This is a genomic window from Streptomyces endocoffeicus (assembly GCF_016741935.1).
GTDB classification, from domain to species: Bacteria; Actinomycetota; Actinomycetes; order Streptomycetales; family Streptomycetaceae; genus Streptomyces; species Streptomyces endocoffeicus.
The window spans coordinates 1-115,343 of record NZ_JAERRG010000012.1 but is presented as its reverse complement, the minus strand read 5'-3'; the positions used below and the strand labels follow the sequence as shown (position 1 = coordinate 115,343).

Annotated in this window: 86 protein-coding genes, 8 tRNA genes, 1 pseudogene and 1 riboswitch; of the genes and pseudogenes, 53 read left to right on the top strand and 42 right to left on the bottom strand. The window is 71.3% G+C overall.

The window, feature by feature from the left end; genetic code table 11:
• Positions 1-216 precede the first annotated feature (216 nt).
• Complete coding sequence (locus JK364_RS27830) at positions 217-582, bottom strand: VOC family protein (RefSeq protein WP_307841397.1); 366 nt, start codon at positions 580-582, stop codon at positions 217-219.
• Positions 583-950: 368 nt separating this feature from the next.
• A complete protein-coding gene (locus tag JK364_RS27825; protein WP_201854066.1) occupies positions 951-1,172 on the bottom strand; it encodes a hypothetical protein in 222 nt (73 codons plus the stop codon).
• Between the two features lie 205 nt (positions 1,173-1,377).
• On the opposite strand from JK364_RS27825, the gene JK364_RS27820 reads away from it, so the two are divergent.
• From JK364_RS27820 to JK364_RS27740, 17 genes and pseudogenes are all read left to right on the top strand, one after another.
• Positions 1,378-2,322: a DUF5996 family protein gene (locus JK364_RS27820; RefSeq protein ID WP_201854065.1), complete on the top strand. Its 945-nt coding sequence runs from the start codon at positions 1,378-1,380 to the stop codon at positions 2,320-2,322.
• Positions 2,323-2,483: 161 nt separating this feature from the next.
• Complete coding sequence (locus tag JK364_RS27815; RefSeq protein WP_201854064.1) at positions 2,484-3,404, top strand: alpha/beta fold hydrolase; 921 nt, start codon at positions 2,484-2,486, stop codon at positions 3,402-3,404.
• A 108-nt stretch (positions 3,405-3,512) separates the two neighbouring features.
• A complete protein-coding gene (locus JK364_RS27810; protein ID WP_201854063.1) occupies positions 3,513-3,818 on the top strand; it encodes a hypothetical protein in 306 nt (101 codons plus the stop codon).
• Between the two features lie 446 nt (positions 3,819-4,264).
• A pseudogene (locus JK364_RS27805) lies at positions 4,265-4,780 on the top strand (DUF2617 family protein); the annotation flags it as partial.
• A 267-nt stretch (positions 4,781-5,047) separates the two neighbouring features.
• Complete coding sequence (locus JK364_RS27800; protein WP_201854214.1) at positions 5,048-6,622, top strand: polyamine aminopropyltransferase; 1,575 nt, start codon at positions 5,048-5,050, stop codon at positions 6,620-6,622.
• 149 nt (positions 6,623-6,771) lie between these two features.
• On the top strand, positions 6,772-7,683 hold the full coding sequence (locus JK364_RS27795) for an SRPBCC domain-containing protein (RefSeq protein ID WP_201854062.1): 912 nt from the start codon (positions 6,772-6,774) through the stop codon (positions 7,681-7,683).
• Positions 7,684-7,708: 25 nt separating this feature from the next.
• The gene (locus tag JK364_RS27790; protein ID WP_201854061.1) at positions 7,709-8,524 is read left to right on the top strand and encodes an aldose epimerase family protein; all 816 of its coding nucleotides are present in this window, start codon (positions 7,709-7,711) and stop codon (positions 8,522-8,524) included.
• A gap of 96 nt (positions 8,525-8,620) precedes the next feature.
• On the top strand, positions 8,621-9,166 hold the full coding sequence (pyrE, locus tag JK364_RS27785) for an orotate phosphoribosyltransferase (RefSeq protein ID WP_201854060.1): 546 nt from the start codon (positions 8,621-8,623) through the stop codon (positions 9,164-9,166).
• A gap of 176 nt (positions 9,167-9,342) precedes the next feature.
• On the top strand, positions 9,343-10,365 hold the full coding sequence (gene fbaA / locus JK364_RS27780; protein WP_201854059.1) for a class II fructose-bisphosphate aldolase: 1,023 nt from the start codon (positions 9,343-9,345) through the stop codon (positions 10,363-10,365).
• A gap of 106 nt (positions 10,366-10,471) precedes the next feature.
• Positions 10,472-12,076 (top strand): MFS transporter, encoded by a 1,605-nt coding sequence (locus JK364_RS27775; protein WP_201854058.1) that lies wholly within the window; start codon positions 10,472-10,474, stop codon positions 12,074-12,076.
• Positions 12,077-12,139: 63 nt separating this feature from the next.
• Complete coding sequence (locus JK364_RS27770) at positions 12,140-12,553, top strand: DUF3151 domain-containing protein (RefSeq protein WP_201854057.1); 414 nt, start codon at positions 12,140-12,142, stop codon at positions 12,551-12,553.
• A 265-nt stretch (positions 12,554-12,818) separates the two neighbouring features.
• Complete coding sequence (locus tag JK364_RS27765; RefSeq protein ID WP_201854056.1) at positions 12,819-13,661, top strand: tryptophan 2,3-dioxygenase family protein; 843 nt, start codon at positions 12,819-12,821, stop codon at positions 13,659-13,661.
• A complete protein-coding gene (kynU, locus tag JK364_RS27760) occupies positions 13,654-15,000 on the top strand; it encodes a kynureninase (RefSeq protein WP_372462000.1) in 1,347 nt (448 codons plus the stop codon). Before JK364_RS27765 ends, kynU begins: the two co-directional genes overlap by 8 nt.
• A 3-nt stretch (positions 15,001-15,003) precedes the next feature.
• Positions 15,004-15,918 carry an alpha/beta hydrolase gene (locus JK364_RS27755; RefSeq protein ID WP_201854055.1) on the top strand — a complete coding sequence of 305 codons (915 nt, stop codon included), beginning with the start codon at positions 15,004-15,006 and terminating at the stop codon, positions 15,916-15,918.
• Between the two features lie 115 nt (positions 15,919-16,033).
• Positions 16,034-17,449 (top strand): sensor histidine kinase, encoded by a 1,416-nt coding sequence (locus tag JK364_RS27750; RefSeq protein WP_201854054.1) that lies wholly within the window; start codon positions 16,034-16,036, stop codon positions 17,447-17,449.
• A complete protein-coding gene (locus tag JK364_RS27745) occupies positions 17,446-18,150 on the top strand; it encodes a response regulator (protein WP_201854053.1) in 705 nt (234 codons plus the stop codon). Before JK364_RS27750 ends, JK364_RS27745 begins: the two co-directional genes overlap by 4 nt.
• 111 nt (positions 18,151-18,261) lie before the next feature.
• Positions 18,262-19,485, top strand: coding sequence for a cytochrome P450 (locus JK364_RS27740; protein ID WP_201854052.1), 1,224 nt, complete (start codon positions 18,262-18,264; stop codon positions 19,483-19,485).
• 99 nt (positions 19,486-19,584) lie between these two features.
• Here the strand turns inward: JK364_RS27740 and JK364_RS27735 are convergent, their stop codons facing one another.
• Entirely contained in the window at positions 19,585-21,237 is a 1,653-nt protein-coding gene (locus JK364_RS27735; RefSeq protein ID WP_201854051.1) for an ABC transporter permease, read from the bottom strand.
• A complete protein-coding gene (locus JK364_RS27730) occupies positions 21,234-22,151 on the bottom strand; it encodes an ABC transporter ATP-binding protein (RefSeq protein WP_201854050.1) in 918 nt (305 codons plus the stop codon). The genes JK364_RS27735 and JK364_RS27730 overlap by 4 nt, the downstream gene beginning before the upstream one ends.
• A gap of 92 nt (positions 22,152-22,243) precedes the next feature.
• Here JK364_RS27730 and JK364_RS27725 point away from each other — a divergent pair, with 92 nt between their 5' ends.
• The gene (locus tag JK364_RS27725) at positions 22,244-22,795 is read left to right on the top strand and encodes a GbsR/MarR family transcriptional regulator (RefSeq protein ID WP_201854049.1); all 552 of its coding nucleotides are present in this window, start codon (positions 22,244-22,246) and stop codon (positions 22,793-22,795) included.
• A 78-nt stretch (positions 22,796-22,873) separates the two neighbouring features.
• Here JK364_RS27725 and JK364_RS27720 read toward each other — a convergent pair whose 3' ends face one another.
• Positions 22,874-23,941, bottom strand: coding sequence for a hypothetical protein (locus tag JK364_RS27720; RefSeq protein WP_201854212.1), 1,068 nt, complete (start codon positions 23,939-23,941; stop codon positions 22,874-22,876).
• Positions 23,942-24,155: 214 nt separating this feature from the next.
• Here JK364_RS27720 and JK364_RS27715 point away from each other — a divergent pair, with 214 nt between their 5' ends.
• Positions 24,156-25,439 carry an adenylosuccinate synthase gene (locus JK364_RS27715; RefSeq protein ID WP_201854048.1) on the top strand — a complete coding sequence of 428 codons (1,284 nt, stop codon included), beginning with the start codon at positions 24,156-24,158 and terminating at the stop codon, positions 25,437-25,439.
• Between the two features lie 54 nt (positions 25,440-25,493).
• Here JK364_RS27715 and JK364_RS27710 read toward each other — a convergent pair whose 3' ends face one another.
• Together JK364_RS27710 and JK364_RS58135 are read right to left on the bottom strand one after the other, a co-directional pair.
• Positions 25,494-27,302: a protein kinase domain-containing protein gene (locus JK364_RS27710; protein ID WP_201854047.1), complete on the bottom strand. Its 1,809-nt coding sequence runs from the start codon at positions 27,300-27,302 to the stop codon at positions 25,494-25,496.
• Positions 27,303-27,353: 51 nt separating this feature from the next.
• Positions 27,354-30,188: a serine/threonine-protein kinase gene (locus JK364_RS58135; RefSeq protein WP_372461999.1), complete on the bottom strand. Its 2,835-nt coding sequence runs from the start codon at positions 30,186-30,188 to the stop codon at positions 27,354-27,356.
• Between the two features lie 368 nt (positions 30,189-30,556).
• Here JK364_RS58135 and JK364_RS27700 point away from each other — a divergent pair, with 368 nt between their 5' ends.
• The 3 genes from JK364_RS27700 to JK364_RS27690 all read left to right on the top strand — a co-directional run bounded on the left by JK364_RS27700 (position 30,557) and on the right by JK364_RS27690 (position 33,633).
• Entirely contained in the window at positions 30,557-31,918 is a 1,362-nt protein-coding gene (locus JK364_RS27700; protein WP_201854046.1) for an aspartate aminotransferase family protein, read from the top strand.
• Positions 31,919-32,105: 187 nt separating this feature from the next.
• Positions 32,106-32,840 carry a GntR family transcriptional regulator gene (locus tag JK364_RS27695; RefSeq protein ID WP_201854045.1) on the top strand — a complete coding sequence of 245 codons (735 nt, stop codon included), beginning with the start codon at positions 32,106-32,108 and terminating at the stop codon, positions 32,838-32,840.
• Between the two features lie 142 nt (positions 32,841-32,982).
• Positions 32,983-33,633, top strand: a complete 651-nt coding sequence (locus tag JK364_RS27690; RefSeq protein ID WP_201854044.1) for a putative DNA-mimic protein — start codon at positions 32,983-32,985, stop codon at positions 33,631-33,633.
• Between the two features lie 112 nt (positions 33,634-33,745).
• On the opposite strand, the gene JK364_RS27685 is transcribed toward JK364_RS27690, so the two are convergent.
• Positions 33,746-34,480 (bottom strand): SLATT domain-containing protein, encoded by a 735-nt coding sequence (locus JK364_RS27685; protein WP_201854043.1) that lies wholly within the window; start codon positions 34,478-34,480, stop codon positions 33,746-33,748.
• A 370-nt stretch (positions 34,481-34,850) separates the two neighbouring features.
• Here JK364_RS27685 and purD point away from each other — a divergent pair, with 370 nt between their 5' ends.
• The 3 genes from purD to JK364_RS27670 all read left to right on the top strand — a co-directional run bounded on the left by purD (position 34,851) and on the right by JK364_RS27670 (position 40,088).
• Positions 34,851-36,116 carry a phosphoribosylamine--glycine ligase gene (gene purD / locus JK364_RS27680; protein ID WP_201854042.1) on the top strand — a complete coding sequence of 422 codons (1,266 nt, stop codon included), beginning with the start codon at positions 34,851-34,853 and terminating at the stop codon, positions 36,114-36,116.
• A gap of 335 nt (positions 36,117-36,451) precedes the next feature.
• Positions 36,452-38,314: a hypothetical protein gene (locus tag JK364_RS27675; protein ID WP_201854041.1), complete on the top strand. Its 1,863-nt coding sequence runs from the start codon at positions 36,452-36,454 to the stop codon at positions 38,312-38,314.
• Positions 38,315-38,588: 274 nt separating this feature from the next.
• A complete protein-coding gene (locus JK364_RS27670; protein WP_201854040.1) occupies positions 38,589-40,088 on the top strand; it encodes a N,N-dimethylformamidase beta subunit family domain-containing protein in 1,500 nt (499 codons plus the stop codon).
• 435 nt (positions 40,089-40,523) lie between these two features.
• Here the strand turns inward: JK364_RS27670 and JK364_RS27665 are convergent, their stop codons facing one another.
• A complete protein-coding gene (locus tag JK364_RS27665) occupies positions 40,524-42,011 on the bottom strand; it encodes a phytoene desaturase family protein (protein ID WP_201854039.1) in 1,488 nt (495 codons plus the stop codon).
• Positions 42,012-42,193: 182 nt separating this feature from the next.
• Between JK364_RS27665 and JK364_RS27660 the strand changes: the two genes are divergently transcribed.
• Positions 42,194-43,114, top strand: a complete 921-nt coding sequence (locus tag JK364_RS27660) for a phosphoribosylaminoimidazolesuccinocarboxamide synthase (RefSeq protein WP_201854038.1) — start codon at positions 42,194-42,196, stop codon at positions 43,112-43,114.
• An 81-nt stretch (positions 43,115-43,195) separates the two neighbouring features.
• On the opposite strand, the gene JK364_RS27655 is transcribed toward JK364_RS27660, so the two are convergent.
• The 4 genes from JK364_RS27655 to JK364_RS27640 form a co-directional block, all read right to left on the bottom strand.
• Positions 43,196-43,268, bottom strand: a tRNA-Gly gene (locus tag JK364_RS27655).
• Between the two features lie 1,101 nt (positions 43,269-44,369).
• Positions 44,370-44,445, bottom strand: a tRNA-Gly gene (locus JK364_RS27650).
• Positions 44,446-44,526: 81 nt separating this feature from the next.
• Positions 44,527-44,598, bottom strand: a tRNA-Gly gene (locus JK364_RS27645).
• A gap of 145 nt (positions 44,599-44,743) precedes the next feature.
• Positions 44,744-45,061, bottom strand: a complete 318-nt coding sequence (locus JK364_RS27640; RefSeq protein ID WP_020869683.1) for a histone-like nucleoid-structuring protein Lsr2 — start codon at positions 45,059-45,061, stop codon at positions 44,744-44,746.
• A gap of 296 nt (positions 45,062-45,357) precedes the next feature.
• Between JK364_RS27640 and purS the strand changes: the two genes are divergently transcribed.
• From purS to purL, 3 genes are read left to right on the top strand one after another with little or no spacing between them, the layout of a single operon-like run.
• Entirely contained in the window at positions 45,358-45,648 is a 291-nt protein-coding gene (gene purS, locus JK364_RS27635) for a phosphoribosylformylglycinamidine synthase subunit PurS (protein ID WP_121825304.1), read from the top strand.
• The gene (gene purQ, locus JK364_RS27630) at positions 45,645-46,325 is read left to right on the top strand and encodes a phosphoribosylformylglycinamidine synthase subunit PurQ (RefSeq protein WP_201854037.1); all 681 of its coding nucleotides are present in this window, start codon (positions 45,645-45,647) and stop codon (positions 46,323-46,325) included. The genes purS and purQ overlap by 4 nt, the downstream gene beginning before the upstream one ends.
• Positions 46,322-48,571: a phosphoribosylformylglycinamidine synthase subunit PurL gene (purL, locus tag JK364_RS27625; RefSeq protein WP_201854036.1), complete on the top strand. Its 2,250-nt coding sequence runs from the start codon at positions 46,322-46,324 to the stop codon at positions 48,569-48,571. The genes purQ and purL overlap by 4 nt, the downstream gene beginning before the upstream one ends.
• A gap of 138 nt (positions 48,572-48,709) precedes the next feature.
• On the opposite strand, the gene JK364_RS27620 is transcribed toward purL, so the two are convergent.
• The gene (locus JK364_RS27620; RefSeq protein ID WP_201854035.1) at positions 48,710-49,108 is read right to left on the bottom strand and encodes a nuclear transport factor 2 family protein; all 399 of its coding nucleotides are present in this window, start codon (positions 49,106-49,108) and stop codon (positions 48,710-48,712) included.
• A 93-nt stretch (positions 49,109-49,201) separates the two neighbouring features.
• On the opposite strand from JK364_RS27620, the gene JK364_RS27615 reads away from it, so the two are divergent.
• The 3 genes from JK364_RS27615 to purM all read left to right on the top strand — a co-directional run bounded on the left by JK364_RS27615 (position 49,202) and on the right by purM (position 52,829).
• On the top strand, positions 49,202-49,990 hold the full coding sequence (locus JK364_RS27615; RefSeq protein WP_201854034.1) for a maleylpyruvate isomerase family mycothiol-dependent enzyme: 789 nt from the start codon (positions 49,202-49,204) through the stop codon (positions 49,988-49,990).
• A gap of 167 nt (positions 49,991-50,157) precedes the next feature.
• A complete protein-coding gene (purF, locus tag JK364_RS27610) occupies positions 50,158-51,717 on the top strand; it encodes an amidophosphoribosyltransferase (RefSeq protein WP_201854033.1) in 1,560 nt (519 codons plus the stop codon).
• 44 nt (positions 51,718-51,761) lie between these two features.
• Entirely contained in the window at positions 51,762-52,829 is a 1,068-nt protein-coding gene (gene purM, locus JK364_RS27605) for a phosphoribosylformylglycinamidine cyclo-ligase (protein ID WP_201854032.1), read from the top strand.
• Between the two features lie 104 nt (positions 52,830-52,933).
• Here purM and JK364_RS27600 read toward each other — a convergent pair whose 3' ends face one another.
• Together JK364_RS27600 and JK364_RS27595 are read right to left on the bottom strand one after the other, a co-directional pair.
• Complete coding sequence (locus JK364_RS27600; RefSeq protein WP_201854031.1) at positions 52,934-53,188, bottom strand: DUF3073 domain-containing protein; 255 nt, start codon at positions 53,186-53,188, stop codon at positions 52,934-52,936.
• Positions 53,189-53,612: 424 nt separating this feature from the next.
• Positions 53,613-54,767 carry a Leu/Phe/Val dehydrogenase gene (locus tag JK364_RS27595; RefSeq protein WP_230992598.1) on the bottom strand — a complete coding sequence of 385 codons (1,155 nt, stop codon included), beginning with the start codon at positions 54,765-54,767 and terminating at the stop codon, positions 53,613-53,615.
• A gap of 177 nt (positions 54,768-54,944) precedes the next feature.
• Between JK364_RS27595 and JK364_RS27590 the strand changes: the two genes are divergently transcribed.
• Positions 54,945-55,781, top strand: a complete 837-nt coding sequence (locus JK364_RS27590; RefSeq protein ID WP_201854029.1) for a DUF8083 family protein — start codon at positions 54,945-54,947, stop codon at positions 55,779-55,781.
• A gap of 499 nt (positions 55,782-56,280) precedes the next feature.
• Entirely contained in the window at positions 56,281-56,487 is a 207-nt protein-coding gene (gene bldC / locus JK364_RS27585; protein WP_020869672.1) for a developmental transcriptional regulator BldC, read from the top strand.
• Between the two features lie 452 nt (positions 56,488-56,939).
• Here bldC and JK364_RS27580 read toward each other — a convergent pair whose 3' ends face one another.
• The 3 genes from JK364_RS27580 to hrpA all read right to left on the bottom strand — a co-directional run bounded on the left by JK364_RS27580 (position 56,940) and on the right by hrpA (position 61,443).
• On the bottom strand, positions 56,940-57,176 hold the full coding sequence (locus JK364_RS27580) for a DUF6274 family protein (RefSeq protein WP_201854028.1): 237 nt from the start codon (positions 57,174-57,176) through the stop codon (positions 56,940-56,942).
• Between the two features lie 119 nt (positions 57,177-57,295).
• Positions 57,296-57,370 (bottom strand) — tRNA-Asp (locus tag JK364_RS27575).
• Between the two features lie 137 nt (positions 57,371-57,507).
• Positions 57,508-61,443: an ATP-dependent RNA helicase HrpA gene (gene hrpA, locus JK364_RS27570; protein WP_201854027.1), complete on the bottom strand. Its 3,936-nt coding sequence runs from the start codon at positions 61,441-61,443 to the stop codon at positions 57,508-57,510.
• 109 nt (positions 61,444-61,552) lie between these two features.
• Here hrpA and JK364_RS27565 point away from each other — a divergent pair, with 109 nt between their 5' ends.
• Positions 61,553-62,626, top strand: coding sequence for an ABC transporter permease (locus JK364_RS27565; protein ID WP_201854026.1), 1,074 nt, complete (start codon positions 61,553-61,555; stop codon positions 62,624-62,626).
• A 770-nt stretch (positions 62,627-63,396) separates the two neighbouring features.
• Here JK364_RS27565 and JK364_RS27560 read toward each other — a convergent pair.
• The 3 genes from JK364_RS27560 to JK364_RS27550 all read right to left on the bottom strand — a co-directional run bounded on the left by JK364_RS27560 (position 63,397) and on the right by JK364_RS27550 (position 66,862).
• Positions 63,397-64,488, bottom strand: a complete 1,092-nt coding sequence (locus JK364_RS27560; RefSeq protein ID WP_201854025.1) for a DUF1152 domain-containing protein — start codon at positions 64,486-64,488, stop codon at positions 63,397-63,399.
• A 53-nt stretch (positions 64,489-64,541) separates the two neighbouring features.
• Complete coding sequence (locus JK364_RS27555) at positions 64,542-65,300, bottom strand: SDR family NAD(P)-dependent oxidoreductase (protein ID WP_201854024.1); 759 nt, start codon at positions 65,298-65,300, stop codon at positions 64,542-64,544.
• Positions 65,301-65,485: 185 nt separating this feature from the next.
• Complete coding sequence (locus tag JK364_RS27550; RefSeq protein ID WP_201854023.1) at positions 65,486-66,862, bottom strand: MFS transporter; 1,377 nt, start codon at positions 66,860-66,862, stop codon at positions 65,486-65,488.
• Positions 66,863-67,147: 285 nt separating this feature from the next.
• Between JK364_RS27550 and JK364_RS27545 the strand changes: the two genes are divergently transcribed.
• Entirely contained in the window at positions 67,148-67,732 is a 585-nt protein-coding gene (locus tag JK364_RS27545) for a hypothetical protein (RefSeq protein WP_230992597.1), read from the top strand.
• A gap of 116 nt (positions 67,733-67,848) precedes the next feature.
• Here JK364_RS27545 and JK364_RS27540 read toward each other — a convergent pair.
• The 5 genes from JK364_RS27540 to JK364_RS27520 all read right to left on the bottom strand — a co-directional run bounded on the left by JK364_RS27540 (position 67,849) and on the right by JK364_RS27520 (position 70,976).
• A tRNA-Phe gene (locus tag JK364_RS27540) sits at positions 67,849-67,922 on the bottom strand.
• Positions 67,923-67,926: 4 nt separating this feature from the next.
• A tRNA-Asp gene (locus JK364_RS27535) sits at positions 67,927-68,001 on the bottom strand.
• A gap of 222 nt (positions 68,002-68,223) precedes the next feature.
• Entirely contained in the window at positions 68,224-69,045 is an 822-nt protein-coding gene (locus JK364_RS27530) for a DUF1684 domain-containing protein (RefSeq protein ID WP_201854022.1), read from the bottom strand.
• 160 nt (positions 69,046-69,205) lie between these two features.
• A tRNA-Glu gene (locus tag JK364_RS27525) sits at positions 69,206-69,281 on the bottom strand.
• 81 nt (positions 69,282-69,362) lie between these two features.
• Positions 69,363-70,976 carry a metallophosphoesterase family protein gene (locus JK364_RS27520; RefSeq protein ID WP_201854021.1) on the bottom strand — a complete coding sequence of 538 codons (1,614 nt, stop codon included), beginning with the start codon at positions 70,974-70,976 and terminating at the stop codon, positions 69,363-69,365.
• Between the two features lie 189 nt (positions 70,977-71,165).
• On the opposite strand from JK364_RS27520, the gene JK364_RS27515 reads away from it, so the two are divergent.
• The 5 genes from JK364_RS27515 (at position 71,166) to JK364_RS27495 (ending at position 76,482) form a co-directional block, all read left to right on the top strand.
• Positions 71,166-71,516, top strand: a complete 351-nt coding sequence (locus JK364_RS27515) for a metallopeptidase family protein (RefSeq protein WP_201854020.1) — start codon at positions 71,166-71,168, stop codon at positions 71,514-71,516.
• A 386-nt stretch (positions 71,517-71,902) separates the two neighbouring features.
• The gene (locus tag JK364_RS27510; RefSeq protein ID WP_307841396.1) at positions 71,903-72,409 is read left to right on the top strand and encodes a hypothetical protein; all 507 of its coding nucleotides are present in this window, start codon (positions 71,903-71,905) and stop codon (positions 72,407-72,409) included.
• A 223-nt stretch (positions 72,410-72,632) separates the two neighbouring features.
• Positions 72,633-74,972, top strand: a complete 2,340-nt coding sequence (locus JK364_RS27505) for a DEAD/DEAH box helicase (protein WP_201854018.1) — start codon at positions 72,633-72,635, stop codon at positions 74,970-74,972.
• A gap of 118 nt (positions 74,973-75,090) precedes the next feature.
• Positions 75,091-75,163: transfer RNA gene (locus JK364_RS27500), tRNA-Lys, on the top strand.
• 224 nt (positions 75,164-75,387) lie between these two features.
• Positions 75,388-76,482, top strand: a complete 1,095-nt coding sequence (locus JK364_RS27495) for a right-handed parallel beta-helix repeat-containing protein (RefSeq protein WP_201854017.1) — start codon at positions 75,388-75,390, stop codon at positions 76,480-76,482.
• 104 nt (positions 76,483-76,586) lie between these two features.
• Here the strand turns inward: JK364_RS27495 and JK364_RS27490 are convergent, their stop codons facing one another.
• The 3 genes from JK364_RS27490 to JK364_RS27480 all read right to left on the bottom strand — a co-directional run bounded on the left by JK364_RS27490 (position 76,587) and on the right by JK364_RS27480 (position 78,468).
• A complete protein-coding gene (locus JK364_RS27490; RefSeq protein ID WP_201854016.1) occupies positions 76,587-77,150 on the bottom strand; it encodes a hypothetical protein in 564 nt (187 codons plus the stop codon).
• A gap of 242 nt (positions 77,151-77,392) precedes the next feature.
• Complete coding sequence (locus JK364_RS27485) at positions 77,393-77,995, bottom strand: hypothetical protein (RefSeq protein WP_307841395.1); 603 nt, start codon at positions 77,993-77,995, stop codon at positions 77,393-77,395.
• Positions 77,996-78,111: 116 nt separating this feature from the next.
• Positions 78,112-78,468, bottom strand: a complete 357-nt coding sequence (locus JK364_RS27480) for a hypothetical protein (RefSeq protein WP_201854015.1) — start codon at positions 78,466-78,468, stop codon at positions 78,112-78,114.
• Positions 78,469-79,031: 563 nt separating this feature from the next.
• Between JK364_RS27480 and JK364_RS27475 the strand changes: the two genes are divergently transcribed.
• The 4 genes from JK364_RS27475 to JK364_RS27460 all read left to right on the top strand — a co-directional run bounded on the left by JK364_RS27475 (position 79,032) and on the right by JK364_RS27460 (position 84,446).
• Positions 79,032-79,802 (top strand): DUF6227 family protein, encoded by a 771-nt coding sequence (locus JK364_RS27475; protein WP_201854014.1) that lies wholly within the window; start codon positions 79,032-79,034, stop codon positions 79,800-79,802.
• A 353-nt stretch (positions 79,803-80,155) separates the two neighbouring features.
• Positions 80,156-81,628, top strand: a complete 1,473-nt coding sequence (locus JK364_RS27470) for a PP2C family protein-serine/threonine phosphatase (RefSeq protein WP_307841394.1) — start codon at positions 80,156-80,158, stop codon at positions 81,626-81,628.
• A 275-nt stretch (positions 81,629-81,903) separates the two neighbouring features.
• Positions 81,904-82,044: riboswitch (cyclic di-AMP (ydaO/yuaA leader) on the top strand.
• Between the two features lie 11 nt (positions 82,045-82,055).
• Complete coding sequence (locus tag JK364_RS27465) at positions 82,056-83,324, top strand: M23 family metallopeptidase (RefSeq protein ID WP_201854013.1); 1,269 nt, start codon at positions 82,056-82,058, stop codon at positions 83,322-83,324.
• Positions 83,325-83,501: 177 nt separating this feature from the next.
• Complete coding sequence (locus JK364_RS27460; protein ID WP_201854012.1) at positions 83,502-84,446, top strand: aldo/keto reductase; 945 nt, start codon at positions 83,502-83,504, stop codon at positions 84,444-84,446.
• Between the two features lie 142 nt (positions 84,447-84,588).
• Here the strand turns inward: JK364_RS27460 and JK364_RS27455 are convergent, their stop codons facing one another.
• On the bottom strand, positions 84,589-84,888 hold the full coding sequence (locus JK364_RS27455) for a hypothetical protein (protein ID WP_198282376.1): 300 nt from the start codon (positions 84,886-84,888) through the stop codon (positions 84,589-84,591).
• A gap of 375 nt (positions 84,889-85,263) precedes the next feature.
• Positions 85,264-85,596, bottom strand: a complete 333-nt coding sequence (locus tag JK364_RS27450) for a hypothetical protein (RefSeq protein ID WP_201854011.1) — start codon at positions 85,594-85,596, stop codon at positions 85,264-85,266.
• Between the two features lie 362 nt (positions 85,597-85,958).
• Here JK364_RS27450 and JK364_RS27445 point away from each other — a divergent pair, with 362 nt between their 5' ends.
• Entirely contained in the window at positions 85,959-86,675 is a 717-nt protein-coding gene (locus JK364_RS27445) for a helix-turn-helix domain-containing protein (protein ID WP_201854208.1), read from the top strand.
• A 4-nt stretch (positions 86,676-86,679) separates the two neighbouring features.
• Positions 86,680-87,150 (top strand): NUDIX domain-containing protein, encoded by a 471-nt coding sequence (locus JK364_RS27440; RefSeq protein ID WP_201854010.1) that lies wholly within the window; start codon positions 86,680-86,682, stop codon positions 87,148-87,150.
• Between the two features lie 10 nt (positions 87,151-87,160).
• Here the strand turns inward: JK364_RS27440 and JK364_RS27435 are convergent, their stop codons facing one another.
• Positions 87,161-90,301: a DEAD/DEAH box helicase gene (locus JK364_RS27435; RefSeq protein WP_201854009.1), complete on the bottom strand. Its 3,141-nt coding sequence runs from the start codon at positions 90,299-90,301 to the stop codon at positions 87,161-87,163.
• 116 nt (positions 90,302-90,417) lie between these two features.
• On the opposite strand from JK364_RS27435, the gene JK364_RS27430 reads away from it, so the two are divergent.
• A complete protein-coding gene (locus tag JK364_RS27430; RefSeq protein WP_201854008.1) occupies positions 90,418-91,566 on the top strand; it encodes an MrcB family domain-containing protein in 1,149 nt (382 codons plus the stop codon).
• Between the two features lie 71 nt (positions 91,567-91,637).
• Here the strand turns inward: JK364_RS27430 and JK364_RS27425 are convergent, their stop codons facing one another.
• The 7 genes from JK364_RS27425 to JK364_RS27395 all read right to left on the bottom strand — a co-directional run bounded on the left by JK364_RS27425 (position 91,638) and on the right by JK364_RS27395 (position 100,731).
• A complete protein-coding gene (locus tag JK364_RS27425) occupies positions 91,638-92,828 on the bottom strand; it encodes a L,D-transpeptidase (protein ID WP_201854007.1) in 1,191 nt (396 codons plus the stop codon).
• Between the two features lie 50 nt (positions 92,829-92,878).
• Positions 92,879-93,721: a hypothetical protein gene (locus JK364_RS27420; protein ID WP_201854006.1), complete on the bottom strand. Its 843-nt coding sequence runs from the start codon at positions 93,719-93,721 to the stop codon at positions 92,879-92,881.
• Positions 93,714-94,301: a SigE family RNA polymerase sigma factor gene (locus tag JK364_RS27415; RefSeq protein ID WP_201854005.1), complete on the bottom strand. Its 588-nt coding sequence runs from the start codon at positions 94,299-94,301 to the stop codon at positions 93,714-93,716. Before JK364_RS27415 ends, JK364_RS27420 begins: the two co-directional genes overlap by 8 nt.
• A 65-nt stretch (positions 94,302-94,366) precedes the next feature.
• Complete coding sequence (locus tag JK364_RS27410; protein WP_201854207.1) at positions 94,367-96,043, bottom strand: PrsW family intramembrane metalloprotease; 1,677 nt, start codon at positions 96,041-96,043, stop codon at positions 94,367-94,369.
• Positions 96,044-96,399: 356 nt separating this feature from the next.
• On the bottom strand, positions 96,400-97,215 hold the full coding sequence (gene trmB, locus JK364_RS27405) for a tRNA (guanosine(46)-N7)-methyltransferase TrmB (RefSeq protein ID WP_201854004.1): 816 nt from the start codon (positions 97,213-97,215) through the stop codon (positions 96,400-96,402).
• Positions 97,216-97,620: 405 nt separating this feature from the next.
• Entirely contained in the window at positions 97,621-98,835 is a 1,215-nt protein-coding gene (gene lhgD / locus JK364_RS27400) for an L-2-hydroxyglutarate dehydrogenase (protein WP_201854003.1), read from the bottom strand.
• Positions 98,836-99,267: 432 nt separating this feature from the next.
• On the bottom strand, positions 99,268-100,731 hold the full coding sequence (locus tag JK364_RS27395; protein ID WP_201854002.1) for an NsdA family TPR-like regulatory protein: 1,464 nt from the start codon (positions 100,729-100,731) through the stop codon (positions 99,268-99,270).
• A gap of 982 nt (positions 100,732-101,713) precedes the next feature.
• Here JK364_RS27395 and JK364_RS27390 point away from each other — a divergent pair.
• Both JK364_RS27390 and JK364_RS27385 read left to right on the top strand, forming a co-directional pair.
• Positions 101,714-103,801 (top strand): asparagine synthase-related protein, encoded by a 2,088-nt coding sequence (locus tag JK364_RS27390; RefSeq protein ID WP_201854001.1) that lies wholly within the window; start codon positions 101,714-101,716, stop codon positions 103,799-103,801.
• Positions 103,802-104,146: 345 nt separating this feature from the next.
• On the top strand, positions 104,147-108,073 hold the full coding sequence (locus tag JK364_RS27385) for an AfsR/SARP family transcriptional regulator (protein ID WP_230992593.1): 3,927 nt from the start codon (positions 104,147-104,149) through the stop codon (positions 108,071-108,073).
• A 265-nt stretch (positions 108,074-108,338) separates the two neighbouring features.
• Here JK364_RS27385 and JK364_RS27380 read toward each other — a convergent pair whose 3' ends face one another.
• On the bottom strand, positions 108,339-109,064 hold the full coding sequence (locus JK364_RS27380; protein ID WP_201853999.1) for a TetR/AcrR family transcriptional regulator: 726 nt from the start codon (positions 109,062-109,064) through the stop codon (positions 108,339-108,341).
• A gap of 321 nt (positions 109,065-109,385) precedes the next feature.
• Between JK364_RS27380 and JK364_RS27375 the strand changes: the two genes are divergently transcribed.
• Positions 109,386-110,741, top strand: coding sequence for an NAD(P)/FAD-dependent oxidoreductase (locus tag JK364_RS27375; RefSeq protein WP_201853998.1), 1,356 nt, complete (start codon positions 109,386-109,388; stop codon positions 110,739-110,741).
• A 235-nt stretch (positions 110,742-110,976) separates the two neighbouring features.
• Positions 110,977-112,956, top strand: a complete 1,980-nt coding sequence (locus JK364_RS27370; RefSeq protein WP_201853997.1) for an ATP-binding SpoIIE family protein phosphatase — start codon at positions 110,977-110,979, stop codon at positions 112,954-112,956.
• A gap of 128 nt (positions 112,957-113,084) precedes the next feature.
• Here JK364_RS27370 and JK364_RS27365 read toward each other — a convergent pair whose 3' ends face one another.
• Positions 113,085-114,395, bottom strand: a complete 1,311-nt coding sequence (locus JK364_RS27365) for an MFS transporter (protein WP_201854206.1) — start codon at positions 114,393-114,395, stop codon at positions 113,085-113,087.
• A 158-nt stretch (positions 114,396-114,553) separates the two neighbouring features.
• Between JK364_RS27365 and JK364_RS27360 the strand changes: the two genes are divergently transcribed.
• Positions 114,554-115,105 (top strand): MarR family winged helix-turn-helix transcriptional regulator, encoded by a 552-nt coding sequence (locus tag JK364_RS27360; protein WP_201853996.1) that lies wholly within the window; start codon positions 114,554-114,556, stop codon positions 115,103-115,105.
• Positions 115,106-115,343: the final 238 nt, after the last annotated feature.

Genomic DNA, 115,343 nt, shown 5'->3' with positions numbered 1-115,343 from the left:
CGGCAACCCCAGGCCGTACCAGCGCCGCTGGTGGTCGGTGACGGCGGTGCGCAGCTCGGGCACGCCGGGGCCGGGCGGTCGTCCCATGCCGCCCATACTCCGCCGAACCATCGGCCGCCATCAACTCTGCTCTTGCCCGGCGTGGGGCGCGGGCGCCGGTTTACGGTGCTGGACTTTTTCGGCGCTGGGTTTGCCGCGCCCTCCTACCGGGCCACGTCAGGCCCAGACGTTGGCCTGTGCCTGAAAGGCCTCGGGGTCGCTTTCCACGGGCAGCACGCACACCAAGTGGCCACCAGGAACTCGCAGCACCCGGCACTCCTGCCACTGCGAAACCTGCTCGGCACCCAGGGCGAGCAAGCGCGTGGTTTCCGCCTCGACGTCGTCGGTCTCGATGTCCAGGTGGATACGAGGCGCGTCATCGACCGCTTGGACGGCGGTGACCAGCCCCGGCAGAGCCTCATGGAGCGTGGTGAACTGCGGCTCCGGCGCAAACGGCTCAGCGGTGACGCCGAGGGCTGCCGACCAGAAGGCGGTCGCCCGGGCAGCCTCGGCTTCCGGCGTGTCGATCAAAACGGCGTACACACGGCTCCGATGCATGCACGGCAACTACCCCCATGAGCCGACGGCCAGTCGCGGCACGCTCGCCGCGCACAGCGGCCGGCTGACGGGCTCGGCTTCACGGGTAGCTGTCGAAGCCACCGCTAGGCAGCCTTGGGCCGCGCCGCACCCGTTCCCGGGGCGGGCTCCTGTGCGTCCTCGGACCAGAAGGTCTCGTCTTCACCGAAGTCCGGGGCCTGGAAGGGGTTTGTCGTCGGAGGCGGTGATACTGCGGCGGAACGGCGAGATTGCCCTTCCAGGGCGGAGAACAGCGACGTCGGGTCGATGAGAGGTCTACCTTTCGTTACAGGTCCCTGATGGGGCCTGGCGTGCCGTGACCGGGCACAGCGGCCCTACAGCTTGGTCATCTTGGCGTACGGGCTCAAGATCCGCATTTGCGCCGAGCCGAAATCCACGAGCGCCGCGATTCCGCTCTCGATGCCGATCACCCGGCCGAGGCCGTAGATGTCGTGGGTGACCTGGTCGCCCATGGCGAAGTGCTTGGGAGCCGGTGCGACCGGGGCCTTGAAGGGGCTGGTGGGCAGATGACGCTTCGGTGCCGTGGGCTTTGTCATGTCTCAGTATGAGCCTACGCGGGAGCACGGCGATGTCCTTGCGGACGGTTGGCCTCCACGCCGGCGACATCTTCCACCCCCGGCGCGGGGTACACCCGCGGGTTTCCGCGCTGGTTTTGAGTGGCGGGATGGGCGGGTACTCGGCCGGGCCGGAATTCATCGACCGTGCGTTGTCGCCAGAGCGGTGAGTCCCGCGGGAGGCGAGATGGCCGAGCAGCGGACACAGCAGGCCGGCGCCTGGCCACGGCTTCGGCTGGAGGACTGGGCCGAGACCCGGGACACCCTGCACATGTGGACCCAGATCGTCGGCAAGATCCGGCTGGACCACGCGCCACCGGCCAATCAGTGGTGGCAGGTGACCTTGTACGTCACCCCGCGCGGGCTGAGCACGTCCACGGTCCCGTACCGGACCGGAGCGTTCGATATCGAGTTCGATTTTATCGAACACCGGCTGGGGATCCGGGTCAGTGACGGAAGCCGGCGCGAGGTGGCGCTGGAGTCCAAACCGGTGTCCCAGTTCTACTCGGAGATCATGGGCCTGCTGGGAGACCTGGGCATCCAGACCCGGATGTACCCCCGGCCGAACGAGGTGCCCGTGGCGATCCCGTTCCCGGAGGACCACCGGCATGCGGCGTACGACCCGTACGCCACCCGGCTCTTCTGGGGTCAATTGCTGAACGCACACCGGGTGTTCGGGGAATTCCGGTCCCATTTCGTCGGCAAGGCCAGCCCCGTGCACTTCTTCTGGGGAGCGATGGACCTGGCCGTCACCCGCTTCTCCGGCCGCACCGCGCCGCCGCATCCCCCCGGTGGTGTGCCGAACCTGCCGGACCGGGTGACGCAGGAGGCGTACTCCGTCGAGCTCTCCAGCTGCGGCTTCTGGCCCGGCGGCGGTGAGGAGGGCGGCTTCTACTCGTACGCCTACCCCGAGCCCGCCGGCTTCGCCGACCAGCCGGTCCAGCCCGCGACGGCCTCGTACCGGCGGGATGTCGGCGAATTCGTGCTGCCCTACGAGGCGGTCGCCACCGCACCCGATCCGGACCGGACGCTGAGCGAATTCCTGCACAGCACCTATGAGGCGACCGCCGAACTGGCCGACTGGGACCGCGCGGTCCTGGAAGCCGACCCCCACCACTGGGAGCATCGCTAGGGGGTGTCCGGCGGAGCCTGCCCGGCGTCCGCGGCGGGCTGTCCCCCGGGCGAGCTACGGGCGGGTGCGCTCCGCTTGGGGACGATTCCGGGGTTCCGGATCCATAGCGTTTGGGACAGTCGCGGGGAGCGGCTGACCCAAACGTCTGAGGGGGAGAATTGATGATCCGCAATGCCAGGGTGTCCGCCGTGATCGCGCTGTCCTGCGCCGTGGCCGGTGTGGGGCTGGTCGGTTGTGAGGATGACACGAAGGCGGATGCGGAGACGTCCGCCGCCGCGTCGAAGAAGGCGGGCGATCAGGACCTGCTCACCGGCACCAAGAAGATCGAGGTCGGTGGCCGGTTGGTGAATGTGTCCTGTTCGGGGAATTCGGCGGACGGCATGCCGGTCATCATGCTGGTGGTCGGCGGCGGCGACGGTCTGGAGAAGATGGCCGGGCTCCAGAAGACCCTGAGCAAGAAGAACCGGGTCTGTTCCTACGACCGGCTCGGCGAAGGCGCCAGTGACAAGCCCGATGGGCCGCAGACCCTCGAGAGCACGGGGAAGGTGCTGACCGCGGTGCTCGACCGGGTCGCCGGTGACGACCCGGTCGTCCTGGCCGGGCATTCGCTGGGTGGGCTGATCGCCGCCCGGTACGCCCCCGACCACCAGGACAGGATCAAGGGTCTGGTCCTGATGGACGCCACCTCACCGACCCAGACCGCCGATCTCAACAAGGGAATCCCCGAGTCCGCCACCGGCCCGGCGGTCGCGTTGCGTGATCAGACCCTCGCGATCCTTCACGGAGGGGAGCCGGAAAAGCTCACGGTGCCGGACGGGAAGGTCCGTTCCGCCGGGGACATCCCGGTGGAGGTGATCCACCACGGGAAGCAGTACCTCGCGGAGGTGCCCGACTACGGGCCGGGCCTGGAGCGGGCGTGGACCAACGGCCAGCGCAAGTGGCTCGCGGTCTCCAGCCGCTCCAAGCTGAGCACCGCCAAGAGCAGCGCGCACTACATCTACGTCGACCAGCCGGATGTCGCCGTACGGGCGATCGAGCGCGTCGCCGTTCAGGCCGTGGACAGCGCGGCCTCCGGGAGCTGAACCTCTGGACTTCCTCAACTCCGCTTTGACCCCGCATGAGGTCGGGCATGGGACCCGGCAGGTACGAAGCGGTACCTCGCTACGGGGGTTGGAAGGAGAGTGAGGACCATGGGTCCTGTTGTCATCTTGGTCGTGCTGGCGTTCACGTTCGCGGCGCTCGCCGCGCTGGGCGCCGGTCGGTCGAAGGGGTACAGCGGGCGGCGCAAGCGCTCCTGGGGCGCCGGTTCCAGCGGGGCCGCCGGTGGCGGCTGGTGGGCCGGTGGCGGTGGCGGCGGCGGTGGTGGCCATCACGGGGGTGGTCACCACGGCGGCGGCGGTGGCTGCGGCGGCGGAAGCGGCTGCGGTGGCGGTGGCGGGGGTGGCTGCGGTGGCGGCGGCGGTGGTGGTGGCGGTGGCTGCGGCGGGGGTGGCTGACCCGCGGTTCCCACGGCCTTTACGGTCGCTGTCGTTCTTACGGTTGCCACGCGGCCTTACGGTTGCCACGCCGTTCTTACGGTTGCCACGCGGCCTTACGGTCGCCACGCCCTTCTTACGGTTGCCATGCCGTTCTGAGAGTCGCCAAGTCCTTCATACGGTTGCCAGGCCGTCCTTACGGCCGTGAAGCGATGAGTCAGCGCCCGGCGCGCCAACGTGCGCCGGGCGCTGGCTTGTTGAACACTTGGCCTAGGGAGCGCCCTAGAGGGTGGAAACCCGGCGAAGGTGGGTAAAAACGATGTGGCGCCCAGCATTTCATGATTCCGTATACCACCAATCGACCTTACGGCCCCACACGGGCACGAGCCGCCGTATGCGCATGCCCCTGGTCCCCCGCGGGGCGAGCTGGCCCAACTTTTTCCACTGCGTGCTTGCGGAGCCGATCCATGCTCACGACCCTCAAGACTGCCTACACCGATACCCGCGCCGCTGACCTCGCCTGGGGCCTGGGACGGGAACCGCTTCCCGCCCTCGCTGTGCTCGATCTTCAACTCCATGGCTTCGCTGTCCAGTTGAGGCTTCTGGGAGCCTCCCACCAGGTCCTCCTCGAGGGGGAGGGCAGCCGTTGCTCCGAGACCGTGGCCTGTATGTCCGGCAACAGCACCCCGCTTCCGCTGGGGGTTTCCACCCTCGTCGACGGCCGCGAATACGAATTCGCGGCGCGCGTCGAGGAGTTGTCGCAAGGGGCCTTCGCCGGGCGCGCGCAGGAGTTGCTCGCGCTGGTGGCCGACCATCCGCACGGTCTGGCCGGTACGTTCCCCGGCAGCCCGAACGCGTTCACGGCGCTGCTCGCGCAGTGGAACGAGGGCACGGTGGGCTGGCGGACCTGGCACGCCTACCCCCAGGAGGGGCGGTTGGTCACCACCCGCACCTGTGTGGGGGCCCGGGTGCCGGCCGCGCTCCGGCCGCCGGGCGCGGGTGGGCTCGACATGGGCGGACTGCCCGGTGGGGTGTCGGATGGTCTGTCGGGTGGACCGTCGGGCGGCCTGCCCGGTGGACTGTCGGACGGGATGTCGGACGGGATGTCGTCCCAAGTCCCCTGCGTCTGAAGGGGATCGCGCGTGGCCGAGAGGCCATCGATGCCAGATGTGCGAACGGCAATGCACTCGTGTGGGGGACGAGACGTAAGCGATATGTGACGTAGCGTTCCCTTTGTGATCGATTCGCCCATGTCCGCCGTCTCAGATGCGCCGTCGTCGCCGGAATCCGGCCCTCCGGCGCGGCTGCCCGTGCGGGCGGGGCTCGGCCGCTTCCTCGTGCTCGGCACGGTCTTCGTCTGCGCCGCCTGCGGGCTCGTCTACGAGCTCGAACTCGTCGCCCTGGCCTCGTACTTGGCGGGTGACTCGGTCACCCAGGCATCCGTGGTGCTGTCCGTGATGGTCTTCGCCATGGGCGTCGGCTCGCTGCTGGCCAAGCGGCTGCGCTGCCGGGCCGCCGTGGGCTTCGGCGCGGTCGAGGCGATGCTCGCGCTCGTCGGCGGCTGCTCGGCGATGGCGCTGTACGCGTGCTTCGCATGGGGCGGTCAGTCGCGCTCCGCGCTCGTCGGCTTCTCGTTCGCCATCGGTGTGCTCATCGGGGCCGAGGTGCCGCTGCTGATGACCCTCATCCAGCGGGTGCGCCGGCAGGACGCGGGCGGCGCGGTGGCCGATCTGTTCGCCGCGGACTATGTGGGCGCGCTGGTCGGCGGGCTCGCCTTCCCCTTTCTGCTGCTGCCCGCGTTCGGCCAGCTGACCGGCGCGCTGGTCACCGGCGCGGTCAACGCGGTCGCGGGCGGCGCGCTGGTGCTCTGGCTGTTCCGCCGCGATCTGAGCGTACGGGCGCGGTGGACGCTGATCGTCGTCAATGGGCTGGTGCTCGCCGCGCTGGCCGCCGGTGCCGTGCTGACCCCCTCCTTCGAGCGGGCCGCCCGACAGGCCGTCTACGGACCGGGGGTGCGGGTCGCGCTGCGCACCGGCGAGCAGGAGATCGTGCTGGCGGGTGGGGGGACGAGCGGACGGCCGCTGTCCCTCTTCCTCAACGGGCGGCTGCGGGTCAGCGGGCGTGACGAGGTCCGTTACCACGAGGCGCTGATCCACCCGGCGATGGCCGCCGGACCGCATGCCCGGGTGCTGGTGCTGGGCGGGGGTGACGGGCTCGCGGTGCGCGAGATCCTGCGGTACGCGGGGGTGCGCTCGGTGACCGTCGTGGAGCGCGACGCGGAGGTGGTGCGGCTGGCCCGGCGCGATCCGGGCCTGTCCGCGCTCAACGGCGGCGCCTACCGCGATCCGCGGGTGCGGGCGGTGACGGCGGACGCCTTCGACTGGCTGCGCCGGTCCATGGCGTACGACGTGGTGGTGTGCGATCTCCCCGCCCCCGAGCTCACCCCGAGCACCAAGTACTACTCCCAGGAGTTCTACGGCCTGGCCGAGCGGGTGCTGGCGCCCGGCGGCCGGCTGGTGGCCCACGCCGGGCCGCTGCGGCCCGATCCGAGGGCGTTCTGGACGGTGGACGCGACGATGCGCTCGGTCGGGCTGCGGACCACTCCGTATGTGATCGGCGCCCCGCGCCCCGGGCGCGGCAGCCCGCACGACTGGGGCTTCGTCCTGGCGGCGCGCGCCCCGGTCGGGCTGCGGCTGGCCCCGCACCGGCCGCGGCCGCGCTCGCTGACGGAGGAGGGGCTGCGGGCCGCCCGCCGCACGGCCGAGCGCGCTCGAGAGGGAGCTCTGCCCCCGTCGACGCTCATGCGTCCGCGCTACGGGGAGTGACGCCCCGGCGGGCCCGGGTGCGGGCGCCCACCCGCGTGCGGGGCGTGTCCGCGCGCCGGGGGCTCGCGTCGGCGGCGTACGTCAGCGGCGCGCGGAAAGTTGCACGGGAACGGGTCTCAGGGAACGTGCGATGGGTACTGTCTTGAGCTATGGAGCATGAGGTGTTCGTTCCGTTTCCCGTCGACACCGTCCGGCTGGCGCTCGCGGAGCCCGCCCGCGTCGCTCGTTGCGTTCCCGGGCTCCAGCAGGACGCCGATGAGGCCGCCGGTCCGCTGGCCGGCCGGCTGCGGCTGCGCATCGGCGGGTCCACCATCACCTATCGCGGCGCGCTGCGCGTCGTCCGGCGCGCCGATGCCTTCGAGGTCGAGGGCGAGGGCGGCGAGGTTCGCGGCAGCGGCTCGGTGAAGCTCGCGCTGACCATCACGCCGAAGCCCGTCGCGGGCGGTACGGAGCTGAGGTGCTCCGGGACGGTCCACAGCGAGGGGCGGCTGGCCGAGTTCGACGACGAGGCGTCCATCACCGTGGCCCGCCGCATGCTGGACCGGTTCGCCGCGGCGCTCACGGCCGGGCTGGAGACGTCCCCGATCAGCGCGCCCACGGAGGACGAGGCCCCGGGCCGGGCCGCTGACGAGACCGCCGAAGAGGCCGCTGACGAGACCACCGGTGCGGGCGCTGACGCGGGTGCGGCCGCCGCCGCGGACGAGACCGGGCTGCCGACCGAGGCCGAGCTTCCGCTGTCGGCCGACGACATGGACATCGAGGACGTCGGCGACCTCGAGGACCTCGACGAGGTGGACGGCGTCGAGGAGCCCGTCGGCTTCGGCGAGCTCGACGACCTGGACGAGGAGCCCCCGGCCGAGGCCGCCCACGCCCGCCGCACGATGATCGGCCGCTCCACCGAGGAGGTCGACCACGCCCCGCCGCGCGGTCGCTACGCCCCGGTGCCCGCGCCCGAGACCGTCTCCACCAGCGCCACACTGCGCTGGGCCGCGCCCGCCGCGGCCGTCGTGCTCGCCTCCGTCGTCGTCGTGGGCCGTCGCGTACTTCGCCGCCGCCGATGAGCCCGGGCGCATAGGCTCGGTGTTTGTGACCACCGAAGACACAACGGAGACCAAGGGCGTACGGCTGACCGCCGGGGACGCCGAGCTGACCGTCTCACCCGAGAACGGCTGCCGTATCGGTTCACTGCGCATCGGCGGTACGGAGCTGCTGCGGCAGGGCCCGCGGTTCGGGTCGTTCCCGATGGTGCCGTGGTGCGGCCGGACCGGTCTTGGCCGGTTCCGCAACGGCGGGCGGACCCACCAGCTGCCCATCAACTCCCCGCCGCACGCGATCCACGGGACCGGCCGGAACGTCGAATGGGCCCCCGCCGGCACGGGGCGGTCCAGTGCGGCCTTCATCTACGACCTCGCCGACCCCTGGCCGTACGAGGGCCGGGTCACCCAGACCTTCGAGCTCTCCCCGGACAGCCTGACCGTCACCATGAGCGTGGAGACCGAGGGCGATTCCTTCCCGGCGCAGGCGGGCTGGCATCCGTGGTTCCTGCGGAACCTGGGCGACGGCGGCGCCGATGCCGAGATCGCCTTCGACGCCGCATGGCAGGAGGAGCGCGGCGAGGACCACCTCCCCACCGGCCGCCGGACCGAGCCGAAGCCCGGCCCCTGGGACGACTGCTTCGGGATGCCGCAGGGGGTGGACGTCACGCTCACCTGGCCCGGCCGGCTCGAGCTGAAGGTCACCAGCCGGACGGAGTGGGTGGTCGTCTACGACGAGCAGGCGGAGGCGGTGTGCGTCGAACCGCAGTCCGGCCCGCCCAACGGCCTCAACCTCATGCCGCGGCTGGTCACCCCCATCGATCCGCTGGAGATCGCCATGACCTGGAGCTGGCGCACACTGGCCTGACGCGCACTGGCCTGACGCGGCCGGCCTCAGGCCTGATGCGGTCGGTCTCACGGTACGGAGCGGCTTGGGGGGTTCCGAGGGCCACCGCATAAGCTCATGCGCATGAGCGATGTGCGTGACGCCCTGCTGCAGCAGATCAAGGACAAGGCCGTGGTCCACGGCAAGGTGACCCTCTCCTCCGGGCGTGAGGCCGACTACTACATCGACCTGCGCCGGATCACCCTGGACGCCGACGCCGCGCCGCTGGTCGGGCAGGTCATGCTCGAGACCACGGCCGATCTGGAGTACGACGCGGTGGGCGGGCTGACGCTGGGCGCCGACCCGGTGGCCACGTCCATGCTGCACGCCGCCGCCGCGCGCGGGCGTCGGCTCGACGCCTTCGTGGTCCGCAAGGCCCAGAAGACGCACGGTATGCAGCGGCGGATCGAGGGCCCGGACATCGCGGGCCGCCGGGTGCTGGTGGTCGAGGACACCTCCACCACCGGCGGTTCACCGCTGACCGCGGTGGAGGCGGCACGGGAGGCGGGCGCGGAGGTCGTCGCGGTCGCGACGATCGTCGAGCGCGGCGCCGCGCCCGCGATCGCGGACGCCGGGCTGCCGTACCTCCCGGCGTACTCGCTCACCGACCTCGGGCTGAGCTGACTCATGCGGGCTGGGGAGGTGGGAGGTTTCACGTGAAACCACCCGCCCCCGTCCGTGTGGTCTCGGCGTGCGCCGTGTGGAGCAATCGGCGGAGTCTGGGATTATGGCCCCGACGATGACGTCGCCCCTAGGTCAGGGCCAAGTACGACTAACCCGCACATACAAGGAGCGGTCAGATGCCCATCGCATCCCCTGAGATCTACAACGAGATGCTCGACCGGGCGAAGGCGGGCAAGTTCGCCTACCCGGCGATCAACGTGACCTCGACGCAGACTCTGCACGCCGCCCTGCGCGGCTTCGCCGAGGCGGAGAGCGACGGCATCGTCCAGATCTCCACCGGTGGTGCCGAGTTCCTGGGTGGCCAGTACAAGAAGGACATGGTGACCGGTGCGGTCGGGCTCGCCGAGCTCGCGCATGTCGTGGCCGGGAAGTACCCGGTCAACATCGCCCTCCACACCGACCACTGCCCGAAGGACAAGCTGGACGGCTATGTCCGTCCGCTGCTCAAGATCTCGCAGGAGCGCGTCGCCAAGGGCCAGAACCCGCTGTTCCAGTCCCATATGTGGGACGGCTCCGCCGAGACCCTCGCCGACAACCTCGACATCGCGCAGGAGCTGCTGGCCGAGGCCGTCAAGGCGAAGATCATCCTCGAGGTCGAGATCACCCCGACCGGTGGCGAGGAGGACGGCGTCACCCACGAGATCAACGACAAGCTGTACACGACGGTGGACGACGCCCTGCGCACCGCCGAGGCCCTGGGCCTGGGCGACAAGGGCCGCTATCTGCTGGCCGCCTCCTTCGGCAATGTCCACGGCGTCTACAAGCCGGGCAATGTCGTCCTCCGCCCGGAGCTGCTGCGTGACCTCCAGGACGGTGTCGGCGCGAAGTACGGCAAGCAGGACCCGTTCTTCTTCGTCTTCCACGGCGGCTCCGGCTCCACGGAGCAGGAGATCCGCACCGCGCTGGAGAACGGCGTGGTGAAGATGAACCTCGACACGGACACCCAGTACGCCTTCACCCGCCCGATCGCGGACCACATGTTCCGCAATTACGACGGGGTGCTGAAGGTGGATGGCGAGGTCGGCAACAAGAAGACGTACGACCCGCGGAGCTGGGGGAAGCTGGCCGAGACGGGGATGGCTGAGCGGGTCACCAAGGCTTGTGCGGATCTTCGGTCGACGGGGACGAAGCTGAAGTAGTTTTCGGCTCGCCTCTCGGGCCCGGCGCTCGCCTTCCCGGCGAGCCGCCGGGCTCGTTTGCGTTGTGGGCTGGCCCCGGGGGCGCTGCCCGGGGCATGATCCAGGTATGGGCGGGTCCACGTCCGGAGCGGGGCACGCTCGGGGCAACGGTCAGCCGGTACGGCTGTCCGTGCCGGCCGGGCGGTGGCTGGTGTTCACCACCGTGCTGGGCTCCGCCATGGCCCTGCTCGACAGCACCGTCGTCAATGTCGCCCTGCCGCGTATCGGCCTCGACCTGGGCGCCGATCTGCCCGTACTCCAGTGGACCGTCAACGCCTACATGCTCACCCTCGCCGGGCTGATCCTGCTCGGCGGGGCACTCGGGGACCGGTTCGGGCGGCGGCGGGTCTTCGTCATCGGGGTGGTGTGGTTCGCGCTGGCCTCGCTGGTGTGCGGGCTGGCGCCGAACGCCGGGGTGCTCATCGCCGCGCGGGCGTTCCAGGGCATCGGCGGGGCGCTGCTCACCCCCGGGTCGCTGGCGCTGATCCAATCGGTGATCCACCCCGATGACCGGGCGCGGGCGATCGGGCTGTGGTCCGGCTTCGGCGGCATCGGGGCGGCGATCGGGCCGTTCCTCGGCGGCTGGCTGGTGGACGGGCCCGGCTGGCGCTGGGTGTTCTTCATCAATGTGCCGCTGGCGGCGGTGTGTGTGCCGGTGGCTTTGCGCCACGTACCGGAGACCCGCGATCCGCTGCCGCGCGGCCGGTTCGACGTCCTCGGCGCCATGCTGGGGGCGGCGGCCCTCGCCCTGGTCACCTATGCGCTGATCGCCGCGCCGCAGAAGGGCGCCTCGCCCGCCGTGGTGGTTCCGGGTGTCGCCGGGCTGGCGCTGGGGGCGGTCTTCATCGTCGTGGAGCGGAGGCTGCGCGAGCCGATGCTGCCGCTGTCCATCTTCGCCTCCCACCAGTTCAGCGCCGTCAATGTGGTGACCCTGTGCGTCTACGCGGCCTTCGGCGGCTTCTTCTTCCTCTCGGTGCTCGACCTCCAGGTGGTGGTGGGCTACTCCGCGCTCGCCGCCGGTACCGCGCTGCTGCCCACGACCACGCTGATGCTGCTGCTGTCGGCCCGTTCGGGAGAGCTGGGCAAGCGCATCGGCCCGCGGATCCCGCTGACCGTCGGCCCGCTGCTGTGCGCGGCGGGGATGCTGCTGATGACCCGGGCCGGGGTGGGGGCGGTGTACTGGCGGGACATCCTGCCCGCGCTGCTGGTGCTGGGCCTGGGCATGGTCGTGGTGGTCGCCCCGCTCACCGCGACCGTGCTGGCCTCGGTGGACGTCGCCCGCGCGGGCCTGGCCAGCGGTGTGAACAACGCGGCGGCGCGGGCGGCCGGGCTGGTCGCGGTGGCGGCGCTGCCGCTGCTCGCGGGGATGGGCCCGGAGGCGTACCGATCGGCGGACGCCTTCTCGAGCACCTTCCGGCGGGCGATGCCGATCTGCGCCGGGGTGCTGGTGCTGGGGGCGATCCTCGCCTGGCGCACGGTGCGCTCGGACGTGCTGGAGCCGGCGGGCGCCGAGCTGGGGGCGGAGCCGGAGGGAGCCGGGGCCGTGGTGCCCGCGGAGGGCGCCGAGGGCGTCGCGCGGGCGGCGGGGCCGCCGTGCCGCCCCGAGTGCGCCTACCACTGCGGGGTGTCCGCGCCACCCCTGGACCCGGGCGAGCCGAGCCCCCGTACCTGACTCATGTCCTCCTCATGGCTTGAGCGTGTCGGATGGGGCCCCGGACCAGGCAGACTGGAACCCATGGCCATTCACGAGAATCTGCTCGGGGGACCGCCCCCGACCCATCTGCCCGACGACCCGGAGCCGCGTGAGCTGCTCGCCTCCGGCGCGGCTCCGTCCGAGGTCGCCGCGAAGTACCCGGCCTCCTCGCTCGCCTGGGCGCAGCTCGCCGACGAGGCGTTCGAGGCCGGCCGGGTGGTCGAGTCCTACGCGTACGCCCGCACCGGCTACCACCGCGGGCTCGACGCCCTGCGCCGCAGCGGCTGGAAGGGCCACGGTCCGGTGCCCTTCGAGCACGAGCCCAACCGGGGCTTCCTGCGCGCCCTGCACGCGCTCGCGCGCGCCGCGCAGTCCATCGGCGAGGAGGAGGAGTACGAGCGCTGCTCGACCTTCCTGCGCGAGAGCTCCCCGACCGCGGCGGACACGCTCTCCTGATCCACGTCTTCTGATCTCGCCTCTCCTGATCCGCTGATCTCCCGATCCGCTGATCTCCCGATCCGCTGAGACGGCGCGAGGCGCACCGGGCCTGTGGGGTGTCGTATGCCCCACGGGCCCCTTCCGTACTTGCCGATCCTCCGCGCTGCGCGGATGATGCGGAGCGGGGCCCCCTTCGGCTGTGGGCCCCGAGGGGACCGGGGCTCCGAGACCGAAGGGAAGGGGCGGACCGCTACCCGGTAGCGAGCAGTACTCAGGAGATGCGATGTCGCAGCGACCTGTCCCTGACCACGTCGAGTCCGACGCCCCGAATCTGGACTTCGACGGCACCACGCCGTACGAGGACTACGTCCAGGCGTCCGTGCTCACCCACCTCCAGCACCCTCTCTCCGACGACCCCGGCGAGATGGTGTTCCTGGTCACCACCCAGGTCATGGAGCTGTGGTTCACCGTGATCGTCCATGAGTGGCAGACCGCCGCGCAGGCGCTGCGCGAGGACGATCTGCCCACCGCGATGGCCGCGCTCCAGCGCTCGGCCTACGAGCTGGAGTCGCTCAACGCCTCGTGGACACCGCTGGCCCATCTCACCCCCGGCCAGTTCAACGCGTACCGCTCCGCGCTCGGCGAGGGCTCCGGCTTCCAGTCGGCGATGTACCGGCGGCTGGAGTTCCTGCTCGGCGAGAAGTCCGCGTCCATGCTCGTCCCGCACCGGGGCGCGCCGCGGGTCCACGCCGAGCTGGAGAAGGCGCTGACCGAGCCCAGCCTCTACGACGAGGTGCTGAGCCATCTCGCCCGTCGTGGCCTCGCCGTTCCGGCCGCGGTGCTGGACCGCGATCCCGCCCTGCGCCATGAACCGGATCCCGGGGTGGAGCGGGTCTGGGAGGAGATCTACTCCGGCCCGCGCGACGGCGAGCTGGTCCGGCTCGGCGAGGCGCTCACCGAGGTCGCCGAGTTGGTGTGGCGCTGGCGCAATGACCACCTGGTGGCGACGCGGCGGGCGATGGGCTCCAAGACCGGCACCGGTGGCTCGGCCGGGGTCGCCTGGCTGGAGAAGCGCGCGGCCAAGAACGTCTTCCCCGAGCTGTGGACGGCGCGCAGCCATGTCTGACGCGACGATTCCGACGGAGTCGGCTGGTGCCGTGCCGCCCGAGCCCGAGCCGACCGCCACTCGGCCCGGTGCGGCCGAGCCCGGCCCGCACAGGGCCGCTCCGGCCGACGAGGCCGCCACTCTGGCCGACGGGGCCGCTCTGGCCGAGGAGGCCGCCGGGCTCGACGCGGCCGACCCGCTGCGCGCCAAGCGCGACGCCTTCACCCTCGACGACACGATCTACCTCGACGGCAACTCGCTGGGCGCGCTGCCCCGCGCCGTCCCGCCCCGGCTGGCCGATGTGGTCGCCCGCGAATGGGGTGAGCTGCGCATCCGCTCCTGGGAGGAGAGCGGCTGGTGGACCGCGCCGGAGCGGATCGGAGACCGCGTCGGCCGGCTCGTCGGCGCCGCCCCCGGCCAGGTCGTGGTGGGCGACTCGACGAGCGTGAACGTCTTCAAGGCGGTCGTCGCGGCCGTACGGATCGCCCAGGAGCGCGGCGCCCATCGCGATCAGATCCTGGTCGACGAGGCCACCTTCCCCACCGACGGCTATATCGCCGAGTCCGCCGCCCGGATGACCGGCTGCACCGTGCGGCCGGTGGCCGCGGGCGACGTCCCGACCGCCGCCGGCGCGCGTACCGCCGTCGCGCTCGTCAACCACGTGGACTACCGCACCGGCCGCCGCCACGACCTGCCTGGGACCACGGCCGCCGTGCACGCGGCGGGCGCGCTCGTGGTGTGGGACCTGTGCCACAGCGCGGGCGCCCTGCCGGTCGGACTGGACGCCCATGGGGTGGACCTCGCGGTGGGCTGCACGTACAAGTACCTCAACGGCGGGCCCGGCGCGCCCGCGTATCTGTATGTCGCCCAGGCCCATCAGCCCCGCTTCGACTCGCCGCTGCCCGGCTGGAACTCGCATGCCGACCCCTTCGGCATGGCCTCCGCCTACACCCCGGCCGACGGCGCGGTCCGCGGCCGCGTCGGCACCCCGGACATCCTCTCGATGCTGGCGCTGGAGGCCGCGCTCGAGGTGTGGGACGACGTGACGATCGACGACGTCAGGGCCAAGAGCCTGGCCCTGACGGACTTCTTCCTCCGCTGCGTCGAGACGTACGTCCCGGCGGGCCACGTCCGGTCGATCACCCCCACCGCGCACGCCGAGCGCGGCAGCCAGGTGGCGCTGCGGTGCGTGGCGTCGGGGAAGGCCGGGGAGGTGATGGCGGAGCTGGTACGGCGCGGTGTCGTGGGCGATTTCCGCCGCCCCGATGTGCTGCGCTTCGGCTTCACCCCGCTCTACACGGGCTTCGCCGAGGTGGAGCGGGCGGCGCGGGTGCTGGCCGATGTGCTGACGGAGGGCTGACCGATGGGCGGGGCGACGGCGGGGGCGGCGGACGAGGAGACGTCGGTCTTCGGGCTCGCGCCCGTGGAACCGGCCCGGACCGCCGCGTACGGCGAACATCCGGACCAGGTGGTGGACTTCTACCTTTCGCCACCCGGGACGGACGGGGCCGCCCGCCCCGCCCCGCTGGTCCTCCTCTTCCACGGCGGCGCCTGGCGCGCCCCCTACGACCGCCGCCATGTCTCGCCCTTCGCCGCCTTCCTGGCGGGGCGCGGCCTGGCGGTGGCGTCCGTCGAGTACCGCCGCGGTGGGGCGGACGCCGCGCGGGCCGGGCGGTGGCCGGAGACGTTCGACGACATCGCGGCGGCCGTGGACACCGTGCCGGGCCTCGTCCGGGAGCTCGGGCTGCCGGGTGTCGACCCGGAGCGCGTGGTGCTCACCGGGCACTCCGCGGGCGGGCACGCCGTGCTGTGGGCGGCGGCCCGGCATCGGCTGCCGTCCGGGACTCCCTGGCATCTGCCCGCCCCCTCCCCGCTCCGCGGTGTCGTCGCCCTCGCCCCCATCGCGGACCTCGCCACCGCCCGTGCGCTGGACGTCTGCTCCGGCGCCGTCGACCAACTCCTCGGCGAAGGCGGTGGTGGTGGCAGCGATGGTGGCGGTGGCAGCGGTGATGACCTGACGGTCCGGCTGGGCCTCGCCGACCCCGCCGCGCTGCTGCCCACCGCGATCCCCACCACCATCGTGCAGGGCGGCACCGACATCGATGTGCCACCGGCGGTCGCGGACGCCTTCGCGGCGGCGGCCGCCCGCGCCGGACAGGACGTACGGCTGATCAGGAGCGACGGCGGCCACTTCCCGCCCATCGACCCCACGACGCCCGCCGCGCACACCGTCGCCGAGGAAATCGCCTGCCTGGCCGGGGCGCACCCGGCCACGTGACACCGAGCCGGACCCCGCCACGTGACCTCGAGCCGGACCCCGTCACGTAGTACTTCAGACGGACACCGCACAATCCGCATTCCCGGGGACGACGCCGCGGCGCCCGCTCCTTACCGTGGACGGCGTGACTGAGACGATTCCGCGGACCGAACTCCGCACCATCCGCCGGGCGCTGTCCGATCTGCGGAAGGACTTGATCACCGACGCGTTCGCCCTCCGCCCCGTGCCGCCTCTCGCCGCCACGCATCCGCTGGTGCGCAAGATGCCCAGGCGGGTCCGGCCGTACGCGCCGTGGCTGCCGCATGCCGCGCTCACGGCCTTCGCCTTCTACCTCATGGCCGTGGCAGGCGAAATCGAGGGCGTGGGGACGGCTCTGCTCAGCAGCGTGCCCGTGCTGGTGGCGCTCTACCGGCCGATCGGCGCCTGGTGGCTGTCGTTCGGGGGGAGCGTCGTCTGGGGCCTGGGCGTCCCCGAACCGATCTGGGACAGCATGTGGCCCTGGCCGACGACCCTCTTCGCCTCGCACATCGCGGTGATGATGATCGTCGCGAGCCAGAACCGCCCGCGGGTGGCCGGGCAGATGCTGCTGCTCACGGCGGCGTTCGGGATCGCCTGCGATTTCAGTGCCGATAGGGGGCACACGAACGCCTTCCCCATGGTGATCACCTCCTGCCTCATCGTGGGCGCCGTCGTCGCCCGGCGCAGTCTGCGCGAGACCAAGCAGCAGGTCGCCGTGCAGCAGTCGGCCACCCACGAGGAGCGCTCCCGCCGCACCCTGCTGGAGGAGCGCGCGACCATCGCCCGTGAGCTGCACGACGTCGTCGCGCACCACATGTCGGTGATCGCCATCCAGGCCGAGGCGGCGCCCTACCGGGTGGCGAACCCGCCCGAGGAGCTGGCCACCAGCTTCGCGACCATCCGCGAGAACGCCGTCGCCGCGCTCACCGAACTCCGCCGCGTCCTCGGCGTCGTCCGCGCCGACGACCCCGATGCCTACGCCGACGCCGACCCCGAGGCGCCCCAGCCGACCCTCGCCACGCTCGACACGCTCTTCGCGGGGGTCCGGGCGGCCGGGCTGACCGTCGAGCACATCACCACCGGCGCCGTACGGCCGCTGCCCTCCGGGGTGGAGCTGTCCGCGTACCGGATCGTCCAGGAGACGCTGTCCAACGCGCTGCGGCACGCGCCCGGCAGCACCGCCCGCGTCGAAGTCGCGTACGTCCTCGGCGGTCTGGGCCTGCGGATCGTCAACGGCCCGCCCACCCAGGCCGTACGGCCCTCGCCGGGCATGGGCCATGGGCTGCTCGGGATGCGGGAGCGCGTGGCCATGCTGAACGGGGAGATGACGGCGGGCGCGGTGGAGGAGGACGGCGGCTACGAGGTCGCGGTCTTCATCCCGGCCGCTGCGGTCCCCGAAGCGGAGGCGTCCGGACCGGAGGCGCCCGGACCGGAGGCGTCGGGCCAGACGTCGGGCCAGGCGCTGGGGCTGAAGAAGGGGCCCGCCCCGGAGGGGGAGACGATGAAGCCATGACCACCGACGCCCCCTCCCTCCCCTCTCCCATCCGCGTACTGATCGCCGACGACCAGGTGATGGTCCGCGAGGGCTTCTCCGTGCTGCTGAACGCCCAGCCCGATATCGAGGTCGTCGGCGAGGCGGTCGACGGGCGCCAGGCCATCGCCCAGGTGGCCGCCCTGCACCCCGATGTCGTCCTGATGGACATCCGGATGCCGGAGGTCAACGGTCTCGAGGCCACCCGCGAGATCGTCGCGGCGGACGCGGACGCCAAGGTGCTCGTCCTGACCACCTTCGATCTGGACGAGTACGTCTACCAGGCGCTGCGCGCCGGAGCGAGCGGCTTCCTGCTCAAGGACGCCTCCGCGCGGCAGCTCGGCGATGCGGTACGCGTCGTCGCGGCGGGCGAGGCGCTGCTTGCCCCGACCGTCACCAAGCGTCTGATCAGCACGTTCTCGCGGATCGGCGAGGCCGCCGGGTTCGGCGGTCCGCTTCCCTCCCCGCGGGGGCGGCTGGCCGAGCTGACCGAGCGGGAGAACGAGGTCCTGGTGCTGGTCGCCCAGGGCTGCTCCAACGCCGAGATCGCCGAGCGGCTGATCGTCGCCGAGTCGACGGTGAAGACGCATGTCAGCCGGATCCTGGTGAAGCTGGGGCTGCGCGACCGCACCCAGGCGGCGGTGTTCGCCTACGAGGTCCGCCTGGTGACGCCTGGGGGCTGACGAGGCTGACCGGCCCGGTGAGCCCACGGGACTTCCCCCGAGGCATCTGGGCCCGTTGCAGGCATCCGGCGACCCCTGGAGGCCGGGCGGGCCCGGCGGTACCGTCCGGGGATGAGCAGCAGTGCGGAAGCCCCCGCCTTCGACCCCTGGCGGCCGTCGTTCGTCGCGGACCCGTATCCGGCCTACGCCGAGCTGCGCGAGCGCGGCCGGGTGCACTGGTTCGAGCCCTCCCGCCAGTGGCTGATCCCGCGGCACGCGGATGTCGGCGCCCTGCTGCGGGACCGCAGGCTCGGCCGCACCTATCTCCACCGCTTCGGCCATGAGGAGTTCGGCCGCACCGCGCCGCCGCCCGAGCACGAGCCGTTTCACACCCTCAACGACCACGGCATGCTCGACCTGGAACCGCCGGACCACACCCGGCTGCGGCGGCTCGTCTCCAAGGCGTTCACCCCGCGGACGGTCGAGGCGCTGGTGCCGACGATCCAGCGGCTCGCGGAGGAACTCGTCGACTCCCTCGTCACCGCGGGCGGCGGCGATCTCATCGAAACGGTCGCCGAACCGCTGCCGGTCGCCGTGATCGCCGAGATGCTGGGCATTCCGCCCGCCGACCGCCCCGCCCTGCGGCCCTGGTCGGCGGACATCTGCGGGATGTACGAGCTGAGTCCGGGCGAGGACACGGCGCGCCGGGCCGTGCGCGCGTCCGTCGAATTCTCCGCGTATCTGCGCGAGTTGATCGAGGCGCGCCGCAGGGCCCCGGGGGACGATCTGATCAGCGGGCTCATCGCCGCGTACGACGAGGGCGACCGGCTCACCGAGCAGGAGATGATCTCCACCTGTGTGCTGCTGCTCAACGCGGGCCACGAGGCTACGGTCAACACCACCGGGAACGGCTGGTGGGCGCTCTTCCGCCACCCCGAGCAGCTCGCCCTGCTCCGTGCCGACCCCGACGCGCTGCTGCCCACCGCCGTGGACGAGCTGCTGCGCTACGACACCCCGCTGCAGCTCTTCGAGCGGTGGGTGCTGGAGGACATCGAGGTCGGCGGCACGGTCCTCCCGCGCGGCAGCGAGGTCGCGCTGCTCTTCGGCTCGGCCAACCGCGATCCGGCCCGCTTCGACCGCCCCGACACCCTCGATCTCTCCCGCACCGACAACCCCCACATCAGTTTCGGCGCCGGTATCCACTACTGCCTGGGCGCCCCGCTGGCCCGACTGGAGCTGATCGCCTCCTTCGGCGCACTGCTCCGCAAGGCGCCCGGACTGCGGCTGGTCAAGGAGCCGGAGCGGCGGGCGAACTTCGTCATCCGCGGTCTGCGGGAGCTGCGGGTCGAGCTCTGAGCGGAGCCGGCGAAGGCGGTCGGGACAGAAGAGCCCCCCGTTGTCCACAGCCTGTGGACAACGGGGGGCGGTTGCCGGGACGTGGTGGGCCGACGGGGGTCAGCCGCCGATGTCACGGCGGCGCATGCCCACCAGTCCTCCGGCGGCGAGAACGGCCGAGAGGAGCAGCAGCCACAGGAACGGCGCTGCCGTCACGTCGTCGCCCGGCAGCTTCGGCAGATGACTGAAGGGTGAGGTGTCCATGACGGAATCGGACAGCTCCAGCGCCGGGCCCATCCAGCCCAGCGCGACCACCCAGCCGACGAAGGCCCAGGCCGCGGCCGAGTACTTCGGCACCACGCCCACGAGGAAGAGCGTCACGCTGGTGAGCACCCAGAGCGCCGGGAGCTGGGCGAGGGTGGCACCGAGGCAGCGGGGGAGCTGATCGGTCAGATCGCCCGCCGCGATGCCGTAGCCCAGCCCCAGCGCCAGACCGCCGATGGCGAGGATGACGACCGGGCCGAGGTACGCGATGACCAGGTGGCTCCCGGCCCAGCGCAGCCGGCCGACGGCGTTGGCCAGCAGGGGCTCCGCGCGCTGGTCGGTCTCCTCGCTGCGCACCCGCAGCACGGAGGTGGTGGTGTAGACGGTGAGGATGGTGCCGAGGACGCCGACCATGGCGGCCAGGAACGCGTCGTTGAGCCCCTGGGCGCCGCCCATCCGCTGGATGATGTCGCGGGTCTTGTCGCTGTCGCCGAGGAAGTCGTTCGCACCGTCGGAGATGCCTCCGAAGATGGCGCCCGCGAAGACGATGCCCGCGGCCCAGCCGAACAGGGCACCGCGCTGCAGCCGCCAGCCCAGGCCGTAGACCCCGCTCAGCAGCGGGCCGGCGGCCGGGGGGCCGGGACGGCTGGCGTAGAAGCTGGCGCCCACGTCGCGACGCCCGGCGAGGGAGTACGCGAGGGCGATCGAGGCCGCGGCGAGCACCGCGATCAGCAGCAGCGGCCACCAGCGCTCGTCCGCGTACGGCCGGGCGTACTCGGCCCAGCCCAGCGGCGAGAGCCAGACCAGGACATGGCCGGAGCCCTTGCTGCCGTCCTCGGCGGCGTCACCCGCCATGCGCAGCACGAAGGCGACGCCGACCGCGGCGGAGCTCAGGCCCCGGGCCAGCCGTGCGTTCTCCGTGAGCTGGGCGGCGACGGCGGCCAGACCGCCGAAGGCCATACCGGACAGGCCGACGGCGAGGCCGAGGGCCAGCGCGCCGGTGCCGCCCTGGCCCGCGAGGCTGCCCGCGATGAGCAGGGTCACCGCGCCGTTGGCGATGGCCACGGCGAGCAGGGCCGAGGTGAGCCCCGCGCGGCGGCCGACCATGCCCGCGGAGAGCGCCTCCTGGCGGCCGGTCTCCTCCTCCTCACGGGTGTGCCGGATCACGATGAGCAGGCTCATGATCGCGGCGAAGACCGTAAGGAAGGCACCCACGCGCCAGACGGTGAGCGCGCCGAGCGTGTCGTCGAAGGCGGCGCCGAACAGGGCCCGGGTCGAGCCGTTCCCGTTCATGTCATCGACGAGATTGGCGCGGCGGGCGGGGGTGTCGTACGCGCTCTTCAGACGGCCGACGGTGCTGCTGGCCGTGAGCCCCAGGCACAGCACCCACACCGGCATCATGATCCGGTCGCGCCGCAGGGCGAGCCGCAGCAGCGTGCCCGTGCCCGCCAGATCGTGGGCCGATCCGCGGGTGTGGGGGGAGACCCGGGTGTCGGCTACGGCGGTCATCGGGCGATCGCCTCGGCTTCCGTGCCCGCGATGTCGTCCTGGTAGTGGCGCAGGAAGAGCTCTTCCAGGGTGGGCGGGGTGGAGATGAGGCTGCGCACCCCGACCTGGGTGAGCTGCCGCAGTACGGCGTCCATCTTGTCGGATTCGACCTGGAGCTTGACCTGGCTGCCCTGGATGTCCACGTTGTGCACACCGGGGAGGCCGGACAGGCCGTTGGGCTCGCCGGCGAGCTCGGCGGTCACCGACGTACGGGTCAGATGGCGCAGCTCGGTGAGGGTGCCGGACTCCACCCGCCGGCCCTTGCGGATGATGCTCACCCTCCGGCAGAGCGCCTCGACCTCGCTGAGGATGTGGCTGGAGAGCAGCACCGTACGACCGCGGTCGCGCTCCTCGGCGACGCACTCGCGGAAGACCTCCTCCATGAGCGGGTCGAGCCCGGAGGTCGGCTCGTCGAGGATCAGCAGCTCCACTTCGGATGCGAACGCGGCGACCAGGGCGACCTTCTGGCGATTGCCCTTGGAGTACGTACGGCCCTTCTTGGTGGGATCGAGCTCGAACCGCTCCAGGAGCTCGGCGCGGCGTGCGGTGTCCAGCCCGCCGCGCAGCCGTCCGTACAGGTCGATGACCTCTCCACCGCTCAGGTTGCGCCACAGGGTGACGTCCCCGGGGACGTACGCGATGTGGCGGTGGAGGTCGACCGCGTCGTGCCAGGGGTCCTTGCCGAGCATCTGCACCGCACCGGAGTCGGCACGCAGCAGACCGAGGAGGACCCGGATGGTCGTGGACTTCCCGGCGCCGTTGGGCCCGAGGAAGCCATGGACCTCACCTGCCTCGACTTCGAGGTCGAGGCCGTCCAATGCGTGGGTCCGGCCGAAGGACTTGTGGAGGCCGGACACGGAGATTGCCGTTTTCATGATTTCGAAGCTACGCTAGTTTCACAAATTTGTGAAGTTAAGGAACCATATAAACTTATGATGATGTGACGAAGAGAGGAGATGATGAAGCGGTGAGGGAGACGATCGAACCGGGGGGCGCGCCCGATGACACGCGCGGTGAAGCGGCGCGTGACGAGGCGGCGGTGTCCAGGTTCGTCGAGCGGTTCGCGGCCGATCTGGCCGAGGCCGGGATGCAGCGCATGGCGGCGCGGGTCTTCGCGGCGCTTCTCGTCTCCGACTCCGGGGCGCTCACCTCGGCGGAGCTCGCCGAGCGGCTGCGGATCAGCCCGGCCGCGGTCTCGGGCGCGATCCGCTATCTGTCGCAGGTGGACATGGTGGTGCGGGAGCGCGAGCCGGGCTCCCGCCGCGATCGCTACCGGCTCTACAACGAGGTCTGGTACGAGACGCTGACCCGCCGCGACCAGATTGTCGCCCGCTGGGAGAGCACCATGCGCGACGGCGCGAAGGTGCTCGGCCCCGGCACCCCGGCGGGGCTGCGGATCACCGAGACCGCCGACTTCTTCGAGTTCGTCCAGCGGGAGCTGCCCAAGATGCTCCAGCGCTGGCGCGCCCAGCAGGCCGAGCGCCGCGCCGCCGAGGCCCGCGAGACCGAAGCGGGCTGACGGCCGGCGGGCTGACGGCCGGCCCGGCCCGCCCGCGCCGCCCGGCCCCACCGGGCCCCGGGACGGCGCGAGTGGGGCTCAAGGGCGGTGGGGGAGCATCAGGCTCCAGGCCTCGGCCAGGACCGTCCAGGTGCGGCTGCGGACCGGGCCGCGGATCAGCGCGTCCGCGTGGTAGCGGAAGTCCGGGCCGGAGACGGTGACGGCGCGTGCCCGGGTGCGCAGCGGGCCGCCCGCCGCGTGGGGGTGGACCACGATCTCGGCCAGCCCGCCGCCCGGCGCGGCCGTCGAGACCGAGACCCGCTCCACCGGCCGGTCCAGATCGGTCAGCAGCACCCCGTCCGCCTCGATCCGCAGCCGCTGCGGCGGCGGATGCGCCGGGCGCCGGGCGCCGCCCGACAGGCCGATCACGGGGAGCGAGAGCAGCGTCAGCGCGGTGCGGGCGGTGCGGGCCGCCGGGCTCCACCACGGCCGCTGGCCGTCGCTCTGACCGTCGGGGCCCTCCCGGTCATGGCCGGGCGGGCCCGCGCCGTCCCGGCCGTCCTCGCCGTCCTCGGCCCGGCGGCGGTCGTGGACGCAAGGGTCGCAGCCGCAGTCCCGGCCCCTCGTCCCGTCGCCGTGCGGCCCCGGGCCGTGCCCGTCCGTCCCGTCCGTCCCGTCCGTTCCATCCATTCCGTCAAGCCCGGCCGCCGCGCCGCGACCGCCGCCCGGCATCCCGTCGTGCGCACCGTAAGGAGCGAGCCCGGAGGGGATCCGCAGACCGCCGAGGACCACTCCACCGCTCTCGTCCACCAGCAGGTCACGCGGGCGCGCGGTCCCGTCGAGGACCGTACGGGCCGCGGCGACCGCGTCCGTCGGCACCCCGAGCGAATGGGCCAGGGCGACCGTGGCGGAGCCGCCGACCGGGACCACCGACAGCGCGGCGTCCGCCAGCTCCCGCCGCCGGTGCAGCAGCTCCACCATCCGCAGCAGGGCGCGGTCGTCGCCCACCAGCACCGGCCGGCGGGCACCCCGGCGGGCCAGCGCCCGCTCGACCTCCTCCGGGCCGTCCGGCAGGCAGATTTTCGTCTGCGCGCCCGCACACAGCACATCCTTCGCGATCCGCACCGACTCCCCGTCCGTGCGGCGGGCGTTGGGGTCGATGACCATGAGCAGCGGGCGCCCCCGGGCGGTGTCCGGCGCAGGGGGCCGGGGATCTGGAGCCGACACCTCGGTCCTTCCTCAGGTAATCTCTCGGTGCAAGAGCCCCTGTCGCTGTTGCGCCAGGGGCTTCGTCTATCCGGGGCACCGGTTCGACGGCTCTTGTGGTGGCGCACGTCACCATGCACGTTGGACATGCCCCGCCCGGAAGGGGTGTACGCCTGTGCCCGCACTTGTGCTGCTCGGTGCTCAGTGGGGTGACGAGGGCAAGGGAAAGGCCACCGATCTGCTCGGTGGCTCCGTGGATTATGTAGTGCGCTACCAGGGCGGTAACAACGCGGGCCACACGGTGGTGGTCGGCGACCAGAAGTACGCGCTGCACCTCCTCCCGTCCGGAATCCTCTCGCCCGGGTGTACCCCGGTCATCGGCAACGGCGTCGTCGTGGATCCCGCGGTCCTGCTCTCCGAGCTGAGCGGTCTCGCCGACCGCGGCGTCGATACGTCCAAGCTGCTGATCAGCGGTAACGCTCATCTGATCACGCCGTATCACACGACCCTCGACAAGGTGTCGGAACGATTCCTCGGCAAGCGGAAGATCGGCACCACCGGCCGTGGCATCGGCCCGGCCTACGCGGACAAGATCAACCGGGTGGGCATCCGGGTCCAGGACCTCTTCGACGAGTCGATCCTGCGGCAGAAGGTCGAGGCGGCCCTGGACAACAAGAACCAGGTGCTGGCCAAGCTCTACAACCGCCGCGCCATCGCGGTCGACCAGGTCGTCGAGGAACTGCTGGGCTACGCGGACCCGCTGAGCGGCTATGTCGCCGACACCACCCTGCTGCTCAACAACGCCATCGACCAGGGCCGGGTCGTGCTCTTCGAGGGCGGGCAGGGCACCCTGCTCGACGTCGACCACGGCACGTACCCCTTCGTCACCTCCTCCAACCCGACCGCGGGCGGCGCCTGCACCGGCACCGGAGTGGGCCCGACGAAGATCAGCCGCGTGATCGGCATCCTGAAGGCGTACACCACCCGCGTCGGCGCGGGCCCGTTCCCCACCGAGCTCCTCGACGAGGACGGCGAGAAGCTGCGCACGATCGGCGGCGAGCGCGGTGTGACCACCGGGCGCGACCGGCGCTGCGGCTGGTTCGACGCGGTCATCGCGCGCTACGCGACCCGGGTCAACGGCCTGACCGACTTCTTCCTCACCAAGCTGGACGTGCTCACCGGCTGGGAGCGGATCCCGGTGTGCGTGGCGTACGAGATCGACGGCAAGCGCGTCGAGGAGCTGCCGTACAGCCAGACCGACTTCCACCACGCCAAGCCGATCTACGAGACGCTGCCGGGCTGGTCGGAGGACATCACCCAGGCCAAGAGCTTCGACGAGCTGCCGAAGAACGCGCAGAAGTACGTCCAGGCGCTGGAGGAGATGTCGGGCGCCCCGATCTCGGCCATCGGCGTCGGGCCGGGCCGTGACGAGACCATCCAGATCAACTCGTTCCTCTGATCCCTCGGCGGGAGCGCGGGCCACGGCGGAAGCGCGGCCCGCGCCTCGGCGTCACTACGCCGCGGGCGGGCCGAACACCCCGGCGGGCTGCTGCGCCTGGCCGACGGGCTGCGCGGCCCGCCGCTCCTGCATCTTGGTGATCCGCCGCACCACGCCGATGGCCAGCACCGCCGCCAGGAGGCCGATGGCGTCGTCGGCGATGTTGACGATGACGCCGAACCGCTCCGCCCTGCCGCTGTCGCTGACGATCTCGCTGGCCCCGTGCACCGGGAACATCAGGAACATGACCACGAAACCCGTCCACCACCAGTGCAGCACCGCGCGTCCGTGACGTCCGGGCGCCGGGGGAGTGCTGGCGGTCCAGATGTCGTTGGCGATCTGCTTGGGCAGCCACAGCTGGGCGACCGGGATGAACCAGGCGCCCACGGCATAGCCACTGCCGAACCGCGGCCGCCCGGGACTCAGCACCGTGGAGTTGATGTACGCGGTCCGGAACCAGACCAGCCACAGCACGGCGAGCACGCACACGGCGACACCGATGCCGCTGCCCAGCGAATCGATGTCACTGGCCTTGCCGGAGAGCATGTCGGGTTCGCCGCTGTACGTGTCGAGCAGCGAGATGTTCAGCGCCATGTCGAGCAGGGTCAGCACCATCCAGACGCCGAACATGCTCAGCAGCGCGGTGGCCAGACCCCGGATCGGCTTCAGCCTCGTACCGGAGACGGGGTAGCCGACCGGCGCCTGATAGCCGCCCTGCCAGGGCTGGGCGTTCATCGCGTACCCGTGCGCCTGGGGCGTCGCGTACGCGGACGGGGAGGCATACGGGCTGGGCGGTGTGTGCGGACCCGGCGGTGTGTGGGGACCGGGCGGTGTGTGCGGACCGGGGCCGGGCTGGGGGTGGCCGTACGCCGACGGGCTCTGCGGCGGCGTCAGGGAGTCCGGCTGCGCGTTCTCGGCCTCCACCTCCAGCAGTTGGAGCGCGTCCCGCCCCAGCCGGGCGAGCAGTCCGCCCGGCAGCCAGGGCTCGCCGTCATCGGCCACCGGCTGGGTGGCGGCCACCAACTCGTCCACCGAAGGCCGCTTGGCCGGGTCCTTCTCCAGGCACGCGGTGACCATCCCGAGCGCCCCCTCCGGGAGCCCCGCCAGATCGGGCTCCTCCTGGGCTATTCGGTACATCAGGGCGTGGATGCCGCTGTCCAGGTTGCCGAAGGGCTGACGTCCGGTGGCGGCGAAGGCGAGCACCGAGCCGAGGCAGAAGACATCGCTCGCGGCGGTGACCGGCTCCCCGCGCACCTGCTCGGGCGACATGAACCCGGGCGAGCCGACGACCGCGCCGGTCGTCGTCAGATTGCCGCCCGTGGTGCTGCCCACGGCGTCCAGGGCGCGCGCGATGCCGAAGTCGATGACGCGCGGACCGTCGATCGTGACAAGGATGTTGGACGGTTTCAGATCGCGGTGGATCAGCCCGGCGCCGTGGATGTCGCGCAGCGCGAGGGCCAGTCCGTGGGCCAGGATCCGCAGCGAGCGCTCGGGCAGCGCCCCGAAGTCCTCGGCCACGACGCTGTGCAGGGACGGACCGCCGATGTAGCCGGTGGCCACCCAGGGCACCTCGGCATCGGTGTCGGCGTCGAGCACCGGCGCGGTCCATTGGCCGCCGACCCGTGTCGCGGCCTCCACTTCCCGTTTGAAGCGGCTGCGGAAGTCCGCCTGGCGTGCGAGTTCGGCCTGTACGAGCTTCACCGCCACGGTGCGGCCGCGGGCGGAGCGGGCGAGATAGACCCGCCCCATTCCACCCTCGCCCAGCTTGCCGAGCAGTCGGTACTCGCCGATCCACCGCGGGTCCTGGGCCCCGAGGTTCTCCATCGCGGTGTGGCTCCTGTCCCTGTGCCGATAGTCCCTCTGCCGATCGGCCGATCAGTCGAGGCGGGTGAACGTCTGTGTCATCGTCTCATCGCTGTAATCGTCCGGGTCGTCATATTCGACACGCAGCTTGTCATGTCCGGAAGATGTGAACGTGAGTGACGTGCCGGGTCCGCAGAGATTCTTGGGAGTCCCCCCGGTGAACTTCGAAGGGCTGAGGACCAGTCCCTTCTCCACCGAGGCCAGGATCCGGTCACCCTCGCAGTGGTACTTCTTGCTGTCCGCGACCTCCTGGCCCACCACGGAGCCGATCGCGCCCTGCTTGATGGTGATCTTCAACGTGGCGTCGGGCTTCCCGAACGCGTCCTTGGCCAGCCAAGTGCCCACGTACCCGGAGGGGATGGGCTTGCCGCCGCTCTTGGAGGGGCGCAGCGTCGCCTCGGAGGAGCCGTCCGTGGTGCTCCAGGCGAGGGTGCCGTCGTTGCCCAGCCGCAGCGTCTGCTCGCCGACCGCGCTGCAACTGTCCTCGGGGATGCTGGTGGCGACCTCCTCGTCCTCGATGAGGAGCAGGCTGTCCACCGACTTGAGCTTGGCGGAGTCCTGGCAGAACGAGTCCGAGTCGGAGGTCAGGGTCTCGGCGACGACCGCGCCGACCGGCCCCTGCGAGAGCACGACCCGGCGGATCTTGCCGGTCGACTCGCCGCTCTCCTTGATCTCGCCCTCCCAGGCGCCCAGATACTCGGTGGGCACGTCGCCCGACGTCTCCAGCTCGGTCGCGGACGGATCGGGGCCGTCCGAACCCCCGGCGGAGCCCTTGGAGTTGCCGCCGCCCGATCCACCCGATCCGCCCGATCCGCCCGGGGTGGGCGCGGTGTGGGTCATCTTGTCGTAGTCGGTCTTGGCCCGGTCGCCCTTGTCGTCGTTCCCCTTGACGATGACGAGCGCGGTGACCCCGGCTATGAGGGCGGTGGCGACGGCGGCGGAGACGGCGATGAGCGTCTTACGGCGCCGTCGGTTCGGCTTCGGGGGCGTCTGCGACGAGCCGCCCCCGGGGCCGCTCGGCGCCCCTGGCCCACCCGGTCCGCCCGGTCCGCCGAACCCGGCGGAGGGCGACCCGGCGGCCGCCCCGAACGAGGTGACCGCGGGCGGCCCGAAGCCGTGCGCGGGCGTCGGCGGCTCACCCTCCGCGCCCGCTTGCGGTGCCTGCGCCTGCGGCGGCGTGGCGGGCGACGGGTAGCCGTACGCCCCGGGGGCGTAAGGCCCGGCGGAACCGGGCGAGTTGGGAGCGACAGCACCCGGGCCTGCCTGCGGCGGGGTGGCGCTTCCGGGCGCGCCGTGGCCGGGCGCGCCTGCGTGCGGTGTGCCCGCGTGCGGTGCGGCGGACGGTCCGCCGGGTGTTCCGGGTGCGGCGGTGTGTGGGGCGCCGTGGCCGGGTGTGGCGCTTCCGGGCGTCTGCGGCGGACCTGCCTGCGGTGCCGCGGGAGGTCCGCCGGGTGTTGCGTGCGGGGCGCCGTGGCCCGGTTCGGCCTGCCCCGCGCCTGCCTGAGGTGCGGCGGACGGTCCGCCGGGTGTGGCGCCACCGGGTGCGTTGGGCGAGGCGGCGGAGCCCCCCGCCGCCTCGGCCTGCGGGGCGCCGGACGGGTCGGCGGGCCGGCGGGGGTCGGCCGACGGTGTGCCGCCCGCCGGTGGCCCGGCGGCCTGGTCGGGTTCGCCCTGGTCCTCGCCCGCCCGCGGCGCGGCCGGGTGCTCGCCGGGCCGCGCCGGGCCGCCCTGCGCCGCGCCCGCCGACGGCGGAGTGGACGGAGCCGGGGGGAGGGGCGCCGCCGAGGGGCGGGGTGGGGTGGTCGGTGGCGGGGGTGTGGGGGGTTCCGCCGGGGCCAGGGGGTACGACGTGGCCGACGGCGGCGCGGCGGGCGGCGGCGGTACGGCGGGGCCCGTCGCCCCGGCCGCGGGCGGTACGGCGGGCCGCGCGGGCACCCCCGGCCCGGCGGGCGTCTCCACCTCCAGCAACTGCACCGCGTGCCGCCCGAGCTGGGCGACGAGCGTGCCCGGCAGCCAGGGTTCGCCGTCGTCGTCCGCCCCGGCCGTACGCTCCAGCAGCGCCTCCAGCGAGGGCCGGTCGTCCGGGGCCTTCTTCAGGCAGTCGGTGACGAGGTCCCGCAGCCCCTCCGGCAGCCCGCCCAGGTCCGGTTCCTCCTGGGCGATGCGGTACATCACCGCGTGCACCCCGCTGTCGGCCGTGCCGAAGGGCTGACGGCCGGTCGCCGCGTAGGCGAGCACCGAGCCGAGGCAGAAGACGTCGCTGGCCGGGGTGACCCGCTCGCCGCGCACCTGCTCGGGCGACATGAAGCCGGGCGAGCCGACGACGGCGCCGCTGCGCGTGAGGATGCCGTCGGTGACGGTCTCCAGCGCCCGTGCGATACCGAAGTCGATGACGCGCGGACCGTCGATGGTGACCAGGACGTTGGACGGTTTGAGGTCGCGGTGGACCAGACCGGCGTCGTGGATGTCGCGGAGCGCCTGCGTCAGGCCGTGCGCCAGGATGTGCACGGTCCGCTCGGGCAGCCGGCCCGACTCGGCGACGATCGCGTGCAGGGAGGGACCGGCGATGTAGCCGGTGGCGACCCATGGGGTGGCGGCCTCGGTGTCGGCGTCCAGCACCGGCGCGGTCCAGGCGCCCCCGACCCGCTGCGCGGCCCGCACCTCCTGTTTGAACCGCCGCCGGAATTCGGCCTGTTGGGCGAGCTCGGTCTGGACGAGCTTCACCGCCACCGTGCGCCCGCGTGCTGAATGAGCCAGGAACACCCGGCCCATGCCACCCGCGCCAAGGCGCCGGAGCAGCCGGTACTCACCGATCCAGCGAGGGTCCTCGGCCCCCAGGTCTTCCATGCGTCGATCGTCCCTTCCCCGTGAATCCCCCTGATCAGCCCCCCGGAGAGAATAAGGGCGGCTGAGAGCGAAGTGGACGACGCGGACGATCCGTTATCGGTTCCGTATCCGTCCTGTGTCACTCCCGAGCCGGAGAACGGAATTCCGGGGCTCCGGAGGGGACCGCCGGGAGCGAAATCCGGACAGCCCCACCCCGACCACCGGCGACGGCCACCTGCCCCGGCCACCGCCGACGGCCACAGGTCCCCCGCCGCCCGGCAGGATGTCGGCGTACGACCCGAAACCCGGACAGACTGTCGGTGCCGGGCGCGGGGCCGGGGTCCGTACGCTGGTGCCGCCCCGACCCGCGAGCGATCCGAGGTACGAACGTGTCCGTGCAGCCCAGCCCCGACCACGCGGCCGGCGCCGCCGTCAAGGCCGCCGACCGCGCGCATGTCTTCCACTCCTGGTCCGCGCAGGGCCTGATCGACCCCCTCGCCGTCGCGGGCGCCGAAGGCTCGTACTTCTGGGACTACGACGGCAACCGCTACCTCGACTTCTCCTGCCAGCTGGTGAACACCAACATCGGCCACCAGCACCCCAAGGTCGTGGCCGCGATCCAGGAGCAGGCCGCGAAGCTGTGCACCATCGCGCCGGGGTTCGCCGTGGACGTGCGGTCCGAGGCGGCGCGGCTGGTGGCCGAGCGCACCCCCGGTGACCTCGACAAGATCTTCTTCACCAACGGCGGCGCCGAGGCGGTGGAGAACGCGGTCCGCATGGCCCGGCTGCACACCGGCCGCGCCAAGGTGCTCTCCGCCTACCGCTCGTACCACGGCGCCACCGCCGCCGCGATCAACCTCACCGGCGACCCCCGCCGCTGGCCCTCCGACACCGCCTCGGCGGGTGTGGTGCACTTCTGGGCGCCGTTCCGCTACCGCTCGCCCTTCCACGCCGACAGCGAGCAGCAGGAGTGCGAGCGCGCGCTGCGCCACCTCGAGGACACCATCGCCTTCGAGGGCCCGCAGACCATCGCCGCGATCATCCTGGAGACCATCCCCGGCACCGCCGGGATCATGGTCCCGCCGCCCGGCTATCTGGCCGGGGTCCGGGAGATCTGCGACCGCTACGGCATCGTGTTCATCCTGGACGAGGTCATGGCGGGCTTCGGCCGCACCGGCCACTGGTTCGCGGCCGACCACTTCGGCGTCACCCCGGACCTGCTGACCTTCGCCAAGGGCGTCAACTCCGGCTATGTGCCGCTCGGCGGCGTCGCGATCTCCGCCGAGATCGCCGCGACCTTCGACCAGCGCCCCTACCCGGGCGGGCTCACCTACTCCGGCCACCCGCTGGCCTGCGCCTCGGCCATCGCGACGATCAACGCGATGGCGGAGGAGGGGATCGTGGAGAACGCCGCCGCGATCGGGGAGAACGTGATCGGCCCCGCGCTGCGGGAGATCGCCGAGCGCCACCCCTCGGTCGGCGAGGTGCGCGGCCTCGGTGTCTTCTGGGCGCTGGACCTCGTCAAGGACAAGGAGACCCGCGAACCGCTCGTGCCGTACAACGCGGGCGGAGCGGACAACCAGCCGATGGCCGACTTCGCGGCGGCCTGCAAGCGCGGCGGTCTGTGGCCCTTCGTGAACATGAACCGCACCCATGTCGTGCCGCCGTGCACCGTCACCGAGGCCGAGGCCAAGGAGGGTCTGGCGATCCTGGACGAGGCGCTGAACGCGGCCGACGCGCACACGGCGTAGCGGCCGCCGGTACCGGCTTCCGGGCGCTGCCCGTTTGCCCCCTGGCCGGCGCCCGACCGCCGCCCGACGGCTGCCCGGTGTAGACCACCGCCGCACTCTGCGTGTTCCGCGCAACGGCCCTCGCATATCGTGATGCGAGGGCCGTCCGCTTTCTTACACCGACGGCCGTGGAAGGAGACGGTCCTCGATGCCCGTGCCCGGCACCAGCCCGGTCAAGCGGAACACCCTGCGGCAGCAGATCGCCGACGCGCTCTGTGACGAGGTGCTCGCGGGCAGGCTCCCTGCGGGGCGCCAGTTCACCGTCAAGGAGATCGCCCAGCAGTACGGCGTCTCCGCGACCCCCGTCCGGGAGGCGCTGCTGGACCTGTGCTCCCAGGGGCTGCTCGATGTCGAGGAGCACCGGGGCTTCAGGGTCCACGAGTTCACCATCGAGGACTTCCGGCACATGGTGGACGCCCGAACGATGGTGGTGGAGGGCGTCTTCCGGCACTACGGCGACCGGTCCCTGAGCACCATGACCCCGCAGGCGCTGGCCTCGGTGCGGCGGCGGGCCGAGGAGGCCGAACGGGCCGCCCGCTCCGGCGATCTGGACATCCTCATCGGCTACGACCTGCGCTTCTGGCGGGAGATCTGCGGGCTGGTCGGCAATCCGTACGTGTCGGACTTCCTCCAGCGGCTGCGGGTGCAGACCTGGGTGTTCACGGTGCCGTACCTGCGGCGCGTACCCGATCTGCGGGGTGTGCTGTGGACGGGGCACTGCGAGCTCACGGCGGCGGTCACCCGGATGGATCCCCATGACTCGGAGCGGCTCATAGCGGCGTACAACGCGCATTTCCGTGCGCTGATCGAGCGGTTGGTGGCGGGGGAGGAGACGCGCTCGCGGAACCGGACGGGGACCGAGCCGGAAGTCAACTCCCCCTGATCTCCCCCTGAACTCTTCGCGAACTCCCCCTGATCCATGGACCCCGGCCCCCCAGGGCCGGGGTCCTGCACTCTTCGCGCCGCGTACGTGGGGCATTACGCTGGGCCGACCATCGACCCAACGGATACGAGAGTGAGATCGCGTGGCATGTGACCTCTGGCTGGTCCCCCTCGTCGATGTGCTGTGCCACAGCCCCGACAACCCCTTCGCCGAAGAGATCGCCGCGTACGACAAGGCGCTCAGTGATGCCGGTCTGCCGCCCGTGCCCGTCTTCAGCTATATGCCGGGTCTCTCCGGGGATGTCGCCCCGGTGGCCGGTTTCGACTACGACGCGCTGCACTTCCTCCGCCGTGCCTATCTGCTGCAGATGTGCGGACTCGCGGTGACGCCGGTGGACGAACTCGGCGGGGACTACGAGCAGTTGCTGGAGATGTTCGAGCCCACGGCCCAGCAGTCGCATCTGGTGTGGCACTACGACCACGCGGGCGCGTACGTCCCCGTCGACTTCCAGAGTCCGCTGTCCAACGACGAACTCCTCGAGGGCGGCGGCCCGTTGGGCTCCAGCCATGGACTGCTGCGCGAGCTGGAGGCGGTCGCCCCGGCGCTCGGCATCGACCCGTCCAACCCCCCGGCCGCCCCCGCGCCCCCGGCCCGCCCCACGAGCCTGGAGGAACCGGCGGCGTCGGTCCCGTACGAGGACAGCCCCTTCGCGCGGGAGCGCCATGTGTGGCTGGGCCTGCACGCGGCGGCGACGCGCAGCCTCGGCCAGGGCTCGATGATCGTCTTCAGCTGACCACCGGGCTGGCTGCCGGGCTGATCACCGGGCTGACCGCCGGGCTGACCGCCGTCTCCGGGAGGCCCCGCGGCCGTCCTCGGCGAGGTCTCCGACGGCCCCGCGGCCGTCCTCAGCGGGGCGGCTCGGGAGGACGCTGCCGCGGCATATTGGGCCGGGCGGGGCCCGGCGGCAGCGGAAAGCGGCTCGCGGGGCTCCCGCTGTCCGGGCGGGAGCCCTGGGCCATCAGCGACTGCGTGACCAGCGGCGCGGAACCGGACCCGAAGTCCGCCATCCAGCCCGCCGTCTCGGCCCGCACCAGCTCCGACACGTCCTCGCAGAACCGCCGCAGCACCGACAGACACCGCTCCACGGCCTCGCTCGCGGTGCCCTCGGTCGGGCCCAGCACCTCCCGCACGCTCTCCGACGCCCAGTCGAACTGCAGCGCCTCCAGCCGCCGCCGCACCGCCTGCGCCGTGGCCACGTCCCGCATCCAGCCGGACGTCAGCCCGAAGAACCGGTCGGCGCCGACGCACGCGACCGCCAGCAGCAGCGCCAGCGCGCCCCATCCGGCGCCGCCGTCCAGCGTTCCGTTCAGATCCAGCAGCGGCAGTACGGCCCCCACGACGCCCGCCACCGCGGCCCCCGCCCGCAGCACCCGGGCGGCCCGCCGCTTCCACACCCGGTCGGCGAGGTACCACCCGGCGACCTCCAGCGCGCCCTCCTCGACCCACTGGTACAGCTCGTCGAGCCGCTCCGCGGGCTCCCCCCAGTCGCCGTGCGGGAAGGGCCGGCCGAGCAGGTCACCCTGTTTCCTCGCGCCCTCCTGCCGAGGGAGCCCCTCGGGCTGCATCTCCGGCTGACTCACCGTGCGACTCCCTCTGCGGCGGCGTTTCTCCTGCGTGCGGCTGACACGCGACCACCATTCCTACCGCCGAACGGCTGGCCACGAGGACTCGATCACCGGATTTCAGCCCGTAAGGGCTGCCCCATCGGGTATAGGACCGCCCACTCCTCACCCAAAAGAGTGCCCCCGCTCACGGCGCGGGGCCCGCACGGGGCTCCCGGCCGAACCGCGCCGGACGCCCCTGGACCGCCCTCGCATCGCGTTCGGACCGCCACCGGACCACCCTCGCACCGCCACCGGACCGCCCTCGCACCGGCCTCGCACCGCCCTCGGACCGTGCCGCGGCCCCCGCCGCACAGTGCCCGCCGCCCCAGGCAATAGGCTGCCTACCGTGAAGGTCCTCGTCATCGGCGGCGGCGCCCGCGAACATGCCCTGTGCCGCGCTCTCTCCCTCGACCCCGACGTCACCGCACTGCACTGCGCCCCCGGCAACGCCGGCATCGCCGAGGTGGCCGAGCTGCACGCGGTCGACGCGCTCGACGGTGCCGCCGTCGCCGACCTCGCCGCCTCCCTGGGGGCGGGCCTGGTGGTCGTGGGGCCGGAGGCCCCCCTCGTGGCGGGGGTGGCCGACGCCGTGCGCGAGCGCGGGATCCCGGCCTTCGGGCCGTCCGCGGAGGCCGCGCGGCTCGAGGGCTCCAAGGCGTTCGCCAAGGACGTGATGGCGGCGGCGGGCGTGCCCACCGCCCGCGCCTATGTGTGCACCGGCCCCGCCGAGGTCGACGAGGCGCTGGACGCCTTCGGCCCGCCGTACGTCGTCAAGGACGACGGCCTCGCCGCGGGCAAGGGCGTCGTGGTGACCGAGGACGTCGAGGCCGCCCGCGCACACGCGCTGGCCTGCGGCCGGGTGGTGATCGAGGAGTTCCTGGACGGCCCGGAGGTCTCCCTCTTCGCGATCACCGACGGCGAGACCGTGGTCCCGCTCCAGCCCGCCCAGGACTTCAAGCGCGCCCACGACGGCGACGAGGGCCCGAACACCGGCGGCATGGGCGCGTACTCCCCGCTGCCCTGGGCGGACCCCGCCCTGGTGGACGAGGTCGTGGCCACGGTCTGTCAGCCCACCGTCGACGAACTGCGCCGCCGCGGCACGCCCTTCTCCGGGCTGCTGTACGCGGGCCTGGCGATCACCTCGCGGGGTGTGCGGGTGATCGAGTTCAACGCGCGCTTCGGCGACCCGGAGACCCAGGTAGTGCTGGCCCGGCTGAAGACCCCGCTGGCCGCGGTGCTGCTCGCCGCCGCCACCGGTCGTCTGGAGGCCGAGCCGCCGCTGCGCTGGAGTGACGGCGCGGCCGTGACCGTGGTCCTCGCCTCGCACAACTACCCGGACACCCCCCGCACCGGCGACCCGATCACCGGGCTGGACGAGGTGGCCGAGAAGGACGGCCCCAAGGCGTACGTCCTGCACGCGGGCACCAAGCGGGACGGCGCGTCCGGTGCGGTGGTGAGCGCGGGCGGCCGGGTGCTCTCCGTCACCGCGACCGGCTCCGACCTGGCGAAGGCGCGCGAGCGGGCGTACCGCGCGGTGGGCCGGATCGGCCTGGAGGGCTCCCACCACCGCTCCGACATCGCGGCGAAGGCGGCCGCCGAAGCGGATTCGTAAGCAGCGCCGGGGACGGCTGTAAGAAGTGTCTCAACCGGGGGCTCGAGCGGACCGGTGAACGGTTCGGAAGGCCGATTCGGGCCGCTTCGGCCTGTTCACACGGGGCCCGGCGTCGCCATCGCGAAGTTCCCGGTTTTACCCAAGGCCATTCCATTGGGTGAGCGGTTCCGCATCCTGCTGACGCACGCCCGGCCCCCAACTAGTGTGCCGCTCAGGCGAGGTGCGGCAACTGGCCCACCGGCATTGCGGAGTCGGCGGCCGGTGCGACAGTGGGTGGGGAGAAAACAACGCCGCCGTCGTCCGCTGTTCAAACACCGGCCGGACAGTAGGGGGTGATGAGAACCGTGGCAGGTCCCGAAGCAGGTGCCCTGGTGGCGCGTGCCCGCGCCCTCGCGGTACTGCGCATCCGGAGCACCGCGCTCGCGGTCGCACTCCTCCCGGCCGCCGCCGCCGTCGTGCTGCTGGCCGGAAGTGCCACCGGCAGCATCGGCGGCTCCCAGGACGAGGGCTGGACGGCCCTGCGCTGGGCGGTGACCGGGTGCGCCCTGGTGGTCCTGCTGCTGGCGGCGGCCGTCGCCGCCGTGGTCGTCCGGGCCAGGCCCGCGCTCACCCCGACGGTGCCCATCGCCGAGGAAACGGCGCCCGACCTCTACCAGCTGGTCCGCGATCTGGCCGAGCGGCTGGAGGTCCCCGCGCCCTCGGCCATAGCGCTCACCCCCGACTGCGACAGCTGGCTGGAGGACCGTACGCATCCGGCGCACGCCCACCGCGGGGAGCGCCGGGACCGCGGCGCCCTGGCGGTCGAGGAGCCCCGCCCGGTGCGCGGCACCGGAGGGCCCGGCCCGGCGGCCGGCGCCGACCGGGTCGTGGACCGCCCCGACCGGCGCGTCCCGCGGGCGCCGGTGCTGGTGATCGGCTCGCCGTTCCTGTGGTGGATGCGGGTCGCCGAGCTGCGCGCGCTGCTCGCCCCTGTGGTGGCGGGCACCGGCCCGTCCGTCCACCCCGACATAGCCTCCGCCCGCCGCTTCGTGCGCGGGTTGGACGCCGCCGTGGCCGTCGCGGCCCGTGGCGGCGAGCCGTCGTCCGGGCCCGCGTCCGCCCTGGTGGCGGCGGTGCGCCGGCCCGCGTTCGGCTTCGTCGGCTGGGTGGCCCGGCTGCTGCTGCGCGGCTGCCGGGACCAGGCGGCCGAGATGGAGCGCGCGGTCGCCGCGGCCGCCTCGGAGCGGGCCCAGACGGTCGACTACGGGCTGCGGATCGTCGCCCAGGAGCAAGTGGGCCTCGCCTACGCGGGCTGGGACCGGCTGCTGACCCGGGTCGCGCTGCCCGCCTGGCGGATGGGCCGCTGGCCCTCCCGGCTGGACGCGGGCGTGGTCTCGGCGCTCACCGAGCTCTCCCGCCGCGACCGGCTCGCCGAGGGATTCACCTCCCGGCTGAGCGAGCGCCCGGCCTGTGACCTGCTGGAGGAGCCCGGGGTGATTGACGAGGCCACCTCGCTGCTCGCCGCCCGCCTCTTCCACGGCGGCCCGCCGGAGCCGGGCCCCGACTGGTCCCCGGTCGACTGGGGCGCGTATCCGGAGGAGGTCGTGGACCGCAAGTGGCGGCAGGAGGCCGCCCGGCTGAACCGGCTCCTGGACGAGCGGGACGACGCCCACGAGCCCATCGGCGCCGCCCCCGCCCCGGCCCGCGCGAGCGGGCCCGCCCCGGCCACCCTGGCCCGGGTCATCGACCGGCTCACCGGGGCCCCGGCCGACCCCGCCGACGGTGCCGACGGTGCCGACGGCGGCGCCCCCCGCCTCGCCGCCCGGCTCAGCGTCGAGGTGGCCCGGGAGGAGGCCGCCGCCACCCGGGCGCACGGCCAGGGCCCCGCGGCAGGGGCCGAGGGGCCCGCGGGCGGCTCCGGCGGCGATCCGTGGATCGACGGCTTCGCCCCGGCGTTCCCGCTCCAGCCGCCCCGCACCGGCCGGGAGCTGCTCGCCGACCATGTCACCGCCATGGTCTGCTGCGCCGCCGTGGACACCGCGGGGGCGGTCCCCGGCCTCGACTGGCTGGACGGGCCCGCGCTGCTCGTCGGCGGGCGGCGGCGGGCCGATCTGGCCCATCCGGTGCTGAGTCTGGTGGAGGACGGCGACGACGGGCCGCTGCGCGCATGGCTCGGCGAGGTGGGCGTCCGCCCGGAGAAGCCCCTCCGGCTGGTGTAGCGGCGCCGAGTCCGCCGAATACCGCTCCTATGTCCACCCTTGTCGCGCGATCGGTGTCTGTTCCGGCAATTTAGCGACTATCGGTGACGGAGTAGGTGCGTAATGTGATGTGCTTGGACCGGTCGCTGTTGCCCGGCCCAGGAGTTCCGGCCCAACCGGTCAGAACCGCAGGACCGGCCCCGCAGCCCGGCCCACAAGGCCGGACCCGCGGCGGTGCGGTGTGCGAGGACAGCGAGGCGAGGCGCCGCCGGGTAACGCAGGGAGGGGAGCAGTTGTGGGGACGGACCAGATCCGGCGCTGGGAGTCGGGAGCGCTCGCTCACGCGGTGACGGATCCTTTCGGCCAGGGCCCGCTGCCCTGGCTGCGCGACAGTGAGAACTACTTCGACGACACCGGCCGGGTGGTCCCGTGGTACGTCGACGACGTCCATCTCTCCGGGACCGACGTCCGGGCGGCCGGGCGGATCGACGCGAGGGGCACCGCCAGGATCCCCGGACCCCGCACCGCCGACGATGTCCACCGGCAGATCAAGGGCTTCCCCTCCACCTCCGCGGCGGCCCCCGGCGAGGCCATCGACTTCCGCATCACGGTGGACCCGCCCCAGCAGTTCAGCGTGGACATCTACCGCATCGGCTACTACGACGGCACCGGCGCACTGAAGATCACCACCAGCCCCCGGCTGTCCGGGATCGTCCAGCCGCCCCCGCTCACCGCCGACCGCACCGTCTCCTGCCACCACTGGTGGCTGTCCTGGCGGATGCAGATCCCCTCGTACTGGAAGCTCGGCGCGTATGTCGCGGTGCTGACCACCCTGGACGGCTACCGCAGCCATATCCCCTTCACCGTCCGCGACAGCCGCCCCGCCGACCTCCTCCTCGTCCTCCCGGACCTCACCTGGCAGGCGTACAACCTCTACCCGGAGGACGGCCGGACCGGCGCCAGCCTTTACCACGCCTGGGACGAGCGGGGAAAACTGCTGGGCGAGTCGGAGGCGGCCACCACGGTCTCCTTCGACCGGCCGTACGCGGGCGCGGGGCTGCCCCTCCACGTGGGGCACGCCTACGACTTCATCCGCTGGGCCGAGCGCTACGGCTACGACCTGGCCTACGCCGAGATGCGCGACCTGCACGCGGGCAGCGTCGACCCCACCCGCTACCGGGGGCTGGTCTTCCCCGGCCACGACGAGTACTGGTCGGCGCCGATGCGCCACACCGTGGAGGCGGCCCGCGACAGCGGCACCTCGCTGGTCTTCCTCTCCGCGAACACCATGTACTGGCAGGTCGAACTCGTCCCCTCGCCCTCCGGCCCGGCCCGGCTGCTGACCTGCCGCAAGCGCCGCGGCCCCGGCCGCTCGGCGCTCTGGCGGGAGACCGCGCCGGAGCAGCAGCTCATCGGCATCCAGTACGCGGGCCGGGTGCCCGAGCCGAGCCCGCTGATCGTGCGCAACGCCGGCCACTGGCTGTGGGAGGCCACGGGTGCGGAGGAGGGCGACGAGATCCCCGGCCTGGTCGCGGGCGAGGCCGACCGCTACTTCCCCCGCACCGCCCTCCCCGACCACCTCCGCCGCACCCTCCTGGCCCACTCCCCGTACGAGGACACGGAGGGGGTGATCCGCCACCAGGAGACGTCGCTGTACCGGGCCCCGAGCGGTGCGCTGGTCTTCGCGTCCGGGACGTTCGCGTGGTCGCCCGCGCTGGATCGCCCGGGGCATACGGATGAGCGGGTTCAGCGGGCGACGGCGAATCTGCTGGATCGGATCTGCAAGCGGGGCTGACGGCCTTGCCGCCTGCGGCGGACTGTTCCCCCTCCCCGCCCCTTCCCGAACGATGGGCTCCGGCCCTGGATCCGGGGGCGACGAGTCGATCGTCGCCGTGATCAGCTCACTGGCCAGGTACCGACTGCGCCGGCTGCGGCGCGGTGGTCGGGCCGCGGGTCGGTGAGCGGGAGGGCCAGGGGCTCCGCGGGACGGGCGGCGAGGGCGTGAGCATCTGCGCCGGTGGGGTGTTCGCGGTCGGCAGGTCGGCAGGCCGGCACGTCGGCGTGGCGGATGGCCGGGCGCCCGCCCGCGCCCGCCCGGGTCGTCCGCCCGGGTCGTCCGGCCGGGGTCTGGGGCGGAGCCCCCACGCGGCGGAGCCGCACATTGACGCTGTGAGGGAAGGGGCGGGGAGGGGAACAGCCCGCCGCAGGCGTCGATCCGCCGGAGCCGCCCCTACGCCACCGGGGCCAGGGACGGGGCCTTCCGTACGCCGAACCGATGGCGTAGTGCCGACAAAGCCGCCAGGTAGCCGCACATCCCATGGACCCCCGGCCCCGGCGGGGTCGCCGATGAGCAGAGGAAGAGGCCGGGCAGCGGGGTGCGGTACGGGTCGAGGCGGGGCACCGGACGGGCGAGGCTCTGCCGGATCGTCATCGCGCCCGAGCCGATGTCCCCGCCCACGTCGTTGGGGTCGTACGCCTCCAGGTCCCGCCCGGACATCCCGCGCGCCGCGAGCACCGTGTCGCCGAAGCCGGGGGCGTACGTCTCGATCCGGGAGCGGATCAGCTCCACCGGATCGGTGTCGTCGCCGTTCGGCATATGGGCGTAGGCCCACACCGGGCGCCTGCCGGGCCGGGCGCGTCCGGGGTCGGTGACGGCCGGGTCGACGAGCAGCACGAAGGGCGCCCGGCTGCGGACCCCGCGCGCGGTCCGGTTCTCCTCCCGGACCAGCTCGGCATGGGTGCCGCCCAGGTGTACGGTCCCGGCGCGGCCCACGGCGGGGTCGGCCCACGGGATCGGCTCGCTCACCAGGAAGTCGGCCTTGGCGGCGGCCGGACCGTAGCGGAACCGCCGCAGCGCCCTGACGTAGCGGTCGGGCAGCGCGCGCCCGGCGATGTCCAGCAGCCCCGGAACACCGGTGTCGAGCAGCACCGCGCGATACCCGTCCAGCTCACGGAGGTCGCCGATCGCGCGCCCGGTGTGGAAGGTGCCGCCGTGCGCGGTGATGTCGTCCACCATGGCCTCGGCGATCCGGGCGCTGCCGCCGCGCGGCAGCGGCCAGCCGGGGCCGTGGGCCAGATGCCCGAGCAGGGCCGCCACCGCACCGCCGGGCAGGCTGGGCAGTTCGCCCACGGCATGGGCGGCGACCCCGGTGAGCAGGGCGGGCGCCGCCGCACCGGTGAAGCGGGCGGCACCGAGCCCGGTGCCGTGCACGAGGATCCGGGGGGCCAGCAGCAGCGGTGCCACCGGATCGCGGGGGAGGGCGCGCTGCCCGGAGAGGATGAAGTCGACCACGCCCTCGCTGTGTCGTACCAGCGGCGCCATCAGCCGCCGCCAGCGCTCCCCGTCCGGGCCGAGCCCGGCGCAGGTGGTCCCCAGATCGCGGTGGGCGAGCGCGGCGCGGCCGCCGTTCAGCGGATGGGCGCAGTCCAGCGGATGGCCGCCGTCCAGCGGATGGGCGTAGGAGACCTCGGGCGTCAGCAGCTCCACCCCGCGCGCGGCCAGGCCGAACTCGCGGAAGAAGCGGGAGGCGGGCGCCATGGGGTGGACCGCCGAGCAGATGTCGTGGGCGATCTCCGGGTCGAAGAGCGGCTGGGTGCGCAGTCCGCCGCCGATGTCGGCGGCGGCCTCGTACACCGCCACCCGCAGCCCGGCGCGGGCCAGGGTGACGGCGGCCGCGAGCCCATTGGGCCCGCTGCCCACGATCGCCGCGTCGGCCATCCGGCACCTCCCCACCGCCCCCATCTGTGTCCTATCGCACGAGTTCCTCGTACGACGTGTTCGAACCGGCCGGAAGCGGAACCCGGGGCGCCGCACCCCCGCGGCCCCGCGCCCCGCCGCAGGTCGCCGCCGTTCAGTGCGGCAGAATCGAGGGGGCTTGGACAAAAACACCAGGAGGAAGCGTGTCCGGATTCGTTGAGAAGCCCGAGCCGGTCGAGGTTCCGGGCCTTCAGCACCTGCACACCGGCAAGGTGCGCGACCTCTACCGGAACGAGCGCGGTGAGCTCGTCATGGTCGCCAGCGACCGGATGTCCGCCTACGACTGGGTCCTGCCGACCGAGATCCCCGACAAGGGCAAGATCCTCACCCAGCTCTCCCTCTGGTGGTTCGATCTCCTCGCCGACCTCGTCCCCAACCACGTCCTGTCCACCGAGTTGCCCGTCGGCGCCCCCGCCGACTGGGAGGGCCGGACCCTGGTGTGCCGGTCGCTGCGGATGGTCCCGGTCGAATGCGTGGCGCGCGGCTATCTGACCGGCTCCGGCCTGGCCGAGTACCGCGAGACCCGTACGGTGTGCGGAATCGCCCTCCCCGAGGGGCTGACCGACGGCTCCGAGCTGCCCTCGCCGATCTTCACCCCGGCCACCAAGGCCGCGGTCGGCGAGCACGACGAGAACGTGGCGTACGAGGAGGTGGCCCACCGCATCGGCGCCGAGCCCGCCGCCCAGCTGCGCCAGGCCACCCTCGCCGTCTACAACCGGGCGCGGGAGATCTCCCGGGCGCGGGGGATCATCCTCGCCGACACCAAGTTCGAGTTCGGCTACGCGAAGGCGACCCTCGGCGTGGAGAGCGCCGAGCCGGTGCTCGCCGACGAGGTACTGACCCCGGATTCCTCCCGCTTCTGGCCCGCCGACCAGTGGGAGCCCGGCCATGCGCAGCCGTCCTTCGACAAGCAGTACGTCCGCGACTGGCTGACCTCCCCGGCCTCCGGCTGGGACCGCACCAGCGAGCAGCCGCCGCCCCCGCTCCCGGCGGAGGTCGTCGAGCGGACGCACGCGAAGTACGCGGAGGCTTACGAGCTGCTGACCGGCACCAGCTGGAAGTAGGCCGCGGGCCGAGAGGCACGGAAGAAACGACAAGAACGACCAAGGGCCCCGACCGATCGGTCGGGGCCCTTGCGTTCCCTGAGCGGACGACGAGGCTCGAACTCGCGACCTCAACCTTGGCAAGGTTGCGCTCTACCAACTGAGCTACGTCCGCCTGCGCCGGACTTTTCCGGTTCGACGCGCCTCTACTATAACCAAACCCTCGACCGGTGAACTACCACCCCGACCGCCGAGCCCGCCCCAGGGCCACTCCGAGCGGCCCTGGGGACGCCCGGCGGACCGTAACGCCTACGGCGGACCGTTCCCCTCCCCGCCCTTTCCCGACACTCGACGACATGCGGCTCGCCGCGTGGGGCCCTCCACTCCGGACCCCGGCCGGACGGCCGGGATGTGTGCGGGCGCCCGCCCGGTCATCCGCCGCCGTGTCGGCGTGTCGGCCGCGATCAGCTCACCGGTGCAGGCGTTCACGCCCTCGCCGCCCGCCGCGAGCAACGGCCGTCTCGCGGACGCCCTGGCCCCCTGCTCACTGGTACCCGCTCACCGGTCGGCCGCTCGACCATCGCGGCGACGGTCGGCTCGTCGCCCCCGGGGGCCAGGGGGAGCGGAGTCGGGGCTCCGCCCCGGACTCCGGCCGGACGGCCGGGATGTGTGCGGGCGTCCGTCCGGTCATCCGCCGCCGCGTCGGCGTGCCGACTGCGATCAGCCCGCCGGTGCAGGCGCCCGCCGCGAGCAACGGCCGTCTCGCGGACGCCCTGGCCCCCTGCTCACTGGTACCCGCTCACCGGTCGGCCGCTCGACCATCGCGGCGACGGTCGGCTTGTCGCCCCCGGGGGCCAGGGGGAGCGGAGTCGGGGCTCCGCCCCGGACCCCGGCCGGACGGCCCGGATGTGTGCGGGCGCCCGCCCGGTCATCCGCCGTCGCGTCGGCGTGCCGGCCGCGATCAGCCCGCCGGTGCGGGTGTGCACCTCGGCGACCGTCGGCTCGTCGATGCCCGGGGTCCAGGGGCGGAGCCCCTGGTAGCGGGAAGGGGCGGGGAGGGGAAAGACCCGCCGGGGCCCGCTCGAGGTACCGGCGCCCCGGCCGACCGTGGCTGGTCACGGCCATCGTCATCGTCATCGTCTGAACAGCGACCCGACTCGCCGTCTCTGAACAGCGATCCGACCCGCCGTCACATTCCAGGCAGCACGCACCCGTTGCGACGACACGCACCCGAAAACGCCTAAGGCGCCGGTCGATTCGACCGGCGCCTCAGATCTGGAGCGGACGACGAGATTCGAACTCGCGACCCTCACCTTGGCAAGGTGATGCTCTACCAACTGAGCCACGTCCGCATGCCTCCGACCGGCTTTCACCGATCGGCGCGCGCATCACTCTACCTGATCCTCGTCAAGAGGACGCCGATAGGCGATGAGAGCGGGTGACAGGGATCGCACACTGCGCCTCCCCCTTGGAAAGGGGGCGCTCTACTACTGAGCTACACCCGCATGGTGTCTTCCTCGGGGTTTCGGCCTTTCGGCCTCGCCCCTCGGCGTGCTCCAGACTTTAGCGGACCACCCGGGGTGGTGTGCAACTCGGCTGAACGGGTGCCTCTACAGGTGCCTCAACGGATGCCTCGGATGAACGGGCGCCTCAGGCCGACTCGTCGAAGGCTTCGTAGACCTTCTTGGGGATCCGGCCGCGCGGAGGCACCTCCATGCCGTTCGACCGGGCCCAGGCACGCACCGCGGCCGGGTCCGGGGCGACGGCGGTACGCCGGTACGTCTTGCCCGAGCGGGCCCGCTTGCGGCCGGCCTCGACGTACGGTGCGAGGGCGTCGCGCAGTTTCGACGCATTGGCAGAGTTGAGGTCGATCTCGTACAACCTGCCGTCGAGTCCGAACGTGACCGTCTCTTCCGCTTCGCCTCCTTCGAGGTCGTCGGAGAGCGTGACTACTACGCGCTGCGCCACGGATATCGGTCCTTTCGGGCTGCATCGTTGCGTTGACGTGCAAAGATGTCAGCTGTCCAGTTGTGTCCAACAATGCTTTTTCATTTGTACAGTGACTGGCATTGCATTGTGAACCCCAGTAATTCCATCCGCGTGTCACGCCGCGATCGGGACCGTACGTTTTTCCCCGACCTTTCCCCGCCAGTTGCCGCCGACGATGCTTAAACGTGACCGAACCCTTGCATATCTACTCGCGTAGATTTTTGGCCGGGGTAGGCTTGGGCACCGCCTTACGCACCAGCACCACACCACCGGGAGTGCCAGTGGCACGCGTCGTAGTCGACGTCATGCTCAAGCCGGAGATCCTCGACCCCCAGGGCCAGGCGGTGCAGCGAGCACTGCCCCGCCTCGGTTTCGAGGGGATCGCCGACGTCCGCCAGGGCAAGCGCTTTGAACTCGAGGTGGAGGGCCCGGTCGATGACGCCGCCCTCGCCCGTATCCACCAGATCGCCGAGACTTTTCTGGCGAACACCGTGATCGAGGACTTTTCCGTAAAGGTCGAGGCCGGCGAGGGTGCCGATGCCACCGCCGTGAAGGCGGAGTCGTGACCGCACGCGTCGGAGTCATCACCTTCCCCGGCACGCTCGACGACCGCGACACCCAGCGCGCGGTCCGCACCGCCGGACTGGAAGCCGTACCGCTGTGGCACCGCGACAAGGACCTCAAGCAGGTCGACGCGGTGATCTTGCCGGGCGGCTTCTCCTATGGCGACTATCTGCGGGCCGGAGCGATCTCCCGCTTCTCCCCGGTAATGGACTCGGTGATCGACCAGGCGAAGGCCGGTATGCCGGTGCTTGGCATCTGCAATGGCTTCCAGGTACTCACCGAGACCCATCTCCTCCCCGGTGCGATGCTGCGGAACAACCATCTGCACTTCATCTGCCGTGATCAGAAGTTGCGAGTGGAAAACGCGGAGTCGGCCTGGACGCGCTCCTATGAGCGGGGTCAGGAGATCAACATCCCGCTGAAGAACATCGACGGCCGCTATGTCGCCGATGAGCGCGTCCTCGATGAACTCGAGGCCGAGGGACGCGTCGTCTTCCGCTATCAGGAGCTCAACCCCAACGGTTCGCTCCGCGACATCGCCGGTATCTGCAATGCGGCGGGCAATGTCGTCGGTCTCATGCCCCACCCCGAGCACGCCGTCGAACCGCTGATCGGCACCGGTCGCACCGACGGTCTCGGATTCTTCACCTCGATCCTCAAGAGGCTGGTCAGCGCATGACCCTGGACACCACCAAGCACGCGGCGCAGACCCCGGAGGCCGAGCAGCCCTGGGCCGAGCTCGGTCTCAAGCAGGACGAGTACGAGCGCGTCCGCGCCATCCTGGGCCGCCGCCCCACCGGCGCCGAGCTCGCGATGTACTCCGTCATGTGGTCCGAGCACTGCTCGTACAAGTCGAGCAAGGTCCATCTGCGGCAGTTCGGTGAGAAGGCCCCCGAGAACGACGCCCTGCTCGTCGGCATCGGCGAGAACGCGGGTGTGGTCGACGTCGGCCAGGGCTACGCGGTCACCTTCAAGGTCGAGTCGCACAACCACCCCTCGTACATCGAGCCCTACCAGGGCGCGGCCACCGGCGTCGGCGGCATCGTCCGCGACATCCTCGCCATGGGCGCCCGCCCGGTGGCCGTGATGGACCCGCTGCGCTTCGGCGCCGCCGACCACCCCGACACCAAGCGGGTGCTGCCCGGCGTGGTCGCGGGCATCGGCGGCTACGGCAACTGCCTGGGCCTGCCCAACATCGGCGGCGAGGTCGTCTTCGACCCCTGCTACCAGGGCAACCCGCTGGTCAACGCGTTGTGCGTGGGTGTGATGAAGCATGCGGACATCCACCTCGCCAAGGCGTCCGGCACCGGCAACAAGGTGATCCTCTACGGCGCCCGCACCGGCGGCGACGGCATCGGCGGCGTCTCGGTCCTCGCCTCCGAGACCTTCGACGACAGCAAGCCCACCAAGCGTCCCGCCGTCCAGGTCGGCGACCCCTTCCAGGAGAAGCTGCTCATCGAGTGCACCCTGGAGGTCTTCAAGGAGGACCTGGTCGAGGGCATCCAGGACCTCGGCGGCGCGGGCCTGTCCTGCGCCACCAGCGAGCTGGCCAGCGCCGGCTCCGGCGGGATGCGGGTCGAGCTCGACACCGTGCCGCTGCGCGACTCCTCGCTCTCCCCCGAGGAGATCCTGATGAGCGAGTCGCAGGAGCGCATGTGCGCGATCGTGAAGCCCGAGAAGGTCGACCGCTTCCTGGAGATCTGCGAGAAGTGGGACGTCATCGCCACCGTCATCGGTGAGGTCACCGACGGCGAGCGGCTGGAGATCTACTGGCACGGCGAGCAGATCGTGGACGTCCCGCCGCGCACCGTCGCCCACGAGGGCCCGGTCTACGAGCGCCCTTACGCCCGCCCCGAGTGGCAGGACGCCCTCCAGGCCGACGACGCGGGCAAGCTGCCGCGCCCGGCCACGGCGGAGGAGCTGCGCGAGCAGATCCTCAAGGTGATCGGCTCCCCGAACCAGTCGTCCAAGTCCTGGATCACGGATCAGTACGACCGCTTCGTGCAGGGCAACACGGTCCTCGCCCAGCCCGAGGACTCGGGCATGGTCCGGGTGGACGAGGAGACCGGCCTCGGCGTGGCCGTCGCCACGGACGGCAATGGCCGCTACGCCAAGCTGGACCCGTACGCGGGGGCGCAGCTCGCGCTCGCCGAGTCGTACCGCAATGTGGCCGCGTCCGGCGCCAAGCCGCTGGCCATCTCCAACTGCCTCAACTTCGGCTCGCCGGAGGACCCCGCGGTCATGTGGCAGTTCGCGGAGGCCACCCGCGGGCTCGCGGACGGCTGTCTGACCCTGGGCACCCCGGTCACCGGCGGCAATGTGTCGCTGTACAACCAGACCGGGGAGGTGGCCATCCACCCCACGCCGGTCGTCGCCGTTCTCGGCGTGATCGACGATGTGGCCCGCCGCACCCCGATCGCCTTCGCGGAGGAGGGCCAGCTCCTCTATCTGCTGGGCGACACCACGGCGGAGCTGGGTGGCTCGGCCTGGTCCCAGGTGATCCACGACCACCTGGGCGGACTGCCGCCGAAGGTGGACCTGGAGCGGGAGCGGCTGCTGGCCGAGATCCTGATCTCGGCCTCGCGCGACGGCATGGTGGACGCGGCCCACGACCTGTCCGACGGCGGTCTGATCCAGGCGCTCGCCGAGTCGTGTCTGCGCGGCGGTAAGGGCGCCCGGATCGTCGTCCCCGACGGTCTGGACCCCTTCGTCCTGCTGTTCTCCGAGTCCGCGGGCCGCGCGATCGTCGCCGTACCGCGCAGCGAGGAGGTCCGCTTCAACGACATGTGCGGGGCGCGGGGGCTTCCGGCGGCCCGTATCGGCGTGGTCGACGGGGACGCGATCGACGTCCAGGGGCAGTTCTCCATCCCGCTGGCCGAGCTGCGGGAGTCGTACGAGGCGACGATCCCGGGTCTGCTGGCCTGAGGACTGCACTGAGGGCTGCACTACTGAGGACTGCACTGAGGACCGGTGGCCTGAGGACCGGCCTGAGAACGCATGCCGTACGGCCCGCCCCCCGACGTCGGGGGGCGGGCCGTACGGTCCGTTCGGGCCTTGTGGGGCTCACTTCCCCCAGAAGGCGTTGGCGGCGTCGATGTCCTCGACGCACTGGTCGATGTCGCTGATCTTCCCGCCGACGATGGTGAAGAACAGCCCGGTCTTCATGTCCAGCGTGCGGTTGCCGCGCTCGGCGCGGACGTGGTGGCCGGAGATCACATGACCGCGCCCGTCGGGCATCACCGTCTCCAGATCGACCCGCAGCGTGCCACCGGTCTCCTCGAACTCGGTGCGGTACAGCCGCATACACGCGTCCCGGCCCTTGTGGTGTCCGGAGATCATGTTGTCACCGGGCACATGCTGCATGACGTCCGCCGTCAGCAGCGTGGAGAGGGTGTCCAGGTCGCCCTGCTGGAACGCGGTGCATGCGCGGCGCACCACGGCGGCATCGGGGTGCTCGCCCATGGTCATTCACACCTTTCGTTCTGATTGATACCTCTCTATCCCCTTCTATCCATCGTCCGCCCGCCCCGCGGGGCTGTCGATAGGCTCGGCGCCATGCCGCCTCGTGCCCGTGCCCGCAGCTATGACCCCGCCAAGACCAGGACCGCCGTGGTCGCGCAGCTCCGGCAGGTGCGGAAGGCGGCCGAGGGGCTGGACGAGACCGCCCTGGACGCCCCCACCCGGCTCGGCGACTGGACGGTCCGGGAGCTGATCGCGCATCTGGCGATGGCCGTGACATCGGTCGTACGGCTCCTGGAGCGGCCCGCGCCGCCCGCGCGCGAGGTCACCGTCACCGGCTGGGCGTCGGCGGTGGCCGGGCATGCGGGGCCGATCGACGACGACACCCGCGCCCTCGCGGCGGACGCGGACCCGGGCGAGCTGCTGGAGCGCGCCGAGGCCCGGTTCGCCGAGGTGGCCGCCGTCGCCCCCGCCGACCGGCTGCTGGCCGCTCGCGTCGGGGCGATGCGGCTGGACGACTACCTGGTCACCCGCTGTGTGGAGCTCGTGGTCCACGCCGACGATCTGGCCGATGCCACCGGCGTCCCGGTGCCGCACGACCGCCAGGCGCTGGCCACCGCCACCCGCGTACTCGCCGACGCCCTCGCGGTGAAGGCGCCCGGCGGCTCGGTCGAGGTCCGGGTCCCGCCGTTCGCCGTGATCCAGTGCGTCGAGGGCCCCCGGCACACCAGGGGCACCCCGCCGAACGTCGTCGAAACCGATCCGCCGACCTGGATCCGCCTCGCCACGGGCCGTCTGACCTGGGCCGAAGCCCTGGAGTCCGGGCCGCTGACCGCGAGTGGCGACCGCGCCGACCTCTCCGCCCACCTCCCGGTGCTCGGCTGACGGGCCCGAGATGTGATCCTCGCCTCGGACGGGCGGCCCCGCCCCCGGCCGTGCCCAGGTCGGGCGCGGGTCCCGGGGGTCCGCGAGCGGCGCGGGGAATGTGACTTACGCCCTCCTGACGGGTCCCTCGTTCGGAGGCACCGCCGAACTGGCCTAGACTCGATGACGTGCCACGTGGTGACGGACGACTCAGCCACGACCTGCTCCCCGGTGAGAAGGGCCCCCAGGACGCTTGCGGCGTCTTCGGAGTCTGGGCACCGGGAGAAGAGGTCGCCAAACTCACCTATTTCGGGCTGTACGCACTGCAGCACCGTGGACAGGAGTCCGCGGGCATCGCGGTGAGCAACGGCTCCCAGATTCTCGTCTTCAAGGACATGGGCCTGGTCTCACAGGTCTTCGACGAGACCTCCCTCGGCTCCCTGAGGGGCCATATCGCGGTCGGTCACGCCCGCTACTCCACCACCGGAGCCTCGGTGTGGGAGAACGCGCAGCCGACGTTCCGGGCCACCGCCCACGGCTCGATCGCGCTGGGCCACAACGGGAACCTGGTCAACACCGCCGAGCTGGCGGAGCTGGTCGCGGCCCTGCCCCGCGACGGCGGCCGGGCCACCCAGGTGGCGGCCACCAACGACACCGACCTGGTCACCGCCCTGCTCGCGGGCCAGGTGGACGAGGACGGCAAGCCGCTCACCGTCGAGCAGGCGGCCCCCGTCGTGCTGCCCAAGGTCAAGGGCGCTTTCAGCCTCGTCTACATGGACGAGCACACGCTGTACGCGGCGCGCGACCCCCAGGGCATCCGGCCGCTGGTCCTCGGCCGCCTCGAGCGCGGCTGGGTGGTGGCGTCCGAGACCGCCGCCCTGGACATCGTGGGCGCGTCCTTCATCCGTGAGATCGAGCCCGGCGAGATGGTCGCCATCGACGAGAACGGGCTGCGCTCCACCACCTTCGCCGAGGCCCGCCCCAAGGGCTGCGTCTTCGAGTACGTGTACCTGGCCCGCCCCGACACCGACATCGCCGGGCGGAACGTGTACCTCTCCCGGGTCGAGATGGGCCGCCGGCTGGCCAAGGAGGCCCCCGCCGAGGCCGACCTGGTGATAGCGACGCCCGAGTCCGGCACCCCGGCCGCCGTCGGCTACGCCGAGGCCAGCGGGATTCCGTACGGCTCCGGGCTGGTCAAGAACAGCTATGTGGGCCGGACCTTCATCCAGCCCTCGCAGACCATCCGGCAGCTCGGCATCCGGCTCAAGCTGAACCCCCTCAAGGAGGTCATCCGGGGCAAGCGCCTGGTGGTCGTCGACGACTCGATCGTCCGCGGCAACACCCAGCGCGCCCTGGTGCGGATGCTCCGCGAGGCCGGGGCCGCCGAGGTCCATATCCGGATCTCGTCCCCGCCGATCAAGTGGCCGTGCTTCTTCGGCATAGATTTCGCCACCCGCGCCGAGCTGATCGCCAACGGTCTCTCGGTCGAGGAGATCGGCAAGTCGCTGGGCGCCGACTCGCTGGCGTTCATCTCCACCGACGGCATGATCGAGGCGACCACGATCGCCAAGCCGAATCTGTGCCGGGCCTGCTTCGACGGTGAGTACCCGATGGACCTGCCGGATCCGGAGCTGCTGGGCAAGCACCTCCTGGAGTCCGAGACCCAGGCCCCGAGCAGCGGTGACGCCGACGGTGTGACGACGCTGACCGCCGGTGTCGGCGGCGGCGACGCCCTGCGCCGTCCCTGAGCGCCGCCCTGCCCGTCATCCCCGATACGAAAGATCTCAACGTCATGTCCGAGTCCGGGTCCACCTACGCCGCCGCGGGCGTCGACATCGAGGCGGGCGACCGCGCCGTCGAGCTGATGAAGGAGTGGGTGAAGAAGGCGAGCCGGCCCGAGGTCGTGGGCGGCCTCGGCGGTTTCGCCGGGCTCTTCGACGCCTCCGCCCTGGCCCGCTACCAGCGTCCGCTGCTCGCCTCCGCCACCGACGGGGTCGGCACCAAGGTGGACATCGCCCGGCGGATGGGCGTGTACGACACCATCGGCCGCGACCTGGTCGGCATGGTCGTGGACGACCTGGTGGTCTGCGGTGCCGAACCGCTGTTCATGACCGACTACATCTGCGTCGGCAAGGTCTACCCGGAGCGCGTCGCCGCCATCGTCAAGGGCATCGCCGAGGGCTGCACCCTGGCCGGCTGCGCCCTGGTGGGCGGCGAGACCGCCGAGCACCCTGGGCTGCTGGGCGCCGATGACTTCGATGTCGCCGGGGCCGGTACGGGCGTGGTCGAGGCCGATCGGGTGCTGGGCGCGGATCGCATCCGAACGGGTGATGCGGTGATCGCCATGGCATCGTCCGGACTTCACTCGAACGGGTACTCACTCGTCCGCCATGTGCTCTTCGACCGGGCCGGCTGGGCGCTGGACCGTGATGTGCCGGAGCTCGGCCGGACGCTGGGGGAGGAGCTGCTGGAGCCCACCCGGATCTACTCGCTGGACTGCCTGGCCCTCACCCGCACCACCGAGGTGCACGCCTTCTCGCACATCACCGGCGGCGGGCTCGCCAACAACCTCGCCCGGGTCATCCCCGAGGGGCTGGGCGCGGTCGTGGACCGCTCGACCTGGACCCCCGGAGCGATCTTCCAGCTGGTCGGCGAGGCCGGTTCGGTCGAGCGCCTGGAGCTGGAGAAGACCCTCAACATGGGCGTCGGCATGATGGCGGTGGTCCCGGCGGACTCCGTGGATGTGGCGCTCACCACGCTCGCCGACCGCGGCGTCGAGGCCTGGGTCAGCGGTGAGATCACCGAGCGCACGGCCGGGGACACGGAAGTGGTGACGCTGACCGGTGACCATGCGGGCTGAGATGGCCGCGCCGTGTGCGCGGACAGCACAGAAGCCGGTCCGAGGTGGGTACCCCGGACCGGTGGAGGTGTGCGGCGATATGCCGAGCGCCTGGAACGTGTGGTTCAGGCGCGGCGACGCTGCGGGGACGGATCGGACTGTTCGTCGTCCTCGTCCTCATCGTCGTTGTACAGATCCGCGTACTGTGCGTACGGGTCGTCGTCCAGCTCATCGTCCTCGAACCGCTCACCATTCGGCGGTGGATTCGTTGGCGATGCGCCCAGCTCCTCGGCCAGGCGTGAGAGATCCGTCCCACCGCTGTTGTACTTCAGCTGGCGGGCGACCTTCGTCTGCTTGGCCTTGGCCCGGCCGCGCCCCATGGCTCGACCCCCTCAACGACGGGGCTCGACGGCCCCAGAGTCTTGACACGCGTTCACGTTCATAAATCGGAGCGGACTCTCAAAAGAGAGACCGGTCCGTAGGGCTTCAACGGTACCTGCTTCTGTGGCCATACGGTACGTCGCCCACACGACGTGCCACGAGGCAGAACCCGCGAGGAGCCCGTTCCTCGCTGGTCAGCTGCGATTTTAACGTGTCTTGTGCGCCGACCCGCCGACGGGTCGTGAGGGATCTCTCCTCGATGGCTTCCAGGGGGCTCTCACGCTCCCCGTACGGCCGCCTCCGGCAAGGGTCCCGCACGGCCCGTCCACGCGGCCTCACACCGCTTCTCAGACGCTCTCAGACGCTTCCAGCGGTCCTCGGGCGCCCCGTGGCCCATGCCCGTGGCATCTGCCAGGCCACGGCTCAGGCGTCATGGCCCTCCGCCATCCGGTGCTCGGCCAGCCGGTCGGCGGCCGCGGCGGGCGGGATGCCGTCGGTCTGTGCCCGATCGAATATGGCCAACGTCGTGTCGAAGATCTTCGCCGCCTTGGCCTTGGCCCGGTCGAAGTCGAAACCGTGCAGCTCGTCGGCCACCTGGATGACACCACCGGCGTTCACCACGTAGTCCGGCGCGTAGAGGATGCCGCGGCCGTCCAGGTCCTTCTCCACGCCCGGATGGGCCAGCTGGTTGTTGGCCGCGCCGCACACCACCCTCGCGGTCAGGACGGGCACCGTGGCGTCGTCCAGGGCGCCACCGAGCGCGCACGGGGCGTAGACGTCCAGGTCGGCGCGGATCAGCGCCTCGGTGTCCCGGACCGCCCGCACGCGGGGGTGGCGGGCCAGCACGCGGTCCACCGACTCGGTGCGCACATCCGTGACCACGACCTCGGCGCCGTCCTCCAGCAGGTGCTCCACCAGGTGGTGGCCGACCTTGCCCACCCCCGCGATGCCGACCCGGCGGCCGCGCAGCGTGGGCGCGCCCCAGGACGCCTGGGCGCTCGCCCGCATCCCCTGGAAGACGCCGAAGGCGGTCAGCACCGAGGAGTCGCCGGCGCCGCCGTTCTCGGGGGAGCGGCCGGTGGTCCAGGGGCACTCGCGGGCGACGACGTCCATGTCGGCCACATAGGTGCCCACATCGCAGGCGGTGACGTAGCGACCGCCGAGGGAGGCCACGAAGCGGCCGTAGGCGAGCAGCAGCTTCTCGGTCTTGATCTCCTCGGGATCGCCGAGGATCACGGCCTTGCCGCCGCCGTGGTCGAGCCCGGCGAGCGCGTTCTTGTAGGACATGCCGCGGGCGAGGTTGAGCGCGTCGAGGAGCGCCGCTTCTTCGGGGTGCTCCTCGGAGGCGTAGGCGTGGAAGCGGGTGCCGCCGAGGGCCGGGCCGAGGGCGGTGGAGTGGATGGCGAGGACGGCTTTCAGGCCGCTCTCCCGGTCCTGGCAGAGCAGTACCTGCTCATGCCCGCCGAGATCGGAGCGGAACAGTGTCGAAAGCGGTGAGAGAGGGTTCGGCACGCGACTCTCCGTCGGACCGTCGGCGCTGACGGTGTGACGTACGTCGGTCACGGTGGTGACTCCCATAGGTCGGGGTAGACGCCCTCCTGGGCTGGTGGGGAGGGCCGTGGGCAAGAGGGTAAGCCCTGGGGGTCCGGGGGATCGGCCATGTCCCCGACGAGTCCGTATGCCGGGCATGGGACGATGCCGTCAGGTGGGGGTAAGGGAGCCCCTGGCGGTGGTCTCAGCCTTGAGGGAGCGCGTGTGACCTTGGCGTCTTCGGTGATTGTCCCGTACGCGGCGTATCTCCGGGTCTATGAGCCACTGGCAGCGTTTCCGGAGCCGGAGAGATCGCACTGGGCGCGGTATGCCAAGCGCGACGACCTGCCCGGTGCGCAGGACGAGCTGCGCCGCTCGCTCGCCGACCTGCTGCCGGTGCCCCCGGTGGCGGTTCCGGTGCACGAGAGCGCGGACGCCTTCGTGGCGCTCGTGGACGGCGTCACCTGTGTCTGCCCGTGGCGTACCCGGCTGAGGGGCTGGATGGCCCTGGAGGAGCTCCCGGAGCGCCTTCCCGGGCCCCTGCTGGACGCGGCCCTGCCCCCGGTGGTGCGCCGGCAGGCGGTGGCCGACTTCGAGCGGTGGCTGGAGCGCAACCCGGACGCCCGGCCGTGGATCCGCTCGGCCACCTGGCATGTGCCGGTGCGCTGGTTCGTGCTCTTCGGGGACGAGGAGCGCGAGTTCACCAAGGGTGACGACGGTCTCATCCTCCGCTACCGCACCCCAATGGTCCAGGCCAGGCGCCGGGTGGCGCGTGGGCTTAAGGTGCTCAAGGAGGCTCTCGGCGAAGGGCCGCTGATCGACGGGCTGGTGGACGTCGGCCGGTGGCTCGAGGAGTTCCACCCCCGGTCGTTGGTCGAGCTGGACTACGGCGGCCTGGTGCACACGCTGCCGGCCGGGCAGCTGGAGGACGACCACTCGGCCGCGGATGTGGCGGAGGGCCTGGCGGCGCTGCGCGACGGGGACGGGGAGCGTGCGGGTGTCGCGTACGAGCGGCTGACCGACCGCTGGAGCGTGATCCGCGGGCGGCAGAGCGCGAGCTGAACGCCCGGCCGAACGGGCGCCGGGTGACCGGTTGAGCGGTTCGCCGGAACAGAGGGGACGTAGGTCCCGATCCGGGCCATTGCCTCAATCGTGACCTAAAGCACTGACTTCGGGCCTTGCGGTAATCACCCATCCTCGTGTCAAAATAGGACAAGGAGTCCGGGAGGGACTCCTTCCGCCCAACTATGGGCGGATTCATCGGTATTGCACTCCTTGACGGATCTGGTGACCACTGATCCTGTTGTGACTGATCGTCACGGCCGTGTGACAGTCCGTTATGGCATGGTCCATCGGCTTCCGTCGAGGTTGGTCACCTGAGAGGGCAATTCCATCGGTTTGGCCGACGGGGCTGGACAGATGGTGTAGTTGTAGTGCCGAGGACAAGCCGTTCGTCCTATAACCGACTCGGCCCGCGTCCGCCATTTCGGGCAACGTGGGTCAAGGTGCAGAATTTAGAGGAAAGAACCGTGATGGTTCGGTTCTCCCGAGGAGGCCGCTCATGACCGCTCGCACCCCTGATGCCGAGCCGCTGCTGACCCCGGCTGAGGTTGCCACGATGTTCCGCGTGGACCCGAAGACGGTCACTCGCTGGGCGAAGGCAGGCAAGCTCACGTCGATCCGCACGCTCGGAGGGCATCGGCGCTACCGCGAAGCGGAGGTCCGTGCTCTTCTTGCGGGCATCCCGCAGCAGCGCAGCGAGGGCTGAACAACCGCATAACCGGGCATTTCCGGGCGACCCCAGCCCGGCTTTCGCCTGTATTGGCTCCACCACGACGGGTGCCTGCCCCAACAGGCCCTCCACCGCTCGACATGGGTGCGTCGTTGATCGCGCTGGACTCCGCCGGGTCCGGCGCGATCTTTTTATGCCCTGGGACAGCCTTCCGGAGGGTGCCTCCAGGGGTCTTCAAGTGCCCCTGGAAGCGCAATCGTTCGCGTTGCGCGGGGTGGTCCGCAAGGGGCTCGGGGAAGCTCGCGGAGCGCTTTCGGGGGGCTCGTGGGGGTCACGGACAGAGGGTGCAATTGCACATATTAAATTGACCGGTGGTGAGCGGGGTGTAAGTTCCCTCACTCCGGAAACTCATTCGGTGACTCCCGTCACACTGCCCAACCCTTGCCCTGTGTCCAGTGGTTGCGCTAAAGGGCAACCGCGGTAAGGGCTTACCGAGTTGGCGGTGGCGAGGCCGCCGTCGTCTCCTCGCGCTTCTCGTGTTCGGCCCCGTCACCCGCCCCGTCACCCGCCTCGTCACCCGCCTCGTCGGCCGCCGAGTGCTCCATCGCCAGCCGCAGCAGGCGATGGCAGATCGGACAGTGCCGGGTGAAGTGGCGGTTGCCGACGGCGGCCGCCAGATGGGCGCGCAGCAGCGCCCTGGTCTCATGCCTCGCGGACGTCGTCATACGCCGCACCTCCCGCGCACCCCCGCGCACACCTTTTAGCTTGGGTACCTCTGTATGTGGTGTGCCGTCAAGACGCAGAAGGCCCGGATCCATGAACGGATCCGGGCCTTCCGGGTAAGCGGTCCTGACGGGATTTGAACCCGCGGCCTCCACCTTGACAGGGTGGCGAGCACTCCAAACTGCTCCACAGGACCAACAGTGACGCGTGCGGCTCAGCCGCCGTGCGCCGCGCTGTGTGCGCTGCGATGCAGACTCTACAGCAGGTCAGGGGGTGCGGTCGAACTCGCGCCCGGCGGGGCCCCGGCGGGCCGCCGGAGCCCCCGGGACACCCTTACGGCGCCGCCGCGTCGATGGCCTTGACGATGCGCTTGTCGGACACCGGATAGGCCGTGCCGAGGGCGTGCGCGAAGTAGCTGACCCGCAGCTCCTCGATCATCCAGCGGACCTCCAGCGCCTCCTGGGGCACCGGGCGCCCCGGCGGGAACTGCTCCAGCAGCCAGGCGTACTCGTCCCGCATCTCCCGCACCTTCGCCATCCGGGCGCGGTCCCGGTCGGCGTTGCCCGGAAGCTGCTGGAGCCGCCGGTCCACGGCCACCAGATAGCGCATGAGGTCCGGAAGCCGCCGTACGCCGTGGGCGGTCACGAAACCTGGTGTGATGAGCTCCGAGAGCTGCTCCCTGATGTCCGTGAGCGACGTCAGCAGCACCGGGCTGCGGGTGGCCTTCAGCCGCCGCTCGCACGACTGCCAGGCCGCCAGCACCTCCTGGACCTTGCGCACGGTGTCCAGCGTGGCGTCCATGATGTCGCCGCGGACGGCGTCGAAGAGCTTGCGGAACGATTCCTCGTCCCAGGCCGGGCCGCCACGGGCCGCGATCAGCCGGTCCGCCGCCGCGGCCACACAGTCGTCGAACAGCGCCTGCACACTGCCGTGCGGGCTGCTGGAGAGCGCCAGCTTGGCCTGGTTGGAGAGCTTGCCCTGGACGAACTTCGCCGGGTTGGACGGCAGCTGGAGCAGGATCAGCCGGCGCGTCCCCCGCCACATCGCCGCCCGCTGCTCGGCCTCGGTGTCGAAGAGCCGTACGGCCACCGAGGAGCCCTCGTCGACGAGCGCCGGATACGCCTTGATCGGCTGGCCGCCGCGGCGCGTCTCGAAGGTGCGCGGCAGCGTGCCGACCGTCCACCGGGTCAGCCCGCCGCGCTGCTCGATCCCCACGGCCTCCTTGGAGGACTCGAACGCCTTGGAGATCGCGGCCCGCGTCTTCGGCCGCAGCCGCTGCCCCAGCGCCTCCAGGTCCTTGTCCTCGGCCAGCTTGCGGCGCCGTTCGTCCACCACCCGGAAGGTGATCTTCAGGTGGTCGGGGACCTTCGTCAGGTCCCAGTCCTCCGGCTCGATCCGTACGCCCACCATCCGCTGGAGCTCCCGCCCCAGCGCCGCCGTCAGCGGCTCCTGGAGGGGGACAGCGCTTTCCAGGAACCGCTTGGCGTAGTTGGGCGCCGGGACGTAGTGCCGGCGGACCGGCTTGGGCAGCGAGCGGATCAGCTCGGTGACCAGATCCTCACGCAGCCCCGGGATCTGCCAGTCGAAGCCGTCGGGGGTGACCTGGTTGAGCACCTGGAGCGGGATGTGGACGGTCACACCGTCCGCGTCCGCCCCCGGCTCGAACTGATAGGTCACCTTGAACTTGAGCTTCCCCTGGCGCCAGGAGTCCGGATAGGAGTCCTTGGTGACGCCCTGCGCCCGCTCGTTGATGAGCATCGACTTCTCGAAGTTGAGAAGCTCCGGCGCACTCCCTCCTTCGCGTCGCTTGTGCTTCCACCACGAGTCGAAGTGGGCGCCGGAGACCACATGCTCGGGGATCCGCTGGTCGTAGAAGTCGAAGAGCGTCTCGTCGTCCACGAGGATGTCGCGGCGCCGGGCGCGGTGCTCCAGCTCCTCGACCTCGCCCAGCAGCTTGCGGTTGTCGTGGAAGAACTGGTGGTGGGTGCGCCAGTCGCCCTCCACCAGGGCGTTGCGGATGAACAGGTCGCGGCTGGTCTCGGGGTCGATCCGGCCGTAGTTGACCTTCCGCTGGGCGACGATCGGCACCCCGTAGAGCGTGACCCGCTCATACGCCATCACCGCGGCCTGCTTCTGCTCCCAGTGCGGTTCGCTGTAGGTGCGCTTGACCAGGTGCTGGGCGAGCGGCTCGATCCACTCCGGCTCGATCTTCGCGTTGACCCGCGCCCACAGCCGGGACGTCTCCACCAGCTCCGCCGACATCACCCACCGCGGCGGCTTCTTGAACAGCGCCGAGCCGGGGAAGACCGCGAACTTGGCGCTGCGCGCGCCCACGTACTCGTTCTTCTCGGTGTCCTTGAGACCGACGTGCGACAGCAGCCCGGCCAGCAGCGAGGTATGCACGTGGTCCGGCGCCGCGTCCTGCTCGGACATATGGATGTCCATGGTCTTGGCGACCGTGCGCAGCTGGCTGTAGATGTCCTGCCATTCGCGTATGCGCAGGTAGTTGAGGTACTCATGGCGGCACATCCGGCGGAACGCGGAGGAGGACAGCTCCTTCTGCCGCTCCCGGACGTACTTCCACAGATTGAGGAAGGCCAGGAAGTCACTGGACTCGTCCTTGAAGCGGGCGTGCTGCTGATCCGCCTGCTGCTGCTTGTCCGAGGGGCGCTCGCGCGGGTCCTGGATGGACAGCGCCGCCGCGATCACCATGACCTCGCGGACGCACCCGTTGCGATCCGCCTCCAGCACCATCCGGGCCAGCCGCGGGTCCACCGGCAGCTGGGCCAGCTTCCGGCCGACCTCGGTGAGCCGCTTGCGCGGGTCCTTCTGCTTGCCGTCCAGGGCGTGCAACTCCTCCAGGAGCTGGACGCCGTCCTTGATGTTGCGGCGGTCCGGCGGGTCGATGAAGGGGAACTTCTCGATGTCGCCGAGGCCGGCGGCGGTCATCTGGAGGATGACGGAGGCCAGATTGGTCCGCAGGATCTCGGCGTCGGTGAACTCCGGGCGGGTGACGAAGTCGTCCTCGGAGTACAGCCGGATGCAGATGCCGTCGCTGGTCCGGCCGCAGCGGCCCTTGCGCTGATTGGCGCTGGCCTGGGAGATCGGCTCGATGGGCAGCCGCTGGACCTTGGTGCGATGGCTGTAGCGGGAGATCCGGGCGGTGCCCGGGTCGATCACATAGCGGATGCCGGGGACGGTCAGCGAGGTCTCCGCCACGTTCGTCGCCAGCACGATCCGGCGGCCGGTGTGTCTCTGGAAGACCCGGTGCTGCTCGGCGTGCGACAGCCGCGCGTACAGCGGGAGCACCTCGGTGGATCTGAGCTGCTTCTTGTTCAGCGCGTCGGCGGTGTCGCGGATCTCCCGCTCACCGGAGAGGAAGACCAGGATGTCGCCCGGACCCTCGGCCTGGAGTTCGTCGACCGCGTCGCAGATCGCGGTGATCTGGTCGCGGTCGCTGTCCTCGCCGCCCTCCTCGAGCAGTGGGCGGTAGCGCACCTCGACCGGATACGTACGCCCGCTGACCTCGACGATCGGCGCGTCGCCGAAATGGCGGGAGAAGCGCTCCGGGTCGATCGTGGCGGAGGTGATCACGACCTTGAGGTCGGGGCGGCGGGGCAGCAGCTGGGCCAGATAGCCGAGCAGGAAGTCGATGTTGAGGCTGCGCTCATGGGCCTCGTCGATGATGATCGTGTCGTACTGGCGCAGCTCGCGGTCGGTCTGGATCTCGGCGAGCAGAATGCCGTCGGTCATCAGCTTGACGTGGGTGTCCTGGCCCACCTGATCGGTGAAGCGGACCTTCCAGCCGACAGACTCGCCGAGCGGCGTCCGCATCTCCTCGGCGATGCGCTCGGCCACCGTGCGGGCCGCGATCCGGCGCGGCTGCGTATGGCCGATGAGGCCCTTGACGCCGCGCCCCAGCTCCAGACAGATCTTCGGAATCTGGGTGGTCTTCCCGGAGCCGGTCTCACCCGCGACGATCACCACCTGGTGATCCCGGACGGCCTCGAGGATCGCGTCCCTCTTCTGGCTGACCGGCAGCTCTTCCGGATAGGTGATGGCCGGCACCGCGGCGCGGCGGTCCGTGACCCGCAGCTCGGCACGCGTCATCTGCTCGGCGATCTCGCCGAGCACGGCCGCACGGGCCTCGGGTTTACGGATCCGGCGCGCACCGTCGAGTCGGCGGCCCAGCCGCTGCTGGTCGCGCAGCATCAGCTCGGGCAGCCGCTCCAGCAGGGCGGGCAGGGCGGGGGCAGGCGTGGTGGACATACGGATCCAAGGATCTCACCTCCGGAAAACGGCTGGCGAACCATTTCCGTCCGCGCCGTGTTGTGCGATATGTGCGATATGTACGGGCTCATCGCTTTAGCGTGATCTCATGGCCGATGACCTGGCGCAGCGCCCCGAGCCCGAGCCCGAGCCCGAACGCCGATCACCGCGGTGGGGGTGGCGGGCCTTCAAGCGGTCCCCCTACTTCCCCGCGACGGTCATCGTGCTGATCATCTCCGCGGGCGCCGGGCTCTTCGCGGGCTCGTACACCTACGCCTTCGCGAACCCGACCCCCCGGAACGTCCCCACCGCCGTCGTGGTCCCCGACCACGGCGCCGCCCCGCTGAACCGGTTCCTCGCCGGGATGGAGCAGGCCCTCAACGCCTCCCTCCGGCTGCATCCCTACCCCAGCTACGCCAAGGCCCGCTGGTCCCTGGAGGAGCAGCGGGTCTTCGCGGTCCTCCAGGTGCGCGGCCGCGGCGTACGGATGGATGTGGCGAGCGCGGCCGGGGCGACCGTCGCCCAGGTGCTCGGCCAGGCCGCGGGCAAGGTCGGCCGGGTATCCGGGGTGCCGGTCACGGTCAAGGACGTGAAACCGCTGCAGCCCGGCGATCCACGCGGCCTCGCGGTCTTCTACATCTCCCTGGCCGCCACGATCATCGGCTTCCTCGGCGCCATCCAGCTCAGCGTGAACGCCTCCGAACTCAACCCGGCCGAACGGATCGCCTTCATGATCGCGTACGCCCTGCTCGGCGGGTTCACGATCGCGGTGATCGTCGACCAGGGGCTGGGCGCGCTCCGGCTCCCCTTCCCGGAGTCCTGGGCGATCCTGGCGCTGACGATGTTCACCTCGGGGCTGGTGTTCTCCATGTTCAACGTCCTCTTCGGGCGCTGGGCACTCATCCCCACCTGGGGTCTGATGGTGCTCCTCGGCAACCCCTCCTCCGGCGGCGCCGTCTCCTGGCCCCTGCTCCCCTCCCTCCTGGGCGCCGTCGGCCGCTGGCTCCCGCCGGGCGCCTCGGTCAACGCCCAGCACACCGCGATCTACTTCCGCGCCCACCAGCACGCCTTTCCGTTCCTGGTGCTGGTGGCCTGGTGTCTGCTGTCCGCCGCGGTCTTCTGGACCTGGCGCCACCGCCACCCGGGCGGACGGCCGCCGAGGGCGACGCCGACGCGGTGCTGAGGGGGTTCTGGGGTGTCCGGCGGGTCTTGACGCCTGCGGCGGGCTGCTCCCCTCCCCGCCCCTCCCCGACACCTGGCGATATGCGGCTCCGCCGCGTGGTGGGGCTCGGCCCCAGGCCCCCGGTCCGGGCTCCGCCCCAGACCCGCAACCGGGGCTTCGCCGACTCCGGTGGCGCCCGCATCCAGGAGGGCGTGGCCCCAGACCCGAAACCGGGGCTTCGCCCCTTCCGGCAGCATCGATATACGGCTCCGCCGCGTGGCGGGGCTCGGCTCCTGGTCTCGGGCCGGGGGCCGTCTCGGGCTTGGGCGGGGCTCGGCTCCTGGTCTCGGATCGGGGGCCGTCCCAGGCTTGGACGGGGCTCGGCCTCAGGCCTCGGGCCGGGGGCCGTCCCAGGCTTGGGCGGGGCTTCGCCCCAGGTCTCGGGCCGGGGGCCGTCCCAGGCTCCGGACGGGGGCTTCGCCCCTTCTCGCGGCATCCGGTATGCGGCTCCGCGGCGTGGTGGGGCTCCGCCCCGGACCCGGGGTCCAGGGGGCGGAGCCCCCTGGTAACGGGAAGGGGCGGGGAGGGGAACAGCCCGCCGCAGGCGGCACCCGGACACACGAAAAAGTCCCTCCCCCGCGATCAGGGGAGGGACTTTCCTAAGGAGCGCCGAGCAGGCCTTGCACCTACATCCCTCGTTTGGAGACGAGTATCTTTCCTTAGACGACCGACGCATCAACTCCCGCCCTCCGGGGCGGCGTTGCGAGATCAACTATACCCCATCCGGGGGATCACAGCCGCCACAGCGGGGCGTCGTACCGCTCGGGCTGAGTCCCGATCAGCAGGGCCCGCAGATCGGCGCGTTGGACACCGCTGAGCCCGAGAACCTCGGTGAGACGGCGGAAGGTGGTGTGGCTGACACCACGGGCGCGGGCCTCCTCCGCGAAGCGGGCGACCCCGGCGAGTACGGCCCTGGGCCGGAACGGACCCTCGGGCGCCGCCCCGAATCGCGCGGCCTTCTCCCGCTCGTAGTCGATCTCCGAGTAGCCGCAGATCTCCCGGCAGTGCCGCTCGGCCTCGGCGAGGCCGGTGGTATCGGCGATGGCCCCGGCCAGCCGGTTCCGGCGGAACGCGGTGTCGAGATCCGCCTCATGAACCATGGCCCCGTCCTCCGTCAGGGGAATGGTGAGCCCCGCGTCCCGTACTTCGCACAGCCCGCGCACCCCCCGCGCCGCGGCCGTGAGCATGCCAGTGGCCTCCGACGGATGCCACTCCATGACGGGCCCGATGGGCGCGACATCGTCGGCGGTCAGCGTGTGGACCACCCGGTCCAGCCGTTCGCGCAGCACCTCCACCGGAATCTCCCCGTCCAGCCCGGGCCCGGCGACCAGCAGCCGGATCTCCGCGTTCACCTGCGCACACGCGGCGAGCGACAGCGCGTCCCCGAGCGGGCTCCGCAGCGTCGGCTCATCGCCGTGCGCGAGGATGTCACCGCCCACGTCCAACAGGTCGATCGATGCCGGGGCCAGATGCTCGATCAGCTCCTCCAGCTGCCGGACCATGCCCTCCACGCCGTGGTGGGGGTCGAGCAGGGCGAAGGTGTGCGGCAGTTCGGCGGCCAGCCGGGGCAGCGTGGACCCGGCGGGCGCCACGGGCTTCGCGTCCCCAGGTACGGCGTACACGCTCGGCGTCAGCGCCCGCAGACCGGTGAAGTCGGCCGCTGCCCGGGGCCCGGGGACGGGGTCGACGAGCAGCCGGTCCCAGGCGTAGGTCAGGACCACCGCCCGATCATCGCCCGTCCCGTGCCCGTACAGGGCCCGGTCGAGCACCGCGGCGGCAACGGCGTCCCCGCCTCCTCCACCCGCCACGATCAGCCGCGTCATCCGCCCAGCGTACGGCGGGAACGGACAATTCCGTCGTACGGGACGCGCGGTCGTCAGTGCGCGGTGAGCCCGCCGTCGACCACGAGCTCCGAGCCGGTGACGAACGACGACTCGTCGCTCGCGAGGAAGAGCATCGCCGGTGCGATCTCGTCCGCCCGGCCGGCGCGGGCCATCGGCGTGCGTACGATGTCCGGCTGCTGATCGCCCTGCTCGTCCAGAAGGTCCTGGATCATCGGAGTGGCGATGACCCCGGGGTGCAGCGAGTTGACCCGTACGTTGTCGCGCGCGTACTCGACCGCCGCGGTCTTCGACAGCAGCCGGACGGCGCCCTTCGACGCCTGGTACGCGGCCGCCGCACCGCTGCCCACCAGCCCCAGCACCGAGGATGTGTTGATCACCGACCCCCTGCCGCTCGCGCGCAACAGCGGCATGGCCGCCTTCATCCCCAGCCAGGTGCCCTTCTGGTTCACCTCGATGACGCGGTCCCAGGATGCCTCCTCGGTGCCCTCGATACCCGGCCAGTCCAGGATCCCGGCGATGTTGACCAGTACGTCCAGACGACCGAAGCGCTCCCTTACGGTGGCGATCACATCGCCCCACGCCGCCGCCGAGGCGACGTCCAGCACGGCCGAGGCCACCTCGGTGCCGCCGCGCTCCTCGATCCGTTCCTCCAGAGCCTTCAGGGGCTCCGGGGCCACATCGGTGAGGAGCAGCCGTGCTCCCTCCTGTGCGAAGAGTTCGGCGGTCGCCGCGCCGATCCCTCCCGTCGCTCCGGTGATCAGGGCGACCTTGTCGTGCAGTCGTCCAGGCATGGGCGCTCCGTTCCTCGTCTCGCTCTCGACCCAAGATTCGACCCAAGATCCGACCCGTGTCTCGACCTGCGTCTCGACCCGAATCCCGGCCAAGTCTGCGCAGGTCAGCGGGGGTCAACCAGGACGCACGCTGCCTGGGTGCGGCACACCCAGGCAGCGATACGGGAACGAGGCCGACGGGCCCGTCAGACGGCCCGGGACTTCACCTCGGCTTCCTCGGCTTCCTCGGCCTCTTCCGACTCCTCCGACTCCTCCGGTTCCTCCGGAGCCTTGCGGCCCTTGAGAACGGCAGGGTTGGTCTCGGGAGCGGCCGCCACGGCGAAGACCGTGACCGCGCCCATGCCGATCATGAACAGCGCGATCGGCCAGGACGCGCCCGCCCACGCGAGCAGCGCGGTGGCGACGATGGGGGAGAACCCGCCGACGATCATCGAAGCGAGCTCATGCCCCAGGGCGAGCCCGCTGTAGGCCACCCGGCTGGCGAAGAGTTCCGTGAAGAACGCCGGCTGGGTGCCGATCATCGACCCATGGCCGATCACGAGCGCCACGAAGATCGCCACGAAGACCAGCACCGGATTGCGCGAGTCGAACATCGCGAAGAACGGAAAGGCCCAGACGATCACCGCGATCGCGCCCCCGATGTACACCGGTCGGCGTCCGACGCGGTCGGAGAGCGCCCCGAACATCGGCATGGCGAACGACTCGAACAGCATTCCCACCACGAGCGCGGCCAGCACCACCCCCTTGCCCACCCCGACCTCGGCCGCGTAGGAGAGGCTGAAGGTGAGGAAGAGATAACTCGCACCGGTTTCGGCGACCCGGGCCCCGAAGGCGATCAGTATCGACTTGGGGTGGGTGCGGATGACGTCGAGGAGCGGCGGGGTGGACTTCTTCGGCTCCGACTCCTTCTCCCGGAACGCGGGCGTCTCCATGATCCGGAGCCGGATCAGGAGTCCGACGGCGGTGAGCAGGATGCCGACCACGAACGGAATACGCCATCCCCAGGCGAGGAAGGACTCCTTGGTGGTCACCGACTGGGTCAGCGCGTAGGCGGACGCGGAGAGGACGAACCCGAGCCCGACACCGGTCTGGCTCCAGGCCGAGTAGAAGCCGCGGCGGTGGCTCGGCGCGTGTTCGCTGACGATCAGCACCCCGCCGCCCCACTCACCGCCGACGGCGATGCCCTGCACGATCCGCAGCACTATCAGCAGCACCGGCGCCCAGACCCCGATGGTGGCGTAGGTGGGCAGCAGACCGATCAGACAGGTGGCGACACCCATGATCACCAGGGTGGTCACCAGCATCGACTTACGGCCGATCCGGTCACCGAAGTGCCCGAAGATGATGCCGCCGAGCGGCCGGGCGAGGAACCCCACCGCGTTGGTGCCGAAGGCGGCGATCGTCCCCACCAGCGGATCGAAGGTCGGGAAGAAGAGGGAGTTGAAAACGAGCGCGGCGGCCGTGCCGTAGAGGAAGAAGTCGTACCACTCCAATGCGCTACCGAACAAACTTGCGATCGCTGCCTTGCGTACTTCGCTCGGGGTGCCCTTCACGTCTGCCATGTCGGCTCTCCAATGCCGCTTCGAATGGGATCACGACCTGCGGCTCGGGTGTGTTGGGGGATTGTTCGCAGCTGGTTCTCATGGCGGGAATCGCGGCGTTCCGCTCACCGGGACAGGACGTGAACCGGCGGCCTTCGGCCGTTCAGGAGGGCTGCACCCGTACGCCTCTCACACGTCCCACGTTCGTGGGATATGCATACTTTCATGCCTTACTCTCCGTCTCGCCTGGTCACGCCTTCACGGTGTCGGTCCCGTCCAGGGGCCCGTGACGAAGGGAAGACACACATGCGTGGAAGGCTCGTCATCGCTGCCGCGGCATTGACCATGGCGCTGACGCCAGGCGTCGCGTCGGCGACACAGGACGGCGACGACCACACGACCGGCTCTTACAGCGCCGAGGCGACCATGCCCCAAGGCTCCGAGGGGACCGGTTCCCACGGCTCCGAGACGACCATGACCCAGAGCTCCGAGGGGACCATGTCCCAAGGTGACGAGTCGACCGGTTCCATCAGCTCCGAGTCGACCGGTTCCGTCAGCTCCGAGGCGACGGCCTCCCAGAGCGACGAGCCGACCGGTCCCCAGAGCTCAGAGGCGGCCGTTTCCCACGGAGCCCCCCGCTCCGACGAGGGCGTGCCCGGCTACGAGGTGGTCACCCTGCCCAATGAGAACGTCCCGAACTTCCAGCGGCGCACGGTGTACTGCCCGAAGGGGAAGAAGGTCATCGGCGGCGGTGCCGAGGCCCGGGGCAACACCGCCATCCTCGTCGGCAGCTTCCCCACCGATGACGCACGGGGCTGGATCGGGCTGGGCCGCCAGACCTCCACCGACAACGTGGGCATCAGCGTCTTCGCGATCTGCGCCAACGTCTGATCGTTAACGTCTGATCGTTTCATGCGGGACAAGGGCACCCCCGTGGGCGTCACGGGCAATAAGGAAGCCCCCTCCGGACGGACCGGGAGGGGGCTTTGCCCTGGTGAGGGCTGCGGTGGCTGGGGCCGGGGTCGAACCGGCGACCTTCCGCTTTTCAGGCGGACGCTCGTACCAACTGAGCTACCCAGCCGCAGCGGTCCTGACGGGATTTGAACCCGCGGCCTCCACCTTGACAGGGTGGCGAGCACTCCAAACTGCTCCACAGGACCTTGCGTGTACGAGCACGAGTCTCGCACATGTGGGGTGCGCTCCCAACGGGATTTCCCGTCGTGGATTCGCACTCCTTGCGATCTTCGAACCGGGGCCTTGATTTCTCTCCGCCGCGTCGTTGTCGCTGGATCAGCGTATCAGAACTCCGGCCGCGTTCTGACCGCTCACCGGGCGGGCCGGCCCGGTCGGGCTCAGCCGATCTCGACTCGTCCCGGCCCGGGTCAGGGGCGGTCGCCGCGCTCCAGGGGGATCTTCTCGCCCGCCTCGATCGCGACCGGCAGTCGGTTCTCGGTGGGCGGCAGGGGGCAGGTCGCGAGGTCGGTGTAGGCGCAGGGGAGGTTGGTGGCGCGGTTGAAGTCGAGGGTGACGCGGCCGGCCTCGTCGGGGGCGTCGATCTGGAGGGAGCGGTTCGCGGCGTACGTGGTCACGCCGGAGGTCGCGTCGGTGAGGAGCACCATCAGGCTGCCGGGCCGCTTGCCGTTGAAGGCGGTGAGCCGGAACGTCTCGCCGGCCAGCTCGAACTCGACCTGTCCAGGCGCGTCGTAGACGTGCTCCAGCCCCTCCGCCACGGCGCCCACGGTGATCGCGCGTGGCTCGTCGAAGGGGAGGTAGCGGCCGGTGCGGACCCAGCGGGGGTCGGGGGCGTAGGCGGGTGTGTGGGCGAAGTCGGTGCGGAGGGGGTTGCCGGGGTGGCGGGGGCGGACGATGTCGTGGCCGCCGCGCTTGGCGATCTCGATCACCGCGTCGCCGTACCCCGCGTACACACTGGCCCGCTCGGCGATCGCCCCGAAGGCGTACCGCCCGTGCACCGCCGTGCCGTCGATCGTCAGCTCCTCGCCGTCGGCGAGCTCGACCAGCACGCCCTCCGGGCCGCTGGACCAGGCCCCGGGGGCGTCCTCGAAGCGGGTCGGCTCCGGGCTCAGCCAGCGCAGGCTGGTGATCGCGAGAAATCCGTGGGGGTCGGCGAGCGCCTGCTCATGGGCGCGGTGCCAGCGCTCCCACTCCTTGGCGAAGCTCACCCGGTCGATGTCCTGGACGGTCATCTGCGCTCCCTCGAGGTCCGGTGCTGTCGCGTACGCGTACGTACAACCGCTTCGGGGAGGGAGACATTCCGGGAGCCGCAGGAGCCGCGGGGCCGCCATGCGGCGCGCAGGAAAAAAGTCCCCAGCAGGTACGTTCCGACCTGCGGTGACTCAAAGAAGGTGGTGCCCCCAACGGGATTCGAACCCGTGCTACCGCCTTGAAAGGGCGGCGTCCTGGGCCACTAGACGATGAGGGCCGATGGCCCACCTGGGCGCCTCGCGGCGCTTTCGGGGACGCGAGAAGCATATGGGATGCCGGTGAGGTTCGCCAAAACGGTTTACGGAGTGGTGGGTGTCGGTGTCGCGCCCGGGCGGTTCTCGGCCGGCAGATGACGGCTGACCTCGGCCTTCGCCAGGCCCAGACCGCCCAGATCGATCTCGTCCCACGCCTGGAGCCGTCGCGTGTCCCGGTCCAGATAGAGGACCGACGCCTGCACCGTGTCCGGTGTGCCGTCGTCCACCGCCCGCAGCCCGCTGCCGCCCGTCGACCCCTCGGTCATCAGCCGGGTGCCGCCGGGGAGCACCTCCGTACGGCGGTGATGGACATGGCCGGTGAGGGCGAGCGGAACGGTGCCGTCGGTCTCGCGGGCGGCGATCGGGTTGTGGGCGAGGGCGATGTCGACCGGGGCGCCGGCGGCCTTGCGGTCCCGGATCGCCTCGGCGAGTTGCCGTCCGGCGCTGTGCTCGGCCGCGTCACCGGCGGCCGCGGCGGAGCGGTCGGGGGTGAACTGCGGATCGCCGATACCCGCGATCCGCAGCCCGGCGACGTTGATCACATCGCCGTTGTCCACGACATGCGCCCCCTTGCGCTTGGCCAGGTAGCGCTGGGTCGACGCCGAGTCGTGGTTGCCGCGTACCCAGACATAGGGGGCGCCGAGGTCGGAGACGGGGTCGAGGAAGCCGTTCTCGGCGGAGGTGCCGTGGTCCATCGTGTCGCCCGTGTCGATGATCACGCTGATCTTGTACTGCCGCACCAGCGACTGCACGATGTGCCACGCGGCCGGATTGAGATGGACGTCCGAGATGTGCAGCACCCGCATGGTGGTCGGATCGGGCTGGTACGCGGGGAGCGTCGAGGTCACCTCGTAGAGCTGGGTGACATTGGTCACCAGTCGGGCCAACTCCCGCTGATAGACGTCGAAGTCGGTCACGATGCTGCGCGCGTTGCCCACCACCGAGGGGGCGCTGGAGAGCAGCCCGGAGTAGCGCGGCTCCAGTACGGAATTCGGGTTCCACGTGGCGTAGACGGCACCACCGGAGGCGGTCAGCAGCGTGAGCGCCAGCCCTCCGGCGGCCAGCGCCCGGCGGGGGCGGCGGTAGACCGCCAGGCCCAGCGCGGTGGCGCCGAAGACCACGGCGACGCAGGAGCGGACCGCGAGGCCGAGGGTGCCGCGGGTGACATCGCTCGCGACCTCGTCCTGGAGCCCGGAGAGCCGCTCGGGGTGGTCGACGAGGGCCTGGGACCGTATGGGGTCGAGCCGGTCCACGTCCACGTCCAGGCGGAGCGGGGCGTGGTGGCTGTTCAGCTCGAGCGCGCCCAGCGGGGCCACGTTGATCTTGGTGCCGCCGGTGAGGGACGGTCGCAGCGCCATCCGCGTGTCCATCGGGCCCACGGAGATGTGGACGCTGCCGACCACCAGCAGCCCGACCCAGGCGCCGAGGACGGTCACGGCGGCCAGTCCGGTGGCACGGACGAGGGGGCGGGGGCGCGCGGTGGGATCGAGCGCCGTGGGGTTGAAGGAAGCGGCGGGGGAGGGGGTCTGCGAGGGGCGGCGGAAGGCGAGAAGGGAGGGGCGGCGGGAAGGGCGGTGGAAGCGGCGAAGGGGGGAGACGGCCGCGGTGCCCGCGCGCTGAGCGGTGGCACGGAGCAGCCGGAGCGGTTCGCGGGCCATTGGTCCCGTATGCCCGGCCGCGCGGGGGCGTATGCCTGGGCGGCGCGGGGGTGGGCCGGGGCCGGGTGGCGGTTGTGCCGGGCGGCGGTCGCGCCGGGTGGCGGTCGCGCCGGGCGGCCGGAGACGTCCGGCGCGGATACCTCGGCGCCGACGGCTCCTTTCCGGGCCCGGCTGCCCGACAATGGCCTCGTGCTGGAGATGACGCGCGAGGAGTTCGAGGAACTGGTCGCCGAGGCGCTGGACCGGATTCCGCCGGAGCTGACACGGCTCATGGACAACGTCGCCGTGTTCGTGGAGGACGAGCCACCGACGGACGGTCCCGAGCTGCTCGGGCTCTACGAGGGGACGCCGCTCACCGACCGGGGTGAGTGGTACGCGGGCGTCCTGCCGGACCGGATCACCGTCTACCGGGGGCCGACGCTGCGGCTGAGCGAGACGCGGGAGGACGTCGTCCAGGAGACCGAGGTGACCGTGGTCCACGAGATCGCGCACCACTTCGGGATCGACGACGCGCGGCTGCACGCGCTCGGGTACGGCTGATCTTCGGGTACGGCTGATCCTCGGCTACGGCCTGATCGCGGGCGCCACCTGATTCCGGTGCCGATGTCCGACGCCGGCCGCCCTCGCCTACGACCGCCTCCGGCCGCCCCCGCCTACGACCGCCTCTGGCCGCCCTCGCCTACGACCGACGCCGGACGCGCGGTCTACGCGGCGGGCCGGGTCCGCACCGCATGCGTGTCCTGGGCGGGGCCGCGCCAGTTGGGCAGGGCGTCACATCCCTGCCGTCTGGAGGTGTCCCGCGCATGCCCGGATCCCCCGTGCCCGGATCCCCCGCTCCTCGCACCCCCCGTTCCGACCGTTCCCCCCGTTCCCCCCGGCGCGTGCCCCGTGCAGCCGTGCGCCGTGCCGCCGCGCCCCATGCAGCCGTGCCCCGTGCCGCCGTGCGCGGGGCGGCGGTCGCGGCGCTCGTGGCCGTCGCCCTGGCGCTGGGCGGCTGCATGAGCATCTCCGACGACCCCGAGCGGCCGGACAAACACCGCGGCTCCCACCAGAAGGGCGGGGCGGCGGACACGGGCGGCGCCGTGGTGCGGTCCGACGACAGAGGGCGGCCGTACGGGGACTCCGATCGGGACGAGAAGGACGGTAAGGGGAAGAAGGGCGAGAAGGGGAAGAAGAAGGACGACGAGGACCGATCGGCCTCGGCCTCCGCGACCGACCCCGGGGCCGACCCCTCGGCCCCGCCCGGTAAGAAGGGCGCCCCGAACCACCGCCCGGCGCCCTCCGCCCCGCCGCAGCCGGGCGGCGCCACCCCGTCCGGCGCGCCGCCCGCGCCCCGGCCGTCGAGCCCGCCGCCGAGCGTGCCGGACCCGAAGCCGACCGACCCCGAGCCCCCGACCGCGCCCGCCTCCCCGGCGGACCAGCCCGCGGGGTAGCGCCCAGTCGTCGCCGGCCGGCGCGGATGGAGTGAATTTGCTCTTGAGGGGTGGAGGTGCGTATGGTGGTAGATCGTTTGATCCCATTTGCCCGGCGCCTCGTAGAAGTGCGCCGTGAGGCGCGTTCCTTGCCATCCCGTGGCTGACCGCATAGAGGCGGTCGTTTGCGACAACACACGGAGTTTGGGCGCGTGCCGAGACTCCGGAAGGTTTCGCATTTCGCATGTCCGTTTCCACTGATCACGCCGTCATGCCCGCCCTCGACGAGACGAGCGAGCTGACCGCCCCGGCCGCCCCGGCCGAGCCGTTCGAGCCGTCGGAGCAGAACGAGCAAGCCGCCACGGAAGCCCCCGACACCCCTAAGGCGCCCGACATCACATTCGCCGACCTCGGCCTCTCTGAGCAGATCGTCCGCAAGCTGGCGCAGAACGGCGTCACCACGCCCTTCCCGATCCAGGCCGCGACCATCCCCGACGCCCTCGCCGGACGCGACATCCTCGGCCGCGGCCGTACCGGCTCCGGCAAGACCCTCTCGTTCGGCCTTCCGCTGCTGACCACGCTGGCGGGCGGCCACACCGAGAAGAAGCGCCCCCGCGGGCTGATCCTCACCCCGACCCGCGAACTCGCGATGCAGGTGAGCGACGCGCTGCAGCCGTACGGCGATGTTCTCGGCCTCAAGCTCAAGGTCGTCTGCGGCGGCACTTCGATGGGCAATCAGATCTACGCGCTGGAGCGCGGCGTGGACATTCTGGTCGCCACCCCGGGCCGGCTGCGCGACATCATCGAGCGCGGTGCCGCGTCCCTGGACAAGGTGCAGATCGCGGTCCTCGACGAGGCCGACCAGATGGCCGACATGGGCTTCCTGCCCGAGGTCACCGAGATCCTCAACCTGGTGCCGCAGGGCGGGCAGCGGCTGCTGTTCTCCGCGACGCTCGAGAACGAGATCGACACCCTGGTCAAGCGCTACCTGGTCGACCCGGTCACCCACGAGGTGGACCCGTCCGCGGGCGCCGTCTCGACCATGACCCACCATGTGCTGGTCGTGAAGCCGAAGGACAAGGCGCCGGTCACCGCCGCCATCGCGGCGCGCAAGGGCCGCACGATCATCTTCGTCCGCACCCAGCTGGGCTGCGACCGGGTCGCCGAGCAGCTGTGCGACGCGGGGGTACGCGCCGACGCGCTGCACGGCGGCATGACGCAGGGCGCGCGCACCCGCACCCTGGCCGACTTCAAGGACGGGTACGTCAATGTGCTCGTCGCCACGGACGTCGCCGCGCGCGGTATCCACGTCGACGGCATCGACCTGGTGCTGAACGTGGACCCGGCCGGTGACCACAAGGACTATCTGCACCGCTCCGGCCGTACGGCGCGGGCGGGCCAGAGCGGCACCGTCGTCTCGCTGGCCCTGCCGCACCAGCGCCGCCAGATCTTCCGGCTGATGGAGGACGCGGGCGTCGACGCCTCGCGCCACATCGTCGGTGGCGGCGGAGCCTTCGACGAGGACGTGGCCAAGATCACGGGCGCGCGTTCGCTCACCGAGGTGCAGGCGGAGGCGGCCTCGAACGCGGCCAAGCAGGCCGAGCGCGAGGCGCAGGACCTCACCCGGGAGCTGGAGCGGGCGCAGCGGCGCGCGACCGAGCTCCGCGAGGAGGCCGACCGGCTGTCCGCGCGGGCGGCGCGCGAGCGCGGCGAGACCGTGGCACCGGCGGAGTCCGCGACCGCGACCGCGACCGCGGCTGAGGCCGGGGCGGAGACGGTGGCCGAGGCCGCCGCCGTGACGCTGCCGGCGCAGCGTACGGCGGAGCCCGCGACGGTGCCCGCAGTGAAGGGCGCGGGGGCCGAGGCCGTCGAGGGCGCGGGTGACGGCGAGGCGCCGCGCCGCTCCTCGTACGACCGCCGGGACAACGACCGGGGCCGGGACGACCGTGGCGGCCGTTCCTTCGACCGTCGGGACGGCGACCGGGACCGCGGCTTCAACCGCGACCGTCGTGACGACCGCCGTGACGACCGTGGCGGCTTCAACCGCCGTGACGACCGGGGCGGCCGTTCGTACGACCGCCGGGACGGCGACCGGGACCGCGGCTTCAACCGCGACCGGCGCGATGACCGCCGTGACGACCGACGGGACGACCGTCGCGACGACCGCTTCGGCCGTGACCGCGACCGGGACCGGGACCGCCGGGACAACGACCGTGGCGTCGGCCGGGACCGCCGTGACGACCGCTCGTTCGGCCGCGACCGCCGGGATGACCGTGGCGGCTTCAACCGCCGTGACGACCGTGGCGGCAGCCGTCCGTACGAGCGCCGCGACGACCGTGGCTTCGGCCGCGACCGCCGGGAGAACAACGACCGTGGTGGCCGCTCCTTCGAGCGCCGCGACCACAACCACCGTGGCACGGACCGTCCGTTCAACCGCGACCGTCGTGACGACCGCCCGGGTCGCCGTGACGACCACCGGGGCGGCACCACCACCGGCGGCCGTTCGTACGAGCGCTCCGGCAGCTCGCACGACCGGTCCTTCGACCGCCGCGCCGACAAGCCGCGCTGGAAGCGCAACGGCTGATCGAGCTGTGCGACGCGGCTGATCGGGCCGTGCAACACCACGCTGTTGCACGGCCTTTCGCTCCCGGAGGGTATTGGCTCGGGTGTTGGCCCCTCGCCGGGCTATGCTGCGGGGGTGCGGGTCATTAGCTCAATTGGCAGAGCAGTGGACTTTTAATCCATTGGTTCAGGGTTCGAGCCCCTGATGACCCACCTCGGAAACCGCAGGCGCCATTGGTGACCTGCGGTTTCATCGTTCCTGAGGGTCCCGCCGCGCTGTCTTCCGCGGCCCGGGAACGGGGGGTTCTCACCCCCGTCGTACAGAAGATCGAGTCTCACTCGACCGGCGCTTGAGCGGATGCCGAGCGGTACTCGAGCGAAGAGCCTGAACCTGCTGCGTCTGGCCCGCTGCTCGGAAACGCTTAAGGAGACTCCTCGTGCGACTCGCGACAACGATCCGGGGTCTGATCCCCGTCATGGCGCTGGCGGTATCGGCATGGGCGGTCTCCGCTCCGGCGTCCGCCGAAGGAAAGGGAGGCAGCGGTAAGGAGGGTGAGAAGGCGGCCCCGGTGCCCTGCGGGGACGCGGCGGCGCTGGTCAACGCGGTGAGCGAGGCCAACAGCTCGCCCTCGGGAGGGTCCGTCGTTCTGACCACGGGGTGTGTGTACACGCTGGGCTCCGCGGCGTTCACCGGTCCCAACGGCGCTGACGGACTGCCGCTCATCACCCGTGACGTGACCATCAGTGGGACTCTGGCGACCATCAGACGCAGCGCGTCCGCGGCGGACTTCCGGATCGCGGAGATCGCGCCCGGTGGAAGCCTTACGGTCAACGGCGTGACCTTCTCGGGGGGCCGGGCGACCTCGGGGGCGGGCACCGACGGCGGTGGCATCCTCGACGGGGGCTCGCTGCGGCTCATCCAGTCCACGGTCACGGGCAACACCGCGAGCAATGTCGGCGGGGGTATCGAAATCGCCTCGGGCGGCTCGGGGGTGCTTTCGGGCACGGATGTGACGCACAATTCCGCGGGGGACGGCGGCGGTATTCACATCAATACGTCGGCCACTCTCAGCGTCTCGGGCGGCAACATTTCGGACAATACCGCGGACAGCTCGGGCGGTGGCGTCAGCAACTTCGGAACGACGCTGTTGAGCGCCGTCGGGATCGCCCGGAACCGGACCACCAACTTCGAGGGCGGCGGCATCTCCACCGCGATCGGAGATCTCACGATCAACGGCGGCCGGGTGACCGAGAACACCGCCGGCAGTTTCGGTGGCGGTATCACCAATATGGGCAGCGCACTGCGCGTACAGTCCACCACGGTGAACGGGAATACCGCCACGCTGAATGGCGGCGGTGTGTTCCAGCACGCGGGTTCCACACAAATGACCGGCGATACCGTGACCGGTAATACGGCCAATGGCGGCCAGGGCGGTGGGATCTTCACCGACGGCGGCTCGATCACGCTCACCGCGACCACGGTCACCGGGAACAACCCGAATCAGTGTGTACCGGCCCTCGCCGGATGCTGAGAGAGGCGTGACGACCGCTGAACCGACCGACCCTGCTGAACGCCGCGGCGCCCCCGGAAGCCGTTCTTCCGGGGGCGCCGCCTGCCTGACCGCCTGCTCTACCGTCAGTGCTTGCAGTCCTTCTTCTTGGCCTTGGCCTTGTGCGAGACCTTGGCCTTGTGGTGCTTGGTCGCCTTGTGCGCGCACTTGTCCTTCTTGTGCGGGTCCTTGGCCTTGTGTGAGGACTTGGCCTTGTGCTGCTTCTTGGCCTTGTGCGAGTCCTTGGCCTTGTGCTGCTTCTTCGGCGGGTCCTTGTGAACGACGACGACCGGGTCCGGCTCGGCGAGGGCGATGTTCGCGCACTTGGCGCCGATGCTGGTGTCGCCCGTCGGGGCGGCGGCGCCGGTGACCAGCGTGGTGCCGGTGGCCGTGTCGCACTCGTTGGCCTGGATGACCGAACCGTTGTGACCGCTGCTGAAGTTGACGCAGTCCGAGCCGAGGTTGAGGTCGCCGGTGGTGGCGGCGCCGCCGAGGTTGCTGGTGGCGCCGGTGGCCGTGTCACAGAGGTTTCGCTGAGCCCCGCTGGACTGCGGGAAGAGGCCATGGGCACTCGCGCTGCCGGCGCCACCGACCACCATTGTGCCCGCGGCCGCCGCGGCCATGAGAGCTGCCTTCTTACCGATCTGCATTGTTCTGGTGCCTCCATATCGGGTTCTCCGCGAAAATTCCGCAGACACCTCTTGAACGAGATTTCCGCAAGCCGGGATCCGGGAGAATCGAAAGCATCACCCATCCGCCACAGTAAAGGTATATTCGGCCGTCCGTGGAAACGAAAAAATGAACGCGGCCCCGGGGAGAGTTTCCCCAAGGCCGCGTTCATGGCGAGCGGATGATTCCGGAGCTCGGTGGTGAGTGCCGGAGGTTCGGTGTTTCAGGAGTGCTGACGGTTTCCCTGGCCACCGCTCTTGCCGCTCTTCGTGCCGTTCGCGCTCTTCCCCTGAGTTCCGTTCTGAGGATCGGCGCCCGCGGCATTGACGCAGTTGGTCTCGTTGGTGACCTCGGAGCCGGGGCCGATGGTGATCGGGCCCGTCACGGAGGTGGTGCGGCAGTTGTTGGTCTGCTTCGTGACCCCGCCCGACTCGCTGACGTTAACGCAGTTGGTCCCGTTCTTGATTTCGGATCCGGGAGCCAGCGCGACGGTGATCGGACCGATGACGGAGTGGGTACGGCAGCGGTTCTCCTGCGTCGTCACACCCGATTCGGCGGTGTTGACGCAGTCGGTCTGATTGCTGATCTCGGTCGGGCCGGCCGCCACGGTGATGGTGCCGACGACGGAACTGGTGGTGCAGCGATTGCTCTGCGTCCCGCCGTTGGCGCCGGTGGAGCGGCTGGGACCGGGGCCGGTGGCTTCGGCTCCGCCCGCACCGCCGATGAGCAGCGCGCCCATGGTCGCCGCTAGAAGCGCCGTCCTTTTGCGCTTGTGCATAAAGAGCCTCCAATCGGGCTTCGGGTGCGGCACGCTCAGCACCGTCACCGAAAAGCCTTTCTCATGGCAGCGGCCCTGGAAGAGGCTTCCAGGGCCGCGATTCCCAACGGGGGGATGCCTCATGGTGTTACCGCGGGCGGGAACACCATGAAAGGGTCAGCGACTCAGTGGCGGCCGCTGTCCTCGTCGACGGCGATGTTCGCGCACTTGGAGCCGATGTTGGTGTCGCCCGTCGGAGCGGCGGCGCCGGTGACCAGCGTGATGCCGGTGTGCGTGTCGCACTTGTTGGCCTGGACGACCGAACCGCTGCTGTTGGTGAAGTTGACGCAGTCCGAGCCGAGGTTGATGTCGCCGGTGGCGGCGGCGCCGCCGAGGTTGCTGGTGGCACCGGTGGCCGTGTCGCAGTGGTTGAGCTGCGCGATGAAGTCGTCGTTGTTGTTGGCCAGGGCACCGCCCGCGCCACCGATGACCAGAGCGCCGGCGGCCGCGGTCAGAAGAACTGCCTTCTTGCCGATGTTCACTTAAATCCTCCGTCTGGGTTGCTCCGCGAATTCACGGACGCATGACACAACGAAGCTCATCAGTTAAGGCTTCGGGCCGCCAGTCAGCTTCACCCGTCCGGCATAGTGCGGCTCTTCCGGTGCGTGTTATCCGAGAATCCCGCTAAGGGGGACCAATGCGAGCTCCATTTGGCCCAGCGGAATCTGAATCCCTTTTATGAGGAGGGGAGGAGGGCGGCTGCCGGGCCGCGGTGGGGCGGGGACGAGACGGTGGCACGGGGGTGGCCCGCGGGCGCTCGGCCGCCGGGCAACGGCCGGACGACGGCGGTGTGGTGACGGGGCGGTGGAGCGCCGATGGCCACGTGGTGACCGGCCGGGTCGCCCTGCCCCCGGCCCCCGCGCTTGTTCGACCGGTCGGACGAGTGATACATCCAGGCTCTACGACGCAGGAGTGAGTGAGGCACAGTCACACCGACAGCTTCGCCGAACCGCAGCGCGGCGCGTGTTCACGCCGCTACGCTAAGTGCGCGAAGTGGTCGCCCGGGGGGCGCGGCGAATCTACGCCGGGAGGCGGGAGGAGAGACATGGGGCACTCACGAGGGGAAGGGACCCCTGCCGAGCTGATGGACGGGCTGCTCGCCCGTGCGCAGAACGGCTTCGAGATCGACGAGGCGGTGCTGGCCCAGGCGCGCAGCGCCCTGATGCACCAGTCCGAGCTGCGGTCCTGCCGGCAGTGCAATGAGCGGTGCGGCCAGCTCGGGTACAGCACCTATCGGCATGTCTTCCTGCTCCCCGACGGCAGCAGCCTGCTGCTGTGGGAGCTGGAGCACAACACCGGCGAGGGCGGCCGCCCGCTGTACGAGCTCTACGCGGACGAGGACGCCCTGGCGCTGGCCGAGCGCCGCGTCCATGAGCGCCTCGGCGGCGCCCGCTGGGAGGAGCTCGACGGGTTACCGCTGTGGCTCCCGGACCAGCTGCTGCACACGGCCGAGCCGGTGGAGACCTCTCGTGCGTATGTGGCCGACAACTCGGCCGACCACGCCCGTCGCGTCCTGCGCCGCGCGGAGAACCCCGACCGTCCGGGCGAGGAGACCGAGCGGCTGCTGGCCACCGCGTTCGCGCATGACATCGCCCTCGCGCCCAAGCCCCGGCGCCGCTCCGGCGGTCCCGACGCGACCTGGTGCCGCTTCTACGAGCACGCCTTCCTCCTCACTGGAGGGGACGAGATCGTGCTGTGGGAGCTGGAGCACAACCTGACCCGGGACGGCCGGCTGGTGTGCGAGGTGTACCTCGACGAGGTCTCGGCGGAGCTCGCGGCCGACCGCCACGCCCGCGCGCTGGGCGTCGACCTCTGACGCACGCGGTTTGGGCGTCGGCCGTTGACGCAGGCGGTTTGGGCGTCGGCCGCTGGCGTACGCGGGATCTCCTGACGTACGCGGTTTCTGACGCTTCCGTAGCCCGCCTGCAGCCCGTCCGCGGCCGCCGGTCGCGGTAGCCCGCCAGTCGCGGTCTTGGCGCCCGCCCGCACTCCCGCATGCGTGGGGCCGCGAGACGTCCCCGTACGGCGCCCAGTACCCGCTTGGCCGACACCGGCTCGCCTGGCGGCCCGTCAGCCGGAAGCCTGGTGACGACGGCGGCACCGTGACGACGGTGACGCCGTGCCGCTGTGACGGCGGCGGGACGCGGACCAGGGAAGCGAGAGAAGCCGGTGCGGGTGCGAGGGAGCAGGGCTCGTACGGGCGCCCGTGCGGAGGGCCGTGCGGAGGGCCGTACGGAGCGGCGTACGGCCTGGCCCCGGCTGAGCCGCCCGCTCGCCCGCCGCCCCACCACCCGCGTCCGTACGCTCATCGACACCGGCGCCGCGGCCGGTGCCGCAGCCGACGCGTCCGCCGGGTCCACCGCGGGGCCCGCTCCGGCCGATGAGAGCGGTCAGGAGGCCTCTGGCCGCCGTATGGCCCGCTGGGTGCCCGCCGTCCTCGTCCTCGGCGGCATCGCCTTCGACCTGGCCGCCCCGCCCGGCTACACCGCCTCCCCCTTCTTCGCCGCCGCCCCTTTGGTCGCCGCGGCGCTCTTACCGCTGCGGCAGACCCTCGTCACGGCCGTCGTCGCCGTCCTCACCACCTGTCTGCTGGCGGAGTTGCACGGGGTGCGGGACCCGACCCAGGCGGCCACCGAGATCATCACGGTGGCGACCGTGACCGTGCTGGCCGTGGTGATCAACCGCGTCGTACGCCGCAGCTACCACCGGCTCGCCTCGGCGCGCGGTGTCGCGGAGGCGGCCCAGCGCGCCGTCCTGCCCGCGCCGCCCGCCCGGCTCGCCGGGCTGGAGATCGCCGCGCGTTACGTACCGGCGGAGAAGTACGCGGCGATCGGCGGCGACCTGTACGCGGTCCAGGACACCCCGCACGGCGTACGGCTGACCGTCGGCGACGTACGCGGCAAGGGGCTGGGGGCCGTGGAGGTCGTGGCGATCCTCCTGGGCTGCTTCCGGGAGGCCGCGGAGCAGGAGACGACCCTGGAGGCGCTCGTGGGCCGCCTGGAGCGGGCGCTGCGGCGCGAGGGCGCCCGGCGGGCCGACCTGGAGGTGGTCGAGGGGTTCACAACGACCGTAGTGGCCGAAATTCCGCGCGGCGACTCCACTCTGCGGCTGATCAACCGCGGCCATCCGGCGCCGCTGCTCCTGGAGGAGGGCGGCGCGGTGCGCGCCTTGGAGCCGGAGGTGCCGGCGCTGCCGGTGGGGATGGCGGAGTTGGCGGGTTGGCCGGACCGGGTGATGGAGCTGGCGTTCGCGGAGGGCGAGACGCTGCTGCTGTTCACGGACGGGGTGACGGAGGCCCGGGACCGCCATGGCGAGTTCTATGACCCGGAGGAGCGGCTGCGCGGCCGCCGCTTCGCCGGTCCGCAGGAGCTGCTGGACGCCTTGGTGGCCGATGTCGAGCGCCATACGGGTGGCGGGACGCCGGACGACATGGCGTTGCTGGCGGTCCGTCGGACCCCGGCCCGCGGCAACGGGCGGGCGAGCGGACGGGACAACGGACGGGACAACGGGCGGGCGAGCGGACGGGACAACGGGCGGGCGAGCGGTGGGGGGAACCGGCGGGACAACGGGCGGGCGAGCGGTGGGGGGAACCGGCGGGACAACGGTGGGGGGAACGAGGGGGCGAACCCCACCCCGCCGTAGGCATCCGCACCGCACACCGTGCGTAACCGACCGAGCCCCCTCCGCATAACAATTGACGCACGATCGATCCGTACGCGGTTTTGCCAACTCTTGCCCAGTACGTCGACTCGCCCCTATTTGTCCCTTCTTGAGCGCTAAGTTCATGCCAAAGGTGCGCGGATTCCTCGGAACAGCTTGGAATCACATCGCGCTCTCTATTAACGTTCGATAACGCAGCGCGGTCGTCACAACCGTCGCAAGGGCGGCACCGTGCGCCGTCGCCGAATCCCGTACGCACAGCGGCAGCACCGCACCAGCAGCACCAAGGGAACCGGGGAACCAACAACCTTGGGGTGAATCGGGTCGAACCTGACCCGTAGGAGACCTTCCTGCTCCGAACCCGTCAGCTAACCCGGTAGGCGAGAAGGAAGGAAAGGAGTGCGCCTCCGTGGCGTCCAACAGGTCTGTCCTGGACGAAGCCCCGTATCGCACACGGGGAGGCGGTTTGGGGACCGCCACCGCCTACGGCCCCGGCTTCGATGCCGGCGGCGGGATGAGCTCAGGGGACGGCCGATTCGCCCCCGACGACCCCTACGCGTTCGGTCCCGACGACACTTACGCGTTCGGCCCCGACAACCGCTATGCGGACGACCGCTTTGCGGATGAGGGCGCCTCCGAGGGCCCGGGTGCCGGATTCGAGGCCGAGACCTGGGAGGAGTGGAACCCCACCGAGGAGTCCATCGCTCCCGTACGCGGCCGGCACCGCGTGGCCAAACAGCGCGGCGGAACCATGGCGCGCAGCGGCGCCGTCCTCGGGGTCGGCGTGATCGCGGCGGTCGGTGCGGGCGGTATGGCCAGCGCCAAGGACCGTCCCGCGCTCCCCATCTCCATGCCGGACCTCGGCCATGTCGCCGATGAGGTCAAGGCCAGCCTGCCCGCCGCCAAGGACCTGCCGGGCATCGGCTCCTGGGCGTCGGACGACAGCAGCGGCGCGCAGACCGCCGCCGCCCCGCTCTCCCAGGCCGGTCTGACCAGCGAGGACGAGCAGCGCGGCACCACCGACGCCGGCGAGGCGCTCCGCGCCCGCATCCTCCAGCAGGCCGAGAACCAGCAGAACGCGGCGGACGAGGACAGCCGCACCGCCGCGGCGCAGGCGGCCGCCAAGGAGGCCAGGGCCGCCGCGGACAAGGCCGCCGACCAGGCCGCGGAGGCGGCCGCCAAGCGGAAGGCCAAGGCAGCGGCGGAGAAGAGAGCCGCCGAGCAGCGGGCGAAGGAGGCGGCCGAGAAGAAGGCCGCGGCCGAGCGCCAGGCCAAACTCGCCGCCGCGTACACCCTCCCCGTCGGCTCGTACACCCTGACCGCCAGCTTCGGCCAGGCGGGCGACATATGGTCGGCCGACCACACCGGCCAGGACTTCGCCGCCCCGACCGGCACCCCGGTCAAGGCGCTGCACGGCGGCACCATCACCCAGGCGGGCTGGGCCGGGTCGTACGGCTACCGCATCGTGCTGACCCTGAGCGACGGCACCGAGATCTGGTACTGCCACCTGTCGTCGATGGTCGTCACCTCCGGCAAGGTGTCGACGGGCGACGTCGTCGCCCGCGTCGGCGCGACCGGCAATGTGACCGGCCCGCACCTCCACGTCGAGGTCCGGCCGGGCGGCGGCTCGCCGATCGACCCGATGCCCTGGCTGCGCCAGCACGGGCTGAACCCCTGATACTCCGGCGGCCCTGGCGCTCTCTCCCCCCTTGACGCCAGGGCCGCCGGTTTACGCCCCGACGGGGCCGGCGATCAGGAACGCACGCGGGAACAACAGGCCGGAACAACACGCGGGAACAACAGGCCGGAACAACAGGCCGGAACAACCCCGCCCAGCCAGTCGTTGTAAAAACGTATGGCTGACAACACACAGAAGATCGGTGATCTGTCCGTATTCCCGCTCTCTCTCGGCGGGAACGTCTTCGGCTGGACCGCGAACGAGGCCGAGTCCTTCCGGGTGCTCGACGCCTATGTGGCGGCCGGCGGCACCTTCATCGACACCGCCGATGTCTACTCCGTCTGGGTGCCGGGCAACGAGGGCGGCGAGTCCGAGACCATCCTCGGCAACTGGTTCGCCTCGCGCCGCAACCGCTCCGACATCGTCCTCGCGACCAAGGTGGGCGCCGGCTCCCCGGAGCCACGCGGGCTGACCTCGTCCGCCATCAAATCGGGCGTAGAGGAATCCCTCCAGCGGCTGCGCACCGACTACATCGACCTCTACTACACCCACTACGACGACCCGTCGGTGCCGGTGGACGAGATCATCACCACCCTGGACGAGCTGGTCAGGGAGGGCAAGGTCCGCGAGATCGCCGCGTCCAACATCGGCGCGGACCGCCTGGAGGCCCAGCTGACCTTCTCCACCCGGGAGAACCTGGCCCGCTACGTCGCCCTCCAGCCGCACTACAACCTTGTCTCGCGCGACACCTTCGAGGGCGAGCTCTCCGAGGTCGCCGCCCGCCACGACCTGGCGACGATCCCGTACTACTCCCTGGCGTCCGGCTTCCTCACCGGCAAGTACCGCCCGGGCACGGCCGTCGACAGCCCCCGCTCCACGGGCGCCGCCAAGCACCTGGAGACCGAGCGCGGCCAGAAGGTCCTCGCCGCCCTGGACGACGTCGCCGCCAACCACCGCACCGAGCCCGCCACGGTCGCCCTGGCCTGGCTCCTCGCCCAGCCCACAGTCGTGGCCCCCCTGGCCAGCGCCAGCTCCCCCGACCAGCTCCCGGCCCTCCTGGCCTCGGTCGACCTCAAGCTGACCCAGCCGGAACTGGACCTGCTGACGTCGGCGTCGGACTGAGCGGAAGACGGGGCGGGAGGCTCCGTAAGGACTGAGCGGAAGACGACGGGACGGGCGCTGTAGGACGGCGGGCGGGCGACAAGCCCCGCCCGCCCAAGCGCGACCCATACGCCAGTGCCGCTACGTACGGCCTACGACCCCTCTACCGCCGATCGGCAAGGGCCCAGGACGCGAGGGCGACGCCACCGGCGACGGCGAAGACGGACGGCCAGGCCCCGATCTTCTTCGCCAGCGGATGCGACCCCGCGAATGCGGCGACGTACGCCGCACTGAGCGCGGCGGCGGTCCCGTTCCCCGCCTTCTCCCGCCACCCCCGAGCGGCCACCGCCCCCGCAGCGGCCAGGGCAACCCCACCCAAGGGCCGCCGCTTGGTCCACCGAGCCACGCCATACCCCCCGACCAACCCACCCGCAGCCACAACCCCCGCCGGCACTCCAGCCATCCCCATACCTCCCACTCCAAGGATCTCCTGGCCCCGACCCTACGCAGCAGGCGCTCCGAACGGACTCGCAAGCCCCAAACGGACACGGGCGACCCGAGTGGGATTCCGCCGCGCGGCCTCAGTACTTCTGTCGGCCACCTGGATAACGGACCGGCTGACGGCACTCCGGCGCGTCTTCGGGTGCAGGCTCGTCGCCAAGCGCGTAACACAAGGCGGCGTGCAACTGCTCCGCTTCCACCACCGTCAGCACCAGCGACGCCAAAGACGCGTGACCGGGCCGGAGCACGTGAAGCGGCAGCTCAAGCAGGCCGCCCTTCGCAGGACGCAGACCGCGCCCCGGGGCCGGACCGACCTGCCAGCCTCCTGGCACCTCACTCATTGCGCCCCCTCATCCGTGCGAGCCGCTCCGTCACTCTCGGCCTCGTCGGGCGCTGAGATACGCCCGCCGCGACTCTCCGAGATCCGGAGAGCGTCTTGCAGCGCTTCGATCAGGCGGTTCGAGAGGTAGCGGAGCTCTCGAGCGTCCGCTTTCCGGTCGCTGAGCATCAGGCGGGCGTGGCCGATGAGTTCAGTGCCCATCTGGAGCTGAACCGCTTCCATTTCGTCAGCCAGCTTCGACAGGTAGCCCGTGCTGTCCGCATCGGAGACCAGATAACACCGCTGCCCTGCGGGACCGGGCCACGGCAGCAGACGGGGACGTACGCTCACAGCGCCACCGCCACCACAGATACACGTGCCGGGCGGACCGTCGGTGTATCCGCACACGCCATGGCGGGCCGGGCCCCAACGGCGCGATGACGGGCCGATGCGGGCACCATCAGCCGCAACAGCCATTCCATGGGTCGGGCGATATTCTCCTGCACGTTGACGCTCCTTCACAGCGTTGACCACGCTCCCGGGCCGCCTGCAACGGTCGCGGGAGTCTTTTCGCGATCATCGCGCTGTGATCAGGACGTAGGAACCTCCCTTAAACCCCACTTCGGGACGTCCTGCGTCGGGTAAAACGTCCCTAGTGCCGTCCCGACATGTGGGGAGAGACTCAGGTGCCGAACGAGAGGCTACGTGCCGTCATGGCGACCGGAGGGTGGACATACGCCACCCTCGCGGAAAAGGTCGAGGTAGACCCCAAATCCGTAGAACGATGGGTCAACCTCAACCGTACGCCGCGACGTAGCACGGCCATCCTGGCAGCGGAAACGTTAGGAGAAGACGTGCACGCCCTATGGCCAGCGCTCCGCCAAGCACGCCCCGCCCGCGCGGTCAGCCCCGAGCTTGTGGCGCTCTACGACCAGCGTGCGGACATCCCCGTGTCCACGTTCGTGGAGATGCTGACCCAGGCCCGCGAACGGATTGACGTGCTCGTATATGCCGCCGTCTTCCTGCACGAGGCGTACCCCCGCCTCAATGACCTTCTACGGGAACGAGCCGCCCAAGGCTGCGCCGTGCGTGTCGCGGTCGGCGACGCCGACAGCCCCAACGTCCAGCAGCGGGGCCAGGAGGAGAAGTTCGGCCACGGCATCGAATCCCGCTGTCGGCTCGCTCTCCTGCACTATCGCCCCCTCATCGGCACCCCGGGCGTCGAGGTGCGGTCTCACGGAACAACCCTCTACAACTCGCTCTATCGTGCAGATGACCAAGTCATGGTCAACGCCCACGTCTGGGGTGTGAACGCGTATGGGGCTCCCGTCTGGCACCTGCGCCGACACGGCGAGGGCGGCATGTTCGACACCTACGCCCAGAGCTTCGACGCCGTATGGGCGACGGCGATGCCGGTACAGGGAGTGTGACCCCGTGGCGCGGACCGAGTACTACGACGATCCGGACGCCCCCGAGCCGAACAGCTTGGTTGTCGCCGCATCCGCTGTCGTCACCGACGAGAACGGCCGCATCCTGCTCCAGCGCCGCCGAGACAATGATCTTTGGGCACTGCCCGGTGGTGGCATGGAGATGACCGACTCTCTACCGGGCACGGCTGTCCGTGAGGTCAAGGAAGAGACCGGACTCGACGTGGAGATCACGGGACTCGTCGGCACGTACACCGACCCGCGTCACGTCATCGCCTACACGGACGGCGAGGTCCGCCGACAGTTCAACGTCTGCTTCACCGCCCGCATCGTGGGCGGCCAATTGGCGATCTCTGATGAGTCCACGGAACTGAGGTTCGTCTCGCCGGAGGAACTTGCCGAGCTCCCCATGCACCACACACAACGGCTCCGGCTTCGTCACTTCCTGGCCCACCGCGACCGGCCGTATCTAGGCTGACCCACGAGCGCTACCCCGCTGCAATGGCCGAATAGGTCCAGACATCGGCAGGTAGCTCATGCTGGAGTCGCCAGACAATGCCCATGGGCTTGCTGCCCTCGTGGGATTCGTAATCGGCGGGACCGAGCAGCATCCAGGGCTGAGGCCCCCCGATATCCGTCTTCTTGTAGCGCCGCACGAAGAGCAGCACATGGGATCCCCGTTCCCTGTGGTGCTGGTAGCGCTGCCCCGTGGGCGAGGAAGTCGACGTTTGGTTCTGTGATTCCCAGTGGAAGCGGTCTGGGCTCATCGCGAAGTCCTTGTACCGAGTCTGCGGCGAGAAGTCCTTATCATCCTTCTCGAGCGTGATGAGGAGCGCGTCCGTCTGAATCCCTTCGCACCACTTCACGCCTTCGCGGAAATTCCCCGGCACGAAGCCGCCCACCTCTGCCTGCCCGAGGGCGGGCAGGATCTCCTCCCGACTGTACGAGGCGTGGATGGCCAGTGGTAGGCCACTGTGTTCGCCCAGGAGCGGGATGGGGTAGTGGTTGGTGTGCTTCAGGTTGTATGCCAGGACCTGGCTCAGTTCGCTTCGAAAGGCGCTCTGCTGGTGCAACGACTCGAAGCCATCGGCATAGTTGCTGAATCCACCGCCTAGAGGCCACAAGGAGAAGAAGAGCATCCGTGCGTACGCCTGCCCTGATGCATCGAGCGAGTCGTACCCGGGGGCGTCATCGGCCAGCATCCGACGGTAGGCATTCACCCGCTGTGGGTCACTGACATGGAGAAATGCGGAGACGCGCTTGAGGAGGGCGACCTCTCCTTCGGGCGGCTCGCCGGTGAGGAGATTGGCTCGCCTCAAGAGACCTGTCCATGAGTTGTTGGCCCGGTAGAGCTCCTTGAGCTCGCGGCGGCTCTCACGAAGGTAGGCGTCGAGTTGCGGCTCGGCGTACGCAGCAACCTCCTGCGCCAACTGCCGCACATTGACATTGATCTGGCTCCTGATGTTGTCCAGGATCCGCTCCTTGGACTTGCGGTCCAGGATGATCTGACAGCCAGAAGGGAGCTGTGGAAAATCTCGCTCCATATGCTCGGTCAGCCGGTGACGGGTGAAGTTCGTCAGCGCACGGAACTGCTCCTCGAATCGGAACTCCTTACGGTGCTGGCCGATGAAGTCGAGCACGGTGAGGACCGGCTTGTCCGGCGTACGCCGAAGCCCTCGGCCAAGCTGCTGGAGAAAGACCGTGGCGCTAGAGGTGGGGCGGAGCAAGAGAAGGGTGTCCACATCCGGGACGTCCAGCCCCTCGTTGAACAGGTCGACGGAGAAGAGAATCTGTACCGTGCCGTCACGGAGGTCTCTCAGGGACTGGGCGCGTTCAGCGGTAGGAGTGGAACCGTCGAGGGCCTTGGCATTGACACCCGCCCGACGGAAGAAGTTAGCCATGAAGTGGGCGTGTGCCACAGTGACGCAGAAGCCCAGTGCTCGCATGGTCCCTGGGTCGGTGACCTTCTCCTGGACGGCCTTGACGATGAGCCGCGCTCGAGCGTGGTTGCCAGTGTAGATCTCACTGAGCTCACTGATGACGTAGGAGCCTTGCTTCCAGGTGACACCTTCGAGATCGGTGTTGTCCGCGATGCCAAAGTAGTGGAACGGGCTGAGGAGATCGTTCTCCAGCGCTTCCCATAGCCGCATCTCGGCCGCGATGTGGCCCTCGAAGAATTCATCCTGGACGTTCCTGCCGTCCATCCGCTCAGGTGTGGCGGTCAGACCAAGAAGCTCAACGGGCTTGAAGTGGTCGATGATGCGCCGATAAGTGGGGGAAACGCCATGGTGGAATTCATCGATGACCACCACATCGAAGTGATCGGGAGCGAACTCTTCGAGGGCCCGGGCGTTGAGGGACTGAACGCTGGCGAAGACATGCGTCCAGTCCTTCGGCACCTCTCCTCCGACGAGCAACTCGCCGAAGTTCGCATCGTCGAGCACCTCCTGGTAGGTGCGCAGTGATTGCTTGAGAATCTCCTGGCGATGGGCCACGAAGAGGAGGGTGAGGGGCCGCCCTTGATGGGCGCGTTTGAGTGCCTTGTAGTCGAGGGCCGCCATGACTGTCTTGCCGGTCCCAGTCGCTGCGACGAGCAAGTTCCGGTGCCGGCTGTGGATGTCACGCTCGATGCGGAGTCGTTCGAGCATGTCTTGCTGATGGGGGTACGGGCGTACTTCAAGGCCGGACAGGCTGATGGCGTGGGTATCGCTCTTCTGCTTACCGCTGGCCAGCGTGAGGGCCTCGTCTAACCGGGTGGCATCGCGCCCGGGATCGTAGGTCTCAAAGGCGGGCTCAGCCCAGTACGAGTCGAAGGTCGCCTCGAACTTCCGCAACACCGGCGGCGTCGCTACGGATGACAGCCGGACGTTCCACTCCAAGCCGTCGAGAAGCGCTGTCTTGGAGAGGTTGGAACTCCCCACATAGGCGGTGTCATAGCCGCTGTGACGTCGAAACAGCCATGCCTTTGCATGGAGGCGCGTGGACCGCGACTCGTAGTTGACCTTGACCTCGGCGTTGAACTCCGTCACGAGGCGGTCCAGCGCGCGTCGCTCCGTAGCACCGATGTAGGTGGTCGTGATGACGCGGATCGGCACCCCGCGATCGCGAGCCGCCTTGAGTGACTCTTCCAGGACGCGCAGACCATGCCACTTCACAAACGCACAGAGCAGATCGACACGGTCGGCCGTCGCCAGCTCGGCCCTCAGCTCGAACCCGAGGTTCGGATCCTCGGGTGCGTTGGTGATGAGTGCCGTCTCGGACAGCGGCGTGGCCGGACGAATGCTGTACACGCCCGGCGCTTCCTGCTCGGCAATGGCCGTCAGCTGATGGGGCCCGTCCGCGACAAGGTCCACCCATTGCTTGGCCCCGTCGAGGGTGCTGATCGACTCGAGGATGTGATTCGCCGCAACGACCTGCTCTTCGGTCGTGAGGGAGATGAAGATCTGCCGGACGGTCTCGCCGATGTGACGGGCGAGCACATGAGGCGAAGAGTGCTCGCCTACCTTCTGCCGGATGGTCTTCCACCCATGGGCATCCAGGGCGTTGAGCTGCTCCTCAATCCGAGAGGTGATCAGCCGCTCATACAGCCCAGGCACCGGCGTCGCCTGGTCCGCAAGGTGATCGGCCATCGCAGCGCCTCCTCGTATCGAATCTCTCCCTGATGTTGTATCAGCGGCCCCTGACACTCCTCAGGTGGGTCAACCCAGCTGGGGTGGCCGCTCACGCTGCTCAGGGATGATCGGACGTGATCGAGATCGAGTCCTTGTCGGTCTGTTCGTGCATAGTTTTGAGCATGGACATACGTCATCTACTCCTTGAACTCGCCCGGACCTACGACGAGGGCAAGGGAACGTCATCGGGCGTCCATGCGCAGGATCTTCTTCGCAGGGCGGGGGAGGAGTGGAGACACCTTCTACCGGCGGGCTTTGATGCTGAGGGCAATGGTGGGAGTGGTGGTGCCAGCCGGACTCCGTGGATCGGCGTGTACGACCCCGACATCACCCGCGATCCAAAGAAGGGTCTCTACCTGGCCTACATTTTCGCGGCTGACCTCAGCACGGTGACGCTGACGCTCCAACAAGGGGTGACGTCGCTGCAAGCGAAGTTGGGTGAGGGTGAGAAGCGCCGCAGGTATCTGCGGAGCAGGGCCAAGCAACTGCGAGGCGGACTAGCGAAGGACCTGGTGGAGGGCTGGGGTGCCCAGCCGGACTTTAAGTGCGACGTGCTGAGAGCACGCTCTTATGAGGCGGGGAGCGTGGCAGCGCGAACTTACGACACCGCTGCCATGCCCCCAGAGATCAGCTTGCGTGAGGATCTCTGGCACATGGCCGAAGTGCTGCAACACGCGGCTGCCGTGGAGCGGAACCTCAGGGACGAGATGACCTCCAGCGGGCTACCGGTCACCAAGTGCGTAGAGGGTGAGGAAGAAGAACACGCAGGGCTGGACGGCTTCCGCCCGAAGGACGGCAGCGACTACTACGTCCTTATCCGTCAGCGGAAGATCAAGAAGTCCCGTAGCCACGAGGTGCTGGTTCGCTTGTTCGGCGAGTACATCGAGGAACGTGGCTTCGTGCCGATCACAAAGAAGATGCACCCCAAGGACATTGTGCTGCGGCGGGACGGTGTGGAGTGGATGGTGGAAGCCAAGACCGTGAAGCGGGGAAACCCCACCAAGGCAGTGCGTGAGGCACTGGGGCAGCTCTATGAGTACAGCCACTTCTTGTACGAGGAGCAGGGGAAGGGTGAGCCGTTCCTTCTGGCGCTCTTTACCGAGGACATCAAGGCGTATGCCCCCTATCTCGAGAAGCGAGGCATTGCGTCCGTCTGGAAGACAGTGGACGGGTGGGCGGGGTCGCCTATGGCTGTCGCTTGGGGAATGGTTGATGCGCAGTAACGATCCTTCGCTCTACGTGCTTGCGGGCACCCACGCCCTGGTGGCGCGGGTGCCCGCATCGTTGAGCAGACTCAGCGCAGGGCGCTGAGCTTTTGCCAGGAGGGGTAGGGGAGGTTCCAGTCGCCGAAGCCGTTGCCGGTGGAGACCGTGGCGCGGGTGGAGCCGGATATTTGGACGATGTCGCCTCGGGTGGCGCGGTTGTAGAACCACTTGCCGTCGGCGAGGGACATGCCGACGCAGCCGTGGCTCTGGTTGGACTGGCCGAAGTAGCCGAGGCCCTCGTTCCAGGGGGCGGCGTGGGCGTAGGTGCCCGAGGTGGTGAGGTGGACGGCCCAGGGGACGTCCTTGTTGTAGGGGTCGGCTATGCCGACGGACTCGCTGGTCATGTTGACCATGGGGGCCTTGTCGAGGACGACCATGGTGCCGTTCCAGGTGGGGTAGGAGGGCTGGCCGGCGGATATCGGGATGGTCTTCTGCTTCTGGCCGTCCTCGTAGACGGTCATCGTGTGGTTCTTGATGTCGACCTTGGAGATCCGGGGCGTGCCGATGGTGAAGGTGGTCGAGACATCGCGGCGGAGGTAGCGGGAGTCGCCGGTGTTCACGCCGCTGAGGCGGGCTCGGAGGGTGACCTTGGTGCCCTTGTGCCAGTAGGTCTTGGGGCGCCAGTCGACGCGCTCGATGCCGGTGAGGGGGTCCTTGACCCAGCCCCAGGAGCCTTCGACCTTCGGGCTGGTGGAGAGGGAGAGGCTGCGCTCCACCGCTGCCTTGTTCGGCACCGGGTGGTCGAAGGCCAGGGAGACCGGCTGGCCCACGCCGACGGTGGAGCCCTTGGACGGGGTGACGGTGACGCCGTTGACCTGCTGGGCGGCGCGGGTGCGGAAGGTGGAGTGCTGGACGGCGGTCTTGCCTGCGGCGTTGGTGGCCGTGGCCTCGACGGTGTAGGTCGTGCCCGGGGTCATGGTGCGGTTGGAACGCCAGCTGGTCTTGGAGTGGGAGAGGGCGCCGGTCACCGTGACGGCCTGGGAACCGGCACCGTCGGGGGCGATGCGGACCTTGGTGAGGGTGCCGTGGGAGGCGGTCACCTTGACCGGGGCGTCGGGGGCTATCGCCGCCGAGTCGCTGCCCGGGGTGATGGTGATCCGGGCGGGCTTGGCGTCGGCCGGGTCCACCGAGGCGGATTTCGACGCCGACTGGCATCCGGCGAGCAGGGCGACGGCGATGGCGGGCACCACGAGGGTGCGCAGGGAACGTACGGAGAGCACAGAGGACCTCTTGCGGGAGTCATGAGGGGTGGTGGGAGGGGAGGAGCGGGTCAGCAACGCCTCTTCACCTCCTCGGGGTTGGCCCGGTACGGACCGGGGGAGGCGGTGGCGGTGGGATCGAGGCGCCACAGCGAGACCGATATGCAGTAGGCGGAGGGACCGTCGGTGTAGTCGCCGGACGGGCTGCCGATGCCCTCGGCCTGCAGGACCCCGACCCGGGTGCCCGAGCGCATCAGGACGACCTGGGCGTCATGCGGTGCGCGGGACGAGTGCCAGCCGTAGGTCATGGTGGTCGGCCGGTCGGCCGCGAGCTTGGGTGACGAGGTGGTGCCCAGCGCCTTGGGGCGGGCGCATCGGTCTTTGAGGGTGTCCTCAAGGGAGGCGAAGACCTTCGCGGCCTCTCCGTCGCTCGCATAGGCGTTGATGGTGTGACGCGCCTGCTCCGCCTTGCGGCCCTGGTAGTCGCGGGTGCGCTGGGCGAGGGGACGCGGACCGTCGAGGCGGCAGCTGGGGGAGAGGTCGAGCAGCGGTGCCCGGCCGTTGTCGGTGGGGTTGATGGTGGAGTCGGCCGTCTTCCAGCGCGTCATCGCGTCGAACGGCAGCGCAGAGGGGCGAAGGAGAGCGCTCGTGGGGATCGGCGCCCCCGGGACGCGGTCCGTTCGCGGGGCGGGCGGGGCCGCCGGGAGCGTATGGGTGGAGTCGTCGCCCGGCAGCAGCCGCCAGGAGCCCGCGGTCACGGCGGCCACCGCCAGGACAGCCGCGGCGGCGATCGCGGTGCGCTGCCGTGCGCGGCGCCGATGGCCCCGCGCACGCACGGCTTCCGGGCCCGCCAGACGTATGGAGGGCTCGACATCGCGAGCGATATCGCGCAGGCGCTCGTCCAGATCAGCCATGGGAGGGCACCTCCTTGGGGTGGCAGACGGGCGGATGGGGGGACGGTGCGGGTGTTGGTGCCTCGGTGTCGGCTTCCGCTTCGGCTTCGGGGTCGGCGAGATGGGAGCCGAGGGCCTTGCGGGCACGGCTCAGCCGGGTGCGCACGGCGCCGGGGGAGACGCCCGTCTCGCGGGCCACCTGCTCAATGGGCAGATCGAGAAGGTGGTGCAGGACCACGGCCGTACGCTGCTCGGGCTTCAACCCGCGCAGGGCATGGACCAGCGCCACCCGGTCCGGGGCGAGATCGGGGAGATCGGGGGGCGGGCCATGGCGGAAGTGGGCCCGCATGCGGTTACGGGCGCGGCGCCAGGAGCTGACGGCGAGACGCAGGGCGACGGCGCGCACCCACGGTGTGGGATCACCCTCGGCGGTCAGCCGGTCCCAGCGCTGCCACGCCCGGGCATACGCCTCCTGCACCGCGTCCTCGGCCTCGGCGAGATCGCCCGTCGCCGCATAGACCGCGGCCACGAGCCGCTTCGCCGTAACCATGTAGAACTGGTCGAAATCGGATGGTGTGGATGAAGGTGATGGTCCTGACATGAATCCCTCGCGCCCCCGCGTGCTCCCCGCTTCTATGTAGGAACACGTCCGAAAGGGGCGGGAGGTTACAGACGACTTTCGGGGCCGCCGGATCCGTAGGGCACGGGGGAGGGGCGGGGCGTCACCGAATTCGCGGGCGGCAGCGGGCTCCGCGGTGGTTGCGGGGGCTGCGATGGCCGTGGGGTCTGCAGTGGTTGCGGGGTCTGCGATGGCTGCCGGGTCCGCAGTGGTTGCGGCGTCTGCGGGCCGTGCGGGGGAGGGGCGCCCCACGGTGCGTAGGTGGGGTGGGGCCCGTACTGCGCTTGGGCGCCGGAGCCGGGGTCGTTGCCGTAGCCGTAGCCGGGCTCGTAGCCCGACCCGGGGCTGCCGTGGCCGGTGCCGGACCCGGAGCCGCCATAGCCGTAGCCGTAGCTGGACGCGGGGCCGCCGTAGCCGTAGTCCTGACCGCTTCCGTAGCCGTACGCGTATCCGCCGCCGTACGGCCCCGCGGGCCAGAACGGCGCGGGCATCGTGCCCGGGGCCGGCCGGGGTACATGGCGCGGCCGGGGGAGCGGCACCGACAGCGCCGCGTGGGCCAGGGCGGGCTGGGCCGTCTCCCGCCGTTCCCACAGCCGGTCCAGCAGTTCCTTCTCGCGCGCGGTGAAGTCCGGCCCGGCCGTACCCCGGTACGCGCGCCGCCGCAGAAGGGCCAGCGAGGTCGCGAAGGCGGTGTACTCGCCGACCGTACGGGCCGCCGCCGCGCCGTGGATGCGGCGGGCGAGGTCGCGGGCGATCCCGCGGGCGCGCATCGAGGACAGCGCGAGAGGTTCGGGCGGGGTGAGCCAGCCGGCCGCCTGGTAGGCGGTGAGCTGCTCCCGTATCGCGCGCAGCTCCTTGGTGCGGGACCAGATCGTCAGCCAGGTCAGCAGCCCGAACACCGGGACCATGAACAGGGCGTAGACGATGAGGAAGCCGTAGCCGCCGAGGGTCGCCGAGCCGTTCCAGACGCCGTGCAGGACCATCGCCGTCAGCAGCATCGCGACCGGTATGAGGACGCGGCGGACGCGCTGGTGCCGTGCCGCCGCGGCGGCTATGCCGAAGCCCACACCCGTCATCGAGGTGAAGAGGGGGTGTGCGAAGGGGGACATCACCGCGCGGATGAAGAAGGTCGCGGCCGTGGTCGACCGGATGCCGGAGTAGCCGAGCGTCTGGTCGCTGACGAAGGCCGAGCCGAGATAGAGGATGTTCTCGGTGAAGGCGAAACCGGTGGCGGTGATTCCGGCGACGACGACCCCGTCCACCAGCCCGTTGAAGTCACGGCGGCGGAAGAGGAAGAGCAACAGGATGGCGGCCGCCTTGGCGCTCTCCTCCACGAACGGCGCGATGAAGGTGGCGCCCCAGGTGTCGGCGTCGGCCTGGCCGGTCGGGGACGAGGAGTCCACGGTCGTCATGAGCCACTCGGTGGCGAAGCCGTTGGCTATCAGCGCGACCAGCGTCGCCGCGCACGCCCCCCAGGCGAAGGCGAACAAAAGGTTTCGCCAGGGCTTGGGGTCCACGCGGTCCAGCCACCGGAACACCGCGATGATCAGCGGCACGGGGAGGACGGCGAGGCCGAGCCCCACCAGGAAGCCCTTGGTGCCCGTCTGCTCGCGCACCAGCGCCAGGATGATCAGGCCGGAGAGCGAGAGCAGACCGGTGAGCGCGGTGGCCCGGAGCGCCTTGTTGTGCCAGACGCGGGCGAGGCGGCCGCCCGGGCCCCACAGCCGCTGACGGGGCGGTTGCGGCCAGCCCGCCGGTGCGGCGCCGGTGTGGAACCACGGGTGCTGGTCACCGTACGGAGAGCCGTAGGGCGTGCCGTGCGGGGCGTCGGCGTGCGGTGCGCCGGGGTGCGGCGCTGCCTGTGCCGCTTCGTACGGTGCGTCCCCGTGCGGGGCGTCCTGCGGTGTCCCGTGCGGCACGCCGTGTGGTGCCTCGTGCCGCGCTCCTTGCGGCGCCTCGTACGGCGGCGTGGCCGGTCGTGGTTCGGGCGGCTCTTGCGGGGGCGGGGACTGATGCACTCGACCGACCCTAACGAAAGGGGGAGGGGGACTCAGGGGTTATGCCCATCCCCTTGGGGGCGTTATGTGTCGTTGCGGCGGAAGATCAGGTCATGGACGAGGTGTCCCTTGTCCAGCCCCTGGCCCTCGAACTTGGTGAGCGGCCGGAAGTCCGGGCGCGGGGTGTAGCCGCCGTCGGCCAGGGAGTTGTCGAAGGCCGGGTTCGCGGCGAGGACCTCCAGCATCTGCTCCGCGTACGGCTCCCAGTCGGTCGCGCAGTGCAGCAGCGCACCTGGCTTCAGCCGGGTGGCGGCGAGCTCGATGAACTCGGGCTGGATGAGGCGGCGCTTGTGGTGCCGCTTCTTGGGCCAGGGGTCGGGGAAGAAGACCCGCAGCCCGGAGAGCGAGGCGGGGGCCAGCATCTCGCGGAGCAGGATGATCGCGTCGCCGTTGGCGACCCGGATGTTGTCCAGGCCGTTCCGCTCCGCGAGCGCGAGCAGATTGCCCTGGCCGGGGGTGTGGACGTCGGCGGCGAGGATGCCCGTGCCGGGGTCGGCGGCGGCCATCTGCGCGGTGGCCTCCCCCATGCCGAAGCCGATCTCCAGGACGACGGGGAGGTCGGGGCGCGGGCCCGCCTCTGTGGCGAACAACTCACCGAGGTCGATACGGCTCAGCCCGTCGATGTCCAGGCCCCACTGCGGCCACAGGCGGCGCAGCGCCTCGCCCTGGCCCGGGGTCACCCGGCCGCGGCGGGGGCGGAAGGAGCGGATACGGCGCTCGTGGTGCGAGCCCGCAGGGTCGGCTACGGGGCCGCCGGGGAACATCGGCTCGCTGCGGTCGCGCGGGGCGGGCAGAGCGCGCTCCACGCGGGAATCGGGGGCGGTGGGCTTCTCGGACACAGTGCTTCGATTCTACGGGCGGGGGCGGGGGCGGGGGCGGGGGCGGGGAGGCTCGGCCGTGCGGACCCGGTGGGGTGGGTGGCTGGCTGGGGCCTGCCTGCGCCTCGGCGGTTGGGTCCTGCCCCGTCTTGGCGGTTGGGCTCGGCCGTACGGCGGCGAGCTCGGCCGTACGGTGGCGGGCGGGCTCCGCCCCGTACGGCGGCGGCGGGGCCCGGGCCGTACTTTGGCCGCGGGGCCTGGCCCGTAGCGGAGGGGCTCGGCCCGTACGGTCGCGGCAGGCCCCGGCCCGTACCTCGGCAACGGTTCTCGCCCGTACCTCGGCAACGGTCCTCGGCCGTACGGCGGTGGTGGGCTCCGGCCCCTTACCCCCTCAACCCCGCCCGCCCTGACACCCCGCCCGCCCCCTCACCCCGTCCGCAGGGTCTCCAGCACTCGGCCGGCGACCTCGCGGCCGATCGGCAGGGAGGCCGTGGCCGCGGGCGACGGGGCGTTGAGCACATGGACGATCCGGGGCGACTGCGAGATGAGGAAGTCGTCCACCAGCGTGCCGTCCGGCAGCACCGCCTGTGCGCGCACGCCCGCCGGGGCCGCTATCAGGTCGTCGGCCGTCACATCCGGCAGCAGGCGGCGCACGGCGTCGGTGAAGGCGCGCTTGGACAGGGAACGCCGCAGCTCACCTGCCCCGTACCGCCAGTGGCGGCGGGCGATCCGCCAGGAGCCCGGATACGCCAGCGTGCCGGCCAGCTCCTGCGGGCGCACCGTATGCCAGGCGTACCCCTCGCGGGCCAGGGCCGGCACCGCGTTGGGCCCGATGTGGACGCCGCCGTCGATGCCGCGGGTCAGATGGACGCCGAGGAACGGGAACGCCGGGTCGGGCACCGGGTACACCAAACCGTTCACCAGCGAGGCGCGGGAGGGTACCAGCTCGTAGTACTCACCGCGGAAGGGCACGATCCGCATGCCCGGGTCGTCGCCCGCCAGCCGGGCGACGCGGTCGCAGTGCAGCCCCGCGCAGTTGACCAGGGCCCGTGCGCGCAGCACCGTGCCGTCCGCCGTGCGCACCGCGACCGCGGAGGGGCGCCGGCCGATGGTGCGCACCTGCGCCCCGTACCGCACCGAGGCGCCCGCGTCCTGGGCCAGCCTGGCCAGCCGGGCCGCCACCGCGCCGAAGTCGCAGACGCCCGTCGTGCCGACATGGATCGCGGCGAGGCCGCGCACCCATGGCTCGTACTCCGCGATCTGGGCGGGGCCCAGCTCGCGCACCGGAATGCCGTTCTCCCTGCCGCGCTGTACGAGGCCGTGGAGCCTCGGCAGCTCGGAGCGCTCCGTGGCGACGATGAGCTTGCCGGTGACCTCGTGCGCGATGCCGTGCTCGGCGCAGAACTTCACCATCTCCGCGGCGCCGCGCACCGCGAACCGCGCCTTGAGCGACCCCGGCCGGTAGTAGATACCGCTGTGGATCACGCCGCTGTTCCGCCCGGTCTGGTGGCGGGCCGGACCCGCCTCCTTCTCGAGCACGGTCACGCGGGTGCCGGGTGCCGCGCGCGTGATCGCATACGCCGTCGACATGCCGACGATCCCGCCCCCGATCACCAGCACGTCGCAGTCCAACGCCGTCACGCCATGTCACCTCCCCACGCGCCACACCGTTCAGTCGCCCGACCGTCGATCCCTATCATGACCTGCGCCAGTGACAACGGCCTGAAACCCATGTGAGGACTAGGGCCCGGGCTAGGTCGACCGGTCATGTGGATCGATTCATGCCGAGCCGCTCATTCCGGGCGAACCCCCTCCGAGTCGCCCATTCCGGTCGACTCTCGCCTCGCCGCTCATCCCCGGCCGTTCACCACTCATCGCGGTCGCTCGCACCCGCTTCCGTGCCGCTCGCACCCGCTCCGATGCCGCTCGTACCCGCTTCCGTGCCGCTCGCACCCGCTCCGATGCCGCTCGTACCCGCTTCCGTGCCGCTCGCACCCGCTCCGATGCCGCTCGTACCCGACCCCGTGCCGCTCGCACCCGCTCCCATGCCGCTCGCACCCGCTCCCATGCCGCTCACGCCGGGGTCACCAGCAGCGGCCGGGCCTGCTCGCGCAGCTCGGCGACGCGCGGCTCGTCGCGGTACGCCTCGAGGCGCCGCATCAGGTCGCGCACGTACTCCGTTGTGCGCGCGGACGAGATCCGGTTGGCGACCTCCACGGCACGGGCGCCCGCCGCACAGGCCGCGTCCAGATTGCCGGACTCCAGTTCAGCGACGGCGGACACCACGAGCCGCAGCCCGTGCGACCGTACGAACTCCTCCGTCGGCCGGGCCAGCGCCTGCTCGGTGAAGCGCCGCACCTGGCGCGGCAGCCGGAGATCGCGATAGCACTCGGCGGCGTCGGCCGCGAACCGCTCATGGCTGTAGAAGTCGAGCCAGGACGGATCGGGGTCGCCCGCCCGCGAGCGCTCCAGCCAGCCCTCGGAGGACTTCAGGGCCGCCCCGCAGGCGGGCCCGTCCCCGGACTTGGCCTGGGCGCGCGCCTCCACGAGCCGGAAGAAGCTCATGGTGCGTGCGGTGGCCAGGCCGCGGTTGCGCTCCAGGGCGGCCTGCGCCAGGTCCACGCCCTCGTCGGCGAAGCCCCGATAGGTGGCCTGGAGGCTCATCGACGCCAGCACATAGCCGCCCAGGGGGACGTCGGCCGCGGCGCGGGCCAGGCGCAGCGCCTGGATGTAGTACCGCTGTGCGGCCTCCTGTTGGCCGGTGTCGAAGGCCATCCACCCGGCGAGCCGGGTCAGTTCGGCGGTGGCGCCGAAGAGGGAGCGGCCGACCTCGTCGCTGTACGAGCCGAGGAGCAGGGGCGCCGCGTCCACCCGGAGGCACTCGGGAACCATGGAGGAACGCCAGTCGCCGCCGCCGTACTTGGAGTCCCAGCGGCGCGCGTCCTCGGCTGCCTCGCGCAGCTTCGTGACGTCACTGTGGCCGACGCGCTGCGGCGGTATGGCGTCCGGCGCCACCGCGCCCGTGGTGCTCACGGCGTTGGTTCCGTCCTCGGCGTCCTTGGGTTCGCGGGCCACCGAACTGTCGGCGGGAGATATGAGCCAGCGCGAGGCCGGGGTGGCGTACGCGCTTACTGAGAAAGATCCGGCCAGGCTCTGCCAGATGCCGACGCCGCCGCGCCGACCCGCGAGATCCAGCCGGTAGAGCTCGGTCGCGGAGCGGACGGCCTGGCCGATGTCGCGCGGGAAGGCAAGCCCGACCTCGGGGGCCGGATCGGCATCGGCCAGGCCGATTTCATGCAGGGGGACGGGGCGGCCGAGTTTGCTCCCGATCGCAGCCGCAATGAGGTGGGGCGCGGCGCCTTGGGGCACCATGCCCTTGGACACCCAGCGCGCGACGGACGTCTTGTCGTAGCGAAGCGTCAGGCCACGCTGGGAGCCGAGGTCGTTGACTCTGCGCGCGAGCCCGGCATTGCTGATCCCAGCGAGGGCGAGAACGGTGCCGAGCTTTTCGTTCGGCCCGCGTGGCTCCCTGGACATGCGCACCCCTCGACAGCACCGACGGCCGCCCCGGCATAAGCGCGGGACATTCGTAAACCCAGCGTAGTTCGCCGCATCCCGACCGTTAAGAGGTGGTGTCCCGGATGGCGAGATTCTTGTACGAACGGGCGTGCGGGGCGTGACGTGTGCTCCCGGTGTGTGTGGCTGTGCGCCCGTGTGTGCGCTCTGTCTCCGCCACGGCGGGGACGTTTCGATGGGTCCTGCGTGGGTCGGCCCGCTGTACTGGATCCAGTGGGCTGGGGGACGCCGCCGCCTCATTCCCCGCGGGCGGCGGAACGGTCCGGGAGGCGAATGCCGCCTCCCGGACTGTCGTGTCGGGAGGCGCGAGAGACGGAAGTTGAGTCCTTACAGGTCGTCCGCAAGACCAACGAGAGCGCCACGGCAATTTGGCTGAATATCGCCCCTCACGGCCGGGCTCCCGCGTCGGGCCGGGGAGGGGGAGGCCCGACGCGGGAAGCCCTCTTCCGCGTGGATCGCGCCCGGATTCGGCATGGATTCCGCCCAGTTCTCCCCCGGAGTGGTGAGTCACGTAGCACATGCCGCGGATGTCGCCGCGTGCGGTGGCCGTCGCGGAACGGGCCGGTAAGGCCCCCGTGTGGTCTGCGGATTGGCGCTCGGTCGGCGCTCTTTCCGTGCGCCCCTTCGTGCGCCTTTTGCGCGCCGCTCCGCACACTCATCGATGCCCTTGCGCTCTTGTGCGCCCCAACCGTGGCAGCATGGGCCACGGCGGAACGGCGGGTCGCTACCGGCGGTGGTTCCCTCGGCGGGCTCCTTACGGATGCCTTCGTGAGAGGCGCCACCCCCTGGGATCAACTCTGCGATTCCTGCGGTCATCTGTGGTCACAGGACATCCAGGAGATCCATGTTGTTGTCCGGTTCGATGCCGAAACCGTCAACATGCTGTGCATGATGGCTCCTACTTCTTGGTTGCCCTGGATGCCCACAGCCTGTGGAGGCGGCGATGCGGTGGTTGGTGGGGTGGAGCAGTACCGCATCCGGCCCGGTCTCCTCGGAGGGCCATGCGATCCAGCCGGTCGGTGCCCAACTCCTGTGGTCCGACCCCGATCCGCTGTGGGCGGTTGGCGACTGGCGGCCCGATGAAGTACGCGTCGTCCAGACCGACCCCTTCACCCGCCTCGCCGTCTTCGGCTGCTGCGGCGCCTCCGACGAGGAGCTGCGGGTGGGGCTGTTCGCCGCCCGCGGCGGCGCCCTGCGCCATCTGACCGCCTGGCCCGGCAGCTACACGGCCGTGGCCCAGGCCGGCCGCCGCGTCACCATCGTCGGCGACCTCGCGGGCGCCCGGCCCGTCTTCCACACCGATTGGGGCGGCGGCACCGCCTACGCCACGGCCGCGCTCCCGCTCGCCGACCTCATCGAGGCCCAGCTCGACGTCGGCCACCTCGGCGCGCTGCTCGCCTGCCCCGACTCCCCGGAGGCCATGGGCGACGGCACGCCCTATATGGGCGTCAGGCGCGTCCCCCCGGGCCATGCGCTGATCCTGCGCGACGGTGCCCGCGACATCACCGGCTACGAGCCCACCGCGTCCCTCGCCGTCGCCGCGCCCCCACTCGAGCAGGACAAGGCCGTGGACGCGGTCCGGGACTCCCTCGTGGAGGCCGTACGGGCCCGGCTCACCGCCCCGCGCCACGCCCCCGAGACCGATGACCTCGACCCCGGCCCGGTGCCCGGCATGGGGCCCGCCGAGCGGCGGGCCGCCCGCGGCGCCCCGGCCCCCGGCATCGGCGCCGATCTCTCCGGAGGCAGCGCCTCCGCCACGCTCGCCCTGCTCGCCGCCGGTCTCCCCGGCATGCCCGGCACCCTCTTCGGGCACGGTACCGAAGCGGGCGAGCGGCTCCTGGCCGTCACCTTCAACGACCTCGCCACGGCGGGCGGCGCCCGCACCCGCGAGGCCGAACTCGAACGGGCCGGAGCCATCGCCGCCAATCCACGGCTGCACCATGTGGTCGTCGCCGCGGGCGAGGACGCCCTGCCGTACGCGGGCCTCGACACCGGCGCCCTTACCGACGAGCCCGGCCCCTCCCTCGTCACCGCCGAACGCCACCGGCGCCGGCTCGCCGCGGGCAGCGCCGACCACTTCATCGGGCACGGCGCCCGCCAGGTCCTCGACGCCCACCCCGCGCGCCTCGCGGACCTGCTGCTCGACCGCCGCAGACGCCACCTGCTGCGCCCCGCAACGGCGCTCGCCAAGGCCGACGGCCCCTCCGCGCAGTCCTTCTTCGTGCCCTTCACGGTCTACCGGGCCGCCCGACGGCTGGCCCGCACCTCCTACCGCGACGGCGTCCAGGAGGCAGCCGCGCGCCTTATGGAGCGCCACTTCATCGACGAGCAGGCGCTGCACGGCCCCGGCGCCGTATCCGCCTCCCTCGCCGCCCTGACGTGGTGCCGCCCCGGGCCCGCCGCCCGCTGGCTCACCGGCGAGACGCTCGCCGAGGTGTCCGTCCGGCTCGAGGAGGCGGCCCTGCGCCCCGTGCTGCTGCGCCGCCCCGGGGAGCGCCGCGCCGACGCCGCCCTCGCCCGCTACGCGGCGGATCACCGCGTCTTCGAGCAGGCCGCCGAGATCCGCAGCCAGCGCCTGCACGCGCCCTTCCTCGACAACCAGGTCGTACGGGCCTGCCGCGCGCTCCCCGAAGCGCTTCGGGTGCAACCGGGGGCGCGCGCCGCGGTGCTGCGGTCGGTCCTCGCCGGAGCGGGCATCCGGGAGCTTCCCCCCGGCTGGGGAGCCACCTCCCACGCCGCCCACACCGCCGCCGTGCGGACCGGCATGCGCACCTGGACGGGCGAGCTGATGACTCTCTTCGACGCGCCGCTGCTGGCCGACGCGGGCCTGATCGAGGCCCGTGTCGTCCGTAAGGCGCTGCGCGCCGCCGCACAGGGGGAACGACTGCCCCTGGACGGCCTGGCCGAGCTGGTCTCCACCGAAGTCTGGCTGCGGCGCCTGCTGGCCCGCCGCGGCACCTGCTGGACGGGGACCGCGGCGCCACGGCAGCGGGCGGTGGCGGGCGGAGTGGTGCCGCGGCCGAGCCTGTGACGGCTTCCGTCACCGAGGCGGCATGAGGCGGCCCCCTGTGACGTCCCGCCCGCGGAGTCCTTGAGGGACATGGCCCCTGACGCCCAGGGAGCCGGGGTGACCGGGGTGCTTGCCCCTCGCGCTCAGGGAGCCGGGGTGCTCGCCGCGCGCCGGAACTCGGCGTTCTTACGGGGGGCGGGAACCCAGCGCTCTCACGGGGGCGGGAATCCAGCGTTCTTACGGGGGCGGGAACCCAGCGTTCTCACGGGGAACGAGAAGCCGGTTCCTTACGGCGGACGAAAACGAATGGACCCCTCCGCCGCCACTCCGCACCATCTCCCCAGCGGCAATCCGCAACCAAGGAGAATGGCCCCCGTGCGGTATCTGATACTCGGCACCACCGAAGCGCGCGACGACCACGGCGACCCGCTCCCCCTCGGCGGCCCCCGGATCCGCGCGCTGCTCGCCGCGCTCGCCGTAAGGGCCGCACGCACCGCCCCGGCCTCCGTCGACGTCCTGATCGACGAGGTGTGGGCCGACGACCCTCCGCATGACGCGCCCGCCGCGCTCCAGGCGCTCGTCGGCCGGTTGCGCCGGGCCATCGGCAGGGACGCCGTCGTCTCCTCACCCGGCGGCTACCGCCTCGCGACCGCCGCACCCCGCGACGACGTCGACCTGCTGCGCTTCGAGCGGCTGACGCACGAGGGCATACGCGCCCTGGACGCCGACGACCCCGAGACGGCCGCCGCCACCCTCCGTAAGGCGCTCGCCCTGTGGCGCGGCCCGGCCCTCGCCGACCTGCCGGACCGGGACGCGGCCGCCGCCCGTCCCGAGGCGCTCCGGCTGACCGCGCTGCACCGCCGGATCGACGCCGACCTCGCGCTCGACCGCCCTACGGACGTCATACCGGAGCTGCGCGAGCTCGTCGCGGACCATCCGCTCGACGAAACGTTCCACGCCCAGCTGATCCGCGCGCTGCGGGCGGCCGGTCACTCCGCCGACGCCCTCGCCGCGTACGAGGACGTCCGCAGGATCCTCGCCGACCGCCTCGGCACCGACCCGGGAGCTGAGTTGAAGGAACTCCACAGACGGCTGCTGACGACGGACGCCGAGTCGGCCCACCAGGAGCCGCGCGGCGGCGCTTCCACCGCGCAGGCCGCTCCGCCGAGGGCCGACGGCCATGAGGGGAGCGGGGACGGAACCCGGGCGGACGGTACGGCGTTCGACGGCCGCAGGGCGGCCAGGGGCGCGTTCGACGGCCGGGCCGGGGGCGGAGGAACCGACGGCGGGGCGGGAAGCCGGGTAGACGGCCGGGAGGCGGCCCCGCGCACCGCCGTGCCGCCTCTCCCGCACGGCAACCTCAGAGCCCGCCTCACCAGCTTCGTCGGCCGTCAGAAAGAGATCGGCGACATCCTCCGCGACCTGGAGGGCGCCCGGCTGGTCACCCTCACCGGCCCCGGCGGCTCCGGTAAGACCCGGCTCTCCGAGGAGGCCGCCGGGGCCGTGACGGACGGCTACCCGGACGGAGTCTGGATCGCCGAACTCGCCCCGCTCGACCAGCCCTCCGCCGTCCCCGGTGCCGTCCTGAGCGCGGTCGGCCGCCGGGAGACCATGCTGCTCGCCTCCGGGCTCGAGAGCCGCACCACGGGCGCGGACGGCGGGGATCCGACGAGTCGGCTCGTCGAGTACTGCGCCGACCGTCGGCTGCTGCTCCTGCTCGACAACTGCGAGCACGTCATCGACACCGCGGCCCGGCTCGCCGAGACACTGCTCGCGCACTGCCCGGGGGTGACCGTGCTCGCCACCAGCCGGGAGCCGCTGGGGGTGCCCGGCGAGACCGTAAGGCCGGTGGAACCGCTGCCGCCCGCCCCCGCCCACCAGCTGTTCGCCGAGCGCGCCGCCACCGTACGGCCCGGTTTCGACCCGGCGGCGGACCCGGACACGGCGGCCGCGGTCGCGGAGATCTGCCGCCGCCTGGACGGTCTGCCGCTGGCGATCGAGCTGGCCGCGGCGCGGCTGCGGCTGCTGACCCCACGCCAGATCGCGGACCGGCTGGACGACCGCTTCCGCCTGCTGACCAGCGGCAGCAGAACCGCCCTGCCCCGCCAGCAGACCCTGCGGGCCGTCGTCGAGTGGTCCTGGGACCTCCTCGACGAGCGCGAGCGCACCGTGCTGCGCCGTGCGTCGGTCTTCGCGGGCGGGTGGACGCTGTCCGCGGCCGAGGCGGTGTGCGCGGACGCCCCGCCCGGCGCGAGCGCCCTTACGGACGGTACAGACGGCACGGACGGCACGGACGGTGCGGATCACACGGACGGCACGGACGCCGACGGCGTCAACGCGGACCGCGTCCGTAAGGGCATCCGTGACGCCCTTACGGACGCGACGGCGGGCATGCCGACCCCGGGCGACACGGTTGCGTACGCCGAGACGAGCGCCCCCACGCGCTCTCATAGGCGCCCCCTCACCAGGATCGCGCCCGCCGAGGTGCTGGATCTGCTCGGGGCGCTGGTCGACAAGTCGCTGTTGATCGTCGACCATCCGTCGCACGGTGCGGCGGCGGAGTCCTCCGGCCCGGCGGGCGGCGAGCCCCGCTACCGGATGCTGGAGACCATCAACGAGTACGTCGGCGAGCGCGCCACCGAGGACCACGCGGCCCGCGCCGACCACAAGGCCGCCATGGCCCGTCACACCGCCCACTTCCGGGACTTCATCCGCACCGCCGAGCCCCGACTGCGCTCCGCCGGACAACTGCCCTGGCTGCGCCTCGTCGAGACCGACCTCGACAACATCCGGGCAGCGCTGCACCGCTCCCTGACCACCGCGGACGAGGACACCGTCTTCGCGCTCATCCGGGACCTGGCATGGTTCTGGTGGCTGCGCAACTACCGGGACGAGGGCGCCGCATGGGTCGGCCGTGCCCTGGCCCTGGAGAGCCGCACCCATGGCACGGACGGTGAGACGGACCAGGCATCGGGCGGCGGCCACCCCCTCGACCAGTTCCCGCTCATCCCGGCCCGGGTACCGGACGGCGAGGACGGCGTCGACGAGGAGGCCACCCGGTACTGGCAGTTCATGGACCTGCGGCTGCTGCTCTTCTTCCTGCTCGCCGAGCAGGGCACCGGCCCGGATCCGGCCGACCCCGAGATCCGGGACGCCGCGGTACGCATGCGCGACGCCTACGCGAGCCATCCAGGGCCCCGCAGAGCGTGCTTCCCGGGTCTGCTGTGGCCCTTCGCGGCCTTCGTCATCCAGGGCTTCAGCGGCGAGATGCTGCCGTTCATGGACCAGACCGTCGCCGACTGCCGGGCCCACGGCGACGACTGGGCGCTCGGCGTCTCGCTGATGTACCGGACCCACCTCGCCATCGACATGCCGGGCGGCGTCGAGAGCGCCGGCGACGACCTGGCCGAGCTGCGCGAGCTGGCCGCCCGCGTCGGCGACCGCTGGATGCTCGCCCAGGTGGAGGGCGCGCGTGGCGAGCTCGCCACCCATCGCGGCCGGTTCGGGGAGGCGAAGGCCGCCTATGAGAGGGCGACGCGGCTCGCGCAGGAGCTCGGCGCCCACACCGAGGTGCCGTTCCTCTACACCCGCCTCGCCGACCTCGCGGTCCACGAGAGGGACGTGGACGGCGCGCTGAGGCTGGTGAAGCGCTCAGAGGAGGAGGCGGAGCGCTGCGGAACCCAGGACGTGCTGGCCTTCAACGACATCGTGCGCAGCGAGGCCGAGCTGGTACGCGGTGATCTGGCGCGGGCCAGGACGTATTGCGACGCCGCGCGACAGCGTGCGCTGCACGGCACCTCGCCGCCGCAGTTCTGGGTCGTGGCCAACGGCCTGGACGCCCGTATCACCGGCCTGGAGGGCGATCTGGTCGATGGACTGCGCAAGCTGCGGAACACGCTGCGCGAGGGCCTCGCGGTGAACTCCATGGAGCTGCTGCTGGCCCATCAGGCGGAGGCGGCGGCCGAGCTCCTGGCGGGATGCGGACAGGAGCGGCTCGCCGCGCGGCTGCTGGGCGCCGCCGACGGCTGGCGCGGTCGGCTGCCGCGCTCACCGCTGGTGGCCGGGGACGTCGGCGCGACCGCGGCGCGCGCGAGCGAGGCGCTGGGCCAGGACGTGGTGGAGAAGCTGCGCACCGAGAGCACGACCCTGACCCCCGATGAGGGCCTCTGCCTGCTCGACGAGGCGCTGAGCTCTCTCGACGCCGCCGATGCTGATGCCGCCCATGCCGCCCATGCCGACGCCGCCGATGCCACTGACGCCGACGCCACTGTCCCTGACGCCGCCGATGACTAGGCCGACCCGGCCGAAACCGCCGACCCGGCCGAAACCGCCGACCGGGACGCAACCGCCGACGTGGCCCAAAAACCGCCGACCGGAGCGCCGCACCGCCGACCCGCCCGCTGACACGGGCACGAGCAGCAGGTACGACGTCCCGGCCGACCGTCACACGTCGTCACTCATCATGTTGTCACTCATACGGAGGGGGCGAGACGCGCCGCTCACCCCCTGAAACCGACGCGCGAAGACGAGCACATGTCTCGCTCCGGGGCCGACGGCATCACCCCATGGGGCGCGACCGCAGCCCGTCCAGCAGGATGTCCAGCAGCCGGGCCGAGGCCGCCGCCTGCTGTGCCGCGTCCGGCAGCGAGGGCGCCGCCGTGGCGATCACCAGCAGCACATCGGCGACCGTCACATCCGGGCGAAGCTCGCCCGCGGCCCGTGCCCGCTCCACCAGTTGCCCGACGACCTCCAGCAGCGCCGCGGCGCCCGCGTCGTCCGGCTCGTCCTCAGCGACCATCGGCCGCTCGACCAGCCGGAGCTCCGGCTGAGCCGGTGCGACTAACGCCGCCTGCCGCTGCTGCGGCAGCCGGATCTCGGTCTCCACGTCGACCCCGACCCGCAGCACCTGCGGCGGCAGCAGCCGGCCCGCGCCGGACGCCACCGAAGTACGCAGGAACCGGGCCAGCGCCGACCACGGCTCGTTCTCCTGACCCAGCGCCGCTCGCGCCTGATCGGTCAGCCTTGCCGTCTCCTCCTCGGCTATCCGGCGCACCAGCACGTCCTTACTGGGGAACCGCCGATAGACGGTGCCCACCCCTACCCGCGCCCGGCGTGCCACGTCTTCCATCGGAGCCCCGTACCCCAGCTCACCGAAGACCTCGCGCGCCGCCCGCAGGACGTGCTCCAGATTGCGCTGCGCGTCCACGCGCAGCGGTGTGTTCCGTCCGCCGTTTCCGTCCGACGACGCGACGGCTGCGGACCATGACGAACCCTGAAGGTGCATAAGTGATCCCCCGGTAATGATGTCTCCCCCCGGAGACTCCCCGCCCAGACTGTCGAGGCAGTCACAACCCCGACGAACTACGAACATAGTTGAGCGCAGGTCAAGAAAGAAGAGGGTAGCTCGGGACAGAACGCCCCCCGATCAGAGCAGCAGATCACCTCTTTCCGGCTATCCGCCCGCTTGCCCCCACCTATCCCGGGGCTGACCTGCGGACATTTCGTACGTGTAACCGATTCCGCGGCTCGGGGCCGAGCGAACCGTCCGGTCACACAATTCGCCGGGCCTGTGGACAAACCGCGGTCGCGCGTGCCTCATGGGAGGGTGAAGGAACCAGCGCGCATTCTCGTTGTCGGTGGTGGCTACGTCGGGATGTACACCGCGCTGCGCCTCCAGCGAAAGCTGAAGCGGGAGCTGAGGCACGGCGGGGTGCAGATCATCGTGGTCGACCCCGAGCCGTATATGACCTACCAGCCATTCCTGCCCGAGGCGGCGGCCGGATCGATCTCGCCCCGCCATGTGGTGGTGCCGTTGCGGCGGGTCCTGCCCGACTGCACGGTCGTCATCGGCGAGGCCACCGCGATCCACCACGGCAAACGCACAGCGACCGTGAGAACCCTCGCCACGGAGGAAGAGGGCACCGGCACGGTCGACATCCACTACGACGAGCTGGTGCTGGCCCCCGGATCCGTGTCCCGCGCCCTCCCGGTCCCCGGTCTCGCCGAGTTCGGCATCGGCTTCAAGACCGTCGAGGAGGCCATCGGCCTGCGCAACCACGTCCTCGAACAGCTGGACATCGCCTCCTCGACCCGGGACCCGGACGTCCGCGACGCGGCGCTGACCTTCGTCTTCGTCGGCGGCGGATACGCGGGCGTCGAGGCGCTCGGCGAGCTGGAGGACATGGCCCGGTACGCCGTCCGCTACTACCACAACATCGCCCCCGAAGACCTGAAGTGGATCCTCGTTGAGGCCACCGACCGGATCCTTCCGGAGGTCGGCGAGGAGATGGGCAAGTACGCCGTCCGGGAGCTGCGCGGCCGCAATGTCGACGTCCGGCTGGAGACCCGCCTGGACTCCTGCGCCGACCGGATCGCCGCACTGAGTGACGGCTCGCGCTTCCCCACCCGCACGCTCGTGTGGACCGCGGGCGTCAAACCGCACCCGATCCTCGCCTCCACGGATCTGCCCCTGAACGAGCGCGGTCGGCTCAAATGCACCGCGGCGCTCCAGGTCGACGGCGTGGAGCACGCCTGGTCGGCCGGGGACGCCGCGTCGGTGCCCGATCTGACGGCCGACCGGCCCGGTGCGGAGTGCGCCCCCAACGCACAGCACGCCGTGCGCCAGGCCAAGGTCCTCGCCGAGAACGTGGCCGCCGCGCTCGCGGGTCAGCCGCTCACGGACTACGAGCACAAGTACGCGGGCTCCGTGGCCTCCCTGGGGCTCCACAGAGGCGTCGCACACGTCTACGGGCGCAAGTTGAAGGGCTACCCGGCGTGGTTCATGCACCGCGTCTACCACCTCAGCCGGGTGCCGACGTTCAACCGTAAGGCACGCGTGCTGGCCGAATGGATTCTGTCGGGGCTGTTCAAACGCGAGATCGTTTCGCTGGGGTCGCTGGAGAACCCGCGCGCCGAGTTCAAACTCGCCGCGGACACCGGTCGCCATCCCGGGGCCAGTTGAGCCGATCGGGGCGGAGCCGGGAACTCCCCTCCCACGATCGGCGTCTCACGGATGTCAGTCCGGTCGGCCACACTGGTCGTGTGACCATGGGTGGGCTCGTATCTGCAAAGAGTGACAATCGCGAGGATTCGGAAGTTTGCTGCATTCCCCTGGGGGTCGTCCCCCGTACCCGCACCCATCTCCCCGATCCCGCGCCGGCGCGCCGCTCCGCCACCACCCCACGAGGTAATCCGCAGTGAACTTCACGCGCTGGAGCGCCCGGCTCCCCCGAACCCAGCGACGCATCGCCGCCCGGGCAGACCGCGGTGCGCGGCGGCCGAAGCCCGCGGCCGCCGCGGGCGGCGGCTCCGTCCCGGCGGCCCGGGGCGAGAGCGCCGACCCCTCGGGGCGCGGTGAGCCTCCCGCTGCCGCCCCTTCCGACGCGGCGCCGCCCGCCGCCGTCCCGACCCTCGACGGGCTGTCCGCCCATGACCTCCTCGGCCAGGTGCCGGCGCTGGTCGCGGTGGTCTACGGCCCCGAGCACCGCATCGCCTATCTCAACGACACCTATGTCGAGCTCTTCGGCTCCCGGACCCCCGGCACACCCGCCGGCCAGGCCCTGCCCGAGCTGAGAGAGCTGGGGCTGCTGCCGCTCATGGACCAGGTCCTGCGCAGTGGCAAGCCCCGTACGGTCAAGTCCCGGCGCGTGCCCGCGGGCGGCCCGGCGACCACGCCCGGGCCGCGGCAGGAGGGCGCGGCCCCCGGCCCCGGCCGGTCCCGCCACGGCTACTACACCTTCACCTGCTCCCCGATCGAGATGGCCGCGCCGAAGGCCGTCGCCCCCGCGCGGCCGGCGGACGAGCGGGCGGGGGAGGGGGCCGTGGATGGAACGCCGGTGGACGGAATGCCCGTGGATGGATCGCCGGTGGACGGCTCGGTCCTGGAAGGCGTCGTCCGTAAGGCCGTCGCCGTGCCGGAGGCGGTCGCCACCGAGACCGTCGCCACCGCCACCCCCACCGACACCGACACGGCCACCGAGCCGGTCCGCGGCGTGCTCGTCTTCGGCGCCGACGTCACCGACCAGGTCGAATCCGCGGAGCGGCTGCGCGCCAGCGAGCGCCTCCAGCGCGAGGCGGCCGTCACCCTCCAGCGCAGCCTCCTTCCCCAGGGGCTGGAGCAGCCCGACGATCTGCGGGTGGCCGCCACCTACCAGCCCGGCGGCACGGACGCCGCGGTGGGCGGCGACTGGTACGACGTCATCACCCTGGGCGCCGGCCGCACCGCCCTCGTCATCGGCGACGTCATGGGCCGCGGTGTGCGGGCGGCCGCCGTCATGGGCCAGCTGCGCACCGCCGTCCGCGCCTACGCCCGGCTCGACCTCCCGCCGCACGAGGTGCTGCAGCTCCTCGACGGCCTGGCCGCCGAGATCGACCCCCACCAGATCGCCACGTGCGTCTACGCCGTCCACGACCCCAACGAGAACCGCCTCGTCTACGCCTCCGCGGGCCATCTGCCGATCCTGGTCCGCGACCCGGACGGCACCGTGCGCCGCGCCTCCGAGCCCACCGGACCGCCCCTCGGCACCGGCGGCTGGCTGCACACCACCGGCTCGGTCCCGCTCGGCCCCGGGGCCAGCGCGGTCCTCTACACCGACGGTCTGGTGGAGCGACGGGACAAGGACATCTACGACGGAGTGGCCGCGCTCGAGCGCGTCTTCGCGGGCGCGACCGGCTCGCCCCAGGTGATGTGCGACCGCCTCATCAGGGCCCTGGGCATCACCGCGGAGCACGACGACGATGTGGCGGTGCTGGTCCTCCAGCACCCCGCCCGTACGGGGCATGACGCGGAGCTCTTCCACAACGCCGCGCTGGAGCTCCTCGGCGGGGTGGAAGCCGCACCGCGCGCCCGGGCCTTCGCCTCAGGGGTCCTCGCCAGCTGGCGCTTCCCCGTGGAGCTGCGCGATCTGGGCGTGCTCGCCGCCAGCGAGCTCGTCGCCAACTCCCTCCAGCACGGCACACCGCCCATGCGGCTCCGGCTGCGCCGCACCGACCGCCGCCTGATCATCGAGGTGACGGACGGCGATGAACATCTGCCGCGCCGCCGCCGGGCCGAACCGGTGGACGAGGCCGGACGCGGTATCTCGATCGTCGCGACCATCGCCTCGGCCTGGGGCTCACGTCGCACACCGGGCGGCGGCAAGGCGGTGTGGTGCGAGTTCGCCCTGCCGGCGGGCTAGCACCACGGGGTCCGGCAGCACGGGCCTGAGCGGGGACACGACCGCCCCCGACCGACAGATCGCCCTGGCACGGCGGAGCCGACTGGCTCCTTCGCCGTGCCAGGGCGGTGGCGGAATGTCCGACCGGCTCAGGCCGCGGTGGTCACCTCGTCCGACGAGGCCGCCCGCGGCGCGGGCACCGCGGTCCCGGCGACCGCCCGCAGCGGGTTGTCCTGCTCGGCCGTGAGCCGCTTGCCGAGCATCAGCGCGAGCGCGGTGATGCCGAGCGAGCAGACGACCAGCGTCACGATGTACGCCCCGTAGAGCCCGGCGCCCGCCATCAGCCCGCCGGCCGCCGGACCCACCGCCAGGGCCAGCTGCTTGACCAGTGCGAACGCCGAGTTGTACTGCCCGAGCGCCGACGGCGGTGCCAGATCGGCGACCAGCGGCGCGACGGTCGGAGACAGCATCGCCTCACCGAGCCCGAAGAGCGCGTACGCCGAGATGATCGCGGTCACGCCGACGGCCTGGCTCCCGGGTATCAGCCCGGCGGTCCCGGCGGCGCACCACGCCACCGTCCAGACCAGCCCGACCAGCGCCATCACCCGGCTGCGCCGCCGCCGCTCGACCAGCTTGAGCACGACGAACTGCGCCAGCACGATCGCCGCCGTGTTCGCGGCCAGGGCGATGCCCAGCATCGACGGCGATATCCGCGCGACATCCACCGCGAACGCCGACAGCCCGGACTCGAACTGGCCGTAGCAGGCGAAGAACATGACGAAGCCCAGCGCGCACAGCTGCACCATGGCGCGGTGGCCGAACAGGGCACGCCAGCCACCGGAGCCGCCGAGCCGCTCATCGGCGGTCGGCACCGGGTCGTCGAACACCGGCGTCCGCTCCAGCCTTACGGTCGCCACCGCCGCGCCGAGCACCAGGAACATCACCGCGTCGATCGCGAAGAGCCGCACAAAGCTCGAGGCGGCGGAGGTGTCCACCAGCAGCCCGCCGAGCAGCCCGCCGACGCCGAGGCCCAGATTGCCGAGGAAGAACTGGGTGGCGAAGGCCCGCGACCGGGTGGTCGGCGTCGAGCACCAGACGATCAGCGTGGCCAGCGCCGGCTGTATGGCCGCTATGCCCGCGCCCAGCACTCCGGCCGCGGCGATCACCAGTGGCTCGCTCGACGCCAGGCCGAGCCCCATCGATCCGACAGCGGCGGCGACCGCGCCCGCGACGGCAACGGACAGCGGCCCTCGCCGGTCGATCACCCGACCGATGAAGGGCAGCACGGCAAGCGCGGCCACGGCGAATGTCGCGAGCACCATGCCCGCGGCGTTCGAACCGAGGTCCCGCACCTGCGCCACATAGACGAAGAGGAACGGGACCGTGAAGCCGTTGCCGAACGCGCTCAGCGCGTTGCCCAGCTGAATACGGCGCAGCGCTGCGCCCATCGCGGTGGTCACACTCACCTACCTAGGTCGAGGAGGGTCAAAGGACAACGGGCTGACCTGCGGGTCAGCCCGGAGGATCGATGTCTGAAGACTTCGAAGCTAAACTTCAATGCTTAAGAGTACAGAGCGAAGGACTCCAGCGCCAATGAGTTTCGTGTCATACTCCTCATATGGCGGAGACCCCCGACCCGGACGACCTGCTGAGCCTCGAAGAGCAGATCGCGGCCTACCAGCGCGAGTTCCAGGGCCTGGACCCTCAGGTGGAGCAGGTCGTCAGCGCGCTCAGCCGGCTCACCCGGCGAATGAACGTCGCCTACGGACGCCAGTCGGCCACGCTGGGGATCAGTAACTCCGAGTGGGAGGTCCTCAAGGTGCTCGTCCTGTCCGGGGCTCCCTACCAACTGGGCCCCGGCGACCTGGCCAAGCGGCTGGGCCTCACCCCCGCCGCCATGACCCACCGCATCGACCGCATGGTGAACGAGGGTCTGGTCACCCGTGAGCGTGATGCGGACAACCGGGTGCGCGTCATCGTCGAACTGACCCCGGACGGCCGGGAGAAGTGGGTCGAGGCGATGCGCCGGGCCACGGTCTTCGAGGCGGACCTTCTCCAGGACCTTTCCGGCGAGGAGCGCGGAGCCCTCGGCGAGATGCTCACCCGCGTGCTGCGCCGGGTGGAAGAGGACCAGCCCGACGCCGAGGGACGGCTGAGCGACCTCGACTGAGGCATTTGGCCCAGCCGAGGTTGACACGGGTCCGGGCGATCCGTAATGTACTCCGAGCTGCCACGGAGCCTTAACGGTTCTCTGGGGTCAGCACTTGAGCCGCACCGGCGGCAAACCACTACTGCACGGCCCCTCATCGGGATGGATTTCGGCATGCCGGAATTCGGACCAGGGAACTCGATTATGAGCATCCGGGGGAATCCGCTAAAGTAGTGAACACGCCGGAAGGCGCGAAAGG

What these genes read in the sequence shown, in the direction of transcription:
- JK364_RS27825 (WP_201854066.1), bottom strand. Translation starts at nt 1,172, where the DNA reads ATGACAAAGCCCACGGCACCGAAGCGTCATCTGCCCACCAGCCCCTTC.
- JK364_RS27565 (WP_201854026.1), top strand. Translation starts at nt 61,553, where the DNA reads ATGGCCGATGACCTGGCGCAGCGCCCCGAGCCCGAGCCCGAGCCCGAA.
- JK364_RS27620 (WP_201854035.1), bottom strand. Translation starts at nt 49,108, where the DNA reads ATGGGCGAGCACCCCGATGCCGCCGTGGTGCGCCGCGCATGCACCGCG.
- JK364_RS27415 (WP_201854005.1), bottom strand. Translation starts at nt 94,301, where the DNA reads ATGTCAGGACCATCACCTTCATCCACACCATCCGATTTCGACCAGTTC.
- JK364_RS27800 (WP_201854214.1), top strand. Translation starts at nt 5,048, where the DNA reads ATGTCCGCCGTCTCAGATGCGCCGTCGTCGCCGGAATCCGGCCCTCCG.
- JK364_RS27730 (WP_201854050.1), bottom strand. Translation starts at nt 22,151, where the DNA reads ATGAAAACGGCAATCTCCGTGTCCGGCCTCCACAAGTCCTTCGGCCGG.
- JK364_RS27745 (WP_201854053.1), top strand. Translation starts at nt 17,446, where the DNA reads ATGACCACCGACGCCCCCTCCCTCCCCTCTCCCATCCGCGTACTGATC.
- JK364_RS27675 (WP_201854041.1), top strand. Translation starts at nt 36,452, where the DNA reads ATGAGAACCGTGGCAGGTCCCGAAGCAGGTGCCCTGGTGGCGCGTGCC.
- JK364_RS27420 (WP_201854006.1), bottom strand. Translation starts at nt 93,721, where the DNA reads ATGGCTGATCTGGACGAGCGCCTGCGCGATATCGCTCGCGATGTCGAG.
- JK364_RS27695 (WP_201854045.1), top strand. Translation starts at nt 32,106, where the DNA reads ATGCCCGTGCCCGGCACCAGCCCGGTCAAGCGGAACACCCTGCGGCAG.
- JK364_RS27550 (WP_201854023.1), bottom strand. Translation starts at nt 66,862, where the DNA reads ATGGCAGACGTGAAGGGCACCCCGAGCGAAGTACGCAAGGCAGCGATC.
- JK364_RS27720 (WP_201854212.1), bottom strand. Translation starts at nt 23,941, where the DNA reads ATGGTCATCGACCCCAACGCCCGCCGCACGGACGGGGAGTCGGTGCGG.
- JK364_RS27770 (WP_201854057.1), top strand. Translation starts at nt 12,140, where the DNA reads ATGGCCATTCACGAGAATCTGCTCGGGGGACCGCCCCCGACCCATCTG.
- JK364_RS27710 (WP_201854047.1), bottom strand. Translation starts at nt 27,302, where the DNA reads ATGGAGAACCTCGGGGCCCAGGACCCGCGGTGGATCGGCGAGTACCGA.
- JK364_RS27600 (WP_201854031.1), bottom strand. Translation starts at nt 53,188, where the DNA reads ATGGGGCGCGGCCGGGCCAAGGCCAAGCAGACGAAGGTCGCCCGCCAG.
- hrpA (WP_201854027.1), bottom strand. Translation starts at nt 61,443, where the DNA reads ATGTCCACCACGCCTGCCCCCGCCCTGCCCGCCCTGCTGGAGCGGCTG.
- JK364_RS27380 (WP_201853999.1), bottom strand. Translation starts at nt 109,064, where the DNA reads ATGCACCTTCAGGGTTCGTCATGGTCCGCAGCCGTCGCGTCGTCGGAC.
- JK364_RS27505 (WP_201854018.1), top strand. Translation starts at nt 72,633, where the DNA reads ATGTCCGTTTCCACTGATCACGCCGTCATGCCCGCCCTCGACGAGACG.
- JK364_RS27595 (WP_230992598.1), bottom strand. Translation starts at nt 54,767, where the DNA reads ATGGGAGTCACCACCGTGACCGACGTACGTCACACCGTCAGCGCCGAC.
- JK364_RS27475 (WP_201854014.1), top strand. Translation starts at nt 79,032, where the DNA reads ATGGGGCACTCACGAGGGGAAGGGACCCCTGCCGAGCTGATGGACGGG.
- JK364_RS27455 (WP_198282376.1), bottom strand. Translation starts at nt 84,888, where the DNA reads ATGGCTGGAGTGCCGGCGGGGGTTGTGGCTGCGGGTGGGTTGGTCGGG.
- bldC (WP_020869672.1), top strand. Translation starts at nt 56,281, where the DNA reads ATGACCGCTCGCACCCCTGATGCCGAGCCGCTGCTGACCCCGGCTGAG.
- JK364_RS27810 (WP_201854063.1), top strand. Translation starts at nt 3,513, where the DNA reads ATGGGTCCTGTTGTCATCTTGGTCGTGCTGGCGTTCACGTTCGCGGCG.
- JK364_RS58135 (WP_372461999.1), bottom strand. Translation starts at nt 30,188, where the DNA reads ATGGAAGACCTGGGGGCCGAGGACCCTCGCTGGATCGGTGAGTACCGG.
- JK364_RS27520 (WP_201854021.1), bottom strand. Translation starts at nt 70,976, where the DNA reads ATGGCCCGCGAACCGCTCCGGCTGCTCCGTGCCACCGCTCAGCGCGCG.
- JK364_RS27435 (WP_201854009.1), bottom strand. Translation starts at nt 90,301, where the DNA reads ATGGCCGATCACCTTGCGGACCAGGCGACGCCGGTGCCTGGGCTGTAT.
- JK364_RS27490 (WP_201854016.1), bottom strand. Translation starts at nt 77,150, where the DNA reads ATGCAGATCGGTAAGAAGGCAGCTCTCATGGCCGCGGCGGCCGCGGGC.
- JK364_RS27385 (WP_230992593.1), top strand. Translation starts at nt 104,147, where the DNA reads ATGGCCCCCGTGCGGTATCTGATACTCGGCACCACCGAAGCGCGCGAC.
- JK364_RS27395 (WP_201854002.1), bottom strand. Translation starts at nt 100,731, where the DNA reads ATGTCCAGGGAGCCACGCGGGCCGAACGAAAAGCTCGGCACCGTTCTC.
- JK364_RS27545 (WP_230992597.1), top strand. Translation starts at nt 67,148, where the DNA reads ATGCGTGGAAGGCTCGTCATCGCTGCCGCGGCATTGACCATGGCGCTG.
- JK364_RS27530 (WP_201854022.1), bottom strand. Translation starts at nt 69,045, where the DNA reads ATGACCGTCCAGGACATCGACCGGGTGAGCTTCGCCAAGGAGTGGGAG.
- JK364_RS27665 (WP_201854039.1), bottom strand. Translation starts at nt 42,011, where the DNA reads ATGGCCGACGCGGCGATCGTGGGCAGCGGGCCCAATGGGCTCGCGGCC.
- JK364_RS27795 (WP_201854062.1), top strand. Translation starts at nt 6,772, where the DNA reads ATGGAGCATGAGGTGTTCGTTCCGTTTCCCGTCGACACCGTCCGGCTG.
- JK364_RS27775 (WP_201854058.1), top strand. Translation starts at nt 10,472, where the DNA reads ATGGGCGGGTCCACGTCCGGAGCGGGGCACGCTCGGGGCAACGGTCAG.
- JK364_RS27740 (WP_201854052.1), top strand. Translation starts at nt 18,262, where the DNA reads ATGAGCAGCAGTGCGGAAGCCCCCGCCTTCGACCCCTGGCGGCCGTCG.
- JK364_RS27460 (WP_201854012.1), top strand. Translation starts at nt 83,502, where the DNA reads ATGGCTGACAACACACAGAAGATCGGTGATCTGTCCGTATTCCCGCTC.
- fbaA (WP_201854059.1), top strand. Translation starts at nt 9,343, where the DNA reads ATGCCCATCGCATCCCCTGAGATCTACAACGAGATGCTCGACCGGGCG.
- JK364_RS27560 (WP_201854025.1), bottom strand. Translation starts at nt 64,488, where the DNA reads ATGACGCGGCTGATCGTGGCGGGTGGAGGAGGCGGGGACGCCGTTGCC.
- purL (WP_201854036.1), top strand. Translation starts at nt 46,322, where the DNA reads ATGACCCTGGACACCACCAAGCACGCGGCGCAGACCCCGGAGGCCGAG.
- kynU (WP_372462000.1), top strand. Translation starts at nt 13,654, where the DNA reads ATGTCTGACGCGACGATTCCGACGGAGTCGGCTGGTGCCGTGCCGCCC.
- JK364_RS27580 (WP_201854028.1), bottom strand. Translation starts at nt 57,176, where the DNA reads ATGACGACGTCCGCGAGGCATGAGACCAGGGCGCTGCTGCGCGCCCAT.
- JK364_RS27390 (WP_201854001.1), top strand. Translation starts at nt 101,714, where the DNA reads ATGCGGTGGTTGGTGGGGTGGAGCAGTACCGCATCCGGCCCGGTCTCC.
- JK364_RS27735 (WP_201854051.1), bottom strand. Translation starts at nt 21,237, where the DNA reads ATGACCGCCGTAGCCGACACCCGGGTCTCCCCCCACACCCGCGGATCG.
- JK364_RS27360 (WP_201853996.1), top strand. Translation starts at nt 114,554, where the DNA reads ATGGCGGAGACCCCCGACCCGGACGACCTGCTGAGCCTCGAAGAGCAG.
- JK364_RS27765 (WP_201854056.1), top strand. Translation starts at nt 12,819, where the DNA reads ATGTCGCAGCGACCTGTCCCTGACCACGTCGAGTCCGACGCCCCGAAT.
- JK364_RS27815 (WP_201854064.1), top strand. Translation starts at nt 2,484, where the DNA reads ATGATCCGCAATGCCAGGGTGTCCGCCGTGATCGCGCTGTCCTGCGCC.
- JK364_RS27555 (WP_201854024.1), bottom strand. Translation starts at nt 65,300, where the DNA reads ATGCCTGGACGACTGCACGACAAGGTCGCCCTGATCACCGGAGCGACG.
- JK364_RS27445 (WP_201854208.1), top strand. Translation starts at nt 85,959, where the DNA reads ATGGCGACCGGAGGGTGGACATACGCCACCCTCGCGGAAAAGGTCGAG.
- purM (WP_201854032.1), top strand. Translation starts at nt 51,762, where the DNA reads ATGTCCGAGTCCGGGTCCACCTACGCCGCCGCGGGCGTCGACATCGAG.
- pyrE (WP_201854060.1), top strand. Translation starts at nt 8,621, where the DNA reads ATGCGCATGAGCGATGTGCGTGACGCCCTGCTGCAGCAGATCAAGGAC.
- JK364_RS27820 (WP_201854065.1), top strand. Translation starts at nt 1,378, where the DNA reads ATGGCCGAGCAGCGGACACAGCAGGCCGGCGCCTGGCCACGGCTTCGG.
- JK364_RS27755 (WP_201854055.1), top strand. Translation starts at nt 15,004, where the DNA reads ATGGGCGGGGCGACGGCGGGGGCGGCGGACGAGGAGACGTCGGTCTTC.
- JK364_RS27615 (WP_201854034.1), top strand. Translation starts at nt 49,202, where the DNA reads ATGCCGCCTCGTGCCCGTGCCCGCAGCTATGACCCCGCCAAGACCAGG.